Below are 115,343 nucleotides of genomic sequence, written 5' to 3'. Positions count from 1 at the left end.
AATGTTCATAATGCCGATACCGCCGACGAAGAGGGAGATTCCGGCGATCCCAGCGAGGGCAAGGGACAGGGTGCCGGAGGTTTTCTTCAGCGTATCCAGCATCTGTTTGGAATCGAAGATGCTGTAAGAATCCTTGGCGTGCAGGAATTTCTTGTCGAGGATCTGTCCGACTGCGGCCTTCACAGGCGCCACTTCCTTGTCGCTTAAGGCGGTGACGGCAAAAGTCTGGATACCCTTGCTCTGCAGCAGCCGCTCAGCGGAAGCCAAGGGGATGAGAATCTTCTTATCGTTGGATTCGCTGAGTGAGGTTCCCTTCGCCTGGAGCAAGCCTACAATCTGGAAGGAGGTACCATTCAGCTGGATCTCACGGCCCACCGGATTGTCGGTCCCGAACAGCTTCTTCGCCGTTTCGGTTCCTATCAGGGCCGTCTTCTGCCGGTATTCGTTGTCCATATCCAGCAGGAAGCGGCCGGACTGCACATGAAAGTTCTGTACTTTCTCATAGCTTGGTGTGATGCCTTCAAGCGAGACATTGGTATGGACGTTACGATATTTGGCGGTTACATTGCTGCTGATCGTAGGTGATACCTGATCCACCCCGGGAATCCGGGTGAATGCGGCAACCTCCTCAGTTGTGAGGGAAGTGACTGCCCCCCGTCCGGTAATCATGACCGTCAGCTGATTCGTGCCAAGATCACTGAATTGGCTGGTGATCTGACCCGTAACTCCCTGCCCGACCGAGACCAGCAGGATGACTGAGGATACTCCGATAATGATGCCCAGCATGGTGAGGAAGGAACGGACCTTATTGCCGACGATACTCATTACCGCCATTCGGATACTCTGGGCAAGAATCATTGGTCATTTCTCCGATCTTCGACCAGGTGGCCATCCTGAATCCGGATGACCCGCTTCGCTTGTTCCGCAATGCCCAGGTCATGTGTGATGACAATAATGGTATGTCCCTGTTCATTCAGTCTTTTGATCATGTGCATGACCTCTTCTCCAGTCTTGGAATCGAGTGCACCGGTAGGCTCATCTGCCAGTAGAATAGGAGGATTGCCGGCAAGTGCTCTGGCGATGGCGACCCGCTGCTGCTGGCCCCCGGACAGCTCGCTCGGACGGTGGTGCATCCGCTCATGGAGGCCGACCTTCTCCAGGGCAGCAGCGGCCAGCGTTCTTCGCTCCCGTTGTGACAAGCCCCGGTAGACCAGGGGCAGTTCGACATTCTGGACAGCGGATAACTTAGGGAGCAGGTTGAAGTTTTGGAAGATGAAGCCTATTTTCTCATTGCGGATCCGGGCCAGCCGGTTATCGGATAATCTGCGGACATCCTGTCCATCCAGAGAATAGCTCCCTTCATTCGGGATATCCAGGCAGCCGATCATGTTCATCAAGGTGGATTTTCCAGATCCGGACGGGCCGATAATGGCAACGAATTCGCCATGGTGGATCTCAAAAGAGATATCCTTGAGCACGGTCATCTGTTCCTTAGCCATCATGTATCCGTGGACCATATGCTCAATCCTTATCAGGGGCTCTGTGTTCATTGGGGACCTCCTCCGGAACCGCCACCGCCACCGCTGTTGTCGAAGCCACCCTCGTCACCACCGCCCATATCGAATAGACCCGGAGCTGCGGGAGCAGGCGTACTGGCAGCAATAATGGTCGGGACAATGACCTGTTCCCCTTCGCGCAGACCACTGACAATTTCGATCCGGCTCTCATCATGCACACCTACAGTGACAGGCTTCAGCTGAACGGGCGGAGGTGCGGCAGGGCTTCCAGTGGCGGAGCTGCCCTTGGGCGAGGGGGTCTGCTCCGGCACGGAGTCCTGCACTTGAACATAATACTTGTTGTCCTTTTGGGTCACAGACTCAATGGGAAGCAGCAGAACCTGGTTCTTCTCTTCAATAGTAACGACTCCTTGTGCTGACATACCGGCTCTGGCTCCGGTTGCGTCCGTGAGCAGAAGTGTCACTTCAAAGACGGATACGCCATTAGTGACCGTTCCTTCATCCGCAATCCGCGTGACCTTGGCCGGATAGGCCTTAGCGGGCAGGGCATCCATTTTAATGACTGCGGGCATCCCCGGCTTAATCTTGGGGATGTCCAGCTCGTCAATTTTAATCGTAGTGCTTAAGTGCTTGTAGTCTGTTATGGAGAAGACTTCGGCTCCTTTCGTCACCATTCCGCCTGAGGAGCTGCTGATCTTGGTAACCGTTCCATCCATCGGCGCTGTCAGGGAAGCGGGCGGGATATGATCCTTATTGAGTGCTGCAAGCTCGGTCAATGTGGCTGTAATGGTGTCCTTGGTTCTCTCAATGGCCAGCTTCGCCGCATCAATGTCGGTTAAGGCAGCACCGTCCATGATTAGCTTCTTGTACTGGTCTTGTTTCTCCAGCAGGTCATTCTGCGATTGCTTGAGCGTATTCTGCTGGATTCTTACGTTACTGGCTACATTGGCTCCCTCATAAGTCAGCAGGACCTGACCCTTCTTGACTAGTTCATTCTCCTTAACGAGAACATTGGCTACATTTCCTGTGTCCCTGGCATAGACAATCGTAGTATTCGTGGCCTTCACAGTGCCGGAGCCTTTGACGGTTACAGATATATCGCCCTTGGTCACTACAGTAGTCTGAGCAGCAGGAGGGCTGTCCTGCGTGCTCTTATCCGGCCATAAGCTATAGACAACAATTCCAGCAGTGACAATGACTGCGGCTGACAGTCCTAAGGTTTTTTTGACGTTCATAGCGATCCTCCGGGATCTGGATTTGCCGCGTTTTTCGGGGCAGTGGTGGTCTCAGGGGCTTTGGCCGCAGGGGTGTAAGTCAGGCTGTAGCTCTGGCTGCCCAAGAGAATCCGCTCTCCCTGGAACTCGTCATAGAGCGTGACGAGGAATTTGCCGCTGCGGAGCGTTTTATAGGCATTGCTTGTAAGAGTCATGGAATAGGTCAGGAATTTCCCTGTCACCAGATCCGTCCCGGGCACCAGCGTTCTCTCCTGAGTCTGGCCGAGAGGATCGGTAAGCTGCACGACCAGCTTATGCGCATTAGCGCCCATATCATATTGGTTGTCCTTAGCAAGCGTATACGTCAGATTGACACTCAGCATATCCTGGCCCTCGGACACAGCACCTGTGGCCTGAGTAACCGTAAACGTATAAGGGAACAATGGCACTCCGCTACCCAGAGTGACTAGTGCAGCCGGAGTCTGAATATTAAGGGCGAGTGCCTTAGGATTAATATAGGCGGTTGGCGTTCCGTCCGGCGCTGTCAGTTTGTTCTCGCTAACCCCTTCTCCCGCGAAAAGCGTCAGCTGCGAGGCGTCGACGCTTGCAGGCAGCTTGCTCCAAATACTCACCAGACTCTTGCCCTTGGGCCCGGCCGCCTGTGCAGATTGACTGACTTCTGCCTCATAATAGGTATTGTCCGGTGTCTTATAATAAGCTACTAGTCTGGACAGCTCTGCCCTCCGCGTTTCAAGACTGCTCACCTCAAGCTCAGTATATAGAATGTTCTGGCTTGCTCCGGGATAAAGGAGGGTCCGGCGCTCTTTAACCTCTGCTTGCTTGCCTGCTGTATCGATCTTGAAGGTGGCGTTATCACCTGCGGCAGACATACCCGGAACAATTTGCTGTGTTTTCAGGGAGAGGAACGGCTCTGTGGTGTCGCCTGTCCCGCTATTTAGTCCGATACGGAGCTGGTCCAGAGATTGCTCATAGGGGAGCTTGCCGATCACATAATACACAGCACTTGCTCCTGCGGCTAGCTGCTGGCTGGAGGCCGTTGCAACGACTTGAACCGGAGCATCCAAGGCGGTCTGCCCTGCGTGGATGGTCCCTGTAAAAGCAGGGAGGGTCATTGCCGCATCCCTGACATTACGGATACGAATGGTGCCGACAAGCAAATCCTCAGTTGTCCACGGCATACGCTGCACTGACTCCAGTACGGCACCGAAGGTTCCGAAGCTGTTATCCAGAATGTACTCCGAAGCAACGGAGTTGGTCGTCTCTAAGGAATAGGGAATCTTGTACATAGCTGTAGGGAAGATTATCTTGCCTTCTGCGGCGGGCTCTACCATCTGGAGCTTCAGCGTATTCTGGTTTATATTCAGCGGCACTTCGGCTGAGAATTGCAGGATCTTCTCCTCAAGCGGCTTCAAGGTGAGGCTGGCCAGCGCTTTGCTGTTGACCGGGAAGGAGTAGCCCTCCTTGGCGGTTACAGATAATTCATAGGCTGGCAGAGTAACCGCCTTGTTGCCGGCATTCCTGATCCGCAGCTTAAGTGTCCACAGTGCCTTCTCGCCTGTCGAGGATACGGAAGCCTGCTTCAGCTGGGTCTCAATAGTATTGCTGCTCATCCCGAATTTCTTCAGTGCGTAAGCATTCACCTCAAGACTTGGATAGCTTGCTTCCGGGAGACGGAAGGAGACTACCGACAGATCCGCCTTCAGCCCTGCATTCTCCCCTGTGATCAGCAGCGACATGCGGGTGGTCGGTATGTAAGCCGGGAGCTCCGCCAGATACAAGATCTTCTTATTCTCACCGGATTGTACCTTGAAATCGCGGCTGGCACTGTCAAGCGTCAGCTCAAACGCGGAGCCGCCGGAGGATTCGAGGAATACCCGGAGGCCGGGTGCAGTGAGTACCTTGGCTCCTTGATTCGTCAGGCTCAGAGCAACTTTGGCATAGATTTTATTATTGAAACTAAAGATTTGCAGGCTCTGGGGCTTCAGGCTAACCGGAAGGTTGCTGATCGTAAGCTGCTTGCTTAGACCCTGCTGCACATAAGGGGTATAAGCGGCCGGGACTGTGAAGCTGCCCAGCTTCTTCTGGTAATCAGAGCCGCTGAAGTCGAAGCCGAACAGCGAGATGGAGAGGCCTTGAAGTGAAGCCGTCTTGCTGACGTTTACATAGTAGGTGACGGTTAGCTGTTCCTTGGAGGGAACCTCCAGTTTGGTTTTATCCTCGGGAATGGGGCTGCTCTTGAGTGATGCTCCCGCCGGGGTTGTAATCTTGGAAAAGACGTTGAACAGCTTAAAGGTGCTGCTGCTTGTATTCCTGTACACCAGGGTATAGGTCAGACTGTTGCCGCCATCGGCCTTGGCTAATTGCACATCGGTCAGTCTCACGCTGACTCCGGTTCCCACAGTAACCGGCGGTAATTGTGTCAAGGCACTGGTCTGTTGCTGATTTTGCTGCGGCTTGCTTGGGGCCTTACTTCCGGATGCAGCAGAAGCGGCAGTGATTCCCAGGTGCGTACTTGCAATAATCATCCCTAGTACCAGTGCGGCACAGGCACGGTAATTCTTCATTTCATTCCCTCCCAACATTCATCATCCGGTTGACGGCTTAAGGCAAGCCGCTAGAAGATGTTTCCTATTTTACGGGAAAGGGTTAACACAGATATAAATAAAAGGAGGAAGAACCCGGGGTATAGATAAATAGGAGTTAAACTTTTTATAAACTGGCCCCATCTATGCGAGTCTGTGTTATCTCTGCGGACTGTAGCTTCATTATGAAGAGTGGCTTGGAGCAGGCTGACAGAACACTGGAGGATCATTATAATAGTAGAAACATAAAAGCCGGCAAGCCGGAATAGGAGGATCGGGATGGAACAGACATGGAATAAATTCAGCTGGATAGGCAGTGAGGAGTTGTATCTGGATCATCCGGCAACATCGAGAATGAACAGGATGATTATCGGCCGGTACGGCGGGAATACAGCGGCAGGTGCCGATAAGAATGAAGATGGTGTATATGTATTAAGCGAGCCGGATGGCGGCTGGGAGTTCGCGATGCTCCTGGATGCGCACCATACGGCGGAAAGTGCTGAACTGCTGGTCCGCACGATCAACGGTGAGGCAGGTGAAATCATCAGGCTGCTGGCGTTGCCGGTTCAGCAGGCGTTCCGGGAACTGGAGGCTTTTTTGCTTGCTATTTTCCAATCAGAGTCGTTCCTGAATCAGTGCAAGCAGGTAACAGGGGAGACTGCATGCCTGATCTGTGTCCGGATGGAGAATTATCTCTGGTGGTTCTCGGTAGGAGATAACTCACTGTATCTGCTGCATCCCGAGTTGGCGGCACGCGGGCAGTATGCGCTAGGACAGCGCAATTACTACGAATGGATCGGCTTCGTCAACACCTTCGCCCAGCCCGTGGCCTGTTACTCCTCCGGCATCCGCGAGCTGCGGCAGGGCCGCAACGTCATCGTGATGACCACAGACGGCCTACTAGAGGTGGGGGCAAGACTGCTGGAGGACCCGCGCAGGCTGTATGAAGCTTTTACGGGTAGAGAGGATCTGGAGGAATGTGTGGCGGAAGTATTGACGGGGGTGCATGAACAGCTTGGGCGGGACAGCGCAACGGTGGTGGCCTGGAGCTATGATAATGACAAGGCGGGTGCGATGCCTAGTGATTAGGCGGATGTAAGCGGCCTGTACCTATTTTCCCCGTACATGCACTTCTAGGCACCTACCCACATACAATAAAAGGACCATGAACCCGTTGTTCTCCTAACTGATCGGTTTCATTGTACATGTGCGGGAGGTGTCGCCAAGTTGCCTGGAATCATAAGCACGATTGCGCTGCTGATCAAAGAACTGACGCTGCTGGTATCTTACGTAAGGAACAACGCTTTTCCCCAGCCTCTATCGGAGCAGGACGAGAGCAAATACTTAGGCATGATGGCCGAGGGAGACGCCAAGGCACGGAACCTGCTGATCGAGCATAACCTGCGGCTGGTTGCCCATATAGTGAAGAAATTCGACAACACCGGTGAAGACATGGAAGACCTGATCTCCATCGGCACCATCGGGCTGATCAAGGCCATCGAGAGCTACCGCCCGAACAAGGGCACGAAGCTTGCAACTTTTGCTGCCCGTTGTATCGAGAATGAGATCCTGATGCACCTCCGGTCGCTGAAAAAAACCCGCAAAGACGTATCCCTCCACGATCCGATCGGAACGGATAAGGAAGGCAATGAGATCACCCTGATCGATATCCTCGGCTCTGAGGCGGATGATGTAATTAAAGAGGTCGATCTGAAGATTGAGAAGAGCAAGATCTATCGGAATCTGGATATATTAGACGATCGGGAAAAGGAAGTCGTTGTCGGGCGCTTCGGCCTGGACACAGGCGGGGAGGAGCGGACACAGCGGGAGATTGCGAAGGAGCTGGGGATCTCGCGGAGCTATGTGTCGCGGATAGAGAAGAGGGCGCTCATGAAGCTGTATCATGAGTTTTATAAGGTGAAGCGGTGAAGAGAGAGGGTTGCCTGTAGGAATGAGACAGTGGAGGTCTCAGTCTTGCAGGTTTTTTTAATGAAATTCAACGATTAGATTCTATATACCAAGCTCTTAGCTGAAATAAATTGCGTTTTACTGTGGTATACTCGAACTATAAGCGGAAATGAGGTGTTTCTATATTGAGAAATATTACACAGGACCTTGCCAAATTGATTCGACTAACAGGTGACCGTGCCAAATTGGATGCTAAAGCAAATGGAACATATATAGTATACAAAACACCGGAAGGACAAATCGTTAGAGAGTACAGTACCGGTAAGATCGTGAAAATGAATGAACAGGATTTCATCCATGAATGAGACAAAGGCAACGATGTTTGTGTTTGCCGGTAATAATGGAAGTGGCAAGAGCACAATCCGCAACTTGATTGTTGACAGGCTTGGGGTAAGTGTAAATATTGACCCCGATGCACTGGCCCGTAAAATTAATAATGGGCATCCTGAAAAGAGTAAAGTATCTGCCGGGAAAGAAGCTATAAGGATAGCTAGGGAATGTATTCGAAATAAGTGGGATTTCAGTGTGGAAACTACTTTAGCTGGTGGTAACGTTATAAGGCAGATGAGAGATGCAAAGGAACAAGGCTTTGAAATTATTATGTTTTATGTGGGACTAGGGGATGTACGGCTAAATATTGAACGTGTTGCTTTGCGAGTGAAGAACGGTGGTCATCATATTGAAACCGAGGATATTATTAGACGCAATATAACCAGTATGAATAATCTGTTATCTCACTTAGATCTGATTGATCAATTAATTGTTGTTGATAATAGTAAAGCTGATGGCGAGTTTATTCTTGAAGCAGATAAAAGCGGGATAAAATATTATTTAAATGAATTACCTGAATGGGCACAATTAATCGATAGACAGTTACAAATTAAATACAGAACGTAAAATAACCAATTCGAATCGGAAACGATCTTGATTGGTTTATTTTTTAAAAAAACCCGCAAAGATGTATCCCTCCACGATCCGAACGGAACGGATAAGGAAGGGAACGAGATCACCCTGATCGATATCCTAGGCTCAGAAGCGGATGATGTGATTAAAGAGGTCGATCTGAAGATTGAGAAGAGCAAGATTTATCGGAATCTGGATATCTTGGATGATCGTGAGAAGGAAGTCGTGGTCGGGCGGTTTGGGCTTGATACAGGCGGGGAGGAGCGGACGCAGCGGGAGATTGCGAAGGAGCTGGGGATCTCACGGAGCTATGTGTCGCGGATTGAGAAGAGGGCGCTCATGAAGCTGTATCATGAGTTTTATAAGGTGAAGCGGTAGGTTACAAGAAGGAGTTGTTTGCGTCTAAGCATCTAGTGAAAAGTATGACTCCAAATGGGGGATACTTTTCACTAGATGCTTTTCTTTTCAGAATTTTGCGAATGGTAGTACAATCATTGAATGCCGATGGTTGGATTCTTATGAGACTACGATTGGTATCAATAAATTAGCAGTGGTTGATCAGGAATTAAAAATTTAAAAGCACCTATTCATTCGGAGATTAGTAGTTTATGATTACTGAACTGAAGGGGTGTTTTTTAATTTGTTTGCAGAAGTGCCGACCTGCCTGCTGGACGGTAAGCTGTAAAGCAAATAAGGAAATTAATCGGGCGAAAAGAAAATTTTGCTATAGAAGCTACTCTGTCGTAGGCAAGCTAAATCGTACAACGTGCCATTCCTTAAACATGCCGAAAGCCCTTCTTGCCCATTTCGATCGCTTATGCTAACTGTAAGCATTCACGATTCAACTCATCTCCACTATCTCATTAACAAAGGATGCTCACTATGGAAAAGAAAATTATACAGCTCATGGGAACGGTTATTACGATGGTCGTTCATCATCAGAATGCAGCGGCGCTCTTGGCGGATGCGGAGCAGCAGCTGATTGACTACGAGCAGCGCTTCAGTGCGAATAATCCGAGCTCGGCGCTCATGCAGATTAATAACCAAGCCGGGAAGAGTCCCGTAATTGTCGATACGGATCTGTTCGATCTGATTGCAATCGGGAAGAGGGAGAGTCTCGTAGCAGACAGTCTGCTGAACATCGCGATTGGTCCCTTAGTCAAGGCGTGGAAGATCGGGTTTGCAGGGGCGCAGCATCCTCCGGAAGCGGTCATTGCGGAGTGTCGGCAGCTTATCGATCCGCATCATATTCAATTGGATGAGGAACGGAAGACTGTTTTCCTGGAAAAGGAAAGGATGGAGGTTGATCTGGGTGCGCTGGCCAAAGGGTACTTTGCAGATCGAATTGTGGAGGTATTCAAGCGTCAGGGGGCGAGCGCAGGGTTCATCGATCTAGGTGGGAATGTGCTGACTTTTGGTGAGAACCCGGCGTCTGAAGACGGGTTATGGCGGGTCGGGATTCAGAATCCACAGCTACCGCGAGGGAATTATGCGTTGGTCTTGAAATTGAAGAACCAATCCATTGTGACTTCTGGCGTGTATGAGCGGAAGTTGGAGGTTGTGGGCCGGAAGTACCATCATATTTTTGACGGACAAACGGGGTACCCGGTACAGAGCGATGTAGCAAGCTTGACAATTGTAACGGAGCAGTCATTGGAGGGAGAGATTGGTTCTACCCGTCTATTTGGCAAGCGTGCGGCCGAGATCATTCGTACGCTGAATTCGACCGCTGAGATTGAGGGTATCGTGATCACGGAACATAACGAGCTGGCTGTTACGGATGCTCTGCGTGCATACATGGAACATCTGTAGTAAAGAGTGCGATCAAATCTTGTTCCACCGAAGATAGAGGTTTGTTTTTGGAATAGGCAATAAAATAATCGAGCGACAACAAATCCAGTGATAAGGGCAACAGGCGGTAGCCCTGAGGGACTTCCGACATGCAGATACTATAGGGGACGAATGCGATACCAACGCCTTTCTTGGCTAACTCCAGCGTGGTGAAAATATTCGTGCTTTCCAATATAACAGTTGGTTTGATCTTAAACTTCTGAAATAGGTGATCAAGCTGCCGGCGAATCGAAGAACCTTTTTTGGTCAGCACAAGGGGACTTTGCAGCAGCAGCTTCAGATTGGCATGGCTCTCCTCTAACGTCTTCGGATTAATGTCATACAACGGGGAGTCCTCTGTCACCACCGCATAATAACCATGAGGCCCCCATGAGACAACATTCAGATTGGGCGAGAGGGTCTCTGGATTTTGTCCGATAAAAAAATCCAGTTCATGGTTCAACACGCGGATTTCATTGACCTCGGAGTAATCCTCTTGAATCTCGATCTTAATAGACGGGTAATTTTTCATGAAATCGGGCAAAAACAAAGGCAATAAATACGAACCTAAGCTGGACAAGATACCGAGCTTGATCGTCTGGGTGTCTCTTATGGAATAGTGAGCGATTCGTTTGTGGAATTGTTCCTGCGCCATTTCAAGGGACATCAGATACTGATAGTACAGCTTGCCTGCCTCAGTTAGTTGCAAGGGAGAGGTCTGTCGATTCAAAATTTCTGTGCCGATTTCATGCTCGATTCGCTTGATAAGCTGCGTGAGGTAAGGTTGCGAAACATACAGGTCCTTGGCGGCCTTAGTATAGCTTCCGTGCTTGAGAATCGCGTCAAGATAATGAAGGATATTGGAAGAATCAATCGTAGTCATAAGGATCACCTGCTCTTATTAAAGATGGTATAAGAGAACTGTTATAGAACGATAAGAAAATGGATATTTCACAAATGTATTTTTTCATACTAAAATTTATTTGTAAAGGTAAGTGACCAAGTCAAAAGGAATTTGTAGAAATCCGTTTTATATTGTGCAATTATTCACAAAGTAAGAGAGGAAGAAAATTATGAAACTAATCGGTATTGTCGGAACGAACTCGAATACTTCGACGAATCGCAAGCTGTTGCAATTTATGCGTAAGCATTTTTCCAGCCAGGCGGAGATTGAGGTCTGCGAGATTAAGCACCTCCCTGCTTTTGATGAACCGGAAGATCGTCAGGCGCCCACTGAAGTACAAGCCTTATGCGAGCAGATTGCGGCAGCGGATGGCGTCATTATCTCGACCCCGGAATACGATCATACCATCCCAGCGGCGCTCAAGAGCGCCATGGAATGGATCTCGTATACCACCCGTCCTTTGATTAACAAACCAGTTCTGATCGTGGGTGCTTCCCACGGTTTGCTTGGTACATCTCGTGCCCAGATGCATCTACGTCAGATTCTGGATGCTCCAGAGCTTAAGGCTCGCGTTCTGCCGAGCTCGGAATTTTTGTTGGGACATTCACTTGCCGCTTTTGACGAGTCAGGTGATCTGGTCTACGCAAATAAGGTTCAGGAGCTGGAGGAGATCTTCGAAGAGTTCCAATTGTTCGTGAAGATTAACCAACAGTTGGTTAAAGAGAACCACTTCAAGACAGAGCAAAGCAAAGCATTTAGCTGGGAATCGGTAATCTGGGGAGGCGAACGGGCATGAAATTTGTCGGAATTGTAGGAACCAACGCGTCGAAGTCTTATAATCGGAAGCTACTGGAATTTATGAAGTCTCATTTTAGCGAAAAAGTGGACATTGAAATTCTGGAACTGAAGGGTGTCCCGATGTTTAATGAATCGGACGATCAATCGCAGAGTCCGATTATTCAGAACTTTAACACGAAGATTACGGAAGCGGATGGTGTCATTATCGCTACACCGGAGCATAATCACTCGGTCCCCTCCGCACTGAAAAGTATTCTGGAATGGTTGTCTTGGAATCTTCACCCGTTCGATGGCAAACCGGTCATGGTTGTCGGTGCGGCGTATGATGTGCAGGGGTCCTCCCGTGCACAACTACATCTGCGTCAGATTCTAGATGCACCCGGTGTCAATGCTAGCGTGATGCCTGGCTCGGAGTTCCTGTTGGGCCGTGCGAATGAAGCCTTTGATGAAGCGGGGAAGATCAAGTCGGAGCGGACGGTTGATTTCTTGGAGAGTTGCTTCCATCGTTTTATGCGTTTTGCCAAAATCGCTAATCTGCTGAATGTCCCTGAAGACGTTAGCTTTGAACCGGGAACCTATGAGGTAAAGGCGGTCGGACATAACGGTGATCTGCCGATGATCGTTGAGATGAGTTCGACTCGTATAGAGAAGATCGACATCGATACAGCGGGCGAATCACAGGGGATTGCGGATGTGGTATTTACCCGGATTCCGAGTCAGATCATCGAAGGACAGACGCTGAACGTGGATATTTTGTCCGGCGCATCCGTCACTAGCAATGGGGTCATCGACGGAGTAGCGAAGGCGGTCAAGATGGCAGGCGCCAACCCGGATGTATTAAAAAAACGGCCAAAAGCACAGAGTGCGATCAATCACGGCGACGAAGAGTATACAGCGGACGTTGTGATCGTTGGTGCGGGTGGTGCGGGACTCGCAGCAGCAGCCAGCGTGCTTCAGCAGGGCAAGAAAGCTATCATCGTCGAGAAGTTCCCAGCCATAGGTGGTAATACGGTACGAACAGGTGGTCCAATGAACGCTGCCGATCCAGAGTGGCAACGTAAATTTGCGGCGATTCCGGGTGAAGGTCATACGATTGAAGAGCTGGCAGCAACCCCGGAAGAACAGGTAGATGCCGAGTATCTGGCGGACTTCCGTATCTTCAAACATCAGGTGGCTGATTATCTCCGCGATTCGAAAGAGGGCAAAGAATTCTTGTTCGACTCCGCGATCTTCCACCGGATGCAGACCTATTTCGGCGGCAAACGGAACGACCTTCAGGGGTATTCCATTTACGGGCAATATGATCTGGTTAAGGTATTAACCGATCAGGCGCTAGCCTCCGTTAAATGGTTGGAGGAACTGGGTGTCGAATTTGACTATAACGAAGTGACCATGCCGGTAGGAGCGTTGTGGCGCCGTGGACATAAACCAGTGAAGCATGAAGGCTATGCCTTCGTAGCGGCTTTAGAGCAATTTGTCCGTGCACAGGGTGGTCAGATCCTCACCGATACTCCGGTGAAGCGACTGATTATCGAAGCAGACGGCCGAGTTAGCGGCGTAATTGGTACCGGAGTAGCCGGGCAAACGGTAACGGTTCATGCGCCGGCGGTGGTGCTGGCTTCCGGTGGCTTTGGGGCCAATACGCAGATGCTGAAGCAGTACAATACGTACTGGAACGAGATCGATGACGACATCAAGACCTCGAATTCTCCGGCGATTACCGGCGATGGTATTCTGCTGGGACAAAGTGCGGGCGCTGATCTGGTCGGCATGGGCTTCTCGCAAATGATGCCAGTGTCCGATCCGCAGACGGGCGCCTTGTTTAGCGGGTTGCAAGTGCCGCCGCAGAACTTTGTCATGGTCAATCAGCAGGGCAAACGTTTCGTCAACGAATATGGTAGCCGCGATCAGTTGTCGATAGCAGCAATCAATAACGGAGGCCTGTTCTATCTGATTGCGGATGACAAGATCAAGGAGACGGCCTATAACACAAATCAAGCGAAGATCGATAAGCAGGTGGAGCGAGGCACGCTATTCAGAGCGGACACACTGGAGGAGCTGGCCCAGCAAATTCATATCGATCCGACTACGCTAGTGGATACGATCGCGATGTACAACTCTTACGTTGATCAGGGACATGATCCGGAATTTGGTAAAAATGCGTTCGATCTTAAGGTTGCAGTGGCTCCGTTCTATGCGACACCTCGTAAGCCAGCTGTTCACCATACGATGGGCGGACTCAAGATTGATACACAGACGCATGTTCTTCGCGAATCTGGCCAGATCATCCCGGGGTTGTACGCAGCCGGTGAGGTGGCAGGCGGTATCCATGCCGGTAACCGTCTAGGTGGTAACTCGCTCACCGACATTTTCACATTCGGTCGAATTGCCGGACGGACAGCTGTTGAGGAGCAGGCTGTTTTGTCGAAGTCATGAAATAAGTCTTTAGATCACATCTCTCTTTAAGCAGTGGAGCTGACTCATAAGTAGACTTACTACGAAGATAACAGCTCATCTTGAATCTAAATGTTGTTAAAAAAGCAGCGATTCTCTTGTTATTGGAGGATCGCTGCCTTGCGTTTTTGGTCCGCTGCGGCTTGCTTCAACACATTAGTTATGTGTCGCGGATTGAGAAGCGGGCGCTGATGAAGCTGTATCATGAGTTTTATAAGGTGAAGCGGTGAGCTCATAATCAATTTCTAAAGCAACTTGTCTGCGGATGAGTTGCTTTTTGTTTTACGAATATAACGTCCTGGAGATACCCCTTCTGACTTCGTGAATTGTTTGGTGAATGAATAGATATCCCCGTAACCAAGACTAACGGCTACGTGTTTGATGGGAAGTCCGGATAGCAGCATCATTTTTGCCTGTCTCATTAAATGCTCCGTGTGATATCGCTTAGGGGAAATCCCCGTAGTATCTTTAAAAAATTTTCGGAAGTTCTCGTAGCCCATATTCACGGCAGATGCCACTTCCTGAATATCAAAGTGAATATCATTGGAAACACTAATCAGCTCGCAGGCTTTTGTTATTTTACTTTCATTTTCATTGCTATGAGCATTATGAATGCTACTGTGTAATCTGATAATCAAATCCTGAGACTTCATTAGCAGGGAGGGAAGACTTTCATCTGTTGCACTTTTTAAGGCTTTCAGCAAGGAAACAAAATCAAAGAAAAAATCATTCGTATGTTGTGTCGATTGGACTTCCTTATCGGAATTAATAATTCCAAGGGTCTTTAAGTATGAATAGACAGGATACCCGACACTGATATAAAACTCGATCCAATTACCATCTGGTTCAATTGCAGTAGAGTGCAAACGTTCAGGTAGACGTTGAACAAGATCACCTGCTTGCATAGGAGTAACGGTACCGTCCGTAGAAATAAACTTTCCACTGCCTTGCAATACTACAAAACAGCTGTAATATCCTATCTTAAAATCATATTGAGAACGCTCTGCTGATCTTTTCCGCATAAATCCGCAAGATAAAATACCTTGATTAAAATCTTTGCCGATACATCGGTAGATTACATCATTTTCCTCAATGTCTTCAACTTTCATGTATTCACACTCCTACCAAAGTGGATAAATGAAATACCATACTCAACATTTAATATAAGGGATTTTCCTTCTATTATAGGGGTATCTACATTGAAAGATCAACCAATTAGAACAATCGATGGGAGTGTTATTGAAGCCAATGAAGCTAAGCAGAGATTGGGAAAATCAACATGTTACTCAAAAAAACCGTTATCCCATGCATGAGCCCTACGGAGTATACGAAACCGTTGAACAGGCTTTAAGCGGAGACCGGAGAAAGTCTAAATATGTGAAGAGCCTGAATGGAATGTGGAAGTTTAAAATGTTTGGGTCTCCCGATGAAGTAACGGATGAATTCTATAGTCCTGAACATGATGTTTCCCAGTGGGATCATATTCCGGTTCCTTCCCATTGGGAACTTTCGGGGTATGGAAAACCTGTATACACCAATATGTTGTATCCCTTTGTTCAAAAAGGGGAGGGTTCACATCACGAGATTCAACTCAAGAAGAATGAATACATTTTGAATCCGCCTCATGTGCCGGAGAGTAATCTTACCGGTTGTTACGTCCTAACGTTTGAAGTTGACGAACATTTTTACGAAAGGGATATATTTATTGATTTTGGAGGTGTAGAATCGTGTTTTTATCTTTGGTTAAACGGCAAGCTGGTTGGTTATTCTCAGGATAGTAAGCTTAACGCTTCTTTCGATATCACGGATTACATTCAAAAGGGGCAAAACCGTATAGCTGTTCAGGTTATGCGGTTTGGAGCCGGTACTTATCTGGAGGATCAGGATTACTGGCATCTCTCGGGGATCTACCGGGATGTTCTTATTTATGCAAAACCACGTATGCGCATCCATGATTATAAGGTCGAAACCCTCTTTTCAGGTAATTATAACAATGCCGAATTAAGCGTAACGGTTCTACCTAATAATCAAGCGAATGGTTATGGTGATGCCCATGTTCGGTTGTCCCTTTATGATAGCGAGCAGAAATTGGTTACTGCGTTTGAAACGCCAAATTTTGCGGATTGTGATTTCTACCTGCGAGAGAAATATGTAGCAAAGGTTACGAAAACCATTTCAAATCCTCAATTGTGGAGCGACGAGAACCCTTATCTCTATAAATTGGTCTTAGAAATGATTGATTGTTCTGGAAATGTAGTTGATATTGAGAGCGCGAATGTCGGCTTCCGTGAAGTGAAGATCGATCGAAAAGGGGTCCTGAGAATTAATGGGAAGCGTCTCATTATACGGGGAACCAATCTTCATGCCTTTTGTCCTGAAACAGGACGAGTCGTAACAACAGAATATATGCGTGAGCAAATCAAGGTCATGAAATCGCTGAATATCAATGCGGTAAGAACAAGTCACTATCCGCACGCCATCGAGTGGTATGACCTGTGTGATGAACTGGGCATTTACCTGGTGGATGAAGCCAATATTGAAACACACGGTCTTGGCGGCCAGTTAAGCGCATCCCCCGAATGGACACATGCGTATATGGAACGGGCTACACGGATGGTTCTGAGAGATAAAAATCATCCATCCATTATTCTCTGGTCTCTGGGTAATGAATCCGGTTATGGAGCGAATCATGCTGCGATGTACGGCTGGATTAAGGAGTATGACAAAACAAGGTATGTTCAGTATGAGTCTCTGAGTCCTCCGGCAAATATCTCCGATATTGTGGCGCCTATGTATCCTCAGAAAGATTGGATCTTGGATGTCATGGCTGATAGCGAAGATTTGCGTCCTTTTATTATGTGTGAATATGCGTACGCGAAAAGTAACAGTAACGGAAACTTTAAGGAATTTTGGGATCTCATTCATAAATTCCCGCGGTTTCAAGGAGGATTTATTTGGGATTTTCAGGATAAGGCGCTTGTTAAGCAGGATAAAGACGGAAATAAAAAGTATGTCTATGGCGGGGCATTCCATGAAGAAGTTACTGATCCTGCTCCTGATATGTGCTTGAATGGTATAGTTTTCCCAGATCTAACGCTCAAGCCGGCTGCGCATGAAATAAAAAATGTACAATCTCCTATCCAAATGGATTACATGCCTGGGAATCATGGCTATCGAATTTATAATCATTACACGCATCGGGATTTAAGCCATTTGAATATGGTGTGGGAGCTAGTTTGCGATGGAAAGGTGGTTGAAAGCGGTAGTTTGCCTAGATATCACACAGCACCCGGATCCGTTGATAAGCTTCAAGCGCCATATGATTCGTCTAAAGTCTCCGGGGAAGCTTTTGTTAATTTCTATGCTTATTTGGAAGAGGACACCTTTTATTCTAATAAGGGAACCTGTATTTATGCATGCCAGATAGAGATTAAAGATTCTGTTAATAAAGTGCATACCGGAGAGATAGAAAAGGATAGTTTGAGGTATGATGAAACGACAAATGAAATTCATATATATAATGAAAATACAACGGTACTTTTCTCGAAAGAAACAGCAGAGTTCATCACTGTAAAATACAATAACAAGAATTATTTCACGGGAGGAACAAATAACTTTTATCGCCCTCCGACAGGAATTGATGCAGGTATTCATCTCGAATCGTCCAATTATGCAGATGAGTGGAAAGCTCTCGGACTCCATTCCCATCAAAAAGAAATCAAGAAGATTCGGGTATTTGCAGCACCTACTGCTGTTATCATTCAAGTTCATTGTATATATCATGGATGCATTGAAACAAAAACTAATTATACCGTCGGCGGCAAAGGCATAGAAATCACCAATACAGTTGTGAACAATGCCAAGGTCGATACTCTCCCGAGAATTGGGTTAAGCTTTAAGTTCTCTGATGCTTGGAAGAAGTTGAAATGGTATGGTCGCGGGCCATGGGAGAACTACGCGGATCGTAAATCTGCCGCATTCGTTGGAGTATATGAGAGCACTGTAGAACAGCAACACGTACCCTATATCTTACCGGTAGAATGCGGTGGTAAGGAGGATGTCCGGTATTTATATTTGTCATCCAAAGAACAAGCAGTAAAAGTATCGGCAGCGGGAAATTTCCATTTTGATATTCATGGGCACAGTATTGAGCAATATGACAACGCCGCCTATGAAGACGAGCTGGGAAATTCAGATTCTGTTTATCTTAATATTGATTACAAACATGCAGGTCTGGGTGGAGATACCGGCTGGACCAAGAATATTCACGATCCCTATCAAATTAAGAAAGGTATCTATGTTTATACGGTAACTATAGAGATTATTTCCTAAGAATGGAGTTTTATAAGGTGAAGCGGTGAGAGGATAGAGTTTGTCTTTTGACAGGCTCTTTTTTTGTCGAATTTGAGAAATATAGTTCAAAAGAATTATGTAGAAAGTAGGATTTCAATCTAATACATTTGAAATTTAATGTTATAATTTGTATGAATATAGTCCTGTTTATTCCGTAATCTGGAGAATTGCTCATCCCCTCAATCCGTACATAGGAATTAACAGAAGTACTCGGCCGGATGCTTCCTGAGTTCCAATTGCAAGCTCCCGAGCGGGCCGTACACCGAAACGCGAAATTTGCTGCTGCTACTCCTGTTCTCTTATTGCTAGTAATAGGCATCATTGCTGGTTCTTATTTTACCTTATGGTTTTTAATAATGATTTCATTTCTTTATATCGTTTATAGATACATAACATACAGCTATGCCAATACGAAATGGGAATTCACTGCAAATCTGTTCGTATTACGTAAAGCCGGCTTCAATCAGACAACCGTGTACCTTTTGCGTGAATCCATAGAATCCATAAGCATTAGACAATCATCCTGGCAGAAATTATTTCATATTTATCAGTTGAAAATGGAGATAGATTCGCCTGCGAACTTTCGGGAATATGTATGTCGGGGGTCACATATCCGGACTACGAGGAGATTTTGAGATGGTATAAGAATAAGAGTTGATTTAAAGGAGGTGAGTTACTCTTGAAGGTATACTTAAAAAAGGGCATGGATGGTCAAATCGAGAATCATAATTCTTATGCTGCTTATGATGGATTTAAACAAATGGGTTATGAAATAAGGTGTTTCCAAGACGTAAATGATATGTCTGATCATCATAGGGAAGATGTTATTGTCAGTTATATTAGTGATGTCAGAACCGTGCTCAATAGATACGATATTGTTGCACCAGAAATAGACTATCCAGAAGAGTTAACTTCATTTTTGGGGAGAAAAGTATGGAAATCAAGACTGAGCCTGATTGTTAATAATCCCGAAACATGGAATGTATTCATTAAGCCAGTTGAGGATAAAAAGTTTACCGGGGTTGTGGTTAAAAGCACAGCAGATTTAATAGGATGCGGAACAAATGGTGAAGATCCGGAGATACTATGCTCAGAAGTAGTCAAATTTGTAGCGGAGTGGAGATGCTTCGTGAGATACGGGAATATTCTAGATGTCCGCAGGTACAAGGGGGACTGGAAGTCGCAATTCGACTATCGAGTTATTGAAAATATTGTCCTGCAATATAAATCTGCTCCCCGAGGATATGCTGTAGACATTGGTGTAACCGATAAAGGAGAGACTCTATTAATTGAAGTGAACGATGGATATTCGTTGGGGCATTACGGGTTGTTCTCTTTGGACTATGCGAAGTTATTATCTGCAAGATGGTCAGAATTGACGGATACGACAGATGAATGTGTTTTTTAAGTCATATAAACATATTAAGAATTTAGAAATTCAAATGTCAATGCAAAATGTATTTGGATGGAGGATAAAAATGTCCGATCATAAATTAAAAAGTTATTTGAGGATTCATAAGTATTCTCAACCATCTGATATTGAAAAGGGGAAAATCAAAAAAGAAATCAATAATTATTTAAAATATACGAAAAAATCAAACCAATTGACAAAAAAGATGATCCGCAATCTGAATTATTATAATACAGAAGATGAGAATGATGAATTTATTGATGAATCTATTACTGAAGCAAACTTAATTGCAGAATCGGAAAATGGAAATGCCAAAACGCATAAAAATCGATTAAAGCAACTGAATAAATACGAGGAATTTGATTGATTCTAAGCATATTATCACATCTAGAACATACATAATCAGAATAACTGCGGATAGCCTAATAAGTTGTAGGAGGGTTAAAAAACCAATTTGATCGGAAAGGATCTTAATTGGTTTATTTTTTAACATGCATCGTATCCACAACCTCAAGAAATTCGACAACATTGGCGAAGATATGGATCTCCATCGGGACCATTGGGCTGATAAAGGCCATCGAGAGCTACGGGTTTTCAGTAGCAACAGGATATGCTATCGGTGAAGTAACTGATTGGGTTAAAGATATAGTGACCAAGAAAAAATAAATAATTATTTGAGGTGTTACAGTGTTAACATTTTTCAATTCATTTTCTTACAATGGTGTGCTAATATTCACTTTTGGATGTGGTACATGCTTGCTAGCCATATCTTATTATGCAAGCAGATTAAATAAAATGATGGGTTTTGCATTAATTTTATTTGGGGTAGCAATGATGGGAATAGGTACTGTTACAATTTTGAAAAAGTACAATTATGTTGATCCATCAAGTATGATTACAATAATACCAGCTTTTATAGCACTACTGAGTATCCCATTACTATCCCTATCCTCCTTAAAGTTGATAAAAAGAAAACCGGAATTGATGAGGATTTATAATCATGTAAAAATTAGCTTGATAATATTCACAATTTTTTTTGTTATGTTTATAATTCTCATTATTTTTGCATTCACTAAATGAAACTTTAACCACAAGCAGTAGTACAAATCAAGAATTTGTTACAGTAAGGTTAAAGGCCATCCCTTTCAGGATGGCCTTTCCTTTACACTTTTAACTCCCCTTACTTCCCGATCTCCAACAACCTCGCCACCATAGTAGCGAACTCTGCCCGGGTAATATCCTTTGCAGGCTTAAACGTACTGTCTTCGTAGCCGGTAATAATTTTATTCGATGCCAGTGCATCAATGGAATTATAATACCAGGCCTCTTTGTTAACATCTTTGAATGTTGTGTTGCCGGTACCTGTCAGCTTGAGAGCTCTGGTGATTAGTGTTGCTAATTCACTGCGGCTAATCTTGGCATTGGGGCGGAAGGTACCGTCGCTGTATCCGTTCATCAGGCCGGCACTGGTTGCTGCGCCGATATACTTATTGGCCCAATGTGCCCCAGATACATCGGTGAACGTACTTGCTTGTCCTTCAAGCCCCATGTGCGTTGTAATGACCTTAATGGCCTCGGCGCGGGTCAGACCTGAATCCGGACGGAAGGTGCCATCGGCATAACCTGTCAGTAATCCTTTGGAAATCAGCAGGTCAATGCTTGCCTTTGCCCAATGCTTCAGTGTATCTGTGAAGCTGACCACTTCCGGCTTAGGTGTTGGTGCTGTTGTTTCTGCTGGTGCTGGTGTAGCTGTAGGAGCCGGTGTAGCAGTAGGTGCTGGCTTAGGTGTTGGTGTTGCCGGTGGAGTTACGGTACCTCCTCCAGGACTTGGATTGCTTGGTTCATTATCTACTGGGTCTGGATCAGTAGGGTTTGAGACATATGGGAGTGCTGGTGCAAAAGCGGTAAGCAGTCTGGCCTGACTTTGCTGCTCAAGCGCATAACCCATACCTAGAACTTTGGCATCGTCCCACGCTCTGCCCACAAGCTGCATCGAGATCGAATAGCCGCTGTCGTTCGTTCCCACAGACACCACTACCGTAGGGAGACCCACATTAGATGTTAATACGCCCGTGTTGCGGTCCGAACTTAGCTGAGAGGCTGATGCGTCATTGTTATATACGTCACTGATGAAACCTGCATACACAATAGCATCCACGCCATTCTCGTCCATCCAGCCTTTGATCACTTCCTTGTAGTCCGTTCTATACTTGATGTAATCCTGTACAGCCTGTTCCGTCATCCGCGTAGGCGCGGTATACGATCTCTGATTATAGATAAGCACTTTATCTGAGGCAAGCACACTTGCTCCGTCCGCGTAAGGGAAGGCTTTGTGAAGCTCAATGTAGCGCGCCCAGCCTTCCGTTGATCCGTTAATGCCCGATGGACGGGTAGGGGCTGCTGGCATTTTTGACATTTCAACCATTTCCGCTCCCGCAGCTTGCAGTTCTGAGAACTTATTCTTTACGGCTAGTCCGGTATCATCATCTGCATAACTGGAGACAAAGGATTCGGGGATGAATCCGATTTTCTTTCCTCTCAAGGCCCCGGCATCCAGCGATTCCTTCCAGTTCTCCGGACGTTTATGATCTGCATCGGCAGTTACGGTGAAAATATCCTGCGGGTCCGTACCCGTTGTTGCGTTCAGCATAATAGCCAGGTCCGTTACGGTTTTGGCAATAGGCCCCGCATAGTCCTGTCCCCAAGTCAGCGGCAGCACACCGGTTGTACTCGCCATGCCGTCCGTTCCGCGGAAGCTTTTTAAGCTGGCGCCTGTCGTAGGGGCGTAGAGAGATACCCCTGTCTGCGATCCCATGGCGGCCGCTGCAAAATCAGCGGCAACCGATACGGCTGATCCACCGCTGGAGCCAAAAGAGGTTTTGGACGGATAGAGCGCATTCCAGGTCTGCATCCAGCCGCTTTCACTGAAGCTTCCGCTGTTCGCGAACTCCGAAGTATTCACTTTACCAATAATGACAGCGCCGGCTTCCCGCAGCTTATTCACCTGGAAGGCATCTGATTCTGGCCGCCAGCCTTCAAGTGCTTTACTGCCGCCTGTTGTCGGCATATCCTTGGTGTCATAGATGTCTTTGATCGCAATCGGAATTCCCAGCAGATCACCCTTAGCGCCTTGTGCACGGGCATCGTCAGCCGCTTTGGCCTGAGCCAGCGCAGTTTCGGATACATGCAGGAAGGCATGGAAGCCGAGTTGGCCCATATCGTACGCCTTGATCCGATCCAGATACGCTTGCGTAATTTGGACAGAAGTCGTTGTACCGCTAATCATATCCTGCTGCATCTGTGCAATGGATTTATTCACAACATCATAGGGGGAGGAAGTAACGAAGCTTTGCGCTGCAGGAGTCTCTGGAATGAACAGGTTATCTCCAGTATTAAGTCCCTCTATACCTGAGATATCCCAGTTACTGATGGAGCGGATCTGTGCAGGGGTTAAGCCGGACACATCCAGCTGCTGATTGAGTCCGTTAAGTGTGGCAACCAGATTGTTCAGCCCAGCTTCCCCAGCTTCTCCAACCTGTACATAATTCACCAGGGATTTCGACTGGCCCGGTTCAAGATTCAAGGTATTAATGAAGCCATAGAAATTCGCCTCATTACCGGACTTGGCCAGAGGTGTGGTGAATGGATTCTGCTGCTGATTCCCAAGAGCCGTTAATCCATTATTAAATGGATGTGGAGACCCGACTGCAACACCTAGAGGTTTATTGTTTCTGGCACTGCTATCGACCACAATCCATGAATCGTCTGTCGTTACCTCCAGATCATTGGAGTAGGTTGCCTTGACCACTGAAGCATTGGCCGCTGTGCCATACCCTAAGGAGCCGCCGAAGGATACATCTACTTTTACAGCCATATCATTCTTATTGGTAAAAGTATCAAAGAATCTAGTTCGATTATTGATAGTGTCCACATACACATCACGGGTAACGGTGACATTTCCCAGATTGACAGATTGAGAGGAAGTGAATCTATTAACACCATCGTACTTGAGGTCAAACCCGCGCATCATTTGTCCATTCATCAGGGAAGCTGCAGGCGAGGATACTTTCACAAAAATGTTGCCGAACCCTTGCACTTGGGTAGTACCAACGGTTCGCAAGCTTCCTGTGTCCAAGCTGGGAGCGAAAGCATCGTGAATCTCCCATACTGTACCACTGGATGAAGTAACTCGGGTTAAAGCATCGGCGGTTTGAAACGGAATGACTCCTGAAGCAATAACAGATAATGCAATGGAAGTAGCTATAACTTGCCTCTTGGTTCTACGCAGACGTTTTAACTTACTCATGTTGGCAATCTCCCTTTCCTCTATGTATATTATTAATTGTGTTATGAAATATAACATTGTATATTAATTCAGTCAATGAATAATATGAAATTGAACTATTTTTAGAGATTTTAACAAAGGGAAGTTGCTGTATATATTATAAATGATAATAAATATGATAAATTAGTGTTATGTTATTTAACATTTTAGGTTATGTATATATTCTGCTGATAGATTATGGAATGTGCTACAATATTTTAAATGGAATTTCACTTGTATAGGATGACACTCAAAGGAGATTTATGATGAAACGACTTCGCTGGAGCATTGCTGTTTATTTCTTGCTATTCTCGCGGAAATTGAACGCAAAACCGGCAATAGCGAGCTCGCGGTCAAGTATGCCAGGGAAGCAGTAGAGGCTTCGAGAGGTGTCCAGCGTTATGTGTTATATAAGGAGTATGAAAGAACGTTACCGCAAGCGGTTGAAGCATAGTTTGAAAAAAACGGGTATCATCCTCATTCAAGGATGATACCCGTTTCTGTTAGTTAGGATGCCAGTCTCACTGTCCCAAACACAGCCTGATCAGATCATCGACATGTGCGGTGGCCAGGCATTCTACGGTGTCGGCGGCGCCGTAATAGATTTTGACTTCGCCATCGTCCTCCAGGATCATGCCGCCGGGAAAGATGACATCATTGCGGAAGCCTCCGTCTACTTCGTAGGGGGCTTCAGGGGCGAGCAGCGGCGAGGCGCTCATCCCAAGGATTTTCTTTGGATTATGGAGATCAAGCAGCATAATGCCTGCTGTATACCGCTTCTTCCAGGACGGCTCCCAGCCGTTCTTGCCTCTGGCGGGATCAAGATCCACCGCATGGAAGGTGGTGAGCCAGCCCTTGTCAGTCTTAACGGGCGGTGCTGCCGGACCGATCTTGTCATTGGCGAACGGGACCTGCTCCACTGCAAGCAACAGATCCGAACGCCCCCAATAGACCAGATCCGGCGACTCCGCGATCCAGGTGTCGAACCGGTCCAAGCCTCCGCGGCTGTATACGGTGAACGGGCGTTCCAACCGCACATAGTTGCCGTTGATCTTCTCCGGGAACAGCACCATATTCCGCAGGTCCGGCGTAGACAAGCTCAAGATCTCAAAGGATTCGAAGTCATCCGTGACTGCGATTCCACCCCGGATACCATGCCGCGTATCTACAGCGAAGCACATGTAGCAGCGGCCGCCGATTACCGTCAGACGCGGATCGTAAGCGCGCACGAACTCTTCGTCATGCAGCTTGAACACCGGCTTCGGCCCGGCCGTCCAGTGGATTCCGTCTTCACTGAATGCGATACCGAGATCCGTTGTATGAGACGGCTCAAGGGTCTGCTTCTCAAGGGAGCCATAGTCATTGCGGAATACCATCACATACCGGCCGCCAAACTTAACCACTCCCGCGTTGAATACTAGTGCGGTGGGGTAAGGGACCCGCGCTGCATCCAGCACAGGGTTGGCCGGATGACGGCGGATGAGCGGACTTGATGCCAAAGCTCCTATGATGGGTGTATGGTTATCATTCATCGTTGATGATCCTCCTTGGATGTTGAACTGTGTGCTAGACAATGCTTCCGTAAGGTGCGAACGGATAGTCAATCGTAATACGTCCAGCCTGGCAGTCGCCAATCCCGCTGTACAGATCAGCCTTGCCATCCTCACGCATCACGATCCCTGAAGAGAAGACGCAGTCCGTCAAATACGGTGCCTTGGCAGGTCCGGGCGGGTAGCAGGAGCGGCTTCCAATCAGATGCAGGTTATGAGATTCCCGGGTCACGGGATCGAAGATGAAGGCCATGTTCAGATAGACCTTGATTTCCTGCCCGTTCTCCTCCTTATGCGAATAACAAATATGGCCGATGATTCCGATGTTGCCGCTGCTCAACAGGTAAGCCTGATTGACGCCTCCCCATTCACCTGTTCCGAAGATACCATGGATGTACGGGGCATTCTCAATAACGTCAGCAGTCAAATCCTCCAGCTTATCAATCACCGTGAAGCCGATCATGGATTCGCTGCCATATTGGCCCTTCACCTCGTTGCCCCGCGGACGTGAGAAGACGCCAATTCTGTCGTCCGCCAGAGCAACAAGGCGGATATCCTTCATTTTGTTAGGACCGGTAGTAAAGTAATACAAATTGTGGAGATCCGTCCCCCGGTAAAAATAACCGAAATACGTGCTGTATTTGCCGCTTTCATATTGCACATGCGTTCCGCCCAGTACTAGCTCATCACCTATTTCGCTGATATAAGGGTCCTCCAGCGTATAGATCATGCTGTTCTCCACCAGGGTCCACTCATCCTGGCCTGTTTCCTCGAACAGACGGACCCATGAGCGGGCCCATTCTTCCCGGCGTTCTACCCGGCCGAACAAGTAATGTTTTCCATCACGTTCAAAAGGAATCGAGATATTATAAACATCAAATCCATCCACATTTTTAAATTCCAGGGTTGCGCTTTCATAAATAGTTTTTGTTGCTTCAAACTCTTGTTTTTTCTGATGCAGGTTCAAAATTTTTTCACTCCTTTATTCTAGCAGCACTTTTTATTGAAGAGAAGCTTGATATTCCTTGAACTGCTTCTGATATTCGGCAACGACCTTGTCCAGACCTGCCTTCTTCATTTTATCCAGCGCTTCCGGGAAGGCCTTGTCGTAGTCCAGCACACCCATATAGATCGGAGTGATGCTGGCTGAAGCTTCCGAGAGAATATTGGTATATTCAGTTCTTACATTCGTCGGGTCAAAAATAAAGTTGGCTGCAATACTGTTGACCGCACTCGGATTAGGCTCGAATAAGACCTTATTATTCTCAGGAATACTGCTCTCCGGGTCAAAGCGCATAAAGTTCACATTGCCGTTCTGGGAATCAGAGCCTCTGTACCGCGGATTATTGTTGTTGTTCGGGTCTCTGATCGGCTTTAAGCCTTTGTCGCCATCTTTGGTGTAGTGCTCACCCTCGATGCCATATTGAACCAGGTCGTAGTTATCTTGGCTGGCCAGCATCCAATCCATAAATTTAACGGCGGCCTCCGGATGTTTACTGTTCGCCGGTACGGCATTTCCGTTCTTGAAGGAGAGGGGGCGAAGATATTCTTTATCCGGGTTAAACCATACTACGCCGATATCGTCCACCGTAGCATCCGGGTTGTACTTCTGGAGTCCGTTCAAGCTTCCGCCGGTTCCCAGGCGCACGAACCACTCTCCGCTGTCGAGCTGGGCCTCTACTTGCTCCTGCTTCATAACCAGGATATCAGGATTCGTAATTCCCTTGGTGTACAGCTCGTGCATGAAGGCGGCATCCTTCTTGAATTCGTCGGTTTCAATCCAGGATTTGACTTCTCCGTTCTGGTTGACATAGATGAACTTATCCTTAACGGTGAACGGGAAGGTGTCATAGGTCCGGTGCAGGATGGAGGTATGCAGATTAATCGGGTCAAAATCGGCCCGGGTGCCTAAGTAAGGCTTGTTCTTCCCCTTCCAGTTCTTCATCACCGTCTCCCAGGCGCTGATCAGCTCAGCCGGAGTTGTAGGCTCCTGCAAATTGTTCTCGCGGAGAATGTCGCGGCGGATATTGAACTGGCCTTCACTGGCCATTTCAACCCAGTAGGAGGGGACGATATAATATTTCCCGCCGATGGTGGCTCCATTGAAGATGTCCTCCGGAATATTCTTTTTCAGGTTGGCTCCGTACTTCTCAATCTCCTCTGAGATATCGGCCAGTGCACCCCGGGTATAATAGTTGGAAAAAGGAGTGCGGTCCTGCATGACATGAAACAGATCGAACTCTTCGCCGGTGGACAGCATCAGGTTCAGCTTCTGGTCCCAGGCATCCCAGGGGATGAAGATTTTCTCCACGGCAACGCCGACACCGTCTGCAGCCAGCTTCTCATTGACCTTCTCGAACACCTTCTGGTAGTCTTTCGGCTCGGTGCCGGGAACTACGTATTTGATCTTGACGACCTCAGAGTTATTAGCATTCTCTGCATTCGGGGATGAAGCATTGCTTTCTCCATTTGCGCCAGGGCTGGCATTATCCGCCTTGCCGCACCCGACCAGGGTGGACAGGGCAAGCACCACAGCTAACAGGGTTGCATAGGATTTTCTCATGAATAATACGGACCTCCTCTTATGTTGTCTTCTATATGTTAACCCCTAAGGGATGACATCAGCCTTTCACTGAACCGATCACGAGCCCTTTCACGAAGTACTTCTGTAAGTAAGGATAGAGGAAGATGATCGGCCCGATGGTTACGATGGCTGTCGCCATCTTGACCGACTCCGAAGGAAGCGTAACGTCGCTTGTTCCGGCCAGCATGGCCATATCGTTCAGCATACTGATCTCCGATTGCATCTGCAGCAGCATGAATTGCAGCGGGTACAAGTCTTTCGAGTCGATCAGCATGATCGCATTCCACCAATTGTTCCAATAATCCAGTCCATAGAAGAGGGCGATGGTCGCCAGTACCGGTTTACATAACGGAAGATAGATCTTGAAAGCAATGACAATATCACTGGCCCCGTCTATGGTGGCGGATTCCCGCAGCGAGTCAGGAATGCCGTTCATGAAATTGCGCACCAGGAAGAGGTTGAACGGGCTGAACAGCAGGGACGGAATAATCAGAGCGAGAATATTATCGGTTAAGCCGAGCGCCCGGTTCATCAGATACCAGGGCACAATGCCGGCGGAGAAAATCATGGTGATAAAAAAGTACAGGGCCAGCAGATTGCGGTGCCTCACATTTTTGTTCGCCAGGGTGTAGCCTGCCATAGAAGTAATCAGCAGGGCCAGCGTGGTACCGACGAGAGTGACAAAGATCGAAATGCCATAGCTCTGAATGACCTGGGAGCCGCTCGTGAAGATCAGCTTATAGGCATACAGAGAGAATTTCTCCGGAAACAGGCTATAGCCGTTCTTAAGAATGGCATCCTCATCCGTGATCGAGATCATCAGCACAAGCAGCATCGGAAGCAGGCACAGCGCCGAATAGACCGCAGTCAGTGTGTACATGACCGTCTTGCTGATTGAGAACTTTTTCATTAAAACTCCTCCTTCCCGGATTTAATATAATGCGCCGTCTTTAAAGTACTTGCGGGTAATGGCATTGGTACCAAAGACAAGGATGAATCCGATAACGGACTGGAACAGTCCTACGGCCATGGCTTCGGAAGGGTCGCCGATCTGGCGCAAGGAACGGAATACATACGTATCAATAATATCCGTGGTCGAATACAGTGTGCCGTTGTCCCCGATGAGTGCATAGATCATCCCGAAATCGCCATACATAATTTTGCCGACTGAGAGCATGGTCAGGATAATAACCGTTGGCATCATTAGCGGAAGTGTTATCCTAAAACACATTTGCAGGCGGTTCGCCCCGTCAATCTCTGCGGCTTCATACAACGTCTCGTCAATGCCGGTAATGGTTGCCAAGTAGATGATAGCGCTCATACCGGCGCCTTTCCACACATGCATGATGGTCAGAATCGCCGGCCAGGACTGGGCATCGGTATACCAGTTCACGGAGTCCATTCCGAATTGGTTCAGGATTCTATTAATCACGCCCATATCCATGGAGAAAAGCGCATACAGAACATAGCTGATGACGATCCATGAGATGAAATTCGGGAATAACATCAGCGACTGGCTGATCTTCACAAATAGCTTCTTGCGCAGCTCGTTCAGCACCAATGAAATAGCCAGCGCCATCAGGGTACCAAAAATAATAAACAGTAAATTAAGGTAAATGGTATTAAAGGTAACTGTAAGCGCTTTATTGGAACGGAAGAAAAACTCAAAGTTTTTGAACCCCACCCATTCGCTATGGAAGATTCCCTTTGTATAATTGAAGCGCTGGAAAGCAATGACCAGATAAGGATAGGTCATATACCCGAAAATAAATGTGTATGCCATGGCCGGCAAAACTAACAAATAGGATGTGCCATTCCTGCGGATGTCAGACAGTATGCTCAATCCTGGCCGCCGTTTTTTCTTCAATTCCTGTTCCCCCCTATTTGTTATAAATGACTGTTGCCATGATTTCAGCTTAGCCATAGCCGCAGCAAGTGTCTATTTCGAAACCCGGCAAACGCTTTCGAATTAGCTGACAAGGCTTTCAAAAAAACGGAATGGCTTTCATTTTCCCCTGATTCAGTACCTTTTCGGCCGTAAATGGTCTATATTTAGAAATGATAACGGGCAGCAAGGGGAGGAATTCAGCATGCGGACAACCATCAAGCGGCTTGTTCGATACAAGGCCTTTCAAAAACTCACAATCTCATATTTCCTTCTCGTTCTGCTAACTGTAAGCCTGCTCTCCAGTGTACTCTTCTCCTTGTTCTCCAGAAGCACCATCAAGGAGATCGAACGCAATTCCCGGGCGATGTTATCCCAGATTACTTACGCCTCCGATGTCGTCTATAACCAGGTCATGACGATCGGAAATACACTGCTGATTCAACCGGAGATCCTTACCTTTCTGGATGAGACGGTGGAGGACAAGGTAAGCAATTATCATATTTTTCAGCAGATCGAACAAATTGCCAATTTGAACCCTTATATCCATAGTATCGGAATCCACCGGCCTTCTACAGGAACAACAATCGATACAGCCGGGCTTCCGTTCGACGCATCGCTCACTGCGCTCAGCGCGAAGCAGTACATGGAATTCAATCCGCGCAGCCTGAAGGTTGCAAGCCGTAATAGCGGCAGACCCTTACAGTTCCTGACCTTCTTGCTGTACCCGAATTTCGCATACCAGACCACAGGTAGTCCGCTGATCTATATCAATGTGGAGGAGCAGTCGATTCTGGCGACCATCCGCAAGATCGGCAAAGCGGACGCCGCTAATAATGTCTTCGTGATTAATAATGAAGGTAAAGTGCTGTCTCACACCGATTCCAATCTGTTCCTGGATGATCTATCCGGGGAGGAGTATGTGCGGACGATATTAATTGAGAACCAACCGGAGAACAGCTTCACCACGACGATCGCAAACCAAAAGAATTTGGTCACTTATGTAAAATCAGAGGAACTGGACTGGTATTTTGTAAGCGTTTCACCGTACTCCGAGCTCATCTCTGACATTGACAGGCTACGGAGCATTACGCTGCTGGTCACAGCCGGTATTGTACTTGCAGGCCTGTTGCTCTCTATCCTGTTGACCTCGAACATGAACAGACCCTTAACGGCACTACTGGAAAAAGTGATGCCAAATCCGGTCAAACCGGCATCCGGCTTGGCACTGATTGATGAGTACAAGATGATGAACGAGGTGTTCCAATCCTATCATGAACGTGAGAAATCGATGCAGTTCGTCATCAACCATTCTTCCCGGACGGTTCGTGAGCATTATCTTCATGCCTTGCTGCGTGGTCATTCTCTGGAGAATTCGGTCTCAAGCGAAATTATTAAGGAGATCGGCGAGGAGGTTGCGGGGCCGTTCTTTGGCGTGCTGGTGTTCAAGATTAATGAGCTTGAGCCTGCAGGAGAGAGGATGGAAGGGAAACAGCAGGCCTTGCTACGCTTCGCGCTTGGGAATATCGCCAAAGAGCTGCTGGAGCATAACGGCCCCTGTGATGTTCTCATTATGGGAGGAAACGAAGCGGCCGCCATCCTTCAATACACGAAAAATCAGCTCCCGGAGGAGCTGAAGCCTGCCTTGCGTGATGTTCAAAGCTTCCTGAACCGTTACTTCAAGGTGACAGTATCTATTGGTATAGGAGATATAGCCTTTGGCAAGGGAAATATTCCGTCCTCGTATACTTCCGCGCAGCAGTATGTGAAATACCGCTTAATCTATGGAAAGGAAGCGATTCTGGATGCAGCGGCGACAAGGCACCATGTGTTGACGGCCTTAAGCTATCCCGGCGCCTGCGAGAAGAAGCTGATTGATGCCGTGCAGCAGGGCAAGCCGGAGCCTATTATTAGCGCCACCCAAGAATTTATCGATACCATATCCGGCGGTTCGGTTCATCAGATCATTACCTTTAGCACTCAGCTCATGTTGTCTTTGCTGAAACGTTTCGATTATTTACAGCATGTGCCGGATTCTAACTTCAATGATTACCTGCAGGCGGTAACCGAGATTGAAGGTGCTGAGGATTTGGCGGAGATCCGCAACCTGTTTGGCCGCTATTGCTCCACGATCTGCAAGTTAATTGAAGACAAAAATCACTGGATGAATGCTAAGAAGCATAATAGTCTCATTGAAAAAGTACAGAATTATGTCCATGAACATTATGCCGAGCCTAATATTTCCCTCGATCTGGTGTCCAAAATCGCCGGACTGTCACCCAGCTATTTGGGCAAGCTGTTCAAAGGAGCAACCGGGCAATCCTTCAGTGAATACCTGAACAACACCCGGCTGGACAAAGCCAGGGAGTTACTTGCTGCTACACCTGACACGGCGGCCAAGATCAGTGAAGCGGTCGGGATCTACAACATCACTTACTTCTCCACCCTGTTCAAGAAAAAGTACGGGCTGACCCCTTCGGCCTTCCGTGAGCAGGAGGCGATGAAAGGCGCCGCAGGTGATGAGGAGTGATCATTTCCCGCTTAAGGCTGCTCCGCATATCTCCACCAGGCAAAGGTTCCGGCGATTCCGATAATCCCGGTATAGGCAAGTATGATGATACTACTTAGCTGCAGCGAACCGGTGCTTTGAAATACCGAGGGGATGGTCCATGGGAAATAAGGCGCGAATCCGAAGGAGGCCAATACATTGGACAGAATGACGATGATCAGGATAAGCCCAAGGGGGGCCAGGTAGCCCTTGGTCACATTAGCCAAAAGAATGCTTGGCGCGGTCACAAAGATGTACAGCAGTGAGGTGATCAGGAATTTAATGAACAAGCTCCAAATGAAAGCGGCGGACCCGCCTGCAACGCCGAGGATGGCCCCTACGGCAAGACCTACGGCAAACATATAGATGGAAAGTAACAGACACCATGCTAAAATGACCAGGAATTTGGACAATACAATTTTCGCTCTGGAAATGGGCTTGGCCAGTAAATCTTTGATGGTCCGGTCCGAAAATTCCCGTCCGAATACCCATGCGGCTACAAAGGTGTATCCGATCAGTCCCAGCGGGGCAAGTGTCTCCAGCAATCCGTTTAAATACGCTTCCCAGTTGACACCGTCACTGGATAATACATTTCCGACGCCCATCATGATGGGCCCGAAGCCTAGAACCAGAAACATAATCCAGAACACATTCGAGCGGATAATCTTGCGTAGCTCACAATGTAACACCGATAGAATATTCATTATTTAATCCCCCTGTTAACCCCGATGGTGCGGAGAAAATAGCCTTCCAGATCCTCTGTAACTACCCGGAGTGACGTTGGCGGCTGATTGCAGGTAACAAGCAGTTCGGCCAGCCGTTCAGGATGATCTGCCGCATGTTCATTGGTTAGTTTAATAGAGCCGTCCGGGGTATCCACAAAGTCATAGCCATGCTCTTCCAGCACCTTCTTTAAGGCAGGTTTGTTCCGGCCGTTCACGACCAGGCTTTTCTCTAAGGACTGCTCCAGCTTATCCATTGCGACTTCTTGCACCAGCTGGCCGCCGTGGATAATGCCAATCCGTGTGGACACCTTCGAGAGCTCCTCTAACAGATGGCTGGATATAAAAACAGTGATGCCGAAATTGTGCGCCAGATTGTATAACATATTCCGTATCTCCGCCACGCCTGCGGGATCAAGGCCGTTGATCGGCTCGTCCAGGATTAGAATTTCCGGGTTGTGAATCATCGCTTTGGCAAGTCCCAGGCGCTGCTTGTTCCCCAGTGAGAGATGCTTTGCTTTTTTATTTTTGTGCGGTTCCAGCCCCAGCTTATAGATCACCTGATGTACGGCATCCGGGTCCGGCAAGCCTTGCATACGCCGTGCGATATCCAGATTCTCCGTTACCGTCAGATCCGGATAAAAGGTAGCCTCCTCCAAATATCCGACGTTACTCCATAATTTAGAGTTTCCAGCATCGACCTTCTCACCTAACATATAGAGCTTGCCGGAAGTAGGCTTAATCATCGCCAGGAGCATCTTGATCGTCGTTGTCTTCCCGGCGCCGTTAAGTCCCAGGAATCCGTAGATCTCTCCCCGGCTGACCTCCAGCGAAAGATTGTTTAATATGGTATAATCGCCAAAGCTTTTGTGCACTCCGTCAATTTGTATAGCGGGCGTGCTGCCGATTCTTTTCTTGGATAAAATACTCATTCTTCCTCAAACCTCCTGCTTGGTTCCAGTGATTGTTGCATCCTTCTACAACGTATTGTCACATCCAAACATGAAGCTTTATTAAAAGAAAAATAAATTGATCTGAAGAAAATATAAAAAACTATAAAGGCAGGCTGAATCTAATCCCGAGACCGCCGTATTCGGAGGAGTAGGCCACAATCTCGCCCCCGTGATGCTCAATAATCGATTTACAGCTGGCCAGCCCCAGGCCAAGTCCGCCCTTCCGGATCTGCCGCGACGGGTCCACCGTGAAGAATTTGAGGAACAGCGAAGACATATCCTTATCCGGCACGCCAATGCCATTATCCTCAATCTGAAAATAAGCATGATGCTCCCGCAGGTATCCGGTCATATACACCTTCAGCTCATTCTTTCCACCATATCGTACGGCATTGCTGAAGAGGTTGCCGAACACCCGGCGGAGCATCGGTTCATTGACCGTCAGCCAAATGCTGTCCGTGAAGGAATGGCGGCATGTCAGTTCAATATCAAGTCCCGCCAGCTCGTATTCGTATTCAAAAGCAATCTCTTCAAACAATTTTGTCGCTTTTACAGGTGTAGCTGTCATGGATTCGAGCTCCAGTTTTTCTTTGGTGAAGCTGGAGAAATCATTAAGGAGCTCAACCATAAAGGCTGACTTTCGCTGAATCAATTCATAAAATTCCTGCTTTTCAGCTTCGGGTAAGTCCCTATGTGTAGCCAGAAGTTCAGTGAAGCCGTTAATTGAGGTGAGGGGTGTCTTCAAATCGTGGGCGATGGCGGCAAGCATATCGGTCTGTTCTCTGTGGGCGAGCTGAAGCCGATGCTCCATTTTATTGAAATGCTTATAGAGCTCTCCGATCTCATCCTTACGCTTCAAAGCCAGCGGAGGCAAGGGATGGACCACATTGACTTCCCCCAGCCGGGCATTCAGACGCCGGATAGGCTTCTCAATATAATAATGAATATAGATGATCAGAATGAAAAATATACAGCCCGCGATGGCGAAGATGGGTAGCAGTAATACTATATATGGTGAATCCAGTAAGGTGGTACGTATAGGGGAATATACCGCAAAGACAAACTTCAAATACAAACCAATAGAGAACATCAGAATCAGCAGCATCAGCAGGAATAGCAGGGGAAGCTTTATTTTCAGTTTCATCCTATTGCTCTCTTTCCGTGTATTTATAGCCTATGCCCCAAATGGTTTTGATGAAGTTATGCTCAGGACCCAGTTTCTTGCGGATATTCTTGATATGAACCGTTACAGTATTGATCTCTCCGTATTCGTCTCCCCAGACATTCTCATAGATCTGCTCACGGCTGAGTACCTGGTTAGGGTGACGCATCAGGATAGACAGAATCTGAAATTCCTTCGCGGATAAGTCGAGCTTCCGGCTGTACAGGAAGGCTTCATACGTTTTGTCATTCAAAATGAGCGGAGCATCAGCCGTGTCTTTGGCGGGAATAAGCTCGCCCCACTCTTTATGCAGCCTGTCCACTTTACGGAAATGAGCCTTGATCCTGGAGGCCAGCTCCTGAATACTGAACGGCTTGGTCATGTAATCATCTGCGCCGATTTCCAGACCGATAATTTTATCGATGTCCTGATCCCGCGCACTTAATAACAGAATGGGAACATTATAAGAGGACCGGATCGTTCTGCAGACATCCAGTCCATTCATATCAGGCATCACTATATCCAGAACAATGAAATCAATGGGGTGATCATCCACCGCTGATAGGGCTTCCCGCCCGGAACTGGCCGTGATGACGGCGAATTGCTCATATCTTAGCGTCTTGGTGATGAGTTTCACGATTTCTTCATCATCGTCTACAACTAATATCGTTTTTGACATTGGACTACCTCCCGGGCACTAACCATTCTGAGGTTAATCATAATTGCTTGACCTTGTTGTTGCAATTCTTGGAGAAATGCCTGCTAACAACACCCACCAGCAGCGGCAAGAGCAGCATGCCAAATAACCGGGCCGGATAAGAGATACTCTTGTCCGGCCCGGTTATTTACTGCCTAGTAGTTAGTTTAGGGATTCTTGCGTTCCTTCTTCTCTTCCGAATCTGGTGCAAGGCCGGGAGCTGCTACTTCCGGGTCATTCCCCAGCACGGCGCCTACGATCTCATCCAGCTTGTCTGTTTCCGATTGACCGTCTGCCGGACTGGATTCGCCCTCCGGAATCGGGTGGACACCTGCGGTGCGTCCGTCGAGCGGAGCTTTATCATCATCCTTCATCTGTAAGTCTCCCTTCTATGTGCAGGTTCTGTCTTAGGATGTGTCTGCAATAACCGTTCTATGTAACGATAACCGCAGCGGAGGATGATGAACCATAAGGCTGGTTAGGAGTGGTGGACCACTTCCATACTCTTTTCCAGGGCAGTCTTATAATAGTGGCATTTATGGTCTATGACTTCCATCGTTTTTCTTAATTCCTCCATCTGCGCTTCTACGGAAGCCTTTCGCTCCAGGAACATGTCGTATCGGCGCTGCAGGGTGGAATCTCCTTCGGAGCACCATTCAATGAAATGCTTAATCTCTTTGATGGGCATCCCGGAGGCCTTCAGGCATTCAATGATCCGCAGGGCCTCCATGTCGGAGGGCTTGAATACGCGTTTGCCGCTGGGAGTTCTCTCTATAGAAGGGAGCAGGCCCTCTTTGTCATAATAACGAAGGGTATGCGGGGTCATGTTGAAATGCGCTGCGGCTTCACTTATGGAATAGGTCTTCATCTTATATCTCCTGTCCTGAATATTTCGGGCTTGACTTAGAGTTAACTTTAAGGAATATCATAGGCTTTGTAAAGCTTAAGGCAAGATGTCTACTATTCTATTGAAAAGAGGTCTCATTATGATACAAGTTAACGCACGCGCTGCATTCAGCCAGGAAGGCCCGTTCAAGCTGACTACGATCGAACGCCGGGAGTTACTGCCGCAGGATGTTCTGATCGAGATTAAATATGCCGGGATTTGCCATTCCGATATTCATACCGCCCGCGGAGAATGGGGACCGGTGAAATATCCGCTGGTTCCGGGGCATGAGATTGCCGGGATTGTCAGCCAGATCGGTTCTGGAGTGACGAAATATGCTGTTGGCGACCGTGTAGGGGTAGGCTGTATGGTGGATTCCTGCGGCGAATGCAGCAGCTGCCAACAAGGTGAGGAGCAATATTGCCTGGAGGGGAACACAGGAACATATGGAGCGACTGACCGCCACGGACACTATACACAAGGCGGATATTCCACACATATCGTTGTCACTGAAGACTTCGTGGTGCGGATTCCCGACAGCCTTCCACTTGACGCTGCTGCACCTCTATTGTGTGCCGGAATCACCACTTATTCACCACTGCGCCACTGGGGAGCTGCTCCCGGCAAAAAGGTAGCTGTAGTGGGTCTCGGCGGCCTGGGGCATATGGCAGTCAAAATTGCTCATGCCATGGGGGCTGAGGTTACGGTGTTATCCCAATCCCTGAAGAAAAAGGAAGACGGCCTGCAATTGGGCGCAGATCATTATTATGCGACCAGTGATGCGGAGACATTCAAGCAGCTAGCCGGTTCCTTCGATCTGATCATTAATACGGTCAGTGCGCAGGTGAATATCAATGCTTTCCTGTCACTCCTGGCGCTGGACGGAACCCTGGTGAATGTTGGTGCGCCTGCTGATCCCTTAGCTGTTAACGCCTTCTCGCTGATCGGCCACCGCCGCTCCTTTGCCGGTTCGATGATTGGGGGAATCCGCGAGACGCAGGAGATGCTTGATTTCTGCGCAGAACATCAGATTGCTTCCGAGATTGAAGTGATTTCGGCTGACCAGATTGACGAAGCCTGGGAGCGTGTGCTGGCCTCGGATGTGCGTTACCGCTTTGTAATTGATATCAGCACGATGGGGAAGGCATAAGTTTTTAGAGGAGTAAGATCTTTAATCTATATTGTTTGAAAAATAGCCTGCGGGAATGGAACTACTCCATTCCCGCAGGCTATTAGTAATTCTGCCTAGCTTCTCCTACGAGAAGCTGTATAACCGTACCCCGTGTGCAGGCACGGTAGTTTGCAGCACACCGCCGCTAAGCTCAGCAGGCGTCTGGCTCCACAGCTCCGTACCTGCGGCCACGCCGCCGAGGCCGATCTCTTCGAGGCTCAGGTCGACCGGCAGCGGACTGTTGCCAATGTTGAAGACGGCTGCATACCGGGTGCCGTCGTCATGAGCTGCGGTCCAGACGATCAGCTCATCGCGGTACAGGGCTTCCCTGGCGCCATGGCTCTCGCGCTGCATCCGCAGCACCTCGCGGTTGGTGAGCAGGGACAGGGTCCAGTCGTCATTGTCCCGCAGCTCGCCGCCGAAGATCAGCGGCGAACGGAAAATACTCCACAGCGACATCATCGTCAGCTGCTCGTCCCGGGTGAAGCGGGTCCAGCGGTCATCCCCGCCGCCGTCGACGGAGCGGACGCCGATGTGGCCGAGCGGCAGCATATCACAATCCGGCCAGGAGCCGGCCTGCGGGACGCCCTGCCAGCTGCGGCAGCGGCTGAACATGTCCAGCAGCAGCTCCCAGCGGTCCCAGAAGTCATCCGTGATGCGCCACATGTTGGCATGCCCGGTGAAATGTTGTGCGTATTCTACCGGAGCAGGGCCGGGTGAGAGACTTAGTACCATCGGGCGGCCGCAGTTCTCGATAGCCTGGGAGATCAGGTCAATCTCCGGCTGATGGGTATCGTACAGTCTGGAGGCGGCGATGTCATCCACCTTGACCAGATCGACGCCCCACTGGGCGTACAGTTCAAAGAGTGAATTGTAGTAGGCCTGAGCGCCTTCCTTAGATGCATCGACACCGTACATATCTGTATTCCACGGACAGATGGAGTTCGTGTGCGCGATCTCGCGGGCAGTTGCCTCCGTCCCCAGAATAGCGGTTCCCGCATGGGCGGCCTGACGCGGAATGCCGCGCATAATATGAATACCGAACTTCAGTCCCAGGCTGTGGACATAGTCTGCTAGCGGCTTGAAGCCCTGTCCGCCCGCTGCCGAAGGGAAGCGGTTCTCGGCAGGCATCAGCCGGGAGTATTCATCCATGATTAGAGGGACGAAGGGACGATACAGAGAGGACACGGCACCAGGCTCATACCACTGGATGTCAACGGTGATATAGCTCCAGCCGAAGTCTTTAAGATGCTCGGCCATATATTCCGCATTGCCGCGGATTTCCGCTTCTGTTACGGCTGCGCCGTAGCAATCCCAGCTGTTCCAGCCCAGCGGGGGGACAGGTGCTGCAAGCTTATGATTCATTGTATAATCTCCTTGTCAGATGGATTATTGCTCTTCATAAGTCCATCATAATCAAGGATAAATCCAATATCTATAGTAATCTTATAAGCCGAATAGCACTATATTGCGCTTAGTCAAAAAAGAGCTGGCGGTAAGTCAGGCTCTCGCCCCCGCTGCGGAAATCGCCCGGTGTCAGTCCGGTCAGGCTGCGGAACGCCTTGATAAAGTAGCTTCCGCTGGAGTAGCCGATCTGCTGGGCAATGGCTTCAATACTTAAGCTCGTCCCCCGGAGCAGCTCCATCGCCTTCTCCGTGCGGACCCGGGTCAGATAAGCGCCGGGCGTATGGCCGGTGCTGGCCGAGAAGCGGCGGATGAGATGATACTTGGACAGGGAGACATGCTCCGACAGCTGGTCGATGCTGATCATCTGCGAGTAATGCTGCTCAATGAATGCAGCGGCGCGCTTGATATTCTCTGACCAGTTGTCCCTGTCGCGCAGCGTAGCTGCCTGCATGCGGGTCAATTCGGTCATGAATTGGTAGACGCTGGACGAGGCGATCAGCGGATCGGAGATTCTGCCCGCTCCGGCATCCATTACCATCATCCGCGCCAGCCGGACAGGGGCACAATCTGCGGGCAGCCGGGGCACCTCGCCCGCTTCGCGCAGGAATCTGCGCCAGTGGGGCAGGATCAGGCTTGGACGCAGCAGGAGGAACAGGAACTCCCAGGGCTCTGCCGCATCCGGCGGATAATAATACCGGTGCGGCCCCGGGATTTCCGCCAGCAGAGCCTGTCCGGCCCGGACCCGGTAGGTCCGGTTCTCTGACTCGAACACGCCCTCACCGGAGAGGGTGTACTGGAACAGCAGCAGCGGGCCGTCGCTGCGCTCCATACCGTCCCAGCGGTAAGCGGGATCGGAGACGGAATCATAACCGGCGGCGAACAATACGCACAGCTGCAGCTCCTTATCTTCGGCAAAGCGAAAGCCATAGGTTCCTCTGGGGATGTCCATGGAGATCCTCCTTTTTTCAAAATATAGAATGTATATGTTACCACTTGACAAGTACTTATTATCTTAGCACACCAACCTAAGCAGCTATATGAAAAGCACTGCTAAACAATCTTCATTGCCAAGATAAAGCACCTTTGCTACTGTTACGAATAGAAACGAAAGAAGGAAGGTTATGGAATGTCCCAGATGCAAACGTACAAACCGGCAGCTCATCATGTCAGAATTATCGGGCGCACCCACTGGATGGGGGAGGTGCTGTGGCTGGCGCTCTCCGGCGGCGGGGTGGAATTCTCTTTCTACGGCCGGGCGGCCCGGATCACTCTGCAAGGCGATGATATTGCTGCAACCGGCAACAATCTGGCCCGGATCGGGATCAGCGTTAACGGCCGGCGGGTGATAGACGATCAGGTGGATCAGCCGCGCAAAACCTATACAGTGTTCGAAAGCGACACCGCGCAAGAGGTTACTGTAAGAATTACGAAGCTGTCTGAAGCGGCCATGTCAACGGTTGGAATAAGCGAGATTGAGGTGGAAGCCGAGGGCGGAATTATGCCGACTCCATCTCCGCAGCATACGATTGAATTCATCGGCGATTCCATTACCTGCGGGTATGGTGTGGATGATGAAGAGGCGCTACATACTTTTTCTACGGCTACAGAAGATGTGACAAAGGCCTATGCTTACCTGAGCGCAGAGCAGCTTGGTGCGGATTACAGTATGGTGTGTTACAGCGGATACGGCATTATTACCGGGTATACAGAAAATGATCAGAAGCTGACCACACATCTTCTGCCCGATTATTACGAGAGGGTAGGCAAGTCTGAAGGGAGGTTCGGCGGCAGCCTGCTGCCTCAGGAGACACCTTGGGATTTCAGCAGATTCACGCCGGAGCTGATCGTCATTAATCTGGGGACCAACGACGATTCGTACACCAAGGAGGACTCCGCCAAGCAGGCGGATTATGCAGAGAACTATGTCTCTTTTCTCCAAAAGGTCAGACGGAATAATCCCGATTCCACCATTCTATGTACGCTCGGGATCATGGGAGACAGGCTGTATCCTGTCCTAGAGCAAGCGGTTGGCCGCTATACCAAGGAAACCGGCGACAGCAGGATCTCAGTGATGAAGTTCGAGGTACAGCGCGAAGAGGACGGCTACGCCGTTGACTTCCATCCCTCCCAGCTGACCCACCGCAAAGCAGCAGACAGATTAACGTCCGAGATCCGTAGGCTGATGAAGTGGTGATCGCCGATCACCGGTGAATCCCCTTCTCACGCACAAACCTCTCCAGCACCCCGAACTCCTCCGTCACCTTGGGGAAGGGCAGCGCGGCAAGGACCTGCTCCCGGTACGGGTTGCGGGCTCCTGCCGACAGGCGGGAATCCAGAATGCTGAGCACGCCGAGGTCTGTCTCGCTGCGGATTAGACGCCCGGTGCCTTGCCGCAGGCGGAGCAGCATGTCCGGCACGTAGACCTCCATAAGCGGATTCGCCGCCTGCGCAGCCTTGTATTCGTAGACGGGATCGGCCGGAACCGGGAACGGCAGCCGGAAGACGATCAGATGCGACAGATCCGCCCCCTCGATATTCACGCCTTCCCAGAACACACCGGTACTCAGCAGCACGCCCTTACTCGCCCGGAACTCAGTGATCACCCCGTCCTGGGAGGAGCCTTCCCGCTGCATATGCAGCGCCCAGTTTAGCTTCTCCGCACTCAGCTTCTTGTGAATGTACTTCATATCCTCTTTGGCCGAAAAAAGCACCAGCGTCCGCCCGTCCGTTACATTGCATAGCCGCAGCAGCTCCTTATACGCCGCTTCCAGATAAGCTTCGCGGTTGTTGTGGTTATAGTAAGGAACGTCCTTGGCAATATACATCATCGTATGGTGGTCATAATCGAACGGTGAAGCCTGACGCTCCATATACTCCCCCCTGTAGCCCAGTGAACGGGACAGATAAGCGTACTGCTCCGCAAGCGTATCACCGGACTGGCTGAGGGTTGCGGAGGTCAGGATGACAGAGGTCTTGCCGCTAAATAGACTGTATTTCAGGAATTGGCTGATCCCCTTGGGGCAGATGCTGACGGCAGCTTCTCCCCGGGGCTGGCTGGCCCAGAGCAGATAGTTGTCCTCTGTCCCGGCAAGCACCTGGAAGAGGTCAATCATTCCGTTAACCGCTTCGAAGGTATTGTCGATCTCCCGCTCATGCCGGGAAGTCAGGACCGAGAGACTGAGGCGGAACTCCTGCAGAATCTGCACAGCTTGCTCTAGCGGGACTCCTGTAATCGCCGATACTTTAATCCGGTCAGTGTCCTGCTTGGCCGTATGCAGCAGGTCTGCTTCTATCTGTCTGAACAGCTCTTTGGCGCAGCGCCGGACGAACTGGAAGGACTTCATCAGGCTGCGGTCTGCGGATTGCTTGTACAGCAGCTGCATGGCATCCTCCAGCACCCGTGAGGTCCCCCGGAAGGTGAATTCCAGTGTCTGGGCATCCCGGACCTTGGCCTCCAGATTATGCGCTTCATCTATAATGATCAGCGCAGGCCGCTCGGTGATCAGGCCCTTGGTTCCTTCTTTTTTCCTAATGAGGTCACGGATCAGCAGGTCCTGGTTCACGATGATGATATCCATCTCGCCCGGGCCGGCGTTGATCTTGGCCCGCATGTCATAGAAGGCGCAGGTATGCTTGTAGTGGCAGTGCTCGAACTTGCAATCCGTCACACACACGTTAGACCACAAGGCATCACTGACCCCGCCCTTCAGATCTGCCCGTTCGTTGATTTCTGCATTCAGGATACCTTCTGCGAGTACAGTGAGCGGGGAACCGGGCTTCCCGGAGGGGAACAGGTCCGCTGCCCGGTACCGGCAGGCATATTGCCCCATGCCCTTGCCGACTACAGAGCGGACCATCGAGAAGCCGAGCCGGCTGCCGATGAACCGCAGATCCTTATGGATCTGTTCGGAGAGCTGGATGGACGAGGTGGCGATAATGACCGGCTGCCGGGAGAGCTGGTTAATGAGCAGGCCGGGAATCAGGTAGGCGAAGGATTTGCCGATGCCGACTCCGGCTTCAATCATTGCATTTCGGCCATGGATATAAGCGTCGGCAATATCCAGCGACATATCCTGCTGGCCGAGCCGTTCGGTGAGACCGAGCCGTTTGAACCGGTCATACATGCGGAAGATGGCATTGACCAGAGCAGGCTCGGCGTCTTTGGCCGGCTCCTTCTTCTGTAATTTGTAGAGATCATTTAACCAGCTGATGACGACCGCCCCTTTTCTGTATCAATGTTAGTCTTATCCTGCATGGATTACGGCAGAGGTTGTTATTATCTTAGATGGCGGGCGAACAGTCAAGGGTTAAGGCTGAATTTGTATTCTAGATTCTGGAAGTCCGTCCCTTACAGACGGGGGCGGGGCTACATTCGATCGGAAGGTCCATATCTATTATAATGAGGGCATAATCTGCGTACTGATCATGAAGGGAGAGAGAGGATATGAGCGAACGTCTGCCTTGTCAGACTCCGGGCTGCACGGGAACGATTCTTCCTGCAACCGCACTGAAGACCGGAGGCATCTGTATGCCCTGCTACCAGCAGAAGAGAGCGATGGGAAAACAGGCTTATATTGAACAGAATCGCAAAGAGGTGAACAGGTATGCCGGTATCCATGATCCGGTTGGAATTCTCACCATAATGCACAGCCCGCGGAAGCCTGATCCGCTAATCAAGGAAGTACCATACCCCCGGACCGCACAGGAGCTGTATCATGATCTGACGGAGGAACAGAGAGATCGGATGGAGAGCTACGCTGTTCATTTATTGGAAGAAGAGGATAGAGACCAGGCGGAGATGATTCTGGTGTCACTCCTCTGCTTCACGGATACACGGCTTGGGCCGGCTCTGGAAATGCTCCTCCACACAGGGAATTATGCGCCTGCCATCCTCTTCAAGGGTGCTGACGCGCAGGTCCGGGACCGGCTCATTGCCCAGGTGGAGTCCGATCCGGCTAACCGTAATCTGCTGCTGCTGGCGCTGGCCTGGATTGGCGATGAAGAGGTGGTCAGGCTATTTGCACAGTGGCGGCACTCCCCGCCGGAGTGGGCTGCGGCGTTATATCAGGCACCCGAGACGTATGCCCTTGAAGCAGGCTGGGAGCTGGATGCCGGAGGCGGCAAAAGGCAGCTGTACCCTTCTGAATGTTACCCCTTCCTGGTAAGCAGGGAAGACACTCCGGAAGCGCCAGGGGCACCGGCGGCTGTTCAAATGCTCCAGACAGAAACGCACGCCTGTCCTTGGTGTGGAGGTGCGCTAACCGTCTTATTCGATTACGATTTGCAGCATCCGCAGGTTAGATTCATGGAGCTTCCCGGCAAGCGGCTAAGAATTGCAGCCTGTATGCACTGCAACTGTTACGGTACTGTATATATGAAGGCTGATCTGGAGGGCGGTTATTCATGGAGTGAATATAATGTTGTTCCTGGATATCTGCCTGACAATACTGGAGGAGCACTGGCGTTCGACACATGGCATGTAATGCAGCTGTCGGAACAGCCGGCTGGCACTTATGAGAGTGCACATTGGGTGCTGGAGGCGCCGGCCTCGCAGATCGGAGGACATCCGGCCTGGATTCAGGATGCAGATTATCCGGCGTGTCCCTGCTGCGCACAGACGATGACTTTTGCAGCGCAGGCGGATATGGGCCAGGTAGCCGAGGACGAGGGGATTTATTATGCTTTTCTGTGCCGGGAGTGCCTGATAACAGCGGTGAATTACCAGCAGACCTGAGTTTCGTGATTTGAAATTTTGGGTATATAAGCTATATTTTCGAAATATAAACGTAAGCGAGCCACAAGCTGGAAAGTGAGGGTTCTCATGGATTTTCCGGTCAACATCCTGCTCGTAGACGATCATCCCGAGAATCTGCTTGCCCTTGAGGCCGTTCTCCGCGGAGAGCCTTACCGGTTGTTTCGGGCCTATTCCGGGACTGAAGCTTTACGCTGTCTGCTGGAGGAGGAATTCGCCGTCATTGTGATGGATGTGCAAATGCCGGGGATGGACGGGCTGGAGACGGCGCGCCTTATCCGTACTCGGGAGAAGAATCATGTGGTGCCGATTATTTTCATGTCCGCTAACAGTACGACGATGGAGGATATCTTCGCCGGTTATTCTGTGGGTGCGATGGATTACATGACGAAGCCCTTCGTCCCGCAGCTGTTCAAGTCGAAGATTGAGGGTTACGTCAGCATGTATGAAGCGAATAAAACGCTGCAGCTCCAGAGCGAAATGCTGAAGCAGCAGGCCCGGCAGCTGGAGAAGACGAATCAGGAGCTGAGGGAAGCGAAGGAAACCGCAGAAATTGCCTCTAAGGTAAAGTCGGAATTCCTGGCGATGATGAGCCATGAAATCCGCACGCCGCTGAACGGGATCATCGGGATGTCTGATCTGCTGCTGGCCTCGGATCTGCCGGAGGAATATTGTGAGATGGCGGGAATTATCCACACGAGCAGCAATGCCCTTCTGTCGGTGATCAATCCCATTCTCGATTATTCCAAGCTGGAAGCCGGGAAGCTGGTGGTGGAAGAGGCGCCGTTCTCTCTGCACGACTGCCTGAGCGAGACGGTTGCCCTATTCACCGCGAGGACCCGTGAGCGGAAGCTTGATATGGTGGTGGAGATTGATCCTGCTGTGCCTCCTGATCTGGTGGGAGATGTGAACCGTCTCCGCCAGGTATTGAATAATCTCGTGGGCAACGCCGTGAAGTTCACCCAGGCAGGCAGTGTATACATAATGGTTAACAGGCTGGAGGGACCGGCGGGGCAGCTTACGCTAGAATTCACAATCAGAGACACAGGAATCGGGATTCCCCCGGATAAAATCGGTGAGCTGTTCCAGCCCTTCTCCCAGCTCGATGCCTCTACCACGCGCAGGTTCGAAGGCACGGGGCTAGGCTTATCGATCAGCAAAGCTCTGGTGGAGCTGATGGGCGGAAGCATCCGGGTCGAGCCATCGGAGGAACCCGGGGCTACGTTTGTTTTTACAATTGCCGTTCGTGAGCATCTTGGATTGGAGCAAAAATACGTGCTGAATAAGGGGCAGGGTTGATACTATGAGCGATGACAACCAAATCAAAGAGAACCAGGGCGATGGAATAGACGCCGGTGAACTGCTGAGCGCCTTGATGGCGATGAAGAAGGGCAATTTCTCCCACCGGATGCCTTATGACCGTACGGGGATCGCCGGTAAGGTAGCGGATACGTTCAACGAGATTATGGATATTCAGGAGAGCCTGGTGAACGAGGTTCAGACGGTGGCCAGAGTGGTCGGCAAGGAAGGGAATCTGTCGAGACGGTTCGTGCAGAAGAATCTGGGCGGGTCCTGGGAGACGGTGACCGATTCCTTGAATGGCCTGGTGATTGACCTGATTCAGCCGACCAGCGAGATGGTCCGGGTAATTAACGCCGTGGCCAAGGGCGATCTGTCCCAGCAGGTGGAGCTGGCGATCGAAGGACGGCCGCTTACCGGCGAGTTCCAGCGGACGGCAAGCAATATTAATAGGATGGTGAATCAGCTCAGCACGTTCGCCTCCGAGGTTACACGCGTGGCGCGTGAGGTCGGTACCGAAGGTATTTTGGGCGGACAGGCTGATGTGAAGGGGGTCTCCGGCACCTGGAAGGATCTGACCGACAGCGTCAATTATATGGCGACGAATCTGACGGATCAGGTGCGCAATATTGCGGCGGTGACCACGGCGGTAGCGAACGGCGATCTGTCGAAGCAGATTACGGTCAATGCGCGCGGCGAAATCATGGAGCTGAAGAATACGATCAACACAATGGTGGATCAGCTCTCCATGTTCGCCTCTGAGGTGACCCGGGTAGCGCGTGAGGTCGGGACTGAAGGCAAGCTCGGCGGACAGGCTGATGTGAAGGATGTCTCCGGCACCTGGCGGGATTTGACCGAGAGCGTCAACTATATGGCGTCCAACCTGACGAATCAGGTGCGGAACATCGCGGTGGTGACCACGGCGGTTGCCAACGGCGATCTGTCGAAGAAGATTACGGCCGATGTGCAGGGCGAAATTCTGGAGCTGAAGAACACGATCAATACGATGGTGGATCAGTTATCGACCTTTGCTTCTGAGGTCACTCGCATGGCACGTGAGGTGGGTACGGAAGGGATTCTCGGCGGGCAGGCTGACGTCAAGGGTGTGTCCGGCACCTGGCGGGATTTGACTGAGAGCGTCAACTATATGGCGTCCAACTTAACGAATCAGGTGCGCAATATCGCGGAAGTGACCACGGCGGTAGCCAAGGGAGACTTGTCGAAGACGATTACCGTCGATGCGAAGGGCGAGATTCTGGAGCTGAAAAGCACCATTAATATCATGGTGGACCAGCTCAGCAATTTCGCCTCCGAGGTCACGCGAGTGGCGCGAGAGGTATCAACAGAAGGGATTCTTGGCGGACAGGCCGATGTGAAGGGCGTCTCCGGGACCTGGAAGGATCTGACCGACAGCGTGAACTTCATGGCGGGTACGCTGACGGATCAGGTGCGCAATATCGCAGAAGTGACGACAGCCGTGGCGAAGGGGGATCTGTCCAAGCAGATTACGGTGAATGCAACCGGCGAGATCCTGGAGCTGAAGAACACCATTAACACCATGGTGGAGCAGCTGTCGATCTTCGCTTCCGAGGTGACGCGTGTGGCGCGCGAGGTCGGCACTGAAGGGATGCTGGGCGGGCAGGCGCAGGTGAAGGGTGTAGCCGGGACCTGGCGCGATTTGACCGAGAGTGTGAACTACATGGCGTCCAACCTGACGAATCAGGTGCGCAATATTGCGGTGGTAACGACAGCGGTGGCGAACGGCGATCTGTCCAAGAAAATCACTGCGGATGTGCAAGGCGAAATTCTGGAGCTGAAGAATACGATCAATACGATGGTGGACCAGCTCTCCATGTTCTCCTCCGAGGTGACGCGTGTAGCGCGCGAGGTGGGTACAGACGGCAAGCTCGGCGGCCAGGCGCAGGTGAAGGGAGTAGGCGGCACCTGGAAGGACTTGACCGAAGGTGTAAATAACATGGCCCGCAATCTGACGGATCAGGTGCGTAATATTGCAGATGTGACTACGGCGGTTGCCAAGGGCGACCTGTCCAAGAAGATTACCGTAGACGTCAAGGGCGAGATTCTGGAGCTGAAAAATACGATTAACACCATGGTGGATCAGCTCTCGATCTTCGCCTCCGAGGTGACGCGTGTAGCGCGCGAGGTGGGCACGGATGGTAAGCTGGGCGCACAGGCCGAGGTGAAGGATGTCTCCGGGACCTGGAAGGATCTGACTGATACGGTGAACTTCATGGCGAGCAACCTGACGATTCAGATGCGCAACATTGCCGGTGTAACCACGGCGGTAGCGAACGGGGATCTGTCCAAGAAGATTACGGTGGATGTCAAAGGCGAATTGTTGGAGCTGAAGAACACGATCAATACGATGGTGGATCAGCTGAATTCGTTCGCCTCCGAGGTGACGCGCGTAGCGAGCGAGGTCGGCACGGACGGCAAGCTGGGCGGACAGGCCCAGGTGCGCGGTGTCGGGGGGATCTGGAAGGATCTGACCGACAACGTGAATATCATGGCGACCAATCTGACCGATCAGGTGCGCGGCATCGCCAAGGTCGTGACGGCAGTGGCGAACGGTAACCTGAAGCAGAAGCTGACGGTGGAGGCCAAGGGCGAGATTGCCGAGCTGACGGATACGATCAATAACATGATCGAGACGCTGGCTACCTTCGCTGATCAGGTCACTACCGTGGCACGCGAGGTTGGAGCCGAAGGGAAGCTGGGCGGACAGGCCAGCGTGCCGGGGGCTGCGGGTACCTGGCGTGATTTGACCGACAACGTCAATTACATGGCGAGTACGCTGACCACACAGGTGCGGGCCATCACCAATGTGGCTACAGCAGTGACTAACGGCGATCTGTCACGGGCGATTGATGTGTCCGCCTCCGGGGAGGTTGCCACGCTCAAGGACAACATCAACGAGATGATCCGTAATCTGAAGGAGACGACCCGCATCAACACCGAGCAGGACTGGCTGAAGACTAATCTGGCCAAATTCTCGCGGATGCTTCAGGGGCAGCGCGATCTGTATGCAGTCAGCCGGATGATCCTGTCCGAGCTGGCTCCGCTGGTATCGATGCAGCATGGCGTCTTCTATATTAATGAACCCTCCGGCGGGGAGGCGGTCCTGAAGCTGTTCGCCAGCTATGCGTATCAGAACCGCAAGCATCTGGCGAATGAATTCCGTGCGGGCCAGGGGCTGGTTGGCCAGTGCCTGATTGAGAAGCAGCGGATTCTGCTGACTAATGTTCCGGGCGATTATGTGATGATCTCGTCCGCACTGGGCGAAGCCACTCCGCTCAATATCATCCTGCTGCCGATCATCTTCGAGGATCAGGTGCTGGCGATTCTGGAGCTGGCGACCTTCCGGCCTTACAGCGATATCGACATCGCCTTCCTGGATCAGCTTACTGAATCCATCGGCAGTGTGATCAACACGATGCAGGCGAACCAGCGTACGGAAGAGCTGTTGATTCAGTCCCAGTCGCTCACCGAGGAGCTGCAGAAGCAACAGCTGGAGCTGCGGAGCACGAATGACGAGCTGGAGGATAAGGCGAAGCTGCTGGTGCTGCAGAAGGCAGAGGTGGAGAGCAAGAACCATGAGGTGGAGGTAGCCAAGCGTTACCTGGAAGAGAAGGCGGAGCAGCTTGCCCTTACCTCCAAGTACAAATCCGAATTCCTGGCGAACATGTCCCATGAGCTGCGCACGCCGCTGAATTCCTTGCTGCTCCTGGCAGAACAGCTGGCCGAGAACCCGGATGAGAATCTGCATGAGCTGCAGGTGAAGTTTGCGAAGACCATTCAGGACTCCGGGCTGGAGCTGCTGAACCTGATTAATGATATCCTCGATCTGTCCAAAATCGAATCCGGCACGATCACGCCGGATTTCAGCGAAGTCTCGCTGGCAGAGCTGACGGACGGGCTGGACCGTACCTTCCGTCATATGGTGGATGCCAAGAAGCTTGACTACCGGATCAAGATTGATCCCGGTGTACCGGCCAGCATCGCTACGGATTCCAAGCGTCTGCTGCAAATCCTGAAGAACCTGCTGTCGAACGCCTTCAAGTTCACTGAGCAGGGACAGATTATGCTGCAGATCCGCAAAGCGGCCGACGGGTGGCACCCGGATAAGGAGTCACTTGAGCGCGCCACCACCGTAATCTGCTTCTCGGTAAGCGATACGGGAATCGGCATTCCGGCGGAGAAGCAGCAGATTATCTTCGAAGCGTTCCAGCAGGCGGACGGCAGTACGAACCGGGAATACGGCGGAACGGGTCTCGGGCTTGCCATCTCCCGCGAGATTGCCGAGATGCTCGGCGGGGAGATTAGCTTATACAGTGAAGTTGGCAAGGGCAGTGTATTTAACCTGTACCTGCCGACGGAAGCTGAATTCACTGAACCGGAGCCTCCGAAAGCTCATGTTCCCGAGGTCATTGATATCACCCCGGCCAAACGCAGAAGCAGCCTTGCAAGGCCGGAAGTGGAGCCCTTCGCGGATGACCGCGAGCAGATTGAACCGGGAGACCGGGTGTTCCTGATCGTTGAGGATGACCAGAAGTTCAATGAGATCATTCTGGGGATGCTCCACAAAAAAGGAATTAAAGCGGTAATCGCCACCAGCGGCTGGGATGTCCTGGAGCTGGTTCAGAAATATCAGCCACAGGCCATCACGCTTGATCTGCATCTTGGCGGAGATACGGACGGCTGGCTGGTACTTCAGCAGCTCAAGAACGATATCGGGGTACGGCATATTCCGGTCTGCGTAATGACTGTGGATGAAGACGAGGTGCTGTTGCTGCAGAAGGGGGCTTACGATTATTTCCGCAAGCCCGTGACCAATGAGGAGCTGGAGAATGCGCTGGACCGGTTGAACCGGTTCGCTGATCACGCCACAGCTAATCTGCTGGTCGCCGTTCAGGATGAACAGGAGCGCAAGCATATAGCCGAGCTGCTGGACAACCCGGATCTTACGCTTACTCTTGTAGAGACCGGGCGCAAAGCCTTGAACCAGTTGAATAGCAAGACGTTCGAGGCGATCGTGCTGGACAGCAGCCTGGCGGACATGAAGCTGATCCGCTTCCTCCGGGAGATGTACAAGAACGCCAGAAATAAGAGAATCCCCGTCCTGGTGCAGATGAACCGGAAGCTGACATCGGAGGAAGAAGCCGAGTGGGATGAGCTGGCGAAGATGGCGGTGCTCAAAGAGGTGAAGTCGGATGCCCAGCTGATTGATGAATCCACCCTCGCCCTGCACCGCAAGGCAGGGAATCTGCCGCCGCTCTCCAGAGATAAGCTGGTGAAGCTCTATCAGTCGGATGAGATGATCGAGTATAAAAAGGTGCTTGTAGTGGATGATGATATCCGCAACATCTTTGCGCTCACCTCCATTCTGGAGCGCCATCAGATGAAGGTGATCCCTGCGGAGAATGGCCAGGATGCGATCACGCTGCTGGAGCAGACGCCGGATATCGGCATTGTCCTGATGGACATCATGATGCCGGGAATGGACGGCTATGAGACTACCCGGGCGATCCGGGAGAAGCCGGAATGGAGGGACCTCCCGATACTTGCGCTTACAGCCAAGGCGATGAAGGGAGACCGGGAGCTGTGCCTGGAAGCAGGCTGCTCGGATTATATTACCAAGCCGGTGAACAGCGGACAACTGTTATCAATGATGCGTACCTGGCTGGACGAATAGAGCAGGACAAATAGGACGGACCCTAAAACAGGTCCATGGAACAGGAACAGGAGCCAACCTCTTAGCCGCGATCAGGCGGTTAGGGCTGGCTCCTGTTTTTTTGCTAATATTCGATGAATGTAGCTTATTAATCCGCAGAGGGTTCGAGCTGGCGGCAGGAAGCTCTCTCGATAAAGAGGGTGTCGACTTTGACCTTGGTGCTGACTGCGGGCTGCCGGTGAAGAGAAGCGGTGAACAGATCGACTGCCCATGCGGCCATCCGTTCTTTCTCCACATGAACTGTGGTCAGCTCCGGGGCTACAATCTGCGATTCATTGATATTATCGAAGCCGATGACGGATACATCCTCCGGGATGGAGAAGCCCAGCTCGCCGAGTGCCTTGATCACGCTGATGGCGATGTAATCACATTCACAGAAGAAGGCGGTGGGAAAGGGCTGTCCGCTGTCCTTCAGCCGCTGCAGCTTGTCCCGTAACGGCCCCTGAGAGGAAAATAAGGTCGGCGGCACCGCCAGTATGCTGCTCCGGGGGATCTCCACCTGCGCCTCCGCCATGGCGTCCATGAACCCGCGCTGCCGTTCCCCGAAGTTATGAATCCGCTCCTCGGATGCGATATAACCAATTCTCCGGTGACCGTGACTAGTCAGATAGGTGCCTGCCTGATAAGCCCCCATATAATTATTGATCTCGACAAAATGGACAGGCAGCGCATCGAAGCAGGTGTCCAGCACGATCAGGCCGGGCAGCTTGTCCGCGATATCGGCTATTCTGGCCGCATCCAGGCTGGTTCCGAGCAGAATCACGCCGCTGGTGGGCTCCTCCATCACGGAATGAATGCCCTGCTCATAGTTCTTCTCTTCAATAGCGGAGAAAATCAGACTGTAGCCCCCCATCCGGCAGCGTTCCTCAATATGATGAATCAGCTCCCGGAAGAAGGGCTGCTGATAATACTCCTCATGGACCAGTCCGGCATTGGTGAACACCAGGAACCGCAGGGTGGTGGGGTTCGCCTCAGCGGCGGCCGCTCTTCCCCTGCCGGTATATCCATAGGTCTCCGCCAGGCGCAGAATTCGCCCGCGTGTCTCTGGCCCGACCCCCGGCTTCCCGTTCAGGGCCAGCGAGACGGCCCCTTTGGAGACCCCGGCCAGCCGGGCAAGCTCCTCCATATTCAATGACAAGACCTCCATTCAGCATCGTAGCTTAAGTATGTTTAGTGTAAGGGAAGGCACAGATTTTAGCAATGAACCAGGTTTTTAGTTCGTTTGTTTAGTGTTGTTTAGCTGAAAATAATAACGTTGACGATAATTATAAGGTGATGTAGGATTGATTTAGAATAGTTGTATAGTTAAATGATCTGGTTTTGTTTAGTTAGTGTTTAGTTCGATGTTGCTAATTGTATATCTAAGGATTCATACAGAAGGGAGCAGGACTTATGGCTAATCCGAAGGAAGCAGGGCAGGCTGAAGCATTCCAGGGGAGGGTCTCCGTATCGGTGCCGGACCAGACTTCACAGTGGGGGGTATGTGAAATTGTACTGCATGGAGGCCCTGCAGGGGGCAATCCGTTTACGGAGGTAGCGCTACAGGCGGAATTTTCAATGGGAGAATACTCCGTTCTGGCTCTGGGCTTCTATGACGGGGACGGAGTGTACCGCATCCGCTTCATGCCGGAGCATCAGGGGAAGTGGACCTTCCGGACCGGCAGCAATGCACCTGCTCTGCATGGACTTGAGGGAGAACTGGAATGCACGGCTGCGGCAGAGGGGGCCCATGGTCCGGTCCGGGTGCGGAATACCTTTCATTTTGCCTATGCGGACGGAACGTCCTATCTTCCTGTCGGCACCACCTGCTACGCCTGGACCCATCAGGGGGATGAAATGGAGCGCCAGACGCTGGATACGCTGAAAGCGTCTTCTTTTAACAAAATAAGAATGTGCGTGTTCCCGAAATCCTACTCCTATAACGAGAATGAACCGGAGTACTATCCTTATGAAGGCTCGGTCCAGGCAGGGTGGGATTACAGCCGGTTCAACCCGGCGTTCTTCCAGCATCTGGAGGAGCGGATTGCAGACCTTGGGGAGCTGGGCGTCGAGGCTGACCTGATTCTGTTCCACCCGTATGACCGCTGGGGCTTCGCAGATATGGGCAAAGAGGCGGATGACCGCTATCTCCGGTACCTTGTAGCCAGACTCTCGGCTTACCGCCATATCTGGTGGTCGCTGGCTAATGAATATGATTTCATGAGCAACAAGCTGCTGGCCGATTGGGAGAGGTATGCGCATATTGTAACGTCGTATGATCCTTACGGGCACCTGATCTCTAACCACAACGGTATTGCCTTCTATGACTTCAACCAGCCCTGGGTTACGCATTGCAGTATTCAGCGTGTGGATGTGTACAAGACCTCCGAGAATACAGACGAATGGAGACGGCGCTGGAATAAGCCTGTCGTGATCGATGAATGTGTCTACGAGGGCAATATCGAGCATGGCTGGGGAAATATTACCGGGGAAGAGATGGTCCGGCGCTTCTGGGAAGGCGCGGTCCGTGGAGGATATGTCGGACATGGGGAAACCTACCTGCACCCGGAGGATAAGCTCTGGTGGGCCAAGGGCGGCCGGCTGTATGGCACGAGTCCTGAGCGGATTGCTTTTCTGCGCCGTGTGCTGGAGGAAGGGCCTTCAGAGGGACTGAACCCGCTGTCTTCGGATTGGGATCTGCCCAGAGCCGGGGTGGAGGACGAATATTATCTGTATTATTTCGGGTTCAACCGGCCGGGCTTCCGCCAGTTTACCATGAACCCGGAGATCCGCTATAAGGTGGAGCTGCTGGATACCTGGAACATGACGGTGGAGGAGCTTGCGGGTAGCTATCAGGGAACCTTCAGGGTCGATCTGCCGGGACGGACTTATATGGCGTTGAGAATGACGCGCCTGCACGAAGAGCAAGACCTGGAGGCGAAATAAGATGTGGAAGGTTGGTGTTGTGGGCGCCGGGTATTGGTCAGATAAGCATCTGCAGGCATGGCAGCGTATCCCCGGCGTTCAGATTCAAGGCCTGTGCGACCTGGATTCGGACAAGCTGCACAGTAAGGGTGTGGCATACGGAATTCCCCGGGACATGCTGTACTCCACGCTGGAAGACATGCTGTCTTCTGCGGAGCTGGATATAGTGGATATTATTACCGCGCCGGATACCCATCCCGAGCTGGTCGGACTGGCTGCACGGTCCGGGAAGCATATCCTGTGCCAGAAGCCGTTTGCCCGTTCTATGGAGGAAGCCTGTGAGATGGTGGAAACAGCCCATGCTGCGGGCGTCCGGCTGATGGTTACAGAGAACTGGCGCTGGCTGCAGCCGATTCAGGCTATCCGCAAGCTGCTGGATGAGGGAACGGCAGGACGGCTCCAGACGATCCGCTATATCCATACGGATTATTATTCACCGCGGTTTGCCCCGGAGAATGAGCTGCCGCAGCCGTTCTTCCGGGAGATGCCGAAGCTGCTGTTCTATGAGATGGGGGTTCACTGGTATGATACGTGGCGCTTCCTGTTCGGGGAACCGAAGCGGCTCTATGCGGAGACCCGGAAGGTCAGCCCGTATATTACCGGGGAGGATGCCGGGTTGATTACCCTCGGTTACGAGGATTACATGGGCTTAATGGATATGAGCTGGGCCACCCGGCAGAATTTGCCGGGCAAGCTCACGCTGCCTGTGCTGCCGGACCATAAGGAACAGCTGATTATTGAAGGCGATCAGGCAACGATCAAGCTGTACAGCAGCGGTACACTCAGCCTGATTGATAACAGCGGGGCCGAGACGGTTGTGTCGGAGAAGAACGGCCTTGATTTTGAAGAGAGCCATTACCGGCTGCAGTCGCATTTCATTGAATGCCTGAACACGGGTGAGGAATTCCAGACGAGCGGCGAAGATAATCTGAAGACGTTGGAGCTTGTATTCGGGACCTACCGGAGTGCGGAAGAGCATGAGGTCATTCATTTGGCATAGCTCTAAGGGGCGGTATACGAAGAACCGGGGAGCCACTGTCCGGTTCTTTGCCATGCTTACCGGCAAGATTGGCTGATCGCCGGGGAATAGCGTACACTGGGTGAATAGAGTCATTACTGAACTTGAGCTGCGGGGTGAGAAGGATGGACAAGCTGCTGGAGCAGATCACAGGCGAGCTGCTGGGACAGGTTGAAATAGAAAGCGTGAATCCGCTGGAGCCGGTGAAGGTCAGCGGTGTAGGGAGGCTCTGGAGGGTGCTCGGAACCGGAAATTACGCGGCTGTCTTCTGCCGTCAGGGAGCAGAGGAATACGCAGTGAAGATTTACGCGCCGGGCAGGCCGGGCATTGAGGAAGAAGCTGAGGTGTACCGCCGCCTTGGGCAGCATCCAGCCTTCTCGGAATGCTATTATGCCGGAGCAGATTTCCTGGTCCTCAAAAGGCTGGGCGGAGTCACCTTCTACGATTCCATGCAACGCGGCATTCTCATTACCGGACAGGCTATTGAAGACATTGACAACGCGCTTCAGTATGCCAGATCCCGGGGACTGCGCCCGCATGATATCCACGCCAAGAATGTGATGCTCCGGGAGGGCCGGGGACTGATTGTAGATGTCTCGGATTTCCTGAAGGATGATGATTGCAGTATGTGGGAGGATTATAAGCGGTTGTATTACCGGTTGTACCAGCCGGTGGCTTCCCGCCGGGTATTTCCGGTTCCCCGTCTGATTCTGGAAATGGTCCGCAGAGGGTACCGGTTCTGGCGTCGGCGGAAGCAGGGGCGGAGCCGGTTCACTCTTTTCCGGAAATGACAAAGGCTTCAATTAGTAGTGCTTACAGATGTGGATCTCAGGAGTGCAGCGGGCATGGCCTCAGCCCTTCGGAATGCGGCGGTAGCTGGAGGGAGAGAAGCCGGAGATTCGCTTGAATAGCCGGGAGAAGTAATAAGGGTCATTGATCCCTACGGCAGCGCCGACCTCCTTAATGCTGAGTTCGGTAAGATCGAGCAGATGGCCTGCGCGCTGGATTTTGAGCCGCAGGAAATACTCAATCGGGGAGACGCCGGTCCCAGCGTTGAAAATATAGATCAGATGCTGCTTCGATACGCCGGCATGCTTAGCCAGCTCAGGCAGGGTGAGGGTGCTGCCCAGCCGTCCGTTCATATACTGGATCGCCTGTTCCAGATACGTCTCCCGCTTCTTCTCCTGAGCTGATTTCCCGGTACTCAGGCCAATCCCGGAGAGCAGCTGCCTAACCGTCTGGGCGATGTGCACATGGGTAGCCAGGGCATAGGTCCGCTCAGCCAGCAGCTCGTAGGCAGGGACGAACCAGTCGATAAGCCGGGCCTTGCCGCTCGGGGCTAGGGCAAGGGGGGCGCCGGACAATCCGAACAGCTTCACCAGCCGGTCGGCATGGCTTCCTTTGAAATGGAACCAGTAAATGCTCCATGGATTCTCCTGCATGGCCCCGTACCGATGCGGGGTGCCTGGAGGAATAATGACCATATCCCCCGGCTGCATGTTCATCTGCTCCCCGTGGTTCAGCTCCACCCAACCCTCCCCAGCTTCACATAAGATCAAGATATGCGACGGGCTGCCTTCGAGGCGTTCCCTGAAATGATACCGGGCATTCGGAAAGTACCCGATGTCCGTAATGAACAAGGACGCGGTCAACTCCTCCTGCTCCAGCTCCTTCATCCAATATTCAGGCAGCACATACAGCTTCTCCTCGACAAACCCTTCCGGCTTGCGGATATGACCCTGATTCACGCGGGCTCCCCCTAACAGATAGTATGTAAACAATCTTGCACAGAATAAGAATATAATCCATCACTTCCCGCATTTCGTCAATTGGAACCTTCCCGGCCAGGGGCTAGAGTAGAACTATCAAGTCAAGGGAGGCAGTGAAGGGATGAAGCATACAGGTAGCGGTAAGATGCCGGAGGCAGGCGGGGGGAACACAGACTTCGCTGGCAATGGGGACAACACGTATAATGCGGGCAACGCGGACAACGCGGACAACACAGACAACACAGACAACGCGTATAATTCGGGCAACGCGGACAGAGCGGACCGGGTGCAGGTACGGGAGACCTGTGTGATTATACCAACCTATGAAGCGGGGGCTGCTGATCCAAATCCTATGTTTCTGGAGAAAAGAGTCTATCAGGGGAGCTCGGGGCGTGTATACCCTCATCCCGTGATCGAGAGCATCTCGGATGTGAAGCAGGATAGGGTGTACAAGCTGATTATTCTGGAGAATGAATATCTGCGCATAGAGATCATGCCGGAGCTTGGAGGGCGGATCTACCGGGCGCTGGACAAGACGAATAACTATGATTTTGTCTACTATAACCGCGTAATCAAGCCTGCGCTGGTCGGCCTTGCGGGTCCCTGGATCTCTGGGGGCATTGAGTTCAACTGGCCGCAGCATCACCGCCCGAATACGTTCGGGCCCGTAGAATATAAGCTTGAGGCTGCTCTGGATGGGAGCGCTGCCGTATGGGTGAGCGAGATTGACCGGATGTACGGGACGAAGGTTACCGCTGCATTCAGACTCTATCCAGGGAGAGCCTATTTGGAGGCCCGGGCCCAGTGCTATAACCGGACGCCGCAGGCGCAGACCTTCCTCTGGTGGGCCAATCCGGCGGTTGCGGTCAATGATCAGACGCAGTCTGTTTTTCCGCCTGATGTTACAGCCGTCTTCGACCATGGAAAAAGGGATGTATCACGGTTCCCTATTGCGACCGGTACCTACTACAAACAGGATTATTCGGAAGGCGTGGACATCTCCCGCTACAAGAATATTCCGGTTCCGACCTCTTATATGGCCTATAAGTCGGATTATAATTTCGTCGGCGGATATGATCACGGCGTCCAGGCGGGGCTGCTGCATGTGGCTGATCATCATATCTCACCGGGAAAGAAGCAATGGACCTGGGGGAACGGGGAGTTCGGTCAGGCCTGGGACCGCCAGCTGACCGATGAAGACGGGCCTTATATTGAACTCATGACGGGCGTGTACACCGATAATCAGCCTGACTTCACCTGGCTGCAGCCGTATGAGGAGAAGAGCTTCATCCAGTATTTCATGCCGTATAAAGGCATCGGTCTGGTGAAAAATGCCTCGGTAGACGCTGCGGTCAATCTGGAAGTTGATGCGGTATCAGCTCAGGCGGTGGTGAAGGTATACGTGACCTCACAGCTTGCACAGGCTGTTATCCGCTTAAGCGGTGCCGCTGGCGAGTATCTCCGGGAGACTGCAGATTTGTCCCCGGCAGAGGCTATAGAGCGTACGGTCATACTGCACCATGGAGAGCAGGAGCATAACCTCAAGCTGACGGTCCATAGTGCAGAGGGCAGGCTGCTGGTCGCCTATCAGCCGAAGCGGCCGGAGATCGAGCGCATCCCCGAGGCGGCGAAGCCGCTGGCAGCGCCGGAAGAGCTGCGTTCAACAGAGGAGCTATATCTGGCCGGCCTGCATCTGGAGCAGTACCGGCATGCCACCTTTGAGCCGGAGGCCTATTATCTGGAGGGGCTTAAGCGGGACTGCGGGGATATCCGGCTGAATGTAGCGTATGGAACGCTGCTGCTCCGCCGCGGGCAATATGCGCAGAGTGAGCCCTTGTTCCGCCGCGCCATTGAACGTCTGACCTCGCGTAATCCTAACCCGTATGACAGCGAAGCCTATTACCAGTTGGGGGTTGCCCTGCGCGGCCAGAACCGTCTGGATGAGGCTTTTGCCGCTTATTACAAGGCGGTATGGTCGGCAGCCTGGCAGGATGCGGGGTATTTCTCACTTGCTCAGATTGCCTGCCAGCGGGGCCGGTATACCGAGTCGCTGGAGCTGGTGGAGCGTTCGCTGATCCGCAATGCGCGTAATTATAAGGCGAGGAACCTTAAGTCTGCTCTCCTGCGCAGACTTGGCCGGCCGCAGCAGGCGAGAGGATTCGCTAGTGAGACTGTGCAGCTTGATCCTGCTGATTTTGGCGCCTATAACGAACTTGTCCTGGCTCTTGCAGCACTGGATGACCCTGCTGCGGCAGAAGAGGCGCTGATAGAATTAGAGCGGCTTATGCGTGGTGACGCACACAACTACCTTAATCTTATGGCGGATTATATAGGCTGCGGACTGTATGCGGAAGCTCTTGCTGTAGGAGAGAGAGGGGCCCAGCGGGGCAGATCCGACCCTCAATCTGAACCCGGACTAGAATTAGAATCCGAATCGGTCTATCCAATGCTGCATTATGCCCTTGGCGAATGTTATGAACGTACGGGACAAGGCGAGCAGGCACGGGAGGCCCGTAGCAAGGGGCAAGCGGCCTGTCCGCTGCACTGCTTCCCGAACACGCTGTCCGAGCTTGACTGGCTGTTAAGCGCCATTCGGGCGAATCCCCTGGATGATAAGGCCCACTACTATCTCGGCAATCTCTATTATGACAAGAAGCGGCCGGAGGAAGCGGCGGCGAGCTGGGAACGTTCGCGTGAACTGAGAGGGGATTTCGCCATCGTTCACCGCAATTTGGCCCTGGCCTATTACAACAAGCAGAATAATCCTGAGGCGGCGCTTGCTTCACTGGAGCAGGCCTTCGCCTGTGCGCCGCAGGATGCGCGGATTCTGTATGAGCTGGATCAGCTGCGCAAGAAGCTCGCCTGGTCTGCCGGGGAACGACTGGGTCATCTAGAGGCACAGTGCAATTTGGTGGCGCAGCGGGATGATCTGTATATCGAATATGTTACTTTGCTTAACCAGCTTGAGCGCTATGACGAAGCGGTTAGGGCATTAAGCTCGCGTAACTTCCATCCCTGGGAGGGAGGAGAGGGTAAGGTGACCGGGCAATACCAATTCGCCCACAGCGGCCTTGGCAGACAGGCGCTGGATATCGGGCAATTTGAAGCCGCGCTTGAGCATTTCCGGCTGGCGCTGGCCTATCCGCATAATCTGGGCGAAGGGAGGCTGGAAGGGGCGCAGGAGAATAATATTCATTATGCTCTTGGCCGGGTATACGAAGGGCTTCAGCAGGAAGAAGAGGCTGAGCGCTGCTACAGGGCGGCTTCACAAGGTCTGTCGGAGCCGGCAAGTGCAGTGTTCTACAATGACCAGCCGCCGGAGATGATTTTCTACCAGGGGCTGGCCTGGCTAAGGCTTCAGGAGCCGATGGAGGCGAAACGCCGCTTCAATCGATTGATTGATTATGCCGAGCGTCATGTCTTCGACGATATCAAGCTGGATTATTTCGCTGTATCGCTGCCGGATTTCCTGGTGTTTGAGGATGACCTTAACCGGCGCAATGTCATTCATTGCCGCTATATGCGGGGCCTCGGGTTTCTCGGGCTGGGCCGGTATGAAGCAGCGGTATCAGAGCTGGATCTAGCCCTTGACCTGGACCCTAATCATCAGGGAGCCGGGGTTCACAGACGGATGGCCGGCAGTGCTCTGAACCGGGGACAATTCTAAGCAGATGGGGGACAATATAATATGCATACAACAGGACGGCATACGATTATTCTGGACGAAGACTGGTGTTTTCAGGCGGACACAGCAGGTATAGGGGAGCATGAGGAATGGCAGATTACAGGCTTGCCAGCCCCAAGGAAGGTTGCGGTTCCGCATACCTGGAATGTGGAGGAAGGTCTGGAGGAGCACCGGGGGGCCGGGTGGTATGAGTATAGCATCAGTATTCCTGAGGCGTGGAGCAGCAGCCGGTTCCGCCTGCATTTTGAAGCCGTCTACCGTGATGTGGTAGTCTGGGTCAATGGCCGCAAGGCTGGTTCGCATGTCAACTCAGGGTATACTGCCTTTGAGCTGGAGGTGACTGCGCATATTCTGCATGGCAAGGAGAACCGGATTACGGTAAAAGCGGATAATTCCCCGTCCGCTCAGGCGCTTCCGCAAGACTTAAGCTTCGACTGGGCGGATGATGGAGGGATCATCCGGCCTGTACAGCTTATAGTGACCGGGCGAACGGCCGTCAAGCATATCCGCGTCTTCCCCGAAGTCCGGTTTGGATCCGGGCACCAGCAGGCGTCCGGCCGGTTGCTGGCAGAAGTGCAGCTATGCGGACCCTCTGCTTCAGCAACAATAGGGGCCGCTATTCTCAAGGACGGAGCACAAATCTGGGAGGATCACCGCCCCCTGCCTCCGCAATGCGCGAACTGGCAACTTGCAGAGATGGAGTGGTTATCGGTAGAGCTGTGGCATTTCGATCACCCGCACCTCTACCAGCTTCAGCTCACTATCCATGAGGGCGGACAGCTTCATGACGAGGTAACCGTCAATTTCGGGTTCCGCGAGATTGTGGTCAAAGGGCAAGAGCTATGGCTGAACCGCGAGCCTGTCCGCCTGATGGGCGCAGAATGGATGCCGGGTTCTAACCCTGTGGTTGGCATGGCCGAGAAGCGGGAGGATCTCAGCGCGATGCTGGAGCGGCTGAAGGAGGCGAATGCTGTAATCACGCGCTTCCACTGGCAGCAGGGCAATGAGCTGCTGGACTGGTGTGACCGCAACGGAATCCTTGTGCAGGAGGAAATTCCGCATTGGCAGCAACCAGGGGAACCGGATCAGCTGACGTTCGCGGCAGCCTTGTCCCAGGCGAAGGAGATGATCCGCGGCCATTCCCATCATCCGTGTATCTTCGCCTGGGGGATGGGCAATGAGCTGAATGGACAGTCGGAGACTACCCTCCGGTACATGGAGCAGCTGAAGCAGGAGATCAATAAGCTGGATTCACAGCGGCTGATTAACTATGTGAGCAACACGGTCCACCTGCAGCCGTGTAGTGATGCTACGGGAGCCGGGGATCTGTTGATGTGGAATGACTATATCGGAACCTGGCACGGCGAGCTGGATGAGGATGAGGTTATCCGGCAGATTCTGGCCGATTACCCGGATAAGCCGGTGGTGGTGGCTGAATATGGCCTATGCGAGCCGGTCTACGAAGGCGGAGACCCTAGAAGAACAGAGATCCTTATGCACAAAACAGAGCTATACCGCAAGTATCCCCAGTTTGCAGCCCTGATCTTTTTCAGTCTGAATGATTACCGCACGCAAATGGGAGAAGACGGGCAGGGAAGATGGAAGCAGCGGGTTCATGGTTCGGTGGATGTGCATAACCGGGTGAAGCCCTCTTTTGCCGCATTGCGTGAGATAGCTTCACCGCTCCTGCTCGCAGATGCCCCTGTGCTGAAGGAACGTGAGCTTGAAATTACCCTGAAATGCCGGAAGGATATTCCCAGTTATGCTGTGCAGGGTTATTATGTAACACTGTCTACAGATGGCGTGGAAGGAGCGACACAGGTGATTCCTGATATGCAGCCGGGAGAGGTCCTCACCCTAAGCCACAAGCTGCCTGATGCTCCTGTAACGGAGTTGACACTAACGGTCTATCGTCCGAACGGCTTCAGCGTGCTGGAGCTGGGATTGGGACAGTAGTTGACCCGGTAATACAACCAAATCCTAAGGAGTGAAAAGAATGGATACAGTGCTGAGCAGGCTGCCGCGCAAGCTTACCCTAACCATGTGGGATTTCTCCTGGTATACGATGACCTTGCCGGGCGAGCCTTATCATGATCTGGCGGCAAGATGCAGGGAAGCAGCGGACAGAGGGTACAACACCATCCGGATCTGTGCGATGCCGTTCCTGTTGTTCACGGAGGAAGGCAAACGCCCCGGACCGCTGTACTTCGGCAGTCTGGGGGAAGTAGGTCAACGTACCCGCTGGTACAACTGCCGCGGCGGTGCCGAGCTGGACGGGCATGCGCATCTGCTGGAGCTGTTCAGACAGGCCAAGGCGCACGGACTCTATATTATGCTGTCTTCCTGGGAATATCAGCAGAGCCCCAGCTTCCTGGCTTATCCCGCGCTGCGGGATGAGCTGGCTGCAATTGCTCCCGCAGAGCGGTTCATGACCCTGGCCCGGTCGATGAACCAGCTAATCAGGTACATTAAGGCGGAGGGTTTTGCCAGTCAGATTGTCTATGCCGAGCTGCATAATGAAGTCGAATTCGGACAGCTTACCGCTGTGGGCACAGAGCAGGGAATCGGCGCAGCGGATACGCCCAGGCTGGTGGAGGCCATGCAGCCTTATATTGAGGCAGCTGTAGGGTATCTTCGGGAACAGCATCCCGATATTCTAATCACGGCCAGCTATACGCTGAACGAAGCTTATCCGAAGGCATATGTAGCCCGTAATTTGCAGGTGGCCCACTATCATCTCTATATTAAAGGCGTGCTGAATGAGCTTATGGACGCGGCGGGGTTGAATGATGATGAGGTGCCTTTTCCAAATGCCTTTGTCCGGTCTATGCTGAGGGAAGAGGCCCCGCCCTTCGGGGAATGGACCCTGCCCGCAGGGCAGGAGTGGCGGATGGAGGGCAATCCGGTGGGGATGAAGCTGATCTATCTGCATGACTGGGCCGACCCTGATCTATGGGATCTCTATCTGTATGACCGTTACGGAGCCCACAAGCTGGCGATGCTGCAAAAAGCGGACATGCGCCTGGAAGAAGCGCAGGAATGGGCTGCACATTCGGGCCTGCCGGTGGTGATCGGCGAAGGCTATGTCGGCTATACCCCGCTGCTTGCAGGCTTCGAGGAGGGGCCGGTCGGGAAGTTCATTGCCGAGTATGCGCTGCGTAAGGGGATGGCCCTGGGCTTCTGGGGCATGACGCTGTGCTCCAACTGTGCGCCGCATCATCCGTTCTGGCAGGATGTGACTTGGCAGCAGCGGTGGAACCGCTACATTCTTGAAGCGGAGTAGAGGAGTAGCAGAATAGCAGCAGACAGTGCGGTAGCCCGCCAGCTTGTTATGCTGCGTCCCTCCGGGCGGACAGCCGCTGGAAGCAGAATGGGCTCCGTGTTATATTGGGTGTACTTAGTGGTGAGCAGGAGGGATGCAGCATGGGAGAGCCGTCCGGCGGGGAAGCCGCTGATGCTCCATACTCTATAGGTCTGAAGCGGATATACGAGCCTGCGGACTCCGGAGACGGATACCGGATTCTGGTGGACCGGCTGTGGGCGCGCGGAGTGACGAAGGAGCAGGCGGCCATTGACGAGTGGATGAAGGAGATCGCGCCAAGCCCGGCGCTGCGCAAGTGGTTCGGGCATCTGCCGGAGCGGTTCGCGGCATTCAAGGAACGGTATACTATGGAGCTGGAGGAGAATCCGGAATGCGCGGGGCTTGCGGAAGCGATCCGGGAGCGGGCGCTTGAACAGAGGGTCACGCTGGTCTATGCCGCGAAGGACCCGGTCCATAACCATGCGAAGGTACTCTATGAATGGCTGATCTGCGGTTAAAAAAGCACACGGGCCTCCTCCGAATGAATATCCGTTCGGCAGGCGGCCCGTGTGCTTTTAGCTGAACAATCTACGCGTTGCTTAGCTGCAGTGCCGGTCCGAAGAACTCATAATGAATCTGAGACTCGGTCATTCCGAGCTTCTGCAGTTCACCAATCATGGCTTCCATAAAAGGAACAGGCCCGCACACGTAAGCATCTCCGGTAACATCTACATAACTCTTTAGAATTTCGCCGGTAATCACGCCATCCGGTCCGCCGGAGTAGAAGGTTCGGGTCTTGACGTTGCTCAGCGCCGCCGCATGCTTTTCAATATCCTTTCCGAAGGCAGCAAGCGATTCGTTCCGCGCAGAGTGGAGGAAGACAACCGGCCGGTCCGGTGTTACATTAGCCACGGTCTCGAGCATGCTCATCATAGGGGTGATGCCTACGCCGCCTGAGATAAAGGCTACTGGGGTAGTTATAGAAGTATCCAGCAGGAACTCACCGGCAGGAGCGCTCACCTCAACGGTATCGCCCTCATTCACTCCGTTATGAAGATAGACAGATACCACGCCATTCGGGTCATTCGTCTCCTCGCGTTTCACCGAGATGCGGAACTCATCCGGCTTCGGCGCTTGGGACAGGCTGTATTGGCGGATCATGGTGTATTGCTCTCCAGGAATCAGCACACGGACAGAGATGTACTGGCCCGGCTTATAGTCTGGTACATTCGAGCCGTCGGCCGGTTTCAGATAGAACGATGTAATGCTGCCGCTCTCCTCAACCTTACGCACCACGGTAAAAGGCTTAAAGAAGTTCCAGCCGTTGTCCTGTTCCCGCGCTTCCTTGTACATGCTGTCTTCCACACCGATGAATGCATCAGCAATCACTCCGTACGCGGCTTCCCAGGCACTCAGGATCTCATCCGTAGCGGCATCGCCCAGCACCTCCTTGATGGCCTTCAGCAGGAATTCTCCGACGATCGGGTAATGCTCCGGCTTGATACCGAGACTGACATGCTTGTGTGCGATCTGAACCACCGCCGGCAGTATATTCTCAAGGTTGTCTATGTGGACTGCCGCTGCGTAGACCGCATTGGCCAGTGCTGCCTGCTGGCGGCCTTGCGCCTGGTTGGCGTGGTTGAACACATTCAGCAGCTCCGGGTGGGCCTCGAACAGATTCCGGTAGAACACCGTTGTAATGGTGGTGCCGTGCTCCGCCAGGACTGGCGCTGTGGATTTGACAATGTCACGAGTCTCTTGTGTTAAAATATTGATCATCCCCTCTCCATATAGTACAAAATTAATATATACGGTTTTGAAGAGAAAAGATATATTTAAAATACCACTTTAACAAATTAGACAAAGAATATGATAAACTTTGCAATAAATATCACTTACATTAAGCTGAGTTAAATAGAACGGAGCATGACTATGAGGCTGACGTTATATACCGATTATTCCCTGCGAATCCTCATGTATCTAGGAGCCAAGCAGCGGGAGGAGTTAACTACAATACAGGATATCTCTAGTGCCTACGGTATCTCCAAGAATCATCTGATGAAGGTCTCGCATGAACTCGGCAAGGCGGGTTATCTCGAAACAGTGAGAGGGCGCGGGGGAGGGATCAGGCTTGCGCTTGCGCCGGAGATGATCAATATCGGGGAGGTTGTGCGCCGGATGGAGGATGATTTCTATCTCGTGGAGTGCTTCAATCCCACAGGCGGCAGCTGCCCGATCTCTCCGGTGTGCAGACTCAAAGGCGTGCTGGGCAAGGCTCTGCACGCCTATCTGAAGGTGCTGGATGAGTATACGCTCGAGGATCTGCTGATGAATAGAGATGATCTGCGTGCTATTCTGCAGGAGAGCGGCAATGGAGAGGAGCTTCACAATGAAACTAATTAAAAATATTCTACTGGTATCTGTTCTAACCCTGTCTTCTGTGATCTTGGTTACTATTCCAACTCTCGTGGTTTATGCAGATCAAGCGGTAAAAGTGATTTCAATATCGGTCGCAAGTCCGTCAAACGCATTGAAACCAAAACAGACATTTCAATTAAAGCCAAACGTAGCTACTTCACCCAAAGGTACAAATGTAAAGATTACATACTCTTCAACCAATACTAAGGTAGCAACGGTAAATGTGAGCGGTTTAGTAACGGCTGTCAATCCAGGAAAAGCAATCATATATACAAGCTCAGGCGGCAAAAGCACATATGCAGTAATCAATGTAGCTTCTAAGACAGTAAGTCTCAGTACAGGGCTGTGGGTAGAAAAGAAGGACATTAAAAATTCAGAAGAACAGCTGTTAACTGATGGTGCTATTTATTTCGAACTGAAAAGCTTCAAAAATAATATGCTGACCGGACATTTTTTCTCTATTAGTTCCCCTCCATCCAATCGGATAGCTGATGTTGAGATCAGAACAGAAATTAAGAATGGCAAAGGGGTTTTCTCCTACACTGATGATGGTTGGGGAAACAGCGGAAAAGGAACTGTAGAAATCAAAGGGGACAATCTTTTGTTCGGTTTCAAAGAGACCAAATCAGACAGCAGCGCAATGTGGAATCTCGGATCATTCAGCGTCACATTATATAAATCTAACAGCGGTTCGAACGTGGGGGTATCAGGATAAATTAACTTATCATCTGGTCAAATATGATGACAAGAAAATTATTGGTTTAAGCAGCCGGGGCCCGTAGGAATAAGACTCCGGCCGCATATAGAAAAACACACGGACTCCAACCGGAACATTCAGATCCGCTATGCAGTCCGTGTGTTTTGTGTACCCTTCTATTCAGGGCGGCATTACGGCTCCTGGAACAGCAGCCGCTCTTCATCCCGGCTGTGAATAGCATTCACTACCAGCAGCGCATGGAACTGGTGCAGCACCTCTGAGGTGAGGCCGTCTTCGGCGAGCATACTTTTGACATCCTGCACGATGATCCGCAGCAGCTCATGATCCCGCTTCAGCCGGGTAACGGCTTCTTCCAGAGCGGGATTCTTCGCAATCATCTCCTGATAGAAGCCGTCTTCTTCCGCATCAGCATGGCTGAGTATCCGCGTCTCCCAGTACTCAATCAAGTGGTCAGCCGCCTGGCGGGCCACCTCCACTTCCTTAAGCGCCAGCAGTTCTTCCACTTCTTCTGTCTTGGCTACAGCGCCGGATAGCCCGCCCTGATGTATGGCATGATGGGCGTGCAGCTGGCGTAGTGAGGGTCCTGACATTATTCTTCATCCTCCCGTAGTATAACTATCTCAGACGTATCTACTGGTCAGTATAGCATAGAGTGCTGCCATGGAATTCCCGCTAGGAACTTCCCCCGAATATAAAGAGGGAAGTCCCTAATGGAACTCCGGGCCCGGCGGTGCAGCGCAGAATCAGAGCTTTTCTCCTCAGGGGGAAAGGCTTTTTTGCTGCGGGATGAGATCAAGGGAATTCCCGAGGTTCAATAGGTGTTTCCCTAATGGGAAGCACGGCCGGGGAGATCCATAATGAGATTAATTGAATAGATTCGTACAAAGGAGTGTTCTGGACAGATGAAGAAGAAATTCGGCCTTAACTTTTTTAAGCCGGTGGAGAGCTATTCCGGGAACTGGTCCATTCTTGAAGAGAAAAATAGAGATTGGGAGAACATGTACCGCCAGCGCTGGTCTCACGATAAAGTAGTCCGCACCACCCATGGCGTGAACTGTACAGGCTCCTGCAGCTGGAAGGTGTTCGTGAAGAACGGGATTATCACCTGGGAGAACCAGCAGATTGATTATCCGTCCTGCGGACCGGATATGCCGGAGTTCGAGCCGCGCGGCTGTCCGCGCGGAGCTACCTTCTCCTGGTATGAATACAGCCCGCTGCGCGTGAAGTATCCGTATATCAGAGGCAAGCTATGGCGGCTGTGGCAGACGGCGCTCCAGGAGCATGACAATTATGTCGATGCCTGGGCCAGCATTGTAGAAGATCCTGAGAAGGCCAGCCAGTATAAGAAGGCACGCGGCAAGGGCGGCCATGTCCGGGTGGCCTGGGATGATGCACTGCGGCTAATCGCAGCGCAGCTGATCTATACGATCCGTAAATACGGTCCTGACCGGATCGCCGGATTCACCCCGATTCCGGCCATGTCGATGGTCAGCTATGCTTCAGGGGCGCGGTTCATCTCCCTTCTGGGCGGTCAGATGCTGAGCTTCTATGACTGGTATGCCGATCTTCCTCCGGCTTCGCCGCAGATCTGGGGCGAGCAGACGGATGTCCCGGAATCCTCGGACTGGTACAATGCCGGGTACCTGATGATGTGGGGCTCGAACGTACCGCTGACCCGGACGCCGGATGCCCACTTCATGACTGAAGTGCGCTACAAAGGCACGAAGGTCGTATCGGTCGCCCCGGATCTTGCTGAGAACGTGAAGTTCGCCGACAATTGGCTGGCTCCGAACCCCGGCTCGGATGCGGCGCTTGCCCAGGCGATGACGCATGTCATCCTGCAGGAGTTCTACCAGGAACGCCAGGAGCCGATGTTCCTGAATTATGCGAAGCAATATACGGATATGCCGTTCCTGATTCTGCTTGATCCGCATGAGGACAGCCTGAAGGGCGGACGCTTCCTGCGGGCCAGTGATCTGGGCGATGCTTCCCCGCACTCGGACTGGAAGCCGGTAATCTTCGATGAAGCAACTGGCGAGATGATCGTGCCGAACGGGACAATGGGACAGCGCTGGGAGGAAGGCAAGAAGTGGAACCTGATTCTGGAGCGGGAGGACGGCAGCAAGGTGGAGCCGGCTCTGACCATCGAAGGGCACGGGGAAGAATGGACAGAGATTGTGTTCCCTTACTTCGACAATGCCGGTAATGGCACCTTCAGCCGGATCATTCCGGCCCGGAAGATGAAGCTTGCGGACGGCACGGAACGTTATGTCGCCACCGTATACGACCTGATGATGAGCCAGTACGGCATTAAGCGCAGAGACAGTCTGCTGAACGCTAAGGGGTATGAGGATGAATTGTCCCATTACACTCCGGCCTGGCAAGAGAAGATTACTACAGTAAAAGCAAGCGTGGTCGTGCAGATTGCCCGCGAGTTCGCCCAGAACTCCATTGAGACCGGCGGACGCTCCATGATTATCATGGGCGCAGGCATCAACCACTGGTTCAACAGCGATACCATCTATCGTTCAATTCTGAATCTGGTGGTGCTGACTGCATCCCAAGGCGTCAACGGTGGCGGCTGGGCGCATTATGTCGGCCAGGAGAAATGCCGTCCGATTGAAGGCTGGTCCACCATTGCCTTCGCCAAGGACTGGCAGGGCCCGGCGCGGCTGCAGAATGCAACCTCATTCTTCTATTTTGCTACCGAGCAGTGGCGTTATGAGGAGAGCGGCACCGATTCGCTGAAATCGCCGACAGGCGGAGAGGTTGCTTACCAGCACCCGGCAGATTACAACGTACTGGCTGCGCGTCTGGGCTGGCTGCCGTCCTTCCCGCAATTCAACAAGAACAGCCTGCTGTTCGCAGAGGAAGCGTCGCAGCAAGGCAAGAAGACGGATGCGGAGATTATTAGCCATGCTGTAGAAGAGGTTACTTCACGGAAGACGCGCTTTGCTGTAGAAGATCCCGGCGCACCTGAGAACTTCCCGCGCTCCCTGTTCATCTGGCGCTCGAATCTGATCTCAAGCTCCGCTAAGGGACAGGAATACTTCATGAAGCATTTGCTCGGAGCATCGGATGGTCTGCTGGCCGAGCCGAATGAGGAGCAGAAGCCGGAGGAGATCGTCTGGCGTGAGGATGTGGAAGGCAAGCTGGATCTGATGGTGGCGCTGGATTTCCGGATGACCACTACGCCGCTGTATGCCGATGTGGTTCTGCCTGCCGCAACCTGGTATGAGAAAACAGATCTGTCGTCCACCGACATGCATCCGTTCGTCCATCCGTTCAATCCGGCCGTGAATCCGCTGTGGGAATCCCGTTCGGACTGGGATATCTACCGTCAGCTCTCGGAGGTATTCTCCGAGATGGCGAAATCGCAGCTGCCCGGAGTCTATAAGGATGTAGTGATGTCCCCGCTGGGCCATGACTCCATTAGCGAAATCTCACAGCCGATGGGTCTGGTCAAGGATTGGACCAAGGGCGAAGTGCCGGCCATTCCGGGTAAAACCATGCCGAACTTCACCATTGTCGAGCGGGATTACACGCAGATTCATCATAAATACAGCTCGCTCGGACCGAACCTGGCTACCGGCAAAGCAGGCGCACACGGCGTCAGCTTCTCGGTTGCGGAGGAATACGAAGAGCTGAAGAAGATCAGCGGTGTGCATTACGATGAATCGATCCGGCACGGACTGCCGAAGCTGCAGACGGCCCGTCAGGCGGCGGATGCCATTCTTCATCTGTCTTCCGCCACCAACGGCCGCGTCTCCCAGAAGGCTTATGAGTCGGCGGAGAAGGATCACGGGGTCGAGCTGCGGGATATTTCGGCAGACCGGGCCGCTGAGAAAATTACGTTCCAGAGCATTACCGCTCAGCCGCGTGAGGTGATTCCGACACCGGTATTCAGCGGCTCGAACAAGCAAGGCCGCCGGTATTCGCCGTTCACGACGAACATCGAACGTCTCGTTCCGTTCCGTACCCTGACCGGAAGACAGCATTTCTATATTGACCATGAGATCTTCCAGCAGTTCGGCGAAGCGTTGCCGGTTTACAAGCCGACCCTGCCTCCAATGGTCTTCGGACCCCGCGACAAGGAAGTGAAGGGCGGGATGGATGCACTGGTTCTGAGATACCTGACGCCGCACGGCAAATGGAATATCCATTCGACTTACCAGGATAACCAGCACATGCTGACTCTGTTCCGGGGCGGTCCGACGGTGTGGATCAATAACGAGGACGCGGCGGCTCATAACATTGCGGACAACGACTGGCTTGAGGTCTATAACCGGAACGGTGTGGTCACTGCACGCGCCGTAGTCAGCCACCGGATGCCGAGAGGCACCATGTTCATGTACCACGCCCAGGATAAGCATATTCAAGTACCGGGCTCCGAGATTACGGATACGCGCGGCGGAAGCCATAATGCGCCAACCCGGATTCATCTGAAGCCTACCCAGATGGTCGGCGGATATGCACAGCTCAGCTACGGCTTCAACTACTACGGTCCGATCGGCAACCAGCGTGATGTCTACGTAGCCGTTCGCAAAATGAAGGAGGTCAACTGGCTTGAAAATTAAAGCGCAAGTTGCAATGGTAATGAATCTGGATAAATGCATCGGCTGCCACACCTGCAGCGTGACCTGTAAGACCACCTGGACGAACCGCAAGGGTGCGGAATATATGTGGTTCAACAACGTGGAGACGAAGCCGGGCATCGGCTATCCGAAGCGCTGGGAAGACCAGGAACTGTACAAGGGAGGCTGGCAGCTTCGCAAGGGGAAGCTGGAGCTGAAATCCGGCAACAAGCTGTCCAAGATCGCGCTCGGCAAAATCTTCTACAACCCTGATATGCCGGAAATGAAGGATTATTATGAGCCTTGGACCTATAACTATGAGCATCTGACTAATGCCGGGGAGCAGAAGCATTCCCCGGTTGCCCGGGCCCACTCTGCTGTAACCGGCGAGAAGATGGATCTGGAATGGGGACCGAACTGGGAGGATGATCTGGCAGGTGCGCATGTGACCGGCCCGCTGGACCCGAACATTCAGAAGATCGAGGAAGAGATCAAGTTCAACTTCGAGAAATCCTTCATGATCTATCTGCCCCGTCTTTGTGAGCACTGCCTGAACCCGAGCTGCGTGGCTTCCTGTCCATCGGGAGCGATGTACAAACGCGATGAGGACGGCATCGTCCTCGTGGACCAGGAGGCCTGCCGCGGCTGGAGATATTGCATGACCGGCTGTCCGTACAAGAAGGTGTACTTCAACTGGCAGACCAACAAGGCGGAGAAATGCACCTTCTGCTTCCCGCGTGTGGAGGCAGGCCTGCCAACGGTCTGTTCCGAGACCTGTACGGGCCGTATCCGTTACCTTGGTGTTCTGCTGTATGACGCCGACAAGGTTCTGGAGGCTGCGTCCACCCCTGACGAGAAAGATCTGTACCAGGCCCAGTGTGATCTGTTCCTGAATCCGCATGATCCAGAGGTTAGAGCCCAGGCGAGGGCGGACGGCATCTCTGAGGACTGGCTGGAGGCTGCGCAGAACTCACCGGTCTACAAGCTGGCGATTGAGCATAAGCTGGCCTTCCCGCTGCACCCGGAATACCGGACGCTGCCGATGGTATGGTATGTACCGCCGCTTAGCCCGATCATGAATTACTTTGAGGGCAAGGATTCACTGAAGAACCCGGATATGATCTTCCCGGCCATCGAAGAGATGCGTACGCCTATTCAATATCTGGCGAATATGCTGACGGCTGGCGATACGGAGACTGTGAAGGAAGCCCTGCAGCGGATGGCGATGATGCGCTCTTACATGCGCGCCCAGTCTACCGGTCAGGAATTCGATCTTAGCCGTCTGGACCGTGTCGGCATGACGGCGCAGCAGACCGAGGAGATGTACCGCCTGCTGGCGATTGCCAAATATGAGGACCGCTTCGTGATCCCGACCTCCCACAAGGAGCAGCACATGAACCCTTACCGCGCGCAAGGCGCGGCTGGCTATGGCAGCGACATGGGCGGCTCGGGCTTCGGCTCCGGCTGTGACGGCTGCGGACCGGCCAGTCCTTCCGGCGACACCATGAAGACCGGCAAGGAGATGTATGAAGAGAATTTCTACGGGGGGATCTGGCGTGATTGATCTGAACAAACTGCATCAATACAAGGAGTCCTTCGGTTATTTCGCCTTGCAGCTTATGTACCCGGAGAAGCTGGATTTCCATCCGGCTTTTCTGGAAGAGGCGTTTGACCCTGCTCACCCGGGATATGCCCACGTGCAGACGTACTGGAAGCACATGCAGAGCTTCAGCCTGGAAGAGATTCAGGAGAACTATGCGGCTACGTTTGATTTTCAGAAGGACTGTGCGCTCTATATGACCTATTTCAAGTTCGAGGATGCCAAGGAACGCGGGCAAATGCTCGCCAAACTGAAGCTGCTGTACGAAATGTTCGGCCTTGAAATGCCGGAGAGCGAGCTGCCCGATTACTTGCCGCTGATGTGCGAATTCATCTATGCTGCAGAGTGGCTGGACGTTCCCGGCGCGCCGGAGAACTTCCGGATGCTGATGGCGATTCTGGAGGATGGCTCGTATCATCTGGTGAAGGCGCTGGAGCAGCGGGAGAGTCCATATTATCACCTGGTTAAAGGGTTGCGAGAAACCTTCAAAGCTTGTGCGGAACAGGAGGCCCTAAGTCAATGAATATGATGGGTCAGTTTTTATGGGTTATTTTCCCGTATATGTGTATGGTCGTATTTATCGGCGGGCATATTGCCCGCTACCGTAAGGATCAATTCAACTGGACAGCTAAGTCCAGCGAATTCATTGAGAAAAAACAGCTGAAATTCGGCAGCATTCTGTTCCACCTCGGCATCATGCCGGTCATTCTGGGCCACATCGGCGGTCTCGCCGTTCCCAAGTCCTGGCTGGAGGCTGTCGGTGTCAGCGATCATATGTACCATATCGGTGCTGTATACATCGGGGGAATCTTCGGTGCGGCTACCCTGGCAGGGATGCTGATCCTGACCTCACGGCGCTTCACACTGAAGAACGTCCGCCGGCTCAGCAGCGCCTCCGATCTGATCGTCAACACGCTCCTGCTGTTCATTGTGTTCATGGGGATGTACTCCACGATTGTCACGAATGTGGTACAGCCTGAGTTCGACTACCGGGATACGATCTCGGTGTGGTTCCGCGGCTTGTTCATGTTCCGCCCGGACCCGTCGCTGATGAGCGGAGTGCCGTTCTCCTTCAAGCTGCACATTCTGTCAGGGTTCGCGATCTTTGCCTTCTGGCCGTTCACCCGGCTGGTTCACGTATGGAGTGTTCCGTTGAATTATGTAGGCAGAAGTTATATCCTATACAGAAGAAATAAATCAAATTAACGGAAGAGAGCAGCGTGGACTTCTTTCCCTGTTCAATCCGAGGAGAGAAAGCGATGATGAATAAGGTGGATTACCAGACCCGGCTTGACCAGATCCGTAAGTGCCTGGGATATGACTTCATGTCGCTGGCGTTCGCCGAACCGGCGGAGTATGACTATGCGATCCGCTGGAAATACGCCTCAGGCAATATAAGTGACCGCTACAAACGGATTGTGCTGCAATCCGGCAGAGGGATTGCCGGCATCGTGTTCAAGACCGGCAAGCCCTTCCTGATCCCTTCGGTGAAGCTTATGGTGAAGCCCGACAGCCTGTTCAATTACCCCATCACTAAGATGGAGAATCTGAACAGCATCGGGGCGGTGCCGATGTGGAATGATGCCCGTGTGGCTGGCGTGCTTCTGGGCGGCTTCAGAGGGGACCGGCAGGTGACCGCTGAGATGCTGCGTGACCTGGAAGCGACAGCGCGGGGCGGCATTGGAGACTTGAACGGGAAGGAATTGTTGCTCAGTTGAGGAACCCTGCTACGGATTTGCGCAGTGAGCTTATGACGAAGCTGTTCGAGAACAGCTCGGAGGCGATGTTCTTTTTTGACCGGCAAGGGAAAGCCCTGGCGATGAATCCGGCTGCCGAGACGATTGTCGACAAGGATATTCTAAGGCAGCTGTATCAGGGGAATCCTGAAGCGCTCTGCGGAACCTGCCGGGGATATACCAGTGAGACGGAGCTGCGTACCTGCCTGAATTGTTATTTTCACACCCCGGACTCAGAGGAGTTCACCTCTTATCAGGTCTATCTGGAGACCAGGGACAAGGGGATTGTGCCTTATGCCGCGACCTTTCACACGATAGATGAAGAGAACGGAATCCGGATCTTTATGCTCAGGGATTTAACGAGACAGTTCAAGACGCAAGAGAAGTTCTACCAGAACAAGATGATGAAGCATATTATTGAAGCCCAGGAGAATGAACGCAAGCGGATCTCCCGTGAACTGCATGACAGCGTTGCGCAAGAGCTGATGAGTGCCGTGATTGATCTGCGTGTGCTGAAATATATGACAGCCGATGATGGCCTGTTGAAGAAAGTGAAGCAAACCGAAGTGTCGATGACCCGGCTGCTGAGTGATATCCGCAACCTGTCGGTGGAGCTTAGGCCGGCTGCCCTGGATGATTTCGGTCTGGAGGCGGCTTTCCGCTCCCACTTCAAGCGGGTAGAACAAACATATGGCCTTGTGATTGAGTATGAATCCCGGCTGCCCGAGAAGCGGTACGGGAGTGAGATCGAGACGGTCATGTACCGGGTATGCCAGGAAGCGGTGCTGAATGCCTTGAAGTATGCCCAGGTAGACAGCGTCAAGGTCTCGCTCACCGAGAACGGCGGCATGCTGCAGCTTCTGGTTCAGGATGACGGCATCGGCTTCCATCTGGGAGATGAGCCTACTGGAACCGGGCTTGGCTTGTTCGGGATGCAGGAGCGGGCGGAACTGGTGGGCGGAACCTTCAGTGTGGATTCAGAGACCGGCAAGGGGACCCGGATTATGCTGCAGGTTCCTGTATGATGGGCCCGAGGAAAGGAATGAGCTTCTGATGAAGATCGTCATTGCAGACGACCATGCGATCGTACGCAGCGGATTCTCCATGATTCTTAATTTTCAGGATGATATTGAAGTGATCGGAGCAGCGGCGGACGGCAGGGAAGCCTACACCATGGTCGCCAAGCTCCGGCCGGATATCCTGATTATGGATTTAAGCATGCCTCCTGGAGAAAGCGGGCTGACCGCGACCGGCAAGATCAAGGAGGATTATCCCGATACCCGAATTCTCATTCTGACGATGCATGACGATGATGAATATCTCTTCCATGTCTTGAAGAACGGGGCCTCCGGGTATGTGCTCAAGAGTGCACCGGATGAGGAGCTGCTGCTGGCGATCCGCACGATTTATGAAGGCGGTACTTATATTCATCCCAAGATGGCTACCTCACTGGTCCGTGAGTTCATTAAGCAGGACAAGACCGGCGGGACCGAGGATCTGTTCGAGCTGCTGTCCAAGCGGGAGCTGGAGATTCTGCCGCTCATTGCCAAGGGATACGGGAATAAGGAGATTGCCGAGAAGCTCTTTATTTCTGTCAAGACCGTGGAGGCCCACAAGGCCAAAATTATGGAGAAGCTTAACCTTAAAAGCCGGCCCGAGCTGGTCGAATACGCTTTGAGGAAAAAAATGCTGGATTTCTGACCGGCCACTGGAGGGTTAGCTGTATGCCGGAACATACAAACCTTAAGTTTACGCTGCCCGCGATGCGCATCCTTGAGAATGAACACCGCTATTTGACTTTTCTGATGGAGGAATGGCATGCCATTGTCCTCTGGTTTGAGCAGGAGCAGATTACGCTGGAAGAGGCCAAGACACAGCTTGAGAAGCTGCGTAAGGCAGTGCAGGAGTTCGGCGTTCCGCTGAAGCGGCACACGGAGAAGGAAGAGACGTATTTCTTCCCGCTGCTGGGCCAGTATATCGGCTTCGACCAGGGCCCGCTGGCAGGCATCCAGGAGGAGCACCGCGAGATTGACGGGTACATCGGGCATTTCCTGCATCACTCTGAGGGGGATATCAACCAGATGACGCTTGAGGGAATCCGCTCAGCAGTGCACGATGCGGGAGAGGCCTTCGAGGTGCTGACCGTCCATTTTGTCAAAGAAGAGACGGTGATCTTCCCGATGGGTGAGAACCAGCTGAGTCCGAAGGACAAGGAACGTTTAAGTGAACAGTTAAATACGCTGATTACGTGACAAAAAACAGGCCGCTCCATTCTAACTGGGGCGGCTTTTGATACTTTTTCAACAAGGGACTATTCACGGTCAGTGCTTACCCATCTGTGATTTCAACCTTAGGATGTGTTGTTCTGTGAGACCTGAAGCTTTAAGAATAACTGAGGTCTCTACTCCAAGCGCAAGAAGTTCAAGTACTATGGCCTCTGCTCTTTTTTGTTCACCCTTAGCAATTCCCTCCGCAATTCCTTCCGCACGTCCTTCTGCACGTCCTTCCGCTTTAGCACCGTTCATCCGTGAAGCCTCATCACGCAAATACTTCATCCGGGCATCATACTCCATACGTGTAGCGGCATCTTGGCTAAGAAATTCAAGTGTATCCATTGCTTTTTTTAACATGGGTTCATTCATGGTCTGCACCTCCCAGTTTGGTTGTTCAACACCCTTTGATGATAGTACATCTCACTCCAGTAAAAAAGTGTCCGCTTCTCCATATTGTAAGGATTGAACAATTGCATTTCGATGTTAATTCGCTTGCCCTCTGCCGTTTTCGCCTTGATGTCCAGTATGGACTGCTTTTCAGCCGGAGCATCTTTATCTGTGTAAGAATTCATTAATATGATCTCAGTTAACGTAAACAAAATCAGCCTTTTTGTATACAAACAATGCTATTCTGTCCCTAAAACTCTGTAACGCATACAGTCCATTAGGCGGCGTTATTTTTTACAAGGATTTATATGTTTTGGGGTCCCCGCAAAGTACCTGAATCATCACCTACGCTAAAGCCCCACTTTGTGGGGTTATTTTAGGGTTTCCCCTGTCAGGGAAAGGGGACTCCCCTATATCTGAGCCGGGGAACGGCGGATACAATGAGTACAGGAAGTATAGATCACAGGAAATCATCACAAGAAAAAACGGCGAAAAGGTGAAACGAATGATTAAAAAAATGCAATTGCCGCTGCAAACCTTAAACTTGATTACCGGATTCATGGTGTGGGTCATTATCTCCTCCTTGATGCCCTTTATCTCGGAGGATATCAGCATCCCTCCCGGGCGGCTGGCGATGGTGACGGCCATTCCGGTCGTGCTTGGCTCGATTCTGAGAATTCCGCTGGGCTATTATGCGAATATTCTGGGGGCGCGGATTATTTTTATGTCCAGCTTCGTGCTGCTGCTGTTCCCGGTCTACTTCATCAGTGTGGCTTCAACCGTAACCCATCTGATTATCGGCGGCCTGTTCCTGGGTGTCGGCGGCGCGGTCTTCTCTGTAGGGGTAACCTCTTTGCCGAAGTATTATCCGAAGGAGAAGCATGGTCTGGTTAACGGTATCTATGGAATCGGAAATCTCGGCACAGCGGTTACAACCTTCTCGGCGCCTATCCTGGCAGCACAGTTCGGCTGGGCGAACGCAGTCAAAATGTATCTGATTCTGCTGCTGGTCTTCATCGTCCTTAACTTCTTCTTCGGGGACCGTCAGGAGCCCAAGCTCCGCACTCCGATTATTGAACAGATCAAGGGCGTGTCAAGGAACGAGAAGCTCTGGCTGTTCTCATTGTTCTATTTCATTACCTTTGGCTCCTTCGTAGCCTTTACCATTTATTTGCCGAATTTTCTGGTATCCAGTTTTGGCCTGGAAAAAGTGGACGCCGGGATGCGCACCGCCGGCTTCATCGCAGTAGCGACCTTCTTCCGTCCGATTGGCGGCTGGCTGGCTGACAAGTTCCAGCCCTTGTTCTTACTTATCTTTACCTTCAGTGTCTACACCGTGGCTGCCATTATTCTGGCATTCATGCCGGACATGGGCCTGTATACAGCAGGCTGCCTGGCGATTGCTGTAAGTGCGGGAATCGGCAACGGTGTTATTTTCAAGCTGGTGCCGTTGTACTTCAATAAGCAGGCGGGGATTGCCAACGGGATCGTGTCGATGATGGGCGGTCTGGGCGGATTCTTCCCTCCGATCATGCTATCTGTGATTCATGCGGCAACCGGACAATATTCCATCGGCTTCATGCTGCTGTCCCAGGTGGCGCTGGCCAGTCTGGTGCTCGTGGTATGGCTGTACTTCCAGGACCGGCTTGCTCTCACCTCTGAGGTGTTCAATTCGACCGGCCAGGGGATTCTGGTTACGGATGTGTCCGGCCACATCAAGACGGTCAATCCGGCCTTCACGAAGCTTACCGGCTACACCGAGGAAGAGGTGCTTGGCAAACAGCCAAGCCTGCTGAAATCCGGCCGCCAGCCGAAGGACTTTTACCGCGTGATGTGGGGTGAAGTCAAGGCAAAGGGCATGTGGCAGGGAGAGATCTGGAACAAGCGCAAGAATGGAGAAGAATACCTGCAGTGGCTGAATATCAGCGCTGTGAAGGATGAGACCGGTGAAGATGTCCGGTATGTAGGCACCTTCAGCGATATTACAGAGAAATAAACGGATGTACGGATGCTCAGTCCGTCACCCGGTAAGGAGCAGATGAAGGTGGAGAAGACCAGAACTCCGGTTACTGTAGCGGAAGCTGTGCAGAGGGTAACCGGGAGAGTATGCCGCACAGGTACAGAGACCGTTCCGCTTCACGCCAGCTATGGACGTATTCTGGCTGAGCCGCTCACGGCAACCCATGATGTACCGCATTTCACCCGTTCCCCGTATGACGGCTATGCCATCGCTTCCCGGGATTCGGCCGAGGCTTCCGGCAGCAACCGGGTCAGCTTCACCGTGGTAGATCATATCGGCGCAGGAGAAGTCTCGCAGGCAGTGATCGGTGCTGGCGAAGCGGTACGGCTGATGACGGGGGCAGCGCTGCCTGCTGGGGCAGATGCGGTAGTTATGTTTGAACAAGCAGTCTCAGAGGGGCGGACGTTTACGATCCGTAAGGCGTTTGCGCCGCAGGAGAATCTGTCCCTGCAAGGGGAGGATATGCTAGCGGGTGAAACGGTCATTCCGGCCGGAAGCTTCATTCATCCTGGGGTTGTGGCACTGCTGGCTACCTTCGGCTACGGGGAGGTTAAGGCAGGGAAGCGGCCGGTGGTGGGGATTCTGTCTACGGGCACCGAGCTGCTGGCAGTGACAGACGCGCTCGTACCTGGCAAAATCCGTAACAGCAACGGGCCGATGATTGCCGCTCAGCTCGCCAGGATGGGTATCCCGTACCGGATCTATGATACGGCAGCGGACCGGCTGGAGGAATGCCTGCAGACTGTCCGTCGGGCGCTCGCTGAGACCGACTGTCTGATCACAACGGGCGGAGTATCAGTGGGTGATTATGACTACCTGCCGGAGATCTACAAGCGCCTTGGAGCCGATGTGTTGTTCAATAAGGTGGCGATGCGTCCCGGCAGTGTGACTACAGTGGCAGTGGCCGGGGATCAATTCCTGTTCGGACTGTCCGGCAATCCTTCAGCGTGCTTCACTGGCTTCGAGCTGTTTGTAAGACCTGCGCTACTTAAGATGATGGGGTCAGACCATCTGTATCTGCCGCGTACCACAGCTGTTCTGGCGGAGAATTTCGCCAAGGCGAATCCGTTCACCCGGTTCGTCCGGGCGGTATATGACGGCACTTCGGTCCGGCCTGCCGGCTTCAATAAATCGAATGCTGTCTCGTCCATCGCACGCGGCAATTCCCTGATAGTACTGCCTGGCGGAACAAGAGGCTTCGCCGCAGGGGATAAGGTGGATGTCCTGCTGCTCGGGGTGGAAGAGGGCATGAATGATTGGGTATTGTAAGGCCAAGTGTACGGGAAGGGAGATAGACGCACATGAATCATCATCCACTGCAAGATCAGCTGCGGCGGCCTATCCATGATTTGCGGATTTCGGTCACGGACCGGTGTAATTTCCGCTGTTCCTACTGCATGCCGAAGGAGATTTTCGGTGACGACTATGCTTTTCTTCCATCCGGTGAGCTGCTCACCTTCGAAGAGATCACCCGGCTGGCGAAACTGTTCGTCTCGCTCGGCGTAAGCAAGATCCGTCTGACCGGGGGCGAGCCGCTGATGCGCCGCCATCTGCCGGAGCTGGTTACCAAGATCTCCGCCATTCCCGGTGTAGAGGATATGGGACTGACGACGAATGGAGTCCTGCTGGGCGGACAGGCAGCTCCGCTGTATACTGCGGGCCTGCGCAGGCTGAATGTCAGCCTGGATGCGCTGGAGCCCGAGCTGTTCGGCAGAATGAACGGGCGGGGCTTCAGGCCGGGAATGATTCTGGAGGCTATAGATCAGGCAGCAGCCGCCGGGTTCGAGGTCAAGGTGAATATGGTCGTCCAGCGGGGCGTGAACGAATCAGAGATTCTTCCGATGGCCGCCTACTTCAAGAAGCGGAAGATCACGCTGCGCTTCATCGAGTTCATGGATGTCGGCAACGATAACGGCTGGAGCTATGATAAGGTCGTCACCAAGCAAGAAATCCTGCAGCAACTGCAAAGCGTCTATACGCTGGAAGCTCTTGAGCAGAATTACAGCGGCGAGGTCGCGCAGCGCTACGGCTATCTTGGCAGTCCGGCCCAGGTCGGCTTCATCACTTCCGTGTCCGAATCGTTCTGTTCCACCTGTTCGCGTGCCCGGCTGTCTTCGGACGGTAAGCTGTATACCTGCCTGTTTGCCTCCAAGGGCTTTGACCTTAGGGCCATGCTGCGCGGAGGGGCTGGCGACGAAGAGCTGCTGGCAGCAATTAAGCAGGTATGGGAGCAGCGCAGCGACCGTTATTCCGATGAGCGGACGGAAGAGACCCGCAGAAGCAAGGCCAAGATTGGCATGTCCTATATTGGAGGATAATTCGCATGACAAGGGGCGAAGTGTAACTATGAACGGAGCAGAACTGCTGATTGAGATGCTGATTGATAAAAAGGTAGAGACCCTGTTTGGCTACCCCGGTGGTGCCGTATTGCCTCTATATGATGCGCTCTATGATAATGACCGGATTCAGCATGTGCTGGTCCGCCATGAACAGGCTGCGGTTCACGCTGCAGACGGATACGCCAGAGTAACGGGACGGCCGGGGGTAGCGCTGGTAACCAGCGGTCCCGGAGCCACCAATGCAGTAACCGGAATTGCTACTGCGTTCATGGATTCTGTTCCGTTAATTGTGCTTACAGGTCAGGTAGCCACTGACCTTATTGGTCTGGATAGCTTTCAGGAAGTGGATATCTACGGAATGACCATGCCGGTCACGAAGCACAATTATATCGTCAGAGATATTGCCGAGCTTCCCAGAATCGTCCACGAAGCATTCCATGTAGCGGTCACGGGAAGACCAGGCCCCGTCCTGATTGATCTGCCGAAGAACGTGATGAATGCGGAGTTCATTCCTGTCAGTGGAGCGGCTGAGCCTTGCTCTGCGCCGGTGATCCGGGGATACGAGCCGAATCCGTCCATTGATCCTGCGGATATTCAGCTTGCGGCAGAGCGGCTGAGCCGTGCAGAGCGGCCGCTGGTGCTGGTCGGTGGAGGCTGCATGCAGGGAGAGACCCCTGCCCTCTTGCGGGAATTCGCGGAGCGGCATCACTTCCCCGTAGCAAGTACGCTGATGGGGATCGGGGCTTTCCCTTCCGGGCATCCCCTGCATCTGGGAATGGTCGGGATGCATGGAACGGTGGCAGCCAACCGTACGCTGCAAGGCGCCGATGTCGTGTTATGTCTCGGGGTACGGTTCAGCGACCGGGTAACGGGCAAGCGGAAGGCATTCTCGCCGGGGTCGTATAAAATCCAAGTGGATCTGGATACCTCAGAGCTGAACAAGAACATCCCCGTAGACCTTGCAGTGACTGGCTCTTGTGAGGAGCTGCTCAGAGGAATACAGGAACAGGTATATACCGCGGAGCATCTGCTCTGGGAGGAGCAGATTAAGGTCTGGCGTCAGCGCAAGCCGAAGCCGGGCCGGGAACAAGGCGCTAAGCTGACCCCGCAGGAAGTCATCCGCGCCCTCCAAAAGGCTACCGCAGGCGATGCGATGATTGCCACCGATGTCGGCCAGCATCAGATCTGGACGGCTACGCACTATGAATTCTCGGAAGCCCGATCCTTCCTGACCTCCGGCGGGCTGGGAACGATGGGGTACGGCCTGCCTGCTGCGATTGGGGCGGCCGTTGCTTTTCCTGACCGCGATGTGGTGTGTATTACAGGGGACGGAAGCTTCCAGATGAATATGCAGGAGATTATGACCGCCGTGGATCACGGCCTGAATGTCAAGGTGGCAATCTTCAAGAACGGGTATCTGGGAATGGTACGGCAATGGCAGCAGCTGTTTCTGGGCCGGCGTTATTCCTCGGTGCGGATCAGTTCGCCGGATTTCGTGGCCTTAGCCAAATCCTTCGGCGCCCACGGGTTCCGGGCGCGAACGCTGGCTGAAGCGGAGCAGATTATTGAACAGGCTCTGCATACGGAAGGACTGGTTGTGATGGAATTTGATATCACCGAGGAGGATAATGTCTATCCCATTGTACCGCCAGGCTCAAGCAATCAGGATATGATCGTAGAATAGGCTGGCAGACCGAAGGAAGCTCCGCTCGCGCAGATTGGCGAAGGAGCTTCCTGTTTTTTGTCCGAATAAGCATTGTGATTCTCCTAGAAATACAGCACCAGCACAGACACATATAAGATGACGGAGAAGCCGATCTCGATGATTCCCGTACGTTTGGCGGTAATTCCTGTCCTCGGCAGAATGGCTGCCCGCAACAGCAGAACCAGCAGCGGGACCAGCAGTGAAGGGAACAGATACAGACCGGCTGCCGCGAACAGCAGATGATAGGCGACGGAGCCATAATAGAAACGGATATTGTTCCGCTCACGGATGACGGTTTTGACATAGAAGGCAGTTCCAATGAAGTACAGCACCGCCAGCACGAACAGCTCATTCACGGCTCTCCAGTTCTCCCCAAGCCCCACATAGAAGACCGGATAAATCACCAGGCAGAACGCCACAATAGCGGAGATGTCATTAAGCAAGGCGCGTTCATTTCGGGTCCGGGCATAATAGAGGTTAACGGCGAATAACGGCAAGAGCAGCAGCGCGAACCCCAGCAGCACAGGCTGGACAATCACCAGATAGAGGGCGAACGGAAGCAGCAGAAGTCCGTATAACCTGAGCGGCTGGAAATAACGTGCGAACTTCCGGGTCTTCACCCCCTGCAAGAGCGGAAAGCTGAACAGATAGATCAGCAGCCAGCAGATAAACAGCGGAATATGTATGAACTGCCCCTTGGAAGCGGCGACGCCCAGCAGAAAAGGGAGAACGAGCATCGCCCAGGCGCCGTGCTGGTTGGGGATGTATTTTTTCATGCAGCAATAGACCTCCTTCACGGATATATCATGACACGTAAGCTACTAGACTCTTTAACTATACTTGTACCCGGCGGAGAATGCTGGTGATTTCAAGCACAGTAGCGCTGTCAAGAGATTAGGCGGGGAATGGGCAGCGGCCGGAATAGTGTATAATCGAAAATAGATCTTCAAGCAGAGGAGCAGACACTGTGACTATGGAATCTCAGCATGCGGCGGTACAGCGCCTAGTTCCTGTACTGCAAATCGTCGGATACAAGAACAGCGGCAAAACAACCCTCGCCTGCCGGTTAATCGAGGCCTTGTCTGCGCAAGGACTACGGGTTGGCTCTGCCAAGCATGATGCCCATCTCTTCCAGCTGGATGATCCGGGAACGGATAGCAGCAAGCATCTCCTGCACGGTGCAGTGGAGACGGTATTGACCTCGCCGGAGGCGACAAGGGTCATGCGCAGATCTGCGGCTTCACTGCGGGAAATCGCCGAGTCGATGCGCGGCAGAGTAGATCTGGTGATTGCTGAGGGGTTCAAATCTGCGGATTATCCCAAGATCGCCCTAATTCGCCGCACAGCAGACCAGATAACGCTGCACAAGGAAGCAACAAACATACGCCTGTGGTTAAGCTGGGAAGAGGCTGTGGAACTACAGAGTGCAGCGTCTGGTTCCCGGATTAGCCCGGATAGTCCGCCGGTATTGCCTTTGCGGGATCAGGCGCTTGCGGATCAGGCGGTTATCGCACTGGCGCTGTCACTGCTTCAGTCCTAGATTCTACTACAGGAGGTGCCCTTGGTGCTGACAGGAATTATACTGGCGGGCGGACAGAATTCCCGCATGCAGGGCCGCAATAAAGCCCTCCTGACCTATCACGGGGAAGCGTTCATTGTCCGGCAGGTGAGGGAGCTGCAGTCCCTGTGCTCCAGCGTGATTGTGGTCACGAACGATCCTACCCCGTATCTGGAACGTCTTCCATCGGATATTCTATATATACCGGATGTTTATGCCGGGCATGGGCCGCTTAGCGGGTTTCATGCTGCTTTTGCAAATGTAGAGACGGACTATGCCTGGGTGGTAAGCTGTGACAGCCCCGATATATCAGCTCCAGCTGCCGCATGGATGCTTACCCGGCTTGAGGCCGGCGGTTATGATGCGGTTCTGCCAGTCATTGACGGCAAGCATCAGATGTTGCATGGCGTATACCGGCCGCACCGGCTCCTGCCGGACATTACAGCAAGACTTGCGAACCGGGAGTACCGGCTGGGCGGTTTGTTAGAATCACTGCACTGGTTAGGCGTGGAACGGGATGAGCTGGCCGGTGCGGGGCTAGAGGAAGATTTCGCGGCAGATATAGATACACCCGAGCAATATGAGCAGCTGCTGCATCTATCGAAGGGAAGTGAGGAAATGGGCGATTCGTTATTTGAAATTACAGAGTCCGCGATAATACCTGCTGAGGTATCCGATAAAGTTCTGCGTAGAGAGGCCGGGGCGATTACCTTATTCATCGGTACAGTGCGTGAGTTCACGCAGGGAAAGAAAACCTTGTATCTTGAATATGAAGCGTATCCGTCTATGGCTGTAACGCAGCTGAAGCGCATCGGGCAGGAAGTGCTGGAGCGCTGGCCGGATACGAAGGTTGCGGTCACCCACCGGATCGGCAGGCTGGAGATTACCGATATTGCTGTAGTCATCGCAGTCTCATCGCCCCACCGTAAGGCTGCCTATGAAGCGAATGAATATGTGATTGAGCGGATCAAGCAAATCGTCCCCATCTGGAAAAAAGAAACCGGCGAGGACGGCAAAGCGTGGATTGGCGACCAGCTGAATCAGAATGCCTACCCTGAGGGCCGTCCGCTGCTGCCGGATATTCCGGCGGAAGATGAGAGGTAGCTATAAGGAGGAACGTTCAATGAATGCAGAACAGGTAATGCAGGAGCTTGAAGCGCTTGGCAAGGAACGGACCAAGAAGATGTATACCGCAAACGGTGCACGGGAACCGCTCTTTGGTGTGGCTACCGGTGCCATGAAGCCGATTTTCAGGCAAACCGGAATCAATCAGACGCTGGCTGAGGAGCTGTATGCCACAGGTAATTATGATGCGATGTATTTTGCCGGGATCATTGCTGATCCGAACGGGATGACAGAGGCGGATTACAACCGCTGGATAGACGGGGCTTATTTCTATATGCTGTCCGATTTCGTGGTGGCTGTAACCTTGGCTGAAGCGGATATTGCCCAGCAGGTGGCCGATGAGTGGATCAGGAGCGGAGAGGACCTTCGAATGTCGGCAGGCTGGAGCTGTTACTGCTGGCTGCTGGGAAGCCGCCCGGATCAGGAGTTCTCGGAGAGTAAGCTGGCCAGTATGCTGGAGCAGGCAGAGCAGAGCATTCATCAGTCCCCTGAGCGCACCCGGTATTCGATGAACAACTTTATGTATACGGTGGCCGTATCGTATTCGCCGCTTCATGATCTGGCACGCGAGACGGCGGAGCGGGTGGGTCCGGTCGAGGTGGACAAGGACAAGCCGAAGAGCAAGCGTATCAGCGCATACGATAATATTATGAAGGCTGTCGGCAAAGGACGGACCGGGTTCAAGCGCAAGCATGTACGCTGCTGATCTCGCGGATTTCACCGGCATCCGGTAATGTTTCGCTGCTTCTGGTTAATAAATGCTATGCATTTGGATAACCTATTCCCTATCCTGGAAGAAAAGAGGCGGTAAAGATGTCAACTACACACCATAGTCACGAGGAAGCCGTTGAGACGGTCCGGAAGCTGATCAAGGGTATCGATATGGCTATGCTCACCACGATTTCGGAGGAAGGGCTGGTCTCCCGGCCCATGAAGACCCAGGAGGTCGAATTTGACGGGGATTTGTGGTTCCTGACCAAGAAGGATACCAGCAAGTTCGGGGAGATTCTGTATGACCCGCGCGTGAATGTCGTGTATGCCGATAAATCCTATGTATCCATTCGTGGGACGGCTGAGATTGTAACCGATGTGAACAAGAAGAAAGAGCTCTGGAGTGCAGGGTACGATACGTTCCTGAAGACAAGCTATGATGATCCGAATGTCATTCTGATAAAAGTCCATGCCGAAGCTGCCGAATACTGGAAGAGCGGCAATATGGCCGAGAAGGCTGTATACATGTTCAAGCGGATGACCGGCCAGGACACGGACGGGCTGAATCTGAATCAGACGGTCGAGCTGGAATAGAGCAGACAGACGGTATTAGGAAGCTATAGGTTCATAGGTTCTGCAACGGAGAGATCAACAGAATTCATCTGGGGGTCTCTTTTTTTGTTGTGGCGCCGATAAAAGATAATTGTCACATTACATACGGCTCATGTGTTATATCTATATGATTTGCAGAAAGGAGATTAACGTGGACCCTATCGAAGAGAAGATTAGAAGGATTCAGGGCGGAGAAGGAGGCTTGTACTCAGATGTGATCAGGCTGTACCAGCAACGGATTTACCTCTATTGTTATCGCTTGTTGAATAACAAGGAAGAGGCAGAAGACGCAGTACAGGATATCCTGATCAAGGCCTACCAGAATATCGGGCAGTACAAGCCTCAGGCAGATTTCACCTCATGGCTCTACAAGATTGCTTATCATCATTGCCTGAATCAGCTGCGGAGGCAGAAATCCCGGCAGCAGTTGCGGAAGCTGATCGGGCAGGAGGTTACGGAAAAGAGCGCCGAGCAAATGGTTGAGAACCGCCTGTTCAGCGAGCCGGTCTCGGCGGCTCTGGGGAAGCTGGATGTGGAGGACCGGAATTTATTGATCCTGCGGATTTATGAAGATAAATCGTTTGCGGAAATCAGTGAAATTCTGGGTGTGAGTACGGCTACCGTACGCAAAAGATATGAACGGACCAGAGAAAAACTTAAAAAAGCGATTGAGCGAAAGGAGAAACAATTATGGGCAAGCGTGAATTAACTCCGGAGGAGCAGTTTCTCAAGGATGGAGACCGTTCAGCACATTGGAACACCGTTGATGTTCATGAACCAGTAATGAAGGCGCTCGGGCTTGAGGGGGCATTGACTGCTGAAGAAGATGAGAACCTGCTTCAGACCCTTCCGCCAAGCGGAGAGGCACCTAAAGTAATGCGCAGAATGGAAACCAGAACCGGGCGGAGACAGAAACGGATTCCGGTGAAGGGCTGGGCGGCGGCGGTCCTGGCACTGGTCTTGCTGGGCGGCGGCTATACCCAGTTCTCCGGCAAACTCCAGCAAGGAGCTGAAGCCCAGAGTCCGGGTGAAGTCCGGCAAGGGGCCGGAGCCCAGTATAAGGTGCTGCCTTATCAGCCGATTCCGGCGACGGCTTCCGGCGGAACGATGATTGAGAAGGCGAAAGAACCCCTGAAGCCTTATATTCCCAACGCAGAGCCGGGTGCAGACGATGAAGCCAACAAGAAGCTGAGTATTCTCTATAACCAGAAGTATTCAAAAGGGGCAGAGCTCATGAAGGAGATTTTGCTTCCTGGAGAGTATGCCACCTATCTAATTACACGTGAAGGAGAGGAGGGAGAGGGGAGTATGAATATGTATCGTCCGCCCCTCACGTTCAAGGACTATACCGCCTATAAGACCAGTGTAGAGGAGCACAACGCTCCGGTCCTGGAGCAGCCGGCGTATCTGCCGGAAGGGTATACCCTGGACGAGGCCATCATCAACCCTTCTTTCTTAAAAGTGCCGGATGTGCAGGAGCTTAAAGGCGAAAACGAGAGAGACCTGGGAGACAACTTCCAGTTGGCCTGGAGAGTGGAGAAGGCGGAGAACATTGACTACTCGTATTCCTCACTGGTATACAAGAAGGGGGAGGTTCAGGTGAGAATCGGTGTCTCGCGTGTGGATGACAACCAAAACCCGGCAGATCCGCTCTCATGGAGTGAATATACAAAGATGGAGAATATAGAGATTAAAGGCAGACAGGCCATTTTTTCGGACGATACGGACAACAAGGAGCTCGACTTGGGGTATAAATACAGTCTGGTTTGGTCTGACCCCGATGCAAAGGTCAACTATCGTGTGATCGCCGGCCAGGAGAATACGGAGCTAACGAAGGATGAGCTTATCGGCATTGCCGCCAGTATGATGAAATAAGTAACGCAGAGTTGAGACTCAGGGCTGCCCAGCTATCTTAGGATAGCGGAGCAGCCTTTGAACGTTTTTTGCCTAGCTGCAGGATGGCATATTCGTAAGATTTTATAAGAATTCGTGCATTGTCCTCCTATGAACTTCCAACCCGTCTTGTTAATATAGCAATGTAGCAAGAGAATACAGATGTATACAGGAGGGTTAAAGATGTTGAAATGGAAGCGTTCTCTTTCGGTCCTGGCGATGACAGCGATATTAGGTACACTGGCTGCCTGCGGCGGCGGAGGGAATAAAGTAAACAATGCAGGAGGGGCTACAGAAGCACCTGCCAGCACCAATGCTGCTGCGACGGCTGCTGCAACTGATGCACCAAGCACCAATGAGCCGGTCAAGCTGCGGATTATGTGGTGGGGCTCCCAGCCGCGTCACGAAGCCACTTTGGCGGCCCTGGACTTGTACACGAAGAATAATCCGAACGTAACCTTCGAGCCGGAGTATTCCGGTATGGACGGTTATCTGGACAAATTATCCACGCAGGCTGCGGCCAACAATGCACCCGATGTGGTTCAGCTTGACCCGGGCTGGATGCCGGACTGGATGGCCCGCCAGCAATTGGCTGACCTGGCTCCCGAGGTAGATGTGAGCAAATTCGATACGAAGCTGCTGGCAGGCGGCCAATTGGACGGTAAGCAGTATGCTGTTCCACTCGGCTCGGTAGCCTTCGGTATGGTATATGATAAAGCGGCTATGGATAAGCTGGGCATTGCGAACCCGGCTAACGGCTGGACCTGGGATGAGTTCTTCGCCTTAGCGAAGGAAACCAAGTCCAAGCTGCCGAAGGGACAGTATTTCACCCTCGACTATGCAGGTAACTATTTCATGTACTCGGCGTATCAGTATGCCAGAGGCAAAGGGCAGGTCATCACGGATGACGGTCACTTCAACGTGGATGAAGCCACCTATCTGGAATGGACCCGCAAGTTCGAAGAGCTCCGCAAGGAAGGGCTTGTTCCTCCAGCGGATGTGAATGCCTCCGATAAGGAAAATGATCCGCAAATGGATCTGCTCGCAGCAGGCAAGGTGCTGTTCCGTTACAGCTTCTCCAACAATCTGGGAACCTGGGACAGCATTAAGCCAGGAGCCTACGCACTTGTAACCATGCCGCGTGCCGAAGAGGCCGGAGGCTGGCTGAAGCCGTCGATGTACATGGCGGTCTCCAAGAACTCCAAGCATGCTGAAGAAGCCAAGAAATTCATTAACTGGTTCGTGAATGATACTGAATCTGCCAAGATTACCCAAACCTTCCGCGGCCTCCCGGCCAACAAGGATAACGCCACTATGCTGGAAGCTAATATGAGCGATCTGGATAAGGTAGGCTTGGCACTGCTCCGTGCTACGGAGCCGGATGGCCAGACCTGGTCGGCCGGAGCCGGCGGCTGGACGAACTTCGTGGATAAAGACTGGGTACTGGTTCGTGACCAGCTCAGCTTCGGTAAATCCACACCGGAAGAGGCGTTCAAGCAGCTGAAGGAAGCCTCGTTATCTTACGAGAAATAAGGTATGAACTGAAAGCCCGGGACAGCAATGTTCCGGGCTTTATCTTTTTAAAAGATAAGAATTTATATGCTTCGCACTATAATTATCCTTATCTTTCTCGCTGAAATGGTACCGTCCTTTATAAGGACGGCAATGCCGTTTCCACTTGGAACGCGGTTATACTCGTGTTTTCGAATTAATCGTTATATTTTGAAAGAATTCGAGCATTGCCCTCCTTTAGCCGAAGTGTGGCCCAATACTATACTTAAGCTATACAAATTGACCACAAGAGGTGACCACAGATGAACCGCTCCACAACCACTTTAGCCCAAGCCTCGCCAGCGCCGAAAAAAAGCTCCTATTTCAAAAGCCGGTGGAACGCTCCGCTTGCAGGCTATTTGTTTATTTCGCCCTGGCTGCTCGGGTTCCTGGTACTGACGGCGTATCCGTTGTTCTTATCACTGTACTATTCGTTTACTGACTACACCCTGATGCAGCCAATGAAATGGATCGGGACCCGCAATTACGAACGGATTTTCACCGCAGACCCCAAATTCATTCAATCCGCCAAAGTCACGGTCATGTATGTGCTGGCTTCCGTGCCTCTTAAGCTGATTGCAGCCCTGCTAGTAGCCATGGTGCTTAGCAAGGCAGTCAGAGGGATCAGTGCTTACCGCACAGCGATCTACTTCCCTTCTCTAATCGGAGGCAGTATCGGGGTATCGCTGCTCTGGCGTAACATCTTCGGGGTTGACGGGATTTTCAACAAGCTGATCGCTGTCTTCGGCATCGAAGGAAAAAGCTGGATCACCAACCCGGACACTGCGCTTAGCACACTGATTCTGCTGACGGTCTGGCAATTCGGCTCCACCATGGTTATCTTCCTGGCAGGACTGAAGCAGATCCCCAATGACTTGTATGAAGCTTCCTCGGTAGACGGGGCGAACAAGTTCATTCAATTCTTCCGCATTACACTGCCTATGCTGTCGCCGATTCTCTACTTCAACCTGATCATGGCCGTAATCAATGCCTTCCAGATGTTCACCTCGGCCTTCGTGATTACGAATGGCGGACCGATGAACGCTACATACGTGTACGCTATGTATTTGTATGAACGGGCCTTCAGCCGGTACGAGCTGGGCTACGCTTCTGCACTGGCCTGGATTATGCTGGTCGCCATCGTCGCTGCAACGCTGCTGATCTCCTACACTTCGAAATATTGGGTATTCTATGAGACTGACACTGGAGGGAAAAAACGCAAATGACAACTTTGAATTGGAAGCCTGCACTCCGGCATGTGTTCATGATTCTCTTCAGCTTCCTCATGGTCTATCCGATTGTCTGGTGGATCGGGGCCTCACTGAAGGATAGCACCGAGCTGAGTTCACCGGGAATCTTCCCGTCCGTCCCGCAGTGGGAGAACTTCACCAAAGGCTGGAAATCGGTTCCCGGACATACATTCACTGATTTCTATCTTAACACCTTCGGCCTTGAGATTATGGTGCTGATCGCAACGCTGTTATCCTGCACGCTGGTTGCTTTCGGATTTGCAAGACTTGATTTTCCGCTGAAGAAATTCTGGTTCTCGATTCTAATGCTGACGCTGATGATGCCGGGCCAGGTGCTGATTATTCCCCAGTACGCCTTGTTCCATCAGCTGGGCTGGGTCAACACGTATTTGCCGTTTGTCGTTCCCCATCTGCTGGCGGGCGGGGCCGGCGGGAGCTTCTTCGTCTTCCTGCTGATCCAGTTCATCCGCGGCGTGCCCAAGGAGCTGGACGAATCGGCCAAAATCGACGGTTGCTCCTGGTTCGGGATTTTCTGGAGAGTGGTCATGCCGCTGGCCTTCCCGGCGGTTGTTACGGTGACGATCTTCTGCTTCCTGTGGAACTGGGATGACTTCCTGGGACATCTCCTGTACATCAACACGGTAGACAAGTACACGGTGGGTCTGGCGCTGCGCATGATCAATGACTCCCAGTCTGCAGCCGAGTGGGGCCAGCTTCTGGCCATGTCACTTGTCTCTATTGTTCCGGCAACGCTTGTGTTCACCTTCCTGCAAAAGTATTTCGTAGACGGGATTGCGACAACAGGCATAAAGGGATAAGATGTAAAAAAACATCCGTCCGATAACGGTAAAGCGCCTGAGCCTTATTCGACGCTTTACCGTTTATTTCGTGTGAGCCGGAGGAGAAGGAAGGGGACCATTTGACCAATCCTTTTAAAAAGTACAGGATCGACCGTCTTTTTTTTCACAGTTTTGCTATTATAATTATTCTGGTGATAGCGGTTACAGCTTGGACCAGCTACAGCAATTCCTCCAAAGCCCTTGTGCAGACCACCTCCCACTATCAGCAGCGGCTGCTGGATGAATTGAATAATGAAATTACCACCCGGCTGGATATGATCGAGCAGATCTCACTATCCACCTCACGGGACAACGAGCTGACGACCTTTCTATCGAACAGGCAGGATGATTTCGAGCGGTACCGAAAGCGTATAAGCGTTGAGAGTGCACTCGGCAATCTGACCTATGCCATTCCGTTAATCCAGGGGATTGACCTCTACATGGATCAGCCGATGCCGAGCAGCGGGCAGAGCTATATTCAGTTCCGCAATATTCTCGATCTGGATAAGCAGTCCTGGTCCAAGAATCTGGTGAAAAGCGATTTCGCCTGGTCGGGGGAATATTCCATTCCCAGTGTGCAGGGAGACATTCCGGTACTAAGCTTCGCCCGGAAAATCATGAACGAGAACGACTACCTGGGTGTGCTGGTCGTTCATATCAAGGCCAAGGAGATCCGTGCGCTACTGACCGGCAACTCCTCCGGGTCGAACCGGATCATGGCGGACAGCGCCGGCAAGCAGATTCTGAGCATCGGAGAGACGCTGGAGCAGAGCGAGTGGTCTCAATGGATCGACCTCAAGAGCAACAAATCCGGCTATGTTCACATTCCCGGCGATAAGGATACCGGAAATACGCTGCTGGTCTACTCCAGGATGGATAATTCCATCTGGACGCTGATTGAGTTCACCTCCTGGAAGCAGATTACGGCGAGCAGTCTGGAACTGGCGGAATGGATCGGGCTAATCGGGATTGGAGCGATTCTGCTGGTCCTGCTCCTGACGCATTATCTGAGCAGGCAATTCTCCAAGCCGATTAAGCAGCTTGTAAGCGCTATGAAAATGTATTCAGTTGGCGGGCACAAGGAAGAGCTGCCCAGCGACTATGAGAATGAATTCGGTTATTTATTCTCCGGCTACCGCAAGCAGACCGAGCGTATCGAGGAGCTGTACCTGTCGCTGGAGCGGCGGTATGAGCAGCAGCGCAAAGCGGAGATTGAGGCCTTGCAGGCCAATATCAATCCCCATTTTCTCTACAATATGCTGGACCAGCTCAACTGGATGGCCATTGAGGCCGGACAGGATGAGCTGAGCCGGATTCTGGAGCTGATGGGGCAGATGTTCAGGATCGGCTTATCCAACGGGGCAAGCTTCATCATGGTATCGGAGGAATTGCAGCACATCCAGTGTTATCTCGAAATCCAGCAACTCCGCTGGGGCGATGGCCTGGAGTACACCATTGATGTGGAACAGGGGATTCAGGAGTCCTATCTTCCAAAGCTGACCCTGCAGCCGTTCGTGGAGAATTCAATTGTGCACGGCTTCAATAAGCAGCGCAGCGGACATGTCTTGATCTCCTTAACTAAGGTAGAGGAGACGCTGCAGATTAGAATTGATGATAACGGGGCAGGCCTGAAGCAGCCGGAGGCGCGTCCGCCAGGGCGGCATACCGGCGGTTATGGCATACGGAATGTGCGGGAGCGGATTGCCGGATATTTCGGAAATGACTATGGGGTTACGCTGAAGGAACGTGAAGAGGGAGGGACACGGGTAGAGATTGTTCTGCCGCTGCTCACAGAGGCTCCGGCACAGATACTGACTGCTTCTCTCGCCGCGAAGGAAGGCTGATACGGCTGCTGCAGGCCAGAGAAGCTTAAGGAGGCAGACATGATGTGGAAGATCGCTATTGTTGACGATGAAAGGCAGGTACTTCAGGGGATGAAGCGGGCGATTCCATGGGAGGAGCTGGGTGCGGAATGGGCCGGTGAGGCGCTTAACGGGGAAGACGGCCTGGCGATGATCCGCGCAACCAGCCCCGACATTGTAATCACGGATATCTATATGCCGGTGATGAGCGGCCTTACGATGATGGAGCAATTAAGGAACGAGGGCTTCAAGGGCAAAATTATAATACTAAGCGGATATTCAGACTTCGAGCATGCCAGACAAGCCCTCAGGCTTCAGGTCAGTGACTACGTCTCCAAGCCGATCAGTCTGCCTACGCTTAGAACGATCCTTCACAAGGTGATTGCAGAGCTGCTCCGAGAGCAGGAGACGGTGATCAGACAAGGTGAGCTGGAGCTGAAAATGATGCTGTACGAGCCTTTTGTCGAGAAGGAATGGGTCCGGTCCGCAGCGGTCGGTACCCTGGAGCCTTCGTACCGGAACAATTCCCACCTTCCGCCTTCGTATCATTACTGGCTCGACGGCAGGCATGCAAGCATCGGGATCGAGCTGATCCGCGATGACCGGGCCAGCTCCTTCTCGGTCTCGGACTGGAACCTGCTGCGCTTCGCGGTCAGTAACATTGCCTGTGAGGTCACGCGCAAGCATTACGCCAATATGGAATACACTGAGCTGAACAGCTATCGGGCCTTGCTGATTATTCACCCTGAAGCACAATGTACACAGCAGCTGGAAGAGCTGGCGACCCGGCTGGTCGATAGCATTCACTCCTATCTCCGATTGATGGTTCGTATCGGTATAGGTGGTCTGAAGGATACGTGGACGAAGATCCCCGAATCGACAGAGGAGGCCTTCCGTGCCATGGATCACGGGGCGTTACGGATTAGCCCGGCATATGAGGTATACTGCTACCGGGAGAGCCACAGCAGCGGGCAGGACCGGGGAGTCCTTTTCCCGGTGAAATTCTCCTACAAGCTGGCTGCTGCGATGAAGGCTTCACAAGAGGCAGAGGCACAGCAGCTTGTATACGGTTATATTACCGAGCTGCAGGCGCAGCAAGGGGTCTCCGCCAACTATGTGCAGATGCTCGGCAGCGAGCTATGGGGCATTATCACCTACTCCCTGTATGAAGCGGGCTTCGTGCTCGATGATCTGTTCACCAATGACCAGATTGCCCAGGAGATCGGCAACCTGGCCGTACCCGACCAGCTGGCAAGCTGGTTGTCCGCCAAAATCACAGCGATCTGTGCCAGCCGTCAATGGAAGGGCAGCAGTAAGCACCGGCAGGTCGTGGATTTCATGACCAACTACATTCATGAGCATTACGCCGAGGAGCTTACGCTGGCTGATCTGTCGGATAAGGTGTTCATCTCCCGGAATCATTTGTCGATCATCTTCAAGAACATCACCGGGGAGACCTTCAATAACTACCTGACCCGGGTACGGATCGAGAAGGCCAGGGAACTATTAATGGAGCGTAATATGCTGGTCTATGAAGTGGCGGAGCGGGTAGGCTACAAGAACATTCCTTATTTCAGCACGCTATTCAAAAAGATTACCGGCATGAATCCCACCGAGCTGATCAAATGATGACACATATAATTCACCAGAGACAAGTATGATGGTAGAAGCCGCGATGACGGAGCAGGGACTTGCGGCTAAAGCTGCATCAACATCAATGTGCCATCAGGGAGGACAGCGTTATGCCCGTTAGTTTCAGTATTATCGGCGGAGCCGGATTCCGCGCACAGTATTATCTACGAATTGCCCGGGTCTTGCCGGAATTGTTCCGGATTGGCGGCCTTGTGGTCAGAGACCGGGCCCAGGGACTGGCGATAGAAACAGAGTGGGGCGTTCAGACGTACCGCTCGCTTGACGAGCTGCTGCGGAGTGAGGACCCGGATTTCGCAGTGGTCTCTGTCGGCGGCGGGGCGGCAATGAACTATTTGTACAGGCTGGCAGAGACCGGCCTTCCAGCATTGACAGAGACACCGCCTGCCTCCAGTCTAGAAGAGCTGGAGCAGTTGCATAAGGAGCTGACCGTACACGGGGCCTCGATACAAGTCGCAGAGCAGTACCCGTATCATCCGGTTCAAGAGGCGCGGCTATCGCTGATCCGCTCAGGCAGGCTGGGCAGAATCACGGAGACGACAGTCTCCGTATCTCATTTGTATCACGGGGCAGCCCTGATCCGCAGGATGCTCGGCATCGGGTTCGAGGAGGCAGTCATCCGGGGGATGCGGTTCGACTCCAGCTGGGTTAGCGGCCCAACCCGCAGCGGCCCCCCGGCTGAAGACAAGCTGATTCCGCTGCACAGGGATCTGGCTTGGCTGGATTTCGGAGACTGCTTAGGCATTTATGATTTCACCAAAGACCAGCACCGTTCCTGGACGCGTTCGAATCATCTTAACGTGCGCGGAGAACGGGGAGAGATCTTCGACAACCGGGTGCTGATCCAGCAGGAGAACCTGGTGCCTCTGCAAATGGAGCTGAAGCGCATAAACCGCGGGGAACTGGAGAATGCCGAAGGCTATTACCTTCAGGGGATTATTTGCGGAGAGCAATGGCTCTATACCAATCCGTTCGCCCCAGCCCGGCTGTACGATGACGAGCTCGCCATTGCGTCCTGTCTGGACAAGATGGCCCTCTATACCGCTGGCGGCCCCAGCTTCTACGGACTGGAGGAAGCCTCGCAGGATGTATACCTCGGCCAGATGATCGAGAAGGCCATTGAGTCCGGCGAAGCCATAAGAACAGAGCGGATGTGCTGGGCGGAGGGAAAGTAGGGGTGTGGCGGGGGAGCGTAGCTGCTGGCAGAATCTTGTTTGCCCAAACCCTGGGTCCGTGAATCCTCCATCGCCCCCACCATTTTCGCAGTGTGAGGTACATTTTCGCAGTGAGAGGTACGCATGGAAGCGAAGTTGATGCACCGGTGAAGGATGCTATTGACGCCTGCAGTGTGGCGATACTATAATTTGTAAAACGGATGAAGCACATCCCGCACCCTGGTTTATCGGGTGCGGGATTTTTTGTGTGTGGATATGCCGGTAACTTTAGGTTCAAGTGCCCCAGTAAGCGAGTGAGCAAGTGTTGAAGATGATGCTCTGTTTGCGGGGAAAGAGTCGATTTTTCAGAGGAGGAAGAAGGAAATGGGATTTGCCGAAGAGCATGACAGATGGCTGGAGTATCACAAGAAACGCAGGGCAGGGGAACGACTGGACCGTCTGGACCGGGGGCACCGGCACGGCGAGCAGATGTTTGTGGAGCGGGTATGGTGGCCGATTTTCGGTAACCTGGATGATCTGCATCCCGAGTACGAGGTAGCAGACTGGCGGGGCAGGCCATATTTTGTTGATTTTGTGTGGAAGCCGGGACAGGTTAAGTTCGCTATTGAGATCAAGGGATATGGACCGCATGTTCAGAATACGGACCGCACCCGCTACCGCCAGGAGCTGAACCGGGAGACGTATCTGCAGATTGCCGGATACCGCGTCGTCGCCATCCCTTACGATGATCTGGAGTCCGCACCGGAGCAGACCATCTCCTTGCTGAAAGCTTTGTTAACCCCATGTTTGTTGAAACAGAGGGCTGAGGGCGGCCGCCAGTATACAAGGATAGAGCGCGACATACTGCACATGGCAAGCCGGATGAATGGGATGATACGGCCGGTGGATGTGGTGAAGGGGCTTGGGATCAATCGGAGGACGGCGACAAAGCATTTAACTACTCTATGTGACAAAGGTAAATTCAAACCAGTGTTGACACCCGGGAGTAACCGGATCTGCCGCTATGAGCTTGTTCAAAGTATGATGGATTCCGAGATATGGTAGGCAATTCGACCGAAAGCGGGCAGTAGGCGGAAATGAGGTGCAGAAGTGCACCTGAATTAGCCAAAGGTAGGCAGTAGGCGGAAATGAGGAGCAGAAGTGCACCTGAATTAGCCGAAAGCGGGCAGTGGGCGGAAATGAGGAGCAGAAGTGCACCTGAATTAGCCAAAGGTAGGCAGTAGGCGGAAATGAGGAGCAGAAGTGCACCTGAATTAGCCGAAAGCGGGCAGTGAGCGGAAATGAGGAGCAGAAGTGCACCTGAATTAGCCGAAAGCGGGCAGTGAGCGGAAATGAGGAGCAGAAGTGCACCTGAATTAGCCAAAGGTAGGCAGTAGGCGGAAATGAGGAGCAGAAGTGCACCTCCCTCTCGTTCCCCCCACAAGCGGCCCCGAACACACGGGCCTAATGCGCCCCGCCCCCCGGCAGCTTGATCGTGAACGCTGAGCCCTGGCCCGGCTCGCTGCGCACCTCAATGGTGCCTTTGCTCAGGCTGATGATGCGCGCGGCCAGCGGCAGGCCGAGGCCGTTGCCTCCGTCGGAGCGGGCGGGGTCGCCCTGGTAGAACTTCTCGAAGATGTGCTTGCGCACCTTCGGGGTCATGCCGATGCCGGTGTCCGCGATAACCACCGAGATCCAGGTCCCGTCCGAGTGCAGCGCGACCGAGATCGTTCCGCCCTCCGGCGTGAACTTGATCGCATTGCCGAGCACATTAAGCCACACCTGCATCATCAGCTCTTCATTGCCATAATACCGCTCCTCATCCAGCTCAATATCCAGGTTCAGCTGCTTGGCTGACCAGAGGGATTCCAGCAGCAGCAGTGCCTGGCGGAGCTGCTCATCCAGCGGATATTCGGCCAGCTCTGAGAGCATCTCCTGGTTCTCCAGCTTGGATATCTTGAGGATGTTACCGGACAGATTGGACAGCTGCCGTGAGCTCTCGATAATCATTCCGGTGTATTCATCATGCTCCGCCTTGCTCAGATTCTCCTCCTGCAGCAGCATGGCGTACCCTTCAATCGCCGCAATAGGCGTCTTGAATTCGTGAGACACATTCACGACGAAGTCATTGCGCAAGGTCTCGATACTGCGCAGCTCCTGTACCATAAGGTTGAAGTGATGCGCTACTTCACTGATCTCATCCACACGGTGCGACTCATTCAGATAGATGTCGAAGTTGCCTCTGGCAATCTCTTTGGCGGCGCGGCTGAAGTCCGTGATCGGGGCCAGGATCTTTTTGCCGACCATAATACTGATCGTAGTCCCGATGACCACGCTGAACAGCATCATCATGAGCACAGGCGGGAACATATTGCGGTGCCCAATCGTATTATTCCCTACCCGGAAATACAGGTACGCCAGCACAGACAGAATAAACACAAAGAACAGAATGATTACGAACACCATCGAGACGAAATACCACCATAGCCCTCGGTTTCTCCCCCGGATCATCCCCGCTTCACCGCCTTATAGCCCAGCCCTCTGACCGTAACAATCTCAAAATCCGGGTTGTCCCTGAAGCGCTCCCGCAGCCGGTTAATGTGGACCACCACCGTATGCTCATCCGACTCGGAGTCCATCCCCCAGATTTCATCCATGAGCTGCTGCTTGGTGAATATTTTATTTGGATACGAGATCATTTTATAGAGGAGATAGAATTCCTTCTGCGGCAGCACGATACTCTCAGGCTCTTGAATCACGGTTAACGTATCATAGTCCAGCACCGTTTCTGCCCATTCGATTTTGCGTTCACTGATGATTTTGGCCCGGCGCAGCAGCGCCCCGACACGCAGGATCATCTCATTCACATTGACCGGCTTGACCATATAATCATCGATGCCAACGAGGAAGCCCTGCTGCTTATCGGCAAAAGTCTCCCGCGCCGTCACCATCAGGACCGGAAGCTGGCTATTGTTGTCCCGGAGCATCCGTGTCAGCTCGAAGCCGTCCATCACGGGCATCATAATATCGCAGATCATCAGATCGATATATTCCTTATCCAGCATCTCCAGCGCATCCTCGCCATTCATAGCCGGAACCGCGCGGTAGCCTTGTCTGGTCAGTACAGTGCAGAAGAGCTGCCGCAGCTTGGCGTCGTCCTCCACTACAAGAATAGTAAACATAGATTCTCCTCCTGGAACGGTTCCATGTAATTTAACGTATAGCTTGTATAGATGTTTTGCGGATTCTTCCAGTATACCTTACCAAGATCAACTTAATCTCAACCGGGAGTTTAGGTTTAGTTTATATTGGACGATTATACTGGGGAACAGCAGGACAGGAAGCACGTAGCACATACAGAGAATAAGAGTATAGGAATGGAAAGGGAGACTGGACAATGCTGCAATTAAAAAACATCACCAAGAGCTACAAGACCGGGGAATTCACTCAAGTCGCACTGGATAAAGTAAATCTTAATTTCAGAGAAAGTGAGTTCGTTGCGATTCTGGGCCAGAGCGGCTCGGGCAAGACCACGCTGCTCAACATCGTTGGCGGACTGGATCAGTATGACAGCGGAGAGCTGATCATTAACGGCCAATCTACCGAGCGCTTCAAGGACAGCGAGTGGGATGCGTACCGCAATAACAGTGTCGGCTTTATTTTTCAGAGCTATAATCTGATCTCGCACTTAAGCATCACGGACAACGTGGAGATGGGGATGACACTCAGCGGGGTATCCTCAGCCGAGAAGCACCGTAAGGCGCTGGAGGTACTGGAGAAGGTCGGCCTTAAGGATCATGTGCACAAAAAGCCGAATCAGCTCTCGGGCGGACAGATGCAGCGTGTAGCCATCGCCCGGGCGCTCGCGAACAATCCCGATATTATCCTGGCCGATGAGCCTACCGGCGCCTTGGATTCGGAGACGAGTGAGCAGATCATGGAGCTGATCAAGACCATTGCCGAGGATAAGCTCGTCATCATGGTTACCCATAACCCGGAGCTGGCGGAGAATTATGCAGACCGCGTGATCCGCTTCTCAGACGGTCATGCGATCTCGGACAGTAATCCGCTGGCTACGCAGAAGACCTCAAGTGCGTACAAGCTGAAGCAGACAAGCATGAGTTTTTTCACAGCCCTGAAATTATCCGGCAAAAACATTGCCACCAAGAAATGGCGCACGGGGTTGACCGCTTTTGCCTCCAGTATCGGGATTATCGGTATTGCCCTGATCCTGTCCCTGTCCAATGGCTTCGACAAACAGATCAGCTCCTATGAGACCGGGGCCTTATCCAACTTCCCGATCTCCATCAACCAGACGGCGGTCAATCTGCAGAATGCGGGCCCTCCAGGCAAGGAGAACACGGAGCTTACCTCATACCCGACAGAGAAAAAGCTTTTCCCGTACGATCCGACTGTGAACTCAGCCATGCATGTGAATGTGCTGACCAAGGAGTATATGCAGTATCTGGAGGGGATTGATCCGAAGCTGCTGGACGGCGTCTCCTATACCCGCAGTGTGAATATGAATTGGCTGGTGAAGGACGGGGACAAGGCGGCAGCGCTGGATAAAAGCAAGATTACTGTAGCTCCCTACCCGAGCAAACAGGGCAGTGACTCGGGAAGCTACCTGGAGCAGTACTATGATCTGCTAGAGGGAAAGTTCCCTACAGAGAAGACGGATCTGGTGCTCATCGTCGATCAATACAACCGTCTGACTAATGCGGCAGTGGATGCGCTCGGGCTGGATTATGAAGCCAAGAGCATCAATCTGAGCGATTTGGTCGGAACACAGCTGAAATTGATCAATAACAATGACTATTATAAAAAGAATGGCGAACAGTTTGTGGTCAATGCAGCCGGAGGGGATCTGAAGGATCTCTATAACAGTCCCAAGGCGGTTACCCTTAACATTGTAGGTGTGCTGCGTGCGCAGGAAGGGTCGAGAATCTCAACACTGTCGCCCGGTCTGGTCTATTCGGATGAACTGGCGGCCTCCTTCATTGCCGATGCGAAAGAATCCGAGATTGTCCTGGCCCAAGAGAAGGCAGATATCAATGTATTAACGGGGCAGGGGCTGTCGGATGGCCTCACAGGCTCGGGTTCAACCGGCCCGATGGGCGGGTCTGTTATGATGAATGCGGGTCAGACAGCCGCTGCTGGTATGGCAGCGCCCACGAAGGAGAATGCCCTTGCAGCGCTGGGGGCCACGGATATTCCAAGTGCAGTCTCGCTGTATCCGATTGATTTCAGTGCGAAGGAATCCATAAATGCTTATCTCGATAAATGGAATGAAGGCAAAGCGGAGGAGGATCAAGTGCAGTACACTGACCTTGCAGCGATTGTGACGAATATTTCCGGTGGAATTATGGACGGGATTACGATGGTGCTGATTGCTTTTGCGGCGATTTCCCTGGTGGTATCCCTGATCATGATTGCGATCATTACGTATATTTCCGTGATGGAACGTACGAAGGAGATCGGCGTATTGCGTGCACTGGGTGCCCGTAAGAAGGATATCACGCGGGTGTTCAATGCCGAGACCTTCATTATCGGGGCTTGCTCGGGGATTCTGGGCATCGGCATCACTTATCTGCTGACCATCCCGGTCAATGCTGTCCTCTACAACCTGACAGAGCTCAAAAATGTCGCCCAGCTGAATCCGCTCCACGCGCTCATTCTTGGTGTCATCAGCGTTCTGCTGACTATGCTTGGTGGAGCTATTCCGGCCAAGATGGCGGCGAAGAAGGACCCGGTGACTGCCCTGCGCAGTGAATAACCAGCCGTAGTCCGGATCAGCCAGACTGAAATGATGAAATGACGAAGAACCAAGGGAATCCGTTCCTTTGGTTCTTTGTTGATTCTATTTCTGTAAGATAAATTGCCATAGATCACAGACGGCAGGGAGATTGTGGGATAAAATAACAGGAAATAGAGATTTAATCATGTACCCAGGAGGGATCAAATGAAGACCAGAGGCAAGTTGCAGGTCATTGCGGGTTTTCTTATGCTGGCGTTAATTATTACCTTGCACGATGTGCTAGAGAATCAGAATCTGAGAATCGTATTATCGATCACTGTAGCGGTAGCCGCTGCTTATTTTCTTTCCAAAATCAGTCTTCCGCAGCAGGTATCCGGCAGAACGATGACGGTGGGATTAGTGTCATTGCTGGTATTCACTTGCATATACCATATTCTACTATCCCTGGTGTTGAAGCAGAGTATATTCGCCAACGAATTTTGGATTTTCTTATGCGTCATTTACCTGCTAATTTGGATGCGTGCCCGGCTAAGTCCCTCAAAATAACAGCCGCCGCTTGCATTGGGAGCAGCCGGAGCAGCAGTCTGGGATTACTCCGTAGAAGGCAGCTGAGCGCGTAGCGTTTTCTTTTTGTTAATCTCCTTGGACAGCTCTAACTGCTGCTGGGAGATTTTTTTGAGTTCAGCCTGCAGCTTGGTGATGCGGCTCATTTTACTGCTGAGGGAGCTTGGGGATGAGCTTAGCTTGCAGTCTTTTTCCAGCTGGTTGATCTTGAGCTTGGTCTTGCGGGTCTTCTTCTGCAGCTCTGTCATTCCGGCTTCCATCTCTGTGATTTCCTGAGTCAGGCGGTTAAGCATTGATTTCGTGAAGCTGATAGCCATTCGGGCACCTCTTACTTTTCTTAAAATGATAAGCATTCAGGATATCATTGTACTATAAGCGCAACGTATATGCGAGATGTGGAAGAAGACCCATGGAGTGCGCTCCGTCGGGTCTTCTTCTAAATGCAGTCTATGAAATAAAAAACAGCAGATGTTCTCCCTAGATTTCCTCGGCGACAACGATCTTCTGCTGCGTGCCCGGTTCCTTAGCCTGACCCACCTGCTTAATGAAGAAGGAGAGTAAGAGCCCGATAATTCCGACGCCCACAATAACCAGATAGGAATCGTTGATGCCCTGGATGGAAGACTCCATTAGCATATGCTGCTGAGTCTCGCCGGCAGTTCCGCTGCTGGCTGCGATATTCTGGAAGTGAGTGGCGGTGCGGCTGGTCATCACGGTGACCAGCAGAGAAGTACCTACTGCACCGGCGACTTGCCTTACGGTATTGGAGATCGCTGTGCCATGTGAATTCAGCCTGGTGGGCAGTTGATTTAGCCCGAGGGTCTGAATAGGCATCAGCAGCAGGGCCATGCCGATCCGGCGGCCGGTGGACATCAGCATCAGATAACCGTAGCTTGTCGAGTCTGTAAGATTCACGAAGCTGAGTGTGGTCAGAATAGTGATCGTCAGGCCGATAATGGCGAGCCATTTCGCTCCGAAGCGGTCGAACAGCTTACCGGTGACGGGCATCAGCGCGCCCATAATCACTGCGCCGGGCAGCAGCAGCAGGCCGGATTCCATAGCGGTGAAGCCGCGGGCATTCTGCAGATAGAGCGGCAGGAGCATCATATCCGCATACATCACAATCGTAACTGCCACACTGATGACGGTAGTCAAGGAGAACATATTATACTGGAAGGCCCGCAGATCAAGCAGCGGACTCCTGGAAGTGAGTTGCTTCCATATGAATAATCCAAGTGATATAGCGCCTGCGGCCAGCGACAATAACACCTCTGCGCTGGACCAGCCTGCACTGGCTGCCCGGCTGAAGCCGTACAATAGGGTACCGAATCCAATGGTGGATAGGATCACACTGGTGATGTCGATTTTGGGAAAAGAACGCTCAGCTACATTTCTCAGATAAATAAAACCGCATACGATGACCATAACCGTGAGCGGCAGCATGCCATAGAACATCATCTCCCAAGAATAACGTTCCATAATATATCCGGCCAGCGTAGGGCCGATGGCCGGGGCGAAGATAATGGCGAGCCCTACCATCCCCATGGCGGCTCCTCTTTTTTCACGCGGGAAGAGGGTCAAAATAACCTGGGTGAGCAGCGGCATAATAATGCCGGCACCGGCAGCCTGAATCATCCGTCCGGTAAGCAGTACCGGGAAGCTTCCTGCGAGTGCTGATACAAGGGTACCCGCAAAGAAAATAAACATCGAGGCCTGGAACAACTCCCGGGTAGTGAAGCGCTGCATCAGATAGGCCGTAATTGGAATCAACACACCGTTAACCAGCATATAGCCGGTAGTCAGCCACTGGGCCGTGGCCGCCGTAATATTGAAGTCATGCATAAGCTCCGGTGTAGCAACACTCATGATGGTCTGATTCAGTGTAGCCAGAAAGGCACCCAGAATCATTACGAACAGAATAGGTCCCTTGGGAATGGACGGGGCTTCTTTGATTGCTGTCTTGATACTCACTAGTCTTCATCCTTTCAAACCGCCAACTCATGGACTAAATTTACAATATGTCGTATAGTTTACAATGTATAAAGTAGATTATAGATGAAAATTTCATGTAATCAAGCAACGATTTTCGGGAAAATGTAAATTAGTTTACACTTAGAGGATATGTGTAGTGTATGTGGTTGAAAAACAACACTTTTGACTGAAATTGTAGCCTGCTCTTGGGCAGGACAGATTGGAGAGAACAGAAATGACTAATCCTGCCGAGCGGACAGATCCGCGTGTCCTTCGTACACGCCAATTCCTGAAGGAGGCTCTGATTGACCTGATGGAAGAGATGAGCATTGAGAAAATCACCGTCAACCGCCTGGCGCAGCGGGCCCAAATTAACCGTGTGACCTTCTATCTGCATTACCGGGATATCCCGGATATGCTGGAGAAAATGGCGGATGATATGGCGGAGGAAGTTCTGGAAGTGGTGAGAGACGATACGGACTTTACGGAAGCCGCACAAGAACAGAAGTGGCCGATGCTGGAGCACCTGCTTGTGCATATTGCAGCGAACGCCAAATTCTACAAAATCGTACTTACGTCGCGGAAGAGTACGATATTTACGGATCGGCTTTTTAAACTGATGGCAGACATTATTTCTGCACGGGTGGAGAGCAGGGTTACCGCACATGATGCTTCGGAAGTAACGGTACAGAAGGATATCGCTGTGTGGTACGGCTCGGCGGCCCTCATTGGTACCATCATCGCCTGGCTTCGGGAGGGCATGCCGTATACACCGCAGTATCTGGCGAAGCAGATTACTTCACTGCGGGCGAATTAATTGCCCGAAGCATTCCTTCTTGATGGATTCATAGGTCCAAGAGCAGCCAATTCCTCCCGCATATAAATAGTAGGGACTACTATATATTCTGAAGCTATTTTTGATGGGATGGGGTGGTACGAGATGAGGAGACAGGCAGGACCGGCACGAAAGCGGGTGCTTCGCGCCAAGCGGCAGGCTGTACCCGGAGTGAAGCGCAGAATCAAGGCACAGACGGTTGAATTTGCGGTGTTTGGTGACAGTCATGTGGGATACGGTAACAGCTTGAGCATCTTTAAGAGTCTTTTGCCTAAGGCGGTGAGCAGCGGGAACAAACGGTTTATCATCTTCGGGGGAGATAATACCCAGGCGGGAGCGGATCACGGGAATAACGCTAACGCCTACTATAAGGACTTCAAGGATACAGTGACTGCCACGCTGGGAAGCATCCCTTACAAGGCCTCTATAGGGAATTGGGAAGCCAGTACCCGGTCCTTGTTCACGCAGTATTTAGGGGCGGTGGCCGGACAGATGAATTTCCCGGGAACGCAGGGCAAGGTGAGATATGTGTGGCTGGATTGCGCACTGGGCCAGTTCACACCGGCAAGCCTCAATCTGCTGCGGAATCTGGATGACAGGTACTTCTATATTATTGATTTCCACTGGCCGCTCCGGGTGCAGGGCATTACGGTGGATTCCAGCCATGTGCTCAGCGCGGCCGAGACCTCCAAGTTCTTCACGGCCATTCCGGCAAAAGCCAGAGAGAAGGTGCTGGCGATCTTCACGCATCATGGTCACAAATTCTACCGGAAGCTGAGCAACATCTATCCGGGGTACACCAGAACCAAATTCTTCGTCACCGGCTGCTCCGGGGACTACAAATGTAAGCCCGGCGGGAACATGGGGTACTATAACGCCACATTAACCAGCAGCGGGTCAGGCTACAAAGTCGAGGCTTTTATCGCCCATTAAGGGGCTAAGTGAATGAGGCATAGCGGAGGGAGAGTGTCGTGGAGACATTCTCTTTATTTTTGGGCGGGCGTCCTGGCGGTGAACTTGACAGCCCTTTCATGGGTTAGGTATGGTGTAACAATACCGAACAATAAAGGTCATTAATACAAATAGAATTACTACAGGAGGAACGGTACAATGAATATTCTGATTACAGGGGCGGGACGCGGACTGGGCCTTGAACTAACGGCGGCTGCGCTGGAGCGTGGGCATGCTGTTATTGCGGGAGTGCGGGATCTGACGCGCGGGCAGGCAGCATTAGCTGATCTGGCGGCAGTATACGGGGACAAGCTGACTCTAGCGACACTTGATGTGACAGACGAGGCTGGAATAGCTGCGCTTGCCGCCAGCCTGACAGAGCAGGCCCGGACACTTGGCGTCATCATCAATAATGCCGCAGTGCTGAATGCCACGGACACCGCACTTGAAGCGCTGGATATAGAAGAGATGCAGAATGCCATGGATATCAATCTGTACGGACCGATGCGGGTGGTTAAGCACCTCCTGCCGCTGCTGACCGGGCCGGATGCTTCAATCATCAATATCTCATCAGAGGCAGGCAGTATCACCAATGCTTACCCGGGCAGCTATCCGTATACGATCTCCAAGACTGCGCTCAATATGTTCACGCAGAAGCTCCATGTCACACTGAAGGATCGCGGCATCCACGTACTCAGCGTCCATCCCGGCTGGATGCCTACCGATATGGGCGGAGCTAAGGCACCGCTTCACCCGCGCACCAGTGCCGAGGGCATTCTGGACCTGATCGGGCAGAGAGCCGAGCCGTCCGGTCATTTCAGATTCGTGGATTATACGGGTAAGGATATGGAGATATAGGGATACTCGGGCTAGCTAGTGCAGCATCAGGTTTAAATATATGGATTGCCAGCATCTCACATGTTAAGAGGCGAGCGGAGCTGTAATTTTCTCGTCCGGAGAGCGGCGGGGCCAGAGCAGCAGTCCCAGTGAGCAGACTACCAGAACTACGCAGAGCAGGTAGGAATGGCGGTATCCTAACCACTGGGCTGCGGCTCCTCCCGCCAGGCTTCCGGCCAGTCTGCCGATGGTTGTAGCATTGGTGTACAGCGTGGAGGCATAGCCGGGAAGGTCCGGCAGCAGATCCTGAATATAGCTGATTCCAATCGCAGAGATCACAGCGACAAAAAAAGCCAGCAGCACCTGTCCGGCGATGAGCTGCCACAGCTCACCTACTCCCATCACCAGCGCATAATAGATCCCCCCCATTGCCATTCCCCAGCCCAGCAGCACTTTGCTGTCGTATTTGGCTGACAGCAGCCCCAGCACCAGCATGAACGGAATCTCCATTAACGCGCAGACACTAGCCACCGAAGCTACATTCTGTGTAGTGCCTCCCAGCGTATTAACAATGAACAAGGAGATATTCAGATTATTGGCCCAGTGTCCGGTATAGAGCAGGGTCAGGATAAGAAAAGGAACCAGTACCCTGGCATTCCGTTGCAGCCCGGCGGGCTGCTGGACACGCCGCTCGGGCTGCTGCTTAGCGGCTGAAGGCCGTACGAAGCTGAACACCAGAAGGGCATTGATCAGGAAGATCAGTGTGGTCGTTGAGAAAATCCCCTGAAATCCGAAGCGGCTCAGGAGCGCGGCTCCAGCCAGCGGACCGCTGATAAAGCCAAGGGAGAACATTGAGCGCAGGGCCGAGTTAGCCAAGGCATGATCAGGAGAGCTGCTGGCGCTCACAGCTTCTCTGGCGCTGGCGAATAATTGCGGCATCGCCGGGGCGCCGGCTGCGGTGAATATTGTCATATAAGCCAGCAGCGGGTAGAAGTCATGAATGAATATGTATCCGGAAAAAGCAACAGCATTGAACATCATACAGATCACCATCAGCCTGCGGCGGTTCAGCCCGGCGTCGGAGCGTTTGGCGATGAACATGCTTAAGGCTACCCCGCTAAGGAGGGTTACCGCTGTAAATATTCCGAAGGTTCCGGCAGTAACGCCGAGTTTTTCTGTGAAGTAGACCGCCAGGAATGGAGCACTGATAGAGATGGCCATTCCCTGGAACAGCATGCAGAGCAGGAATATAGGATAGGTTGGAATGAGGAGCAGAGCATAGGTTCTTTTGAGCATAGAGTGTGTGGACTTCCTTTCAGCATCGTTTAGTCTTCTCTTTGATTTAATTATAGTATAACGTCAATAGCATAGGATGTGTCTGATTAGCATCTATACATTACGTAATCCCTAATAATGAACGGATTTTTGGGCCAATTGTTCAGGTGTTACTGTCAGGGAGAATCATCTAAGATGGAGGAGGATAGGACAGCCGGGCTGTGCGGAGGCAAGAGGACGCCGGGCTTGGCTGGAGATGAAACCGTTATCATGAAAAAATGAAGGAGAGATTACATATGGACGCTGCTGCATATCCGTTTAGACAAATTGAATTGCCATTAGATGAACGTGTTCAGGATCTGCTCTCCCGGCTGACGCTTGCGGAGAAGGTTAGTCAGATGCCGCAATATCAGGCAGCCATTGAACGGCTGGGTGTAGGCGGTTACAAGCATGGTACGGAGGGTGCGCACGGGATCTCCTGGCTGGGCAAAGCCACCTCGTACCCGCAGCCCAGCGGGCTTGCCTGTACCTGGAACCCGGCGCTGCTGCAGAGAATCGGTTCGGCAATCGGGGATGAGGCCAGGGCCTTTTACCGCAAGAACCCTACTATTAACGGCTTGACTCTGTGGGCACCGACTGTGGATATGGAACGGGACCCGCGCTGGGGGAGAACAGAGGAGGCCTACGGGGAAGACCCCGAGCTGACAGGCCGGCTGAGTACAGCGCTTGTCCAGGGAATTCAGGGCGATCATCCGGTGTATCTGAAAGCGGTAGCGACCCTGAAGCATTTCCTCGGGAACAATAATGAGATTGACCGAGGCGTGGCTTCGTCCAGCATTGACCCGCGCAATATGCGCGAATATTACCTGGAAGCCTTCAAGCCTGCCTTCAAGGAAGGCGGTGCACAATCCATGATGACCGCCTACAACTCCGTGAACGGTGTGCCGGTTATCCTCCATCCGGCGGTAATGGAGATTGTGAAGGGCGAATGGGAGATGGACGGCTTCATTGTCAGCGATGCCGGAGACCTGTTCGGCATTGTGAAGGACCATAAGTATTATGATTCCTTCGCCCAGTCCATGGCGGAATCTATTAAGAATGGCATTGACAGTGTGACCGAAGAGACGGAGGAGACCATTAAGGTTATTCACGAGGCGCTCCGTGAAGGGCTGCTGACCGAGGCGGACCTGGACCGCGCGCTGGCGAACACCTTCCGCGTCCGCTTCCGGCTCGGTGAGTTCGACCCGGAGGAAGGCAATCCGTATACGAAGATCGACGACTCGGCTATTCTCAGCAAAGCGCATGGCGAGCTGTCGCTCGAAGCCGCAAAGGAATCCATCGTGCTGCTGAAGAATGACAACGCTGCCCTTCCGCTGAATGCAGCCTCGTTGTCCAAGGTGGCTGTAATCGGCCCGCTGGGGGACGAAGCGTTCAGAGACTGGTATTCCGGCACGCTGCCCTATGCGGTGACCCCTTTGCAGGGAATCACGAAGAAGTTGTCAGGCAAGCAGGTCACCTTCGAGAGCGGGGATGACCGGATCATACTGACCTCCGCTGCCAGCGGACAAGCCGTGGGGTTTACGGGAGAGGACGGACGGCTAGCGGTGCTGCATGATCTGCCGGAACGCGGGGAGATGTTCCGCCATACGGCATGGGGCTGGACCGCTCATACCCTTGAATCTGCCAGCCGGGGACAATATGTTACCTTGACAGATGCTGGTACACTGACTGCTTCTGCGGATGAAATCTATGGCTGGTATGTGAAGGAATCGCTGAACCTGGTTCAGGAAGGCGAAGGCGCTGTCAGTTTGCGTACCTGGAATGATCAGCCGGTTGCAATCAGTGCCGAAGACGGAACCCTCCGCGTCTCGGAAGAGGAGCCCTCTTCCGAAGCACCGATATTCCATAAGCAACTGGTAGTGGATGGCGTAGAAGCAGCCGTTGAAGCGGCGCGGGCCGCTGAGGTTGCCGTCGTATTCGTCGGTAACCATCCGCTCTTGAACGGCAAGGAGGAGATTGACCGGCCGGATATTGTACTGCCTGCAGAACAGGAGAATCTGGTCAAGGCCGTCTATGCCGCCAACCCGAACACCGTTGTGGTGATCGTCGGCAGCTATCCGATTTCCTCCACCTGGATCGACGAGCATATTCCAGCCGTGCTGTACACTTCGCATAGCGGGCAGGAGCTGGGCCATGCCGTTGCAGATGTCCTGTTCGGCGATTACAGCCCGTCCGGCAAACTGAATATGACCTGGTACCGCAGCGTCAGCCAACTGCCTGAATTCATGGACTACGATATTATCAAAGGCAAAAGAACCTACATGTACTTCGACGGTGAGCCGCTCTATCCATTCGGTCATGGGCTGAGCTATGCACAGGTGAACTATAACAACCTGTCGCTGGCAGCGGAGGAAATACAGCAGGACGGTAATATCAATCTGACCGTAGAGCTTGAGAACAGCGGCAGCGTTGACGGTGACGAGGTCGTCCAGTTGTATGTCCAGTGCTTGTCCACCCGGATCAAGCGGCCGCTTAAGCAGCTGAAGAGGTTCGTCAAAATCCGGCTGGCTGCCGGACACAAGCAGACGGTCACCTTTACCTTACCCGCCGCTGAACTCTCCTTCTGGGACGTCAGCCGCGAACAGTACTGTGTGGAGGATGGGGAATACCAGCTAATGGTAGGCCGCTCCTCAGGAGATATCCGGCTGGCAGCCACCATCAGGGTGCATGGCGAGGCTGTTCCGCCGCGTGATCTGTATGCGCCGGTTAAGGCTGAGAATTACGATGATTACGATAGCGTCTTCCTCGATGAATGTAAGGCTGGCGGCGCTGCGGTACATCCGGTGAAGGGCGGGGCGTGGATCGCGTTCCATAATGTCCGGTTTGCAGAGGGTGCAGCAGGTGTCGAAATGCTGGTATCCTCTGTCCAAGGAGGCGTGGTTGAAGTCCGGATCGGCAGCCCGTCCGGCAAGCTGGCGGCTACACTTGCCATTCCGTCAGGCGGCGTTCAACAGTGGCACAGCCAGTCCACTATAGCAGATGTGGATGCTGGAACTACAGATGTGTATCTTGTCTTGCAGGGTGAGATTCTGCTCAGCCGCATTCAGTTTACAGTGTAGGTGTTCTTGCGTAGCGGGACCCTTGTATAGATGTGAAAAAAGCTTCTGGATGGCCCTTAGGGCGGTCCGGAAGCTTTTTTATGAATTTAGCGTGCCTAGTTAAGCACGCATCATCTAGCCGGTGAAGTTCCAGTCGATCAAGGGACTAAGACCCCACGTAGCTAGGATTCTTGTGTGTATAGCAAAAGTGGTACTAAAAGCGAGTCGACAAAGTGCTTGTCAGAGAGCGACGAATAAAATACCAGCCTGTAATGTCAAGTGAATCTTGCGGCGTTGTTATAAAGCCTCGAAAGAGAAGGGGGAGAGGAAACGCCCGTTAGAAGTCTTTTTTTAGATTACTATTTTTTTATAATAATTTTGAATATCAAAGGATAGTATGGAAAATATAGAACGAAAAATTCATAGATTATACATTTTTTCCCTTGTAACTATATTATATATAGTAATCAATGATATTGTTTTTTTACTTATATGTAATTTATTTGATATACAATATATGGTGTGTTATTATGGTTTATGCCAAGGTAATGAATGTATATTATTACATTTGGTTATATTTTATTCCTGAAAAAGAGAGGAGGGGTTAATATGAAAAACAACTTATTTGATCTGGATGTGCAAGTTAATAAGACTACAGTTTCTTCTGTACAGCCAAATGTTACAAGTATAGTATG

At 52.1% G+C, this 115,343-nt stretch carries 89 protein-coding genes and 4 pseudogenes (1 of these 93 running past the window's edge); 61 read left to right on the top strand and 32 right to left on the bottom strand.

Annotated elements, in window-relative coordinates:
- The 4 genes in view from C162_RS02930 to C162_RS02915 are tightly spaced (each overlapping or abutting the next) and all read right to left on the bottom strand, a layout consistent with a single transcriptional unit that may run on beyond the window.
- Positions 1–858: the 5' portion of an ABC transporter permease gene (locus tag C162_RS02930; RefSeq protein ID WP_036691096.1), read on the bottom strand. Its footprint begins 315 nt before the window's first position; the window shows 858 of its 1,173 coding nt (coding positions 1–858); its start codon is at positions 856–858; its stop codon lies off the left edge, out of view.
- The gene (locus C162_RS02925) at positions 855–1,550 is read right to left on the bottom strand and encodes an ABC transporter ATP-binding protein (protein WP_036691094.1); all 696 of its coding nucleotides are present in this window, start codon (positions 1,548–1,550) and stop codon (positions 855–857) included. The genes C162_RS02930 and C162_RS02925 overlap by 4 nt, the downstream gene beginning before the upstream one ends.
- Positions 1,547–2,752, bottom strand: a complete 1,206-nt coding sequence (locus tag C162_RS34005; RefSeq protein ID WP_051493174.1) for an efflux RND transporter periplasmic adaptor subunit — start codon at positions 2,750–2,752, stop codon at positions 1,547–1,549. The genes C162_RS02925 and C162_RS34005 overlap by 4 nt, the downstream gene beginning before the upstream one ends.
- A complete protein-coding gene (locus C162_RS02915; protein ID WP_036691092.1) occupies positions 2,749–5,316 on the bottom strand; it encodes a hypothetical protein in 2,568 nt (855 codons plus the stop codon). The genes C162_RS34005 and C162_RS02915 overlap by 4 nt, the downstream gene beginning before the upstream one ends.
- Before the next feature lie 297 nt (positions 5,317–5,613).
- Here C162_RS02915 and C162_RS02910 point away from each other — a divergent pair, with 297 nt between their 5' ends.
- From C162_RS02910 to C162_RS02885, 6 genes and pseudogenes are all read left to right on the top strand, one after another.
- Positions 5,614–6,423 (top strand): protein phosphatase 2C domain-containing protein, encoded by an 810-nt coding sequence (locus C162_RS02910; RefSeq protein ID WP_036691090.1) that lies wholly within the window; start codon positions 5,614–5,616, stop codon positions 6,421–6,423.
- A gap of 138 nt (positions 6,424–6,561) precedes the next feature.
- Positions 6,562–7,263, top strand: a complete 702-nt coding sequence (gene sigK, locus C162_RS02905) for an RNA polymerase sporulation sigma factor SigK (RefSeq protein WP_036691086.1) — start codon at positions 6,562–6,564, stop codon at positions 7,261–7,263.
- A 164-nt stretch (positions 7,264–7,427) separates the two neighbouring features.
- A complete protein-coding gene (locus C162_RS36810) occupies positions 7,428–7,607 on the top strand; it encodes a hypothetical protein (RefSeq protein ID WP_036691083.1) in 180 nt (59 codons plus the stop codon).
- Positions 7,600–8,199: a zeta toxin family protein gene (locus C162_RS02895; protein WP_036691081.1), complete on the top strand. Its 600-nt coding sequence runs from the start codon at positions 7,600–7,602 to the stop codon at positions 8,197–8,199. Before C162_RS36810 ends, C162_RS02895 begins: the two co-directional genes overlap by 8 nt.
- 42 nt (positions 8,200–8,241) lie before the next feature.
- Positions 8,242–8,583, top strand: a pseudogene (locus C162_RS02890) (sigma-70 family RNA polymerase sigma factor); the annotation flags it as partial.
- Between the two features lie 504 nt (positions 8,584–9,087).
- Positions 9,088–10,017, top strand: coding sequence for an FAD:protein FMN transferase (locus C162_RS02885; RefSeq protein WP_200869167.1), 930 nt, complete (start codon positions 9,088–9,090; stop codon positions 10,015–10,017).
- Here the strand turns inward: C162_RS02885 and C162_RS02880 are convergent.
- Entirely contained in the window at positions 9,980–10,918 is a 939-nt protein-coding gene (locus C162_RS02880) for a LysR family transcriptional regulator (protein WP_036691078.1), read from the bottom strand. The two genes, C162_RS02885 and C162_RS02880, sit on opposite strands and share 38 nt — an antisense overlap.
- Before the next feature lie 190 nt (positions 10,919–11,108).
- On the opposite strand from C162_RS02880, the gene C162_RS02875 reads away from it, so the two are divergent.
- The 3 genes and pseudogenes from C162_RS02875 to C162_RS37545 form a co-directional block, all read left to right on the top strand.
- Entirely contained in the window at positions 11,109–11,735 is a 627-nt protein-coding gene (locus C162_RS02875) for an NADPH-dependent FMN reductase (protein WP_036691076.1), read from the top strand.
- Positions 11,732–14,173, top strand: a complete 2,442-nt coding sequence (locus C162_RS02870) for a flavocytochrome c (RefSeq protein ID WP_036691074.1) — start codon at positions 11,732–11,734, stop codon at positions 14,171–14,173. The genes C162_RS02875 and C162_RS02870 overlap by 4 nt, the downstream gene beginning before the upstream one ends.
- A 176-nt stretch (positions 14,174–14,349) precedes the next feature.
- Positions 14,350–14,421, top strand: a pseudogene (locus tag C162_RS37545) (RNA polymerase subunit sigma); the annotation flags it as partial.
- A 15-nt stretch (positions 14,422–14,436) separates the two neighbouring features.
- Here the strand turns inward: C162_RS37545 and C162_RS02865 are convergent.
- The gene (locus C162_RS02865) at positions 14,437–15,300 is read right to left on the bottom strand and encodes a helix-turn-helix domain-containing protein (RefSeq protein ID WP_036691073.1); all 864 of its coding nucleotides are present in this window, start codon (positions 15,298–15,300) and stop codon (positions 14,437–14,439) included.
- A 139-nt stretch (positions 15,301–15,439) separates the two neighbouring features.
- On the opposite strand from C162_RS02865, the gene C162_RS02860 reads away from it, so the two are divergent.
- From C162_RS02860 to C162_RS02845, 4 genes are all read left to right on the top strand, one after another.
- Positions 15,440–18,523 (top strand): glycoside hydrolase family 2 TIM barrel-domain containing protein, encoded by a 3,084-nt coding sequence (locus C162_RS02860; RefSeq protein WP_036691071.1) that lies wholly within the window; start codon positions 15,440–15,442, stop codon positions 18,521–18,523.
- Between the two features lie 239 nt (positions 18,524–18,762).
- Complete coding sequence (locus C162_RS37540; RefSeq protein WP_036691070.1) at positions 18,763–19,179, top strand: PH domain-containing protein; 417 nt, start codon at positions 18,763–18,765, stop codon at positions 19,177–19,179.
- Positions 19,180–19,223: 44 nt separating this feature from the next.
- Positions 19,224–19,952 (top strand): ATP-grasp domain-containing protein, encoded by a 729-nt coding sequence (locus tag C162_RS02850; RefSeq protein WP_036691068.1) that lies wholly within the window; start codon positions 19,224–19,226, stop codon positions 19,950–19,952.
- 70 nt (positions 19,953–20,022) lie between these two features.
- On the top strand, positions 20,023–20,322 hold the full coding sequence (locus C162_RS02845; RefSeq protein WP_036691067.1) for a hypothetical protein: 300 nt from the start codon (positions 20,023–20,025) through the stop codon (positions 20,320–20,322).
- Positions 20,323–21,135: 813 nt separating this feature from the next.
- Here C162_RS02845 and C162_RS02835 read toward each other — a convergent pair.
- The 6 genes from C162_RS02835 to C162_RS02810 form a co-directional block, all read right to left on the bottom strand.
- Positions 21,136–24,261 carry an amidase family protein gene (locus C162_RS02835; protein ID WP_084648789.1) on the bottom strand — a complete coding sequence of 1,042 codons (3,126 nt, stop codon included), beginning with the start codon at positions 24,259–24,261 and terminating at the stop codon, positions 21,136–21,138.
- A gap of 539 nt (positions 24,262–24,800) precedes the next feature.
- Positions 24,801–25,811: a glycoside hydrolase family 130 protein gene (locus C162_RS02830; protein WP_036691064.1), complete on the bottom strand. Its 1,011-nt coding sequence runs from the start codon at positions 25,809–25,811 to the stop codon at positions 24,801–24,803.
- A 34-nt stretch (positions 25,812–25,845) separates the two neighbouring features.
- Entirely contained in the window at positions 25,846–26,796 is a 951-nt protein-coding gene (locus tag C162_RS02825; RefSeq protein WP_036691062.1) for an MTP-1 family protein, read from the bottom strand.
- A 33-nt stretch (positions 26,797–26,829) separates the two neighbouring features.
- Positions 26,830–28,392: an extracellular solute-binding protein gene (locus C162_RS02820; protein WP_051493173.1), complete on the bottom strand. Its 1,563-nt coding sequence runs from the start codon at positions 28,390–28,392 to the stop codon at positions 26,830–26,832.
- 58 nt (positions 28,393–28,450) lie between these two features.
- The gene (locus C162_RS02815; protein WP_051493172.1) at positions 28,451–29,323 is read right to left on the bottom strand and encodes a carbohydrate ABC transporter permease; all 873 of its coding nucleotides are present in this window, start codon (positions 29,321–29,323) and stop codon (positions 28,451–28,453) included.
- A 21-nt stretch (positions 29,324–29,344) separates the two neighbouring features.
- A complete protein-coding gene (locus tag C162_RS02810) occupies positions 29,345–30,280 on the bottom strand; it encodes an ABC transporter permease (RefSeq protein ID WP_036691061.1) in 936 nt (311 codons plus the stop codon).
- 223 nt (positions 30,281–30,503) lie between these two features.
- Here C162_RS02810 and C162_RS02805 point away from each other — a divergent pair, with 223 nt between their 5' ends.
- Complete coding sequence (locus C162_RS02805) at positions 30,504–32,828, top strand: helix-turn-helix domain-containing protein (protein ID WP_036691058.1); 2,325 nt, start codon at positions 30,504–30,506, stop codon at positions 32,826–32,828.
- An 11-nt stretch (positions 32,829–32,839) separates the two neighbouring features.
- Here the strand turns inward: C162_RS02805 and C162_RS02800 are convergent, their stop codons facing one another.
- From C162_RS02800 to C162_RS02775, 6 genes are all read right to left on the bottom strand, one after another.
- Positions 32,840–33,550: an ABC transporter permease gene (locus C162_RS02800; RefSeq protein WP_036691056.1), complete on the bottom strand. Its 711-nt coding sequence runs from the start codon at positions 33,548–33,550 to the stop codon at positions 32,840–32,842.
- Positions 33,550–34,500, bottom strand: coding sequence for an ABC transporter ATP-binding protein (locus C162_RS02795; protein WP_036691054.1), 951 nt, complete (start codon positions 34,498–34,500; stop codon positions 33,550–33,552). The genes C162_RS02800 and C162_RS02795 overlap by 1 nt, the downstream gene beginning before the upstream one ends.
- A 121-nt stretch (positions 34,501–34,621) precedes the next feature.
- Positions 34,622–35,665, bottom strand: a complete 1,044-nt coding sequence (locus C162_RS02790; RefSeq protein WP_036691052.1) for a HAMP domain-containing sensor histidine kinase — start codon at positions 35,663–35,665, stop codon at positions 34,622–34,624.
- A gap of 1 nt (position 35,666) precedes the next feature.
- Positions 35,667–36,362 carry a response regulator transcription factor gene (locus tag C162_RS02785; protein ID WP_036691051.1) on the bottom strand — a complete coding sequence of 232 codons (696 nt, stop codon included), beginning with the start codon at positions 36,360–36,362 and terminating at the stop codon, positions 35,667–35,669.
- Positions 36,363–36,547: 185 nt separating this feature from the next.
- Positions 36,548–36,754 carry a hypothetical protein gene (locus C162_RS02780; RefSeq protein ID WP_036691048.1) on the bottom strand — a complete coding sequence of 69 codons (207 nt, stop codon included), beginning with the start codon at positions 36,752–36,754 and terminating at the stop codon, positions 36,548–36,550.
- A gap of 104 nt (positions 36,755–36,858) precedes the next feature.
- The gene (locus tag C162_RS02775) at positions 36,859–37,248 is read right to left on the bottom strand and encodes a MerR family transcriptional regulator (protein WP_036691045.1); all 390 of its coding nucleotides are present in this window, start codon (positions 37,246–37,248) and stop codon (positions 36,859–36,861) included.
- Between the two features lie 118 nt (positions 37,249–37,366).
- On the opposite strand from C162_RS02775, the gene C162_RS02770 reads away from it, so the two are divergent.
- Positions 37,367–38,416 carry an NAD(P)-dependent alcohol dehydrogenase gene (locus tag C162_RS02770; RefSeq protein WP_036691043.1) on the top strand — a complete coding sequence of 350 codons (1,050 nt, stop codon included), beginning with the start codon at positions 37,367–37,369 and terminating at the stop codon, positions 38,414–38,416.
- Positions 38,417–38,521: 105 nt separating this feature from the next.
- Here the strand turns inward: C162_RS02770 and C162_RS02765 are convergent, their stop codons facing one another.
- Entirely contained in the window at positions 38,522–39,802 is a 1,281-nt protein-coding gene (locus C162_RS02765; protein ID WP_036691040.1) for a glycoside hydrolase family 27 protein, read from the bottom strand.
- Between the two features lie 109 nt (positions 39,803–39,911).
- Positions 39,912–40,793 carry a helix-turn-helix domain-containing protein gene (locus C162_RS02760; RefSeq protein WP_036691037.1) on the bottom strand — a complete coding sequence of 294 codons (882 nt, stop codon included), beginning with the start codon at positions 40,791–40,793 and terminating at the stop codon, positions 39,912–39,914.
- Between the two features lie 177 nt (positions 40,794–40,970).
- Here C162_RS02760 and C162_RS02755 point away from each other — a divergent pair, with 177 nt between their 5' ends.
- Positions 40,971–42,038, top strand: a complete 1,068-nt coding sequence (locus C162_RS02755) for an SGNH/GDSL hydrolase family protein (RefSeq protein ID WP_051493171.1) — start codon at positions 40,971–40,973, stop codon at positions 42,036–42,038.
- A gap of 7 nt (positions 42,039–42,045) precedes the next feature.
- Here C162_RS02755 and C162_RS02750 read toward each other — a convergent pair whose 3' ends face one another.
- The gene (locus tag C162_RS02750; protein WP_235218335.1) at positions 42,046–43,968 is read right to left on the bottom strand and encodes an ATP-dependent DNA helicase; all 1,923 of its coding nucleotides are present in this window, start codon (positions 43,966–43,968) and stop codon (positions 42,046–42,048) included.
- 320 nt (positions 43,969–44,288) lie between these two features.
- Between C162_RS02750 and C162_RS02745 the strand changes: the two genes are divergently transcribed.
- From C162_RS02745 to C162_RS02735, 3 genes are all read left to right on the top strand, one after another.
- Positions 44,289–45,578 (top strand): hypothetical protein, encoded by a 1,290-nt coding sequence (locus tag C162_RS02745; protein ID WP_036691032.1) that lies wholly within the window; start codon positions 44,289–44,291, stop codon positions 45,576–45,578.
- Between the two features lie 87 nt (positions 45,579–45,665).
- On the top strand, positions 45,666–46,895 hold the full coding sequence (locus C162_RS02740) for an ATP-binding protein (RefSeq protein WP_036691029.1): 1,230 nt from the start codon (positions 45,666–45,668) through the stop codon (positions 46,893–46,895).
- Between the two features lie 4 nt (positions 46,896–46,899).
- Entirely contained in the window at positions 46,900–52,608 is a 5,709-nt protein-coding gene (locus C162_RS02735; RefSeq protein WP_036691027.1) for a HAMP domain-containing protein, read from the top strand.
- Between the two features lie 127 nt (positions 52,609–52,735).
- Here C162_RS02735 and C162_RS02730 read toward each other — a convergent pair whose 3' ends face one another.
- Positions 52,736–53,773, bottom strand: coding sequence for a LacI family DNA-binding transcriptional regulator (locus tag C162_RS02730; RefSeq protein ID WP_327196371.1), 1,038 nt, complete (start codon positions 53,771–53,773; stop codon positions 52,736–52,738).
- A 266-nt stretch (positions 53,774–54,039) separates the two neighbouring features.
- Between C162_RS02730 and C162_RS02725 the strand changes: the two genes are divergently transcribed.
- The 3 genes from C162_RS02725 to C162_RS02715 all read left to right on the top strand — a co-directional run bounded on the left by C162_RS02725 (position 54,040) and on the right by C162_RS02715 (position 57,420).
- Complete coding sequence (locus tag C162_RS02725; protein WP_051493170.1) at positions 54,040–55,572, top strand: DUF5605 domain-containing protein; 1,533 nt, start codon at positions 54,040–54,042, stop codon at positions 55,570–55,572.
- Between the two features lies 1 nt (position 55,573).
- Positions 55,574–56,611, top strand: coding sequence for a Gfo/Idh/MocA family protein (locus tag C162_RS02720; protein WP_036691022.1), 1,038 nt, complete (start codon positions 55,574–55,576; stop codon positions 56,609–56,611).
- Positions 56,612–56,754: 143 nt separating this feature from the next.
- Complete coding sequence (locus C162_RS02715) at positions 56,755–57,420, top strand: serine/threonine-protein kinase (RefSeq protein ID WP_036691020.1); 666 nt, start codon at positions 56,755–56,757, stop codon at positions 57,418–57,420.
- 60 nt (positions 57,421–57,480) lie between these two features.
- Here C162_RS02715 and C162_RS02710 read toward each other — a convergent pair whose 3' ends face one another.
- Positions 57,481–58,377, bottom strand: a complete 897-nt coding sequence (locus C162_RS02710) for an AraC family transcriptional regulator (RefSeq protein WP_051493169.1) — start codon at positions 58,375–58,377, stop codon at positions 57,481–57,483.
- 142 nt (positions 58,378–58,519) lie between these two features.
- Here C162_RS02710 and C162_RS02705 point away from each other — a divergent pair, with 142 nt between their 5' ends.
- The 4 genes from C162_RS02705 to C162_RS02690 all read left to right on the top strand — a co-directional run bounded on the left by C162_RS02705 (position 58,520) and on the right by C162_RS02690 (position 65,902).
- Positions 58,520–62,065, top strand: a complete 3,546-nt coding sequence (locus C162_RS02705) for a DUF5107 domain-containing protein (RefSeq protein ID WP_235218334.1) — start codon at positions 58,520–58,522, stop codon at positions 62,063–62,065.
- Positions 62,066–62,086: 21 nt separating this feature from the next.
- Positions 62,087–64,039: a glycoside hydrolase family 2 protein gene (locus tag C162_RS02700; protein WP_036691018.1), complete on the top strand. Its 1,953-nt coding sequence runs from the start codon at positions 62,087–62,089 to the stop codon at positions 64,037–64,039.
- A gap of 40 nt (positions 64,040–64,079) precedes the next feature.
- Positions 64,080–65,366 carry a cellulase-like family protein gene (locus C162_RS02695; RefSeq protein ID WP_036691016.1) on the top strand — a complete coding sequence of 429 codons (1,287 nt, stop codon included), beginning with the start codon at positions 64,080–64,082 and terminating at the stop codon, positions 65,364–65,366.
- Between the two features lie 140 nt (positions 65,367–65,506).
- A complete protein-coding gene (locus C162_RS02690; protein WP_051493168.1) occupies positions 65,507–65,902 on the top strand; it encodes a DUF488 domain-containing protein in 396 nt (131 codons plus the stop codon).
- A gap of 70 nt (positions 65,903–65,972) precedes the next feature.
- On the opposite strand, the gene hmpA is transcribed toward C162_RS02690, so the two are convergent.
- A complete protein-coding gene (hmpA, locus tag C162_RS02685; RefSeq protein ID WP_036691152.1) occupies positions 65,973–67,154 on the bottom strand; it encodes an NO-inducible flavohemoprotein in 1,182 nt (393 codons plus the stop codon).
- A 162-nt stretch (positions 67,155–67,316) separates the two neighbouring features.
- Here hmpA and C162_RS02680 point away from each other — a divergent pair, with 162 nt between their 5' ends.
- Positions 67,317–67,787, top strand: a complete 471-nt coding sequence (locus tag C162_RS02680; protein ID WP_083677823.1) for an RrF2 family transcriptional regulator — start codon at positions 67,317–67,319, stop codon at positions 67,785–67,787.
- On the top strand, positions 67,774–68,517 hold the full coding sequence (locus C162_RS35175; RefSeq protein ID WP_156949523.1) for an Ig-like domain-containing protein: 744 nt from the start codon (positions 67,774–67,776) through the stop codon (positions 68,515–68,517). The genes C162_RS02680 and C162_RS35175 overlap by 14 nt, the downstream gene beginning before the upstream one ends.
- A 173-nt stretch (positions 68,518–68,690) precedes the next feature.
- Here the strand turns inward: C162_RS35175 and C162_RS02670 are convergent, their stop codons facing one another.
- Positions 68,691–69,110: a hemerythrin domain-containing protein gene (locus C162_RS02670; protein ID WP_036691013.1), complete on the bottom strand. Its 420-nt coding sequence runs from the start codon at positions 69,108–69,110 to the stop codon at positions 68,691–68,693.
- 312 nt (positions 69,111–69,422) lie between these two features.
- Between C162_RS02670 and C162_RS02665 the strand changes: the two genes are divergently transcribed.
- From C162_RS02665 to C162_RS02630, 8 genes are read left to right on the top strand one after another with little or no spacing between them, the layout of a single operon-like run.
- Complete coding sequence (locus C162_RS02665) at positions 69,423–73,097, top strand: nitrate reductase subunit alpha (RefSeq protein ID WP_036691011.1); 3,675 nt, start codon at positions 69,423–69,425, stop codon at positions 73,095–73,097.
- On the top strand, positions 73,087–74,658 hold the full coding sequence (narH, locus tag C162_RS02660) for a nitrate reductase subunit beta (protein ID WP_036691010.1): 1,572 nt from the start codon (positions 73,087–73,089) through the stop codon (positions 74,656–74,658). The genes C162_RS02665 and narH overlap by 11 nt, the downstream gene beginning before the upstream one ends.
- Positions 74,651–75,217 (top strand): nitrate reductase molybdenum cofactor assembly chaperone, encoded by a 567-nt coding sequence (gene narJ, locus C162_RS02655; RefSeq protein ID WP_036691008.1) that lies wholly within the window; start codon positions 74,651–74,653, stop codon positions 75,215–75,217. The genes narH and narJ overlap by 8 nt, the downstream gene beginning before the upstream one ends.
- Positions 75,214–75,900 (top strand): respiratory nitrate reductase subunit gamma, encoded by a 687-nt coding sequence (gene narI, locus C162_RS02650; RefSeq protein ID WP_036691006.1) that lies wholly within the window; start codon positions 75,214–75,216, stop codon positions 75,898–75,900. Before narJ ends, narI begins: the two co-directional genes overlap by 4 nt.
- Before the next feature lie 53 nt (positions 75,901–75,953).
- A complete protein-coding gene (locus tag C162_RS02645; protein WP_036691004.1) occupies positions 75,954–76,412 on the top strand; it encodes a GAF domain-containing protein in 459 nt (152 codons plus the stop codon).
- Between the two features lie 32 nt (positions 76,413–76,444).
- Complete coding sequence (locus C162_RS02640; RefSeq protein WP_051493182.1) at positions 76,445–77,455, top strand: sensor histidine kinase; 1,011 nt, start codon at positions 76,445–76,447, stop codon at positions 77,453–77,455.
- A 28-nt stretch (positions 77,456–77,483) separates the two neighbouring features.
- Positions 77,484–78,131 carry a response regulator transcription factor gene (locus tag C162_RS02635; protein WP_036691001.1) on the top strand — a complete coding sequence of 216 codons (648 nt, stop codon included), beginning with the start codon at positions 77,484–77,486 and terminating at the stop codon, positions 78,129–78,131.
- A 23-nt stretch (positions 78,132–78,154) separates the two neighbouring features.
- Entirely contained in the window at positions 78,155–78,682 is a 528-nt protein-coding gene (locus tag C162_RS02630; RefSeq protein WP_036691000.1) for a hemerythrin domain-containing protein, read from the top strand.
- Positions 78,683–78,751: 69 nt separating this feature from the next.
- Here the strand turns inward: C162_RS02630 and C162_RS35170 are convergent.
- A pseudogene (locus C162_RS35170) lies at positions 78,752–79,293 on the bottom strand (Rpn family recombination-promoting nuclease/putative transposase); the annotation flags it as partial.
- Between the two features lie 302 nt (positions 79,294–79,595).
- Here C162_RS35170 and C162_RS02615 point away from each other — a divergent pair.
- Genes C162_RS02615 through ilvB form a run of 4 tightly spaced genes read left to right on the top strand, consistent with a single transcriptional unit; the run spans position 79,596 to position 85,133 of the window.
- A complete protein-coding gene (locus C162_RS02615) occupies positions 79,596–81,086 on the top strand; it encodes a nitrate/nitrite transporter (RefSeq protein WP_036690992.1) in 1,491 nt (496 codons plus the stop codon).
- A 42-nt stretch (positions 81,087–81,128) separates the two neighbouring features.
- The gene (locus tag C162_RS02610) at positions 81,129–82,379 is read left to right on the top strand and encodes a molybdopterin molybdotransferase MoeA (RefSeq protein ID WP_036690989.1); all 1,251 of its coding nucleotides are present in this window, start codon (positions 81,129–81,131) and stop codon (positions 82,377–82,379) included.
- A gap of 32 nt (positions 82,380–82,411) precedes the next feature.
- Complete coding sequence (gene moaA, locus C162_RS02605; RefSeq protein WP_036690987.1) at positions 82,412–83,428, top strand: GTP 3',8-cyclase MoaA; 1,017 nt, start codon at positions 82,412–82,414, stop codon at positions 83,426–83,428.
- Between the two features lie 28 nt (positions 83,429–83,456).
- Entirely contained in the window at positions 83,457–85,133 is a 1,677-nt protein-coding gene (gene ilvB, locus C162_RS02600) for a biosynthetic-type acetolactate synthase large subunit (protein ID WP_036690985.1), read from the top strand.
- Positions 85,134–85,216: 83 nt separating this feature from the next.
- Here ilvB and C162_RS02595 read toward each other — a convergent pair whose 3' ends face one another.
- Positions 85,217–85,930: a YwiC-like family protein gene (locus C162_RS02595; protein WP_036690983.1), complete on the bottom strand. Its 714-nt coding sequence runs from the start codon at positions 85,928–85,930 to the stop codon at positions 85,217–85,219.
- Positions 85,931–86,127: 197 nt separating this feature from the next.
- Between C162_RS02595 and mobB the strand changes: the two genes are divergently transcribed.
- From mobB to C162_RS02530, 14 genes and pseudogenes are all read left to right on the top strand, one after another.
- The gene (mobB, locus tag C162_RS02590; protein ID WP_051493166.1) at positions 86,128–86,694 is read left to right on the top strand and encodes a molybdopterin-guanine dinucleotide biosynthesis protein B; all 567 of its coding nucleotides are present in this window, start codon (positions 86,128–86,130) and stop codon (positions 86,692–86,694) included.
- Positions 86,695–86,709: 15 nt separating this feature from the next.
- Positions 86,710–87,162, top strand: a pseudogene (mobA, locus tag C162_RS36805) (molybdenum cofactor guanylyltransferase); the annotation flags it as partial.
- 168 nt (positions 87,163–87,330) lie between these two features.
- Entirely contained in the window at positions 87,331–87,816 is a 486-nt protein-coding gene (locus C162_RS36800; protein WP_036691149.1) for a molybdenum cofactor biosynthesis protein MoaE, read from the top strand.
- 19 nt (positions 87,817–87,835) lie between these two features.
- The gene (locus C162_RS02580; RefSeq protein WP_036690981.1) at positions 87,836–88,543 is read left to right on the top strand and encodes a DNA alkylation repair protein; all 708 of its coding nucleotides are present in this window, start codon (positions 87,836–87,838) and stop codon (positions 88,541–88,543) included.
- A gap of 107 nt (positions 88,544–88,650) precedes the next feature.
- On the top strand, positions 88,651–89,142 hold the full coding sequence (locus C162_RS02575; RefSeq protein WP_036690979.1) for a pyridoxamine 5'-phosphate oxidase family protein: 492 nt from the start codon (positions 88,651–88,653) through the stop codon (positions 89,140–89,142).
- Positions 89,143–89,311: 169 nt separating this feature from the next.
- Positions 89,312–89,869, top strand: a complete 558-nt coding sequence (locus C162_RS02570; RefSeq protein ID WP_235218333.1) for an RNA polymerase sigma factor — start codon at positions 89,312–89,314, stop codon at positions 89,867–89,869.
- A complete protein-coding gene (locus C162_RS02565; protein WP_036690977.1) occupies positions 89,851–91,035 on the top strand; it encodes a DUF4367 domain-containing protein in 1,185 nt (394 codons plus the stop codon). The genes C162_RS02570 and C162_RS02565 overlap by 19 nt, the downstream gene beginning before the upstream one ends.
- A 201-nt stretch (positions 91,036–91,236) precedes the next feature.
- Entirely contained in the window at positions 91,237–92,586 is a 1,350-nt protein-coding gene (locus C162_RS02560) for an ABC transporter substrate-binding protein (protein ID WP_036690974.1), read from the top strand.
- A gap of 281 nt (positions 92,587–92,867) precedes the next feature.
- Positions 92,868–93,830, top strand: a complete 963-nt coding sequence (locus C162_RS02555; protein WP_036690971.1) for a carbohydrate ABC transporter permease — start codon at positions 92,868–92,870, stop codon at positions 93,828–93,830.
- Complete coding sequence (locus tag C162_RS02550) at positions 93,827–94,672, top strand: carbohydrate ABC transporter permease (protein ID WP_036690968.1); 846 nt, start codon at positions 93,827–93,829, stop codon at positions 94,670–94,672. Before C162_RS02555 ends, C162_RS02550 begins: the two co-directional genes overlap by 4 nt.
- Before the next feature lie 101 nt (positions 94,673–94,773).
- Positions 94,774–96,537 carry a sensor histidine kinase gene (locus tag C162_RS02545; RefSeq protein ID WP_051493164.1) on the top strand — a complete coding sequence of 588 codons (1,764 nt, stop codon included), beginning with the start codon at positions 94,774–94,776 and terminating at the stop codon, positions 96,535–96,537.
- Positions 96,538–96,579: 42 nt separating this feature from the next.
- Entirely contained in the window at positions 96,580–98,184 is a 1,605-nt protein-coding gene (locus C162_RS02540; RefSeq protein WP_036690966.1) for a response regulator transcription factor, read from the top strand.
- Positions 98,185–98,297: 113 nt separating this feature from the next.
- Positions 98,298–99,380, top strand: a complete 1,083-nt coding sequence (locus tag C162_RS02535) for a Gfo/Idh/MocA family protein (protein ID WP_036690964.1) — start codon at positions 98,298–98,300, stop codon at positions 99,378–99,380.
- A gap of 363 nt (positions 99,381–99,743) precedes the next feature.
- Positions 99,744–100,424 carry a hypothetical protein gene (locus C162_RS02530; protein ID WP_036690962.1) on the top strand — a complete coding sequence of 227 codons (681 nt, stop codon included), beginning with the start codon at positions 99,744–99,746 and terminating at the stop codon, positions 100,422–100,424.
- A gap of 399 nt (positions 100,425–100,823) precedes the next feature.
- Here the strand turns inward: C162_RS02530 and C162_RS02525 are convergent, their stop codons facing one another.
- Positions 100,824–101,870: a HAMP domain-containing sensor histidine kinase gene (locus C162_RS02525; protein ID WP_051493163.1), complete on the bottom strand. Its 1,047-nt coding sequence runs from the start codon at positions 101,868–101,870 to the stop codon at positions 100,824–100,826.
- On the bottom strand, positions 101,867–102,541 hold the full coding sequence (locus tag C162_RS02520; protein ID WP_036690960.1) for a response regulator transcription factor: 675 nt from the start codon (positions 102,539–102,541) through the stop codon (positions 101,867–101,869). Before C162_RS02520 ends, C162_RS02525 begins: the two co-directional genes overlap by 4 nt.
- Before the next feature lie 215 nt (positions 102,542–102,756).
- On the opposite strand from C162_RS02520, the gene C162_RS02515 reads away from it, so the two are divergent.
- Both C162_RS02515 and C162_RS02510 read left to right on the top strand, forming a co-directional pair.
- The gene (locus C162_RS02515; RefSeq protein WP_036690958.1) at positions 102,757–105,135 is read left to right on the top strand and encodes an ABC transporter ATP-binding protein/permease; all 2,379 of its coding nucleotides are present in this window, start codon (positions 102,757–102,759) and stop codon (positions 105,133–105,135) included.
- A gap of 186 nt (positions 105,136–105,321) precedes the next feature.
- Positions 105,322–105,663: a hypothetical protein gene (locus C162_RS02510; RefSeq protein ID WP_036690956.1), complete on the top strand. Its 342-nt coding sequence runs from the start codon at positions 105,322–105,324 to the stop codon at positions 105,661–105,663.
- Between the two features lie 44 nt (positions 105,664–105,707).
- Here the strand turns inward: C162_RS02510 and C162_RS02505 are convergent, their stop codons facing one another.
- Together C162_RS02505 and C162_RS02500 are read right to left on the bottom strand one after the other, a co-directional pair.
- A complete protein-coding gene (locus tag C162_RS02505; protein WP_036690953.1) occupies positions 105,708–105,998 on the bottom strand; it encodes a hypothetical protein in 291 nt (96 codons plus the stop codon).
- 160 nt (positions 105,999–106,158) lie between these two features.
- Positions 106,159–107,589 carry a DHA2 family efflux MFS transporter permease subunit gene (locus tag C162_RS02500; RefSeq protein WP_051493181.1) on the bottom strand — a complete coding sequence of 477 codons (1,431 nt, stop codon included), beginning with the start codon at positions 107,587–107,589 and terminating at the stop codon, positions 106,159–106,161.
- Between the two features lie 298 nt (positions 107,590–107,887).
- Here C162_RS02500 and C162_RS02495 point away from each other — a divergent pair, with 298 nt between their 5' ends.
- The 3 genes from C162_RS02495 to C162_RS02485 all read left to right on the top strand — a co-directional run bounded on the left by C162_RS02495 (position 107,888) and on the right by C162_RS02485 (position 110,296).
- Positions 107,888–108,469: a TetR/AcrR family transcriptional regulator gene (locus C162_RS02495; RefSeq protein ID WP_036690951.1), complete on the top strand. Its 582-nt coding sequence runs from the start codon at positions 107,888–107,890 to the stop codon at positions 108,467–108,469.
- A 123-nt stretch (positions 108,470–108,592) separates the two neighbouring features.
- Positions 108,593–109,420, top strand: coding sequence for a metallophosphoesterase family protein (locus tag C162_RS02490; RefSeq protein WP_036690950.1), 828 nt, complete (start codon positions 108,593–108,595; stop codon positions 109,418–109,420).
- A 177-nt stretch (positions 109,421–109,597) separates the two neighbouring features.
- Positions 109,598–110,296 carry an SDR family oxidoreductase gene (locus tag C162_RS02485; RefSeq protein ID WP_036690947.1) on the top strand — a complete coding sequence of 233 codons (699 nt, stop codon included), beginning with the start codon at positions 109,598–109,600 and terminating at the stop codon, positions 110,294–110,296.
- 63 nt (positions 110,297–110,359) lie between these two features.
- On the opposite strand, the gene C162_RS02480 is transcribed toward C162_RS02485, so the two are convergent.
- On the bottom strand, positions 110,360–111,571 hold the full coding sequence (locus tag C162_RS02480) for a sugar efflux transporter (RefSeq protein WP_036690945.1): 1,212 nt from the start codon (positions 111,569–111,571) through the stop codon (positions 110,360–110,362).
- A 275-nt stretch (positions 111,572–111,846) separates the two neighbouring features.
- Between C162_RS02480 and C162_RS02475 the strand changes: the two genes are divergently transcribed.
- Both C162_RS02475 and C162_RS37535 read left to right on the top strand, forming a co-directional pair.
- Positions 111,847–114,669 carry a glycoside hydrolase family 3 protein gene (locus tag C162_RS02475; protein WP_036690943.1) on the top strand — a complete coding sequence of 941 codons (2,823 nt, stop codon included), beginning with the start codon at positions 111,847–111,849 and terminating at the stop codon, positions 114,667–114,669.
- Positions 114,670–115,200: 531 nt separating this feature from the next.
- A partial coding sequence (locus tag C162_RS37535) for an FDLD family class I lanthipeptide (protein ID WP_200869165.1) occupies positions 115,201–115,343 on the top strand: 143 nt, incomplete at its 3' end.

The sequence above is a fragment of the Paenibacillus sp. FSL R7-269 genome (assembly GCF_000517865.1).
Lineage (GTDB): Bacteria > Bacillota > Bacilli > Paenibacillales > Paenibacillaceae > Paenibacillus_AQ.
The sequence above is the reverse complement of the archived record's forward strand: the minus strand, read 5'-3'. Positions and strand labels throughout refer to the sequence as shown.

Coding starts and splice junctions, on each gene's coding strand:
- C162_RS02925 (WP_036691094.1), bottom strand. CDS start 1,550: ATGAACACAGAGCCCCTGATAAGGATTGAGCATATGGTCCACGGATAC.
- C162_RS34005 (WP_051493174.1), bottom strand. CDS start 2,752: ATGAACGTCAAAAAAACCTTAGGACTGTCAGCCGCAGTCATTGTCACT.
- C162_RS02915 (WP_036691092.1), bottom strand. CDS start 5,316: ATGAAGAATTACCGTGCCTGTGCCGCACTGGTACTAGGGATGATTATT.
- C162_RS02910 (WP_036691090.1), top strand. CDS start 5,614: ATGGAACAGACATGGAATAAATTCAGCTGGATAGGCAGTGAGGAGTTG.
- C162_RS02895 (WP_036691081.1), top strand. CDS start 7,600: ATGAATGAGACAAAGGCAACGATGTTTGTGTTTGCCGGTAATAATGGA.
- C162_RS02885 (WP_200869167.1), top strand. CDS start 9,088: ATGGAAAAGAAAATTATACAGCTCATGGGAACGGTTATTACGATGGTC.
- C162_RS02880 (WP_036691078.1), bottom strand. CDS start 10,918: ATGACTACGATTGATTCTTCCAATATCCTTCATTATCTTGACGCGATT.
- C162_RS02875 (WP_036691076.1), top strand. CDS start 11,109: ATGAAACTAATCGGTATTGTCGGAACGAACTCGAATACTTCGACGAAT.
- C162_RS02870 (WP_036691074.1), top strand. CDS start 11,732: ATGAAATTTGTCGGAATTGTAGGAACCAACGCGTCGAAGTCTTATAAT.
- C162_RS02865 (WP_036691073.1), bottom strand. CDS start 15,300: ATGAAAGTTGAAGACATTGAGGAAAATGATGTAATCTACCGATGTATC.
- C162_RS02860 (WP_036691071.1), top strand. CDS start 15,440: ATGAAGCTAAGCAGAGATTGGGAAAATCAACATGTTACTCAAAAAAAC.
- C162_RS37540 (WP_036691070.1), top strand. CDS start 18,763: ATGCTTCCTGAGTTCCAATTGCAAGCTCCCGAGCGGGCCGTACACCGA.
- C162_RS02845 (WP_036691067.1), top strand. CDS start 20,023: ATGTCCGATCATAAATTAAAAAGTTATTTGAGGATTCATAAGTATTCT.
- C162_RS02835 (WP_084648789.1), bottom strand. CDS start 24,261: ATGAGTAAGTTAAAACGTCTGCGTAGAACCAAGAGGCAAGTTATAGCT.
- C162_RS02830 (WP_036691064.1), bottom strand. CDS start 25,811: ATGAATGATAACCATACACCCATCATAGGAGCTTTGGCATCAAGTCCG.
- C162_RS02820 (WP_051493173.1), bottom strand. CDS start 28,392: ATGAGAAAATCCTATGCAACCCTGTTAGCTGTGGTGCTTGCCCTGTCC.
- C162_RS02815 (WP_051493172.1), bottom strand. CDS start 29,323: ATGAAAAAGTTCTCAATCAGCAAGACGGTCATGTACACACTGACTGCG.
- C162_RS02805 (WP_036691058.1), top strand. CDS start 30,504: ATGCGGACAACCATCAAGCGGCTTGTTCGATACAAGGCCTTTCAAAAA.
- C162_RS02800 (WP_036691056.1), bottom strand. CDS start 33,550: ATGAATATTCTATCGGTGTTACATTGTGAGCTACGCAAGATTATCCGC.
- C162_RS02795 (WP_036691054.1), bottom strand. CDS start 34,500: ATGAGTATTTTATCCAAGAAAAGAATCGGCAGCACGCCCGCTATACAA.
- C162_RS02790 (WP_036691052.1), bottom strand. CDS start 35,665: ATGAAACTGAAAATAAAGCTTCCCCTGCTATTCCTGCTGATGCTGCTG.
- C162_RS02785 (WP_036691051.1), bottom strand. CDS start 36,362: ATGTCAAAAACGATATTAGTTGTAGACGATGATGAAGAAATCGTGAAA.
- C162_RS02780 (WP_036691048.1), bottom strand. CDS start 36,754: ATGAAGGATGATGATAAAGCTCCGCTCGACGGACGCACCGCAGGTGTC.
- C162_RS02775 (WP_036691045.1), bottom strand. CDS start 37,248: ATGAAGACCTATTCCATAAGTGAAGCCGCAGCGCATTTCAACATGACC.
- C162_RS02770 (WP_036691043.1), top strand. CDS start 37,367: ATGATACAAGTTAACGCACGCGCTGCATTCAGCCAGGAAGGCCCGTTC.
- C162_RS02765 (WP_036691040.1), bottom strand. CDS start 39,802: ATGAATCATAAGCTTGCAGCACCTGTCCCCCCGCTGGGCTGGAACAGC.
- C162_RS02760 (WP_036691037.1), bottom strand. CDS start 40,793: ATGGACATCCCCAGAGGAACCTATGGCTTTCGCTTTGCCGAAGATAAG.
- C162_RS02755 (WP_051493171.1), top strand. CDS start 40,971: ATGTCCCAGATGCAAACGTACAAACCGGCAGCTCATCATGTCAGAATT.
- C162_RS02750 (WP_235218335.1), bottom strand. CDS start 43,968: ATGTATGACCGGTTCAAACGGCTCGGTCTCACCGAACGGCTCGGCCAG.
- C162_RS02745 (WP_036691032.1), top strand. CDS start 44,289: ATGAGCGAACGTCTGCCTTGTCAGACTCCGGGCTGCACGGGAACGATT.
- C162_RS02740 (WP_036691029.1), top strand. CDS start 45,666: ATGGATTTTCCGGTCAACATCCTGCTCGTAGACGATCATCCCGAGAAT.
- C162_RS02735 (WP_036691027.1), top strand. CDS start 46,900: ATGAGCGATGACAACCAAATCAAAGAGAACCAGGGCGATGGAATAGAC.
- C162_RS02730 (WP_327196371.1), bottom strand. CDS start 53,773: ATGGAGGAGCTTGCCCGGCTGGCCGGGGTCTCCAAAGGGGCCGTCTCG.
- C162_RS02725 (WP_051493170.1), top strand. CDS start 54,040: ATGGCTAATCCGAAGGAAGCAGGGCAGGCTGAAGCATTCCAGGGGAGG.
- C162_RS02720 (WP_036691022.1), top strand. CDS start 55,574: ATGTGGAAGGTTGGTGTTGTGGGCGCCGGGTATTGGTCAGATAAGCAT.
- C162_RS02715 (WP_036691020.1), top strand. CDS start 56,755: ATGGACAAGCTGCTGGAGCAGATCACAGGCGAGCTGCTGGGACAGGTT.
- C162_RS02705 (WP_235218334.1), top strand. CDS start 58,520: ATGAAGCATACAGGTAGCGGTAAGATGCCGGAGGCAGGCGGGGGGAAC.
- C162_RS02700 (WP_036691018.1), top strand. CDS start 62,087: ATGCATACAACAGGACGGCATACGATTATTCTGGACGAAGACTGGTGT.
- C162_RS02695 (WP_036691016.1), top strand. CDS start 64,080: ATGGATACAGTGCTGAGCAGGCTGCCGCGCAAGCTTACCCTAACCATG.
- C162_RS02690 (WP_051493168.1), top strand. CDS start 65,507: ATGGGAGAGCCGTCCGGCGGGGAAGCCGCTGATGCTCCATACTCTATA.
- C162_RS02680 (WP_083677823.1), top strand. CDS start 67,317: ATGAGGCTGACGTTATATACCGATTATTCCCTGCGAATCCTCATGTAT.
- C162_RS35175 (WP_156949523.1), top strand. CDS start 67,774: ATGAAACTAATTAAAAATATTCTACTGGTATCTGTTCTAACCCTGTCT.
- C162_RS02670 (WP_036691013.1), bottom strand. CDS start 69,110: ATGTCAGGACCCTCACTACGCCAGCTGCACGCCCATCATGCCATACAT.
- C162_RS02665 (WP_036691011.1), top strand. CDS start 69,423: ATGAAGAAGAAATTCGGCCTTAACTTTTTTAAGCCGGTGGAGAGCTAT.
- narI (WP_036691006.1), top strand. CDS start 75,214: ATGAATATGATGGGTCAGTTTTTATGGGTTATTTTCCCGTATATGTGT.
- C162_RS02645 (WP_036691004.1), top strand. CDS start 75,954: ATGATGAATAAGGTGGATTACCAGACCCGGCTTGACCAGATCCGTAAG.
- C162_RS02640 (WP_051493182.1), top strand. CDS start 76,445: ATGACGAAGCTGTTCGAGAACAGCTCGGAGGCGATGTTCTTTTTTGAC.
- C162_RS02635 (WP_036691001.1), top strand. CDS start 77,484: ATGAAGATCGTCATTGCAGACGACCATGCGATCGTACGCAGCGGATTC.
- C162_RS02630 (WP_036691000.1), top strand. CDS start 78,155: ATGCCGGAACATACAAACCTTAAGTTTACGCTGCCCGCGATGCGCATC.
- C162_RS02615 (WP_036690992.1), top strand. CDS start 79,596: ATGATTAAAAAAATGCAATTGCCGCTGCAAACCTTAAACTTGATTACC.
- C162_RS02610 (WP_036690989.1), top strand. CDS start 81,129: ATGAAGGTGGAGAAGACCAGAACTCCGGTTACTGTAGCGGAAGCTGTG.
- moaA (WP_036690987.1), top strand. CDS start 82,412: ATGAATCATCATCCACTGCAAGATCAGCTGCGGCGGCCTATCCATGAT.
- ilvB (WP_036690985.1), top strand. CDS start 83,457: ATGAACGGAGCAGAACTGCTGATTGAGATGCTGATTGATAAAAAGGTA.
- C162_RS02595 (WP_036690983.1), bottom strand. CDS start 85,930: ATGAAAAAATACATCCCCAACCAGCACGGCGCCTGGGCGATGCTCGTT.
- mobB (WP_051493166.1), top strand. CDS start 86,128: ATGGAATCTCAGCATGCGGCGGTACAGCGCCTAGTTCCTGTACTGCAA.
- C162_RS36800 (WP_036691149.1), top strand. CDS start 87,331: ATGGGCGATTCGTTATTTGAAATTACAGAGTCCGCGATAATACCTGCT.
- C162_RS02580 (WP_036690981.1), top strand. CDS start 87,836: ATGAATGCAGAACAGGTAATGCAGGAGCTTGAAGCGCTTGGCAAGGAA.
- C162_RS02575 (WP_036690979.1), top strand. CDS start 88,651: ATGTCAACTACACACCATAGTCACGAGGAAGCCGTTGAGACGGTCCGG.
- C162_RS02565 (WP_036690977.1), top strand. CDS start 89,851: ATGGGCAAGCGTGAATTAACTCCGGAGGAGCAGTTTCTCAAGGATGGA.
- C162_RS02560 (WP_036690974.1), top strand. CDS start 91,237: ATGTTGAAATGGAAGCGTTCTCTTTCGGTCCTGGCGATGACAGCGATA.
- C162_RS02555 (WP_036690971.1), top strand. CDS start 92,868: ATGAACCGCTCCACAACCACTTTAGCCCAAGCCTCGCCAGCGCCGAAA.
- C162_RS02550 (WP_036690968.1), top strand. CDS start 93,827: ATGACAACTTTGAATTGGAAGCCTGCACTCCGGCATGTGTTCATGATT.
- C162_RS02540 (WP_036690966.1), top strand. CDS start 96,580: ATGTGGAAGATCGCTATTGTTGACGATGAAAGGCAGGTACTTCAGGGG.
- C162_RS02535 (WP_036690964.1), top strand. CDS start 98,298: ATGCCCGTTAGTTTCAGTATTATCGGCGGAGCCGGATTCCGCGCACAG.
- C162_RS02530 (WP_036690962.1), top strand. CDS start 99,744: ATGGGATTTGCCGAAGAGCATGACAGATGGCTGGAGTATCACAAGAAA.
- C162_RS02525 (WP_051493163.1), bottom strand. CDS start 101,870: ATGATCCGGGGGAGAAACCGAGGGCTATGGTGGTATTTCGTCTCGATG.
- C162_RS02520 (WP_036690960.1), bottom strand. CDS start 102,541: ATGTTTACTATTCTTGTAGTGGAGGACGACGCCAAGCTGCGGCAGCTC.
- C162_RS02515 (WP_036690958.1), top strand. CDS start 102,757: ATGCTGCAATTAAAAAACATCACCAAGAGCTACAAGACCGGGGAATTC.
- C162_RS02510 (WP_036690956.1), top strand. CDS start 105,322: ATGAAGACCAGAGGCAAGTTGCAGGTCATTGCGGGTTTTCTTATGCTG.
- C162_RS02505 (WP_036690953.1), bottom strand. CDS start 105,998: ATGGCTATCAGCTTCACGAAATCAATGCTTAACCGCCTGACTCAGGAA.
- C162_RS02500 (WP_051493181.1), bottom strand. CDS start 107,589: ATGATTCTGGGTGCCTTTCTGGCTACACTGAATCAGACCATCATGAGT.
- C162_RS02495 (WP_036690951.1), top strand. CDS start 107,888: ATGACTAATCCTGCCGAGCGGACAGATCCGCGTGTCCTTCGTACACGC.
- C162_RS02490 (WP_036690950.1), top strand. CDS start 108,593: ATGAGGAGACAGGCAGGACCGGCACGAAAGCGGGTGCTTCGCGCCAAG.
- C162_RS02485 (WP_036690947.1), top strand. CDS start 109,598: ATGAATATTCTGATTACAGGGGCGGGACGCGGACTGGGCCTTGAACTA.
- C162_RS02480 (WP_036690945.1), bottom strand. CDS start 111,571: ATGCTCAAAAGAACCTATGCTCTGCTCCTCATTCCAACCTATCCTATA.
- C162_RS02475 (WP_036690943.1), top strand. CDS start 111,847: ATGGACGCTGCTGCATATCCGTTTAGACAAATTGAATTGCCATTAGAT.